At 62.4% G+C, this 115,343-nt stretch carries 99 protein-coding genes, 1 tRNA gene and 3 pseudogenes (1 of these 103 only partly in view); 57 read left to right on the top strand and 46 right to left on the bottom strand.

All coding sequences use genetic code 11. The annotated features are described in order from the left end of the window. The 3 genes from RI103_RS14910 to zwf form a co-directional block, all read right to left on the bottom strand. On the bottom strand, window positions 1-1,046 hold the 5' portion of the coding sequence (locus RI103_RS14910) for a bifunctional transcriptional regulator/glucokinase (protein WP_310812717.1). 871 nt of this gene lie to the left of the window's left edge; only the first 1,046 of its 1,917 coding nucleotides appear in the window; it begins with the start codon at window positions 1,044-1,046; its stop codon lies beyond the left edge, outside the window. Beyond that, window positions 1,024-1,731, bottom strand: a complete 708-nt coding sequence (pgl, locus tag RI103_RS14905) for a 6-phosphogluconolactonase (RefSeq protein WP_310812716.1) — start codon at window positions 1,729-1,731, stop codon at window positions 1,024-1,026. Before pgl ends, RI103_RS14910 begins: the two co-directional genes overlap by 23 nt. 182 nt (window positions 1,732-1,913) lie before the next feature. After that, window positions 1,914-3,377, bottom strand: coding sequence for a glucose-6-phosphate dehydrogenase (zwf, locus tag RI103_RS14900; protein ID WP_310812715.1), 1,464 nt, complete (start codon window positions 3,375-3,377; stop codon window positions 1,914-1,916). A 540-nt stretch (window positions 3,378-3,917) separates the two neighbouring features. Here zwf and RI103_RS14895 point away from each other — a divergent pair. The 4 genes from RI103_RS14895 (at window position 3,918) to RI103_RS14880 (ending at window position 8,364) form a co-directional block, all read left to right on the top strand. Beyond that, the gene (locus tag RI103_RS14895; protein WP_310812714.1) at window positions 3,918-5,165 is read left to right on the top strand and encodes an ABC transporter substrate-binding protein; all 1,248 of its coding nucleotides are present in this window, start codon (window positions 3,918-3,920) and stop codon (window positions 5,163-5,165) included. 205 nt (window positions 5,166-5,370) lie between these two features. Further along, complete coding sequence (locus RI103_RS14890) at window positions 5,371-6,309, top strand: sugar ABC transporter permease (protein ID WP_310812713.1); 939 nt, start codon at window positions 5,371-5,373, stop codon at window positions 6,307-6,309. Then, window positions 6,299-7,156 carry a carbohydrate ABC transporter permease gene (locus tag RI103_RS14885; RefSeq protein WP_310812712.1) on the top strand — a complete coding sequence of 286 codons (858 nt, stop codon included), beginning with the start codon at window positions 6,299-6,301 and terminating at the stop codon, window positions 7,154-7,156. Before RI103_RS14890 ends, RI103_RS14885 begins: the two co-directional genes overlap by 11 nt. 92 nt (window positions 7,157-7,248) lie before the next feature. After that, the gene (locus tag RI103_RS14880) at window positions 7,249-8,364 is read left to right on the top strand and encodes a sn-glycerol-3-phosphate ABC transporter ATP-binding protein UgpC (RefSeq protein ID WP_310812711.1); all 1,116 of its coding nucleotides are present in this window, start codon (window positions 7,249-7,251) and stop codon (window positions 8,362-8,364) included. Between the two features lie 81 nt (window positions 8,365-8,445). Here the strand turns inward: RI103_RS14880 and RI103_RS14875 are convergent, their stop codons facing one another. From RI103_RS14875 to trxB, 5 genes are all read right to left on the bottom strand, one after another. Continuing rightward, the gene (locus tag RI103_RS14875) at window positions 8,446-9,360 is read right to left on the bottom strand and encodes a LysR family transcriptional regulator (RefSeq protein ID WP_310812710.1); all 915 of its coding nucleotides are present in this window, start codon (window positions 9,358-9,360) and stop codon (window positions 8,446-8,448) included. A 137-nt stretch (window positions 9,361-9,497) separates the two neighbouring features. Next, window positions 9,498-10,157: a glutathione S-transferase family protein gene (locus RI103_RS14870; protein WP_310812709.1), complete on the bottom strand. Its 660-nt coding sequence runs from the start codon at window positions 10,155-10,157 to the stop codon at window positions 9,498-9,500. A gap of 238 nt (window positions 10,158-10,395) precedes the next feature. Beyond that, complete coding sequence (locus RI103_RS14865; RefSeq protein ID WP_310815244.1) at window positions 10,396-11,016, bottom strand: trimeric intracellular cation channel family protein; 621 nt, start codon at window positions 11,014-11,016, stop codon at window positions 10,396-10,398. 13 nt (window positions 11,017-11,029) lie between these two features. Then, the gene (locus RI103_RS14860) at window positions 11,030-11,788 is read right to left on the bottom strand and encodes a Smr/MutS family protein (RefSeq protein WP_310812708.1); all 759 of its coding nucleotides are present in this window, start codon (window positions 11,786-11,788) and stop codon (window positions 11,030-11,032) included. A 182-nt stretch (window positions 11,789-11,970) separates the two neighbouring features. Beyond that, window positions 11,971-12,972, bottom strand: coding sequence for a thioredoxin-disulfide reductase (gene trxB / locus RI103_RS14855; protein WP_310812707.1), 1,002 nt, complete (start codon window positions 12,970-12,972; stop codon window positions 11,971-11,973). Between the two features lie 333 nt (window positions 12,973-13,305). Between trxB and RI103_RS14850 the strand changes: the two genes are divergently transcribed. Continuing rightward, on the top strand, window positions 13,306-15,621 hold the full coding sequence (locus RI103_RS14850; protein ID WP_310812706.1) for a DNA translocase FtsK 4TM domain-containing protein: 2,316 nt from the start codon (window positions 13,306-13,308) through the stop codon (window positions 15,619-15,621). A gap of 298 nt (window positions 15,622-15,919) precedes the next feature. After that, window positions 15,920-16,654, top strand: coding sequence for an outer membrane lipoprotein chaperone LolA (gene lolA / locus RI103_RS14845; RefSeq protein WP_310812705.1), 735 nt, complete (start codon window positions 15,920-15,922; stop codon window positions 16,652-16,654). A gap of 77 nt (window positions 16,655-16,731) precedes the next feature. Here the strand turns inward: lolA and RI103_RS14840 are convergent, their stop codons facing one another. After that, window positions 16,732-17,652: a LysR family transcriptional regulator gene (locus tag RI103_RS14840; protein ID WP_106279954.1), complete on the bottom strand. Its 921-nt coding sequence runs from the start codon at window positions 17,650-17,652 to the stop codon at window positions 16,732-16,734. Between the two features lie 170 nt (window positions 17,653-17,822). On the opposite strand from RI103_RS14840, the gene speB reads away from it, so the two are divergent. Next, window positions 17,823-18,812, top strand: a complete 990-nt coding sequence (gene speB / locus RI103_RS14835; RefSeq protein ID WP_012432090.1) for an agmatinase — start codon at window positions 17,823-17,825, stop codon at window positions 18,810-18,812. Between the two features lie 79 nt (window positions 18,813-18,891). Here speB and cytX read toward each other — a convergent pair whose 3' ends face one another. Continuing rightward, the gene (gene cytX, locus RI103_RS14830; RefSeq protein ID WP_310812704.1) at window positions 18,892-20,208 is read right to left on the bottom strand and encodes a putative hydroxymethylpyrimidine transporter CytX; all 1,317 of its coding nucleotides are present in this window, start codon (window positions 20,206-20,208) and stop codon (window positions 18,892-18,894) included. Between the two features lie 292 nt (window positions 20,209-20,500). Here cytX and RI103_RS14825 point away from each other — a divergent pair, with 292 nt between their 5' ends. From RI103_RS14825 to RI103_RS14795, 7 genes are all read left to right on the top strand, one after another. Continuing rightward, on the top strand, window positions 20,501-21,814 hold the full coding sequence (locus RI103_RS14825; protein ID WP_310812703.1) for a replication-associated recombination protein A: 1,314 nt from the start codon (window positions 20,501-20,503) through the stop codon (window positions 21,812-21,814). Window positions 21,815-21,917: 103 nt separating this feature from the next. After that, on the top strand, window positions 21,918-23,213 hold the full coding sequence (gene serS / locus RI103_RS14820; protein ID WP_310812702.1) for a serine--tRNA ligase: 1,296 nt from the start codon (window positions 21,918-21,920) through the stop codon (window positions 23,211-23,213). A 205-nt stretch (window positions 23,214-23,418) separates the two neighbouring features. Then, a tRNA-Ser gene (locus RI103_RS14815) sits at window positions 23,419-23,509 on the top strand. Window positions 23,510-23,729: 220 nt separating this feature from the next. After that, window positions 23,730-25,031, top strand: coding sequence for an FAD-dependent oxidoreductase (locus tag RI103_RS14810; protein WP_310812701.1), 1,302 nt, complete (start codon window positions 23,730-23,732; stop codon window positions 25,029-25,031). Beyond that, window positions 25,028-25,879, top strand: coding sequence for a DUF1365 domain-containing protein (locus RI103_RS14805; RefSeq protein WP_310812700.1), 852 nt, complete (start codon window positions 25,028-25,030; stop codon window positions 25,877-25,879). The genes RI103_RS14810 and RI103_RS14805 overlap by 4 nt, the downstream gene beginning before the upstream one ends. A 12-nt stretch (window positions 25,880-25,891) precedes the next feature. Then, complete coding sequence (locus tag RI103_RS14800) at window positions 25,892-27,103, top strand: cyclopropane-fatty-acyl-phospholipid synthase family protein (RefSeq protein WP_310812699.1); 1,212 nt, start codon at window positions 25,892-25,894, stop codon at window positions 27,101-27,103. A gap of 13 nt (window positions 27,104-27,116) precedes the next feature. Next, a complete protein-coding gene (locus tag RI103_RS14795; RefSeq protein WP_310812698.1) occupies window positions 27,117-27,620 on the top strand; it encodes a chalcone isomerase family protein in 504 nt (167 codons plus the stop codon). Window positions 27,621-27,861: 241 nt separating this feature from the next. On the opposite strand, the gene RI103_RS14790 is transcribed toward RI103_RS14795, so the two are convergent. After that, window positions 27,862-28,839, bottom strand: a complete 978-nt coding sequence (locus RI103_RS14790; protein WP_310812697.1) for a ferritin-like domain-containing protein — start codon at window positions 28,837-28,839, stop codon at window positions 27,862-27,864. Between the two features lie 408 nt (window positions 28,840-29,247). On the opposite strand from RI103_RS14790, the gene map reads away from it, so the two are divergent. The 6 genes from map (at window position 29,248) to RI103_RS14760 (ending at window position 33,608) form a co-directional block, all read left to right on the top strand. Beyond that, window positions 29,248-30,033 (top strand): type I methionyl aminopeptidase, encoded by a 786-nt coding sequence (map, locus tag RI103_RS14785; RefSeq protein WP_310812696.1) that lies wholly within the window; start codon window positions 29,248-29,250, stop codon window positions 30,031-30,033. A 170-nt stretch (window positions 30,034-30,203) separates the two neighbouring features. Then, complete coding sequence (locus tag RI103_RS14780; protein ID WP_310812695.1) at window positions 30,204-30,737, top strand: GNAT family N-acetyltransferase; 534 nt, start codon at window positions 30,204-30,206, stop codon at window positions 30,735-30,737. A 222-nt stretch (window positions 30,738-30,959) separates the two neighbouring features. Next, the gene (gene minC / locus RI103_RS14775) at window positions 30,960-31,802 is read left to right on the top strand and encodes a septum site-determining protein MinC (protein WP_310812694.1); all 843 of its coding nucleotides are present in this window, start codon (window positions 30,960-30,962) and stop codon (window positions 31,800-31,802) included. 103 nt (window positions 31,803-31,905) lie between these two features. After that, the gene (minD, locus tag RI103_RS14770; RefSeq protein ID WP_027799748.1) at window positions 31,906-32,721 is read left to right on the top strand and encodes a septum site-determining protein MinD; all 816 of its coding nucleotides are present in this window, start codon (window positions 31,906-31,908) and stop codon (window positions 32,719-32,721) included. 14 nt (window positions 32,722-32,735) lie between these two features. After that, complete coding sequence (gene minE, locus RI103_RS14765) at window positions 32,736-32,990, top strand: cell division topological specificity factor MinE (protein ID WP_091796304.1); 255 nt, start codon at window positions 32,736-32,738, stop codon at window positions 32,988-32,990. Between the two features lie 306 nt (window positions 32,991-33,296). Continuing rightward, a complete protein-coding gene (locus RI103_RS14760; RefSeq protein ID WP_310812693.1) occupies window positions 33,297-33,608 on the top strand; it encodes a YXWGXW repeat-containing protein in 312 nt (103 codons plus the stop codon). A 245-nt stretch (window positions 33,609-33,853) separates the two neighbouring features. Here the strand turns inward: RI103_RS14760 and RI103_RS14755 are convergent, their stop codons facing one another. Next, window positions 33,854-35,350 (bottom strand): chloride channel protein, encoded by a 1,497-nt coding sequence (locus RI103_RS14755; protein WP_310812692.1) that lies wholly within the window; start codon window positions 35,348-35,350, stop codon window positions 33,854-33,856. Window positions 35,351-35,563: 213 nt separating this feature from the next. Between RI103_RS14755 and waaC the strand changes: the two genes are divergently transcribed. Together waaC and RI103_RS14745 are read left to right on the top strand one after the other, a co-directional pair. Further along, a complete protein-coding gene (waaC, locus tag RI103_RS14750; RefSeq protein ID WP_310812691.1) occupies window positions 35,564-36,568 on the top strand; it encodes a lipopolysaccharide heptosyltransferase I in 1,005 nt (334 codons plus the stop codon). Window positions 36,569-37,258: 690 nt separating this feature from the next. Further along, the gene (locus RI103_RS14745) at window positions 37,259-37,390 is read left to right on the top strand and encodes a hypothetical protein (RefSeq protein ID WP_310812690.1); all 132 of its coding nucleotides are present in this window, start codon (window positions 37,259-37,261) and stop codon (window positions 37,388-37,390) included. Window positions 37,391-37,444: 54 nt separating this feature from the next. Here the strand turns inward: RI103_RS14745 and RI103_RS14740 are convergent, their stop codons facing one another. From RI103_RS14740 to RI103_RS14720, 5 genes are all read right to left on the bottom strand, one after another. Continuing rightward, window positions 37,445-37,624, bottom strand: coding sequence for a hypothetical protein (locus RI103_RS14740; protein ID WP_310812689.1), 180 nt, complete (start codon window positions 37,622-37,624; stop codon window positions 37,445-37,447). Window positions 37,625-37,840: 216 nt separating this feature from the next. Next, window positions 37,841-39,148: an MFS transporter gene (locus tag RI103_RS14735; protein WP_310812688.1), complete on the bottom strand. Its 1,308-nt coding sequence runs from the start codon at window positions 39,146-39,148 to the stop codon at window positions 37,841-37,843. 478 nt (window positions 39,149-39,626) lie between these two features. Then, the gene (locus tag RI103_RS14730; RefSeq protein ID WP_310812687.1) at window positions 39,627-40,133 is read right to left on the bottom strand and encodes a TonB family protein; all 507 of its coding nucleotides are present in this window, start codon (window positions 40,131-40,133) and stop codon (window positions 39,627-39,629) included. 424 nt (window positions 40,134-40,557) lie between these two features. Further along, on the bottom strand, window positions 40,558-41,964 hold the full coding sequence (gene argH, locus RI103_RS14725; RefSeq protein WP_310812686.1) for an argininosuccinate lyase: 1,407 nt from the start codon (window positions 41,962-41,964) through the stop codon (window positions 40,558-40,560). 335 nt (window positions 41,965-42,299) lie between these two features. Then, window positions 42,300-43,112, bottom strand: a complete 813-nt coding sequence (locus RI103_RS14720) for a helix-turn-helix transcriptional regulator (RefSeq protein WP_310812685.1) — start codon at window positions 43,110-43,112, stop codon at window positions 42,300-42,302. A 154-nt stretch (window positions 43,113-43,266) separates the two neighbouring features. Between RI103_RS14720 and RI103_RS14715 the strand changes: the two genes are divergently transcribed. After that, complete coding sequence (locus tag RI103_RS14715; RefSeq protein ID WP_310812684.1) at window positions 43,267-44,019, top strand: class I SAM-dependent methyltransferase; 753 nt, start codon at window positions 43,267-43,269, stop codon at window positions 44,017-44,019. Between the two features lie 72 nt (window positions 44,020-44,091). Here RI103_RS14715 and ppc read toward each other — a convergent pair whose 3' ends face one another. After that, window positions 44,092-47,331, bottom strand: coding sequence for a phosphoenolpyruvate carboxylase (gene ppc / locus RI103_RS14710; RefSeq protein WP_310812683.1), 3,240 nt, complete (start codon window positions 47,329-47,331; stop codon window positions 44,092-44,094). Between the two features lie 392 nt (window positions 47,332-47,723). On the opposite strand from ppc, the gene hemC reads away from it, so the two are divergent. The 3 genes from hemC to RI103_RS14695 are packed head-to-tail and all read left to right on the top strand — an operon-like array spanning window position 47,724 to window position 51,963. Then, on the top strand, window positions 47,724-48,752 hold the full coding sequence (gene hemC / locus RI103_RS14705; RefSeq protein WP_310812682.1) for a hydroxymethylbilane synthase: 1,029 nt from the start codon (window positions 47,724-47,726) through the stop codon (window positions 48,750-48,752). After that, window positions 48,752-50,770, top strand: coding sequence for a fused uroporphyrinogen-III synthase HemD/membrane protein HemX (hemDX, locus tag RI103_RS14700; RefSeq protein ID WP_310812681.1), 2,019 nt, complete (start codon window positions 48,752-48,754; stop codon window positions 50,768-50,770). The genes hemC and hemDX overlap by 1 nt, the downstream gene beginning before the upstream one ends. Before the next feature lie 2 nt (window positions 50,771-50,772). Continuing rightward, window positions 50,773-51,963 carry a heme biosynthesis protein HemY gene (locus RI103_RS14695; RefSeq protein ID WP_310812680.1) on the top strand — a complete coding sequence of 397 codons (1,191 nt, stop codon included), beginning with the start codon at window positions 50,773-50,775 and terminating at the stop codon, window positions 51,961-51,963. A 147-nt stretch (window positions 51,964-52,110) separates the two neighbouring features. Here the strand turns inward: RI103_RS14695 and RI103_RS14690 are convergent, their stop codons facing one another. After that, window positions 52,111-52,578 carry a hypothetical protein gene (locus tag RI103_RS14690; RefSeq protein ID WP_310812679.1) on the bottom strand — a complete coding sequence of 156 codons (468 nt, stop codon included), beginning with the start codon at window positions 52,576-52,578 and terminating at the stop codon, window positions 52,111-52,113. Between the two features lie 723 nt (window positions 52,579-53,301). Here RI103_RS14690 and RI103_RS14685 point away from each other — a divergent pair. The 3 genes from RI103_RS14685 (at window position 53,302) to RI103_RS14675 (ending at window position 55,037) form a co-directional block, all read left to right on the top strand. After that, window positions 53,302-53,844 carry a PAAR domain-containing protein gene (locus RI103_RS14685; protein WP_310812678.1) on the top strand — a complete coding sequence of 181 codons (543 nt, stop codon included), beginning with the start codon at window positions 53,302-53,304 and terminating at the stop codon, window positions 53,842-53,844. Between the two features lie 109 nt (window positions 53,845-53,953). After that, entirely contained in the window at window positions 53,954-54,550 is a 597-nt protein-coding gene (locus RI103_RS14680; protein WP_310812677.1) for a lysozyme, read from the top strand. Next, window positions 54,534-55,037, top strand: a complete 504-nt coding sequence (locus tag RI103_RS14675) for a lysozyme inhibitor LprI family protein (RefSeq protein WP_310812676.1) — start codon at window positions 54,534-54,536, stop codon at window positions 55,035-55,037. Before RI103_RS14680 ends, RI103_RS14675 begins: the two co-directional genes overlap by 17 nt. 300 nt (window positions 55,038-55,337) lie before the next feature. On the opposite strand, the gene RI103_RS14670 is transcribed toward RI103_RS14675, so the two are convergent. The 3 genes from RI103_RS14670 to RI103_RS14660 form a co-directional block, all read right to left on the bottom strand. After that, window positions 55,338-56,657 carry an MFS transporter gene (locus RI103_RS14670; protein WP_310812675.1) on the bottom strand — a complete coding sequence of 440 codons (1,320 nt, stop codon included), beginning with the start codon at window positions 56,655-56,657 and terminating at the stop codon, window positions 55,338-55,340. 148 nt (window positions 56,658-56,805) lie between these two features. Continuing rightward, window positions 56,806-57,564 (bottom strand): SDR family oxidoreductase, encoded by a 759-nt coding sequence (locus RI103_RS14665; protein WP_310812674.1) that lies wholly within the window; start codon window positions 57,562-57,564, stop codon window positions 56,806-56,808. A 43-nt stretch (window positions 57,565-57,607) separates the two neighbouring features. Continuing rightward, entirely contained in the window at window positions 57,608-59,047 is a 1,440-nt protein-coding gene (locus RI103_RS14660; RefSeq protein WP_310812673.1) for an aldehyde dehydrogenase family protein, read from the bottom strand. A gap of 252 nt (window positions 59,048-59,299) precedes the next feature. Between RI103_RS14660 and ppa the strand changes: the two genes are divergently transcribed. Together ppa and RI103_RS14650 are read left to right on the top strand one after the other, a co-directional pair. Beyond that, window positions 59,300-59,827, top strand: coding sequence for an inorganic diphosphatase (gene ppa, locus RI103_RS14655; RefSeq protein WP_310812672.1), 528 nt, complete (start codon window positions 59,300-59,302; stop codon window positions 59,825-59,827). 279 nt (window positions 59,828-60,106) lie between these two features. Continuing rightward, window positions 60,107-62,206, top strand: coding sequence for an FUSC family protein (locus tag RI103_RS14650; RefSeq protein ID WP_310812671.1), 2,100 nt, complete (start codon window positions 60,107-60,109; stop codon window positions 62,204-62,206). Between the two features lie 38 nt (window positions 62,207-62,244). Here the strand turns inward: RI103_RS14650 and RI103_RS14645 are convergent, their stop codons facing one another. Together RI103_RS14645 and RI103_RS14640 are read right to left on the bottom strand one after the other, a co-directional pair. After that, window positions 62,245-62,574, bottom strand: coding sequence for a GIY-YIG nuclease family protein (locus RI103_RS14645; protein ID WP_310812670.1), 330 nt, complete (start codon window positions 62,572-62,574; stop codon window positions 62,245-62,247). 9 nt (window positions 62,575-62,583) lie between these two features. After that, window positions 62,584-63,753: a GNAT family N-acetyltransferase gene (locus tag RI103_RS14640; RefSeq protein ID WP_310812669.1), complete on the bottom strand. Its 1,170-nt coding sequence runs from the start codon at window positions 63,751-63,753 to the stop codon at window positions 62,584-62,586. A gap of 133 nt (window positions 63,754-63,886) precedes the next feature. Between RI103_RS14640 and RI103_RS14635 the strand changes: the two genes are divergently transcribed. Together RI103_RS14635 and glnK are read left to right on the top strand one after the other, a co-directional pair. Then, window positions 63,887-65,587, top strand: a complete 1,701-nt coding sequence (locus tag RI103_RS14635; protein ID WP_310812668.1) for an NAD+ synthase — start codon at window positions 63,887-63,889, stop codon at window positions 65,585-65,587. A 126-nt stretch (window positions 65,588-65,713) separates the two neighbouring features. Then, entirely contained in the window at window positions 65,714-66,052 is a 339-nt protein-coding gene (gene glnK, locus RI103_RS14630; protein WP_006048444.1) for a P-II family nitrogen regulator, read from the top strand. Between the two features lie 247 nt (window positions 66,053-66,299). Here the strand turns inward: glnK and RI103_RS14625 are convergent, their stop codons facing one another. The 4 genes from RI103_RS14625 to RI103_RS14610 form a co-directional block, all read right to left on the bottom strand. Further along, window positions 66,300-67,451, bottom strand: coding sequence for a porin (locus tag RI103_RS14625; RefSeq protein WP_310812667.1), 1,152 nt, complete (start codon window positions 67,449-67,451; stop codon window positions 66,300-66,302). A gap of 590 nt (window positions 67,452-68,041) precedes the next feature. Beyond that, the gene (locus RI103_RS14620; RefSeq protein ID WP_310812666.1) at window positions 68,042-68,821 is read right to left on the bottom strand and encodes an ATP-binding cassette domain-containing protein; all 780 of its coding nucleotides are present in this window, start codon (window positions 68,819-68,821) and stop codon (window positions 68,042-68,044) included. Window positions 68,822-68,867: 46 nt separating this feature from the next. Further along, window positions 68,868-69,581, bottom strand: a complete 714-nt coding sequence (locus RI103_RS14615) for an ABC transporter permease (RefSeq protein WP_310812665.1) — start codon at window positions 69,579-69,581, stop codon at window positions 68,868-68,870. Further along, the gene (locus RI103_RS14610) at window positions 69,578-70,267 is read right to left on the bottom strand and encodes a histidine ABC transporter permease HisQ (RefSeq protein ID WP_310812664.1); all 690 of its coding nucleotides are present in this window, start codon (window positions 70,265-70,267) and stop codon (window positions 69,578-69,580) included. Before RI103_RS14610 ends, RI103_RS14615 begins: the two co-directional genes overlap by 4 nt. An 892-nt stretch (window positions 70,268-71,159) precedes the next feature. Between RI103_RS14610 and RI103_RS14605 the strand changes: the two genes are divergently transcribed. Next, window positions 71,160-71,870, top strand: coding sequence for a pirin family protein (locus tag RI103_RS14605; RefSeq protein ID WP_310812663.1), 711 nt, complete (start codon window positions 71,160-71,162; stop codon window positions 71,868-71,870). A gap of 195 nt (window positions 71,871-72,065) precedes the next feature. On the opposite strand, the gene RI103_RS14600 is transcribed toward RI103_RS14605, so the two are convergent. Then, window positions 72,066-72,605: a periplasmic heavy metal sensor gene (locus RI103_RS14600; protein WP_310812662.1), complete on the bottom strand. Its 540-nt coding sequence runs from the start codon at window positions 72,603-72,605 to the stop codon at window positions 72,066-72,068. 220 nt (window positions 72,606-72,825) lie between these two features. Here RI103_RS14600 and RI103_RS14595 point away from each other — a divergent pair, with 220 nt between their 5' ends. Together RI103_RS14595 and RI103_RS14590 are read left to right on the top strand one after the other, a co-directional pair. Further along, the gene (locus RI103_RS14595) at window positions 72,826-73,551 is read left to right on the top strand and encodes a response regulator (RefSeq protein WP_012432166.1); all 726 of its coding nucleotides are present in this window, start codon (window positions 72,826-72,828) and stop codon (window positions 73,549-73,551) included. Continuing rightward, on the top strand, window positions 73,535-74,851 hold the full coding sequence (locus tag RI103_RS14590; RefSeq protein WP_310812661.1) for an ATP-binding protein: 1,317 nt from the start codon (window positions 73,535-73,537) through the stop codon (window positions 74,849-74,851). The genes RI103_RS14595 and RI103_RS14590 overlap by 17 nt, the downstream gene beginning before the upstream one ends. A gap of 78 nt (window positions 74,852-74,929) precedes the next feature. Here the strand turns inward: RI103_RS14590 and RI103_RS14585 are convergent, their stop codons facing one another. Continuing rightward, window positions 74,930-75,196 (bottom strand): hypothetical protein, encoded by a 267-nt coding sequence (locus RI103_RS14585; protein WP_007175813.1) that lies wholly within the window; start codon window positions 75,194-75,196, stop codon window positions 74,930-74,932. Between the two features lie 146 nt (window positions 75,197-75,342). Next, window positions 75,343-77,034 carry a diguanylate cyclase gene (locus RI103_RS14580; RefSeq protein WP_310812660.1) on the bottom strand — a complete coding sequence of 564 codons (1,692 nt, stop codon included), beginning with the start codon at window positions 77,032-77,034 and terminating at the stop codon, window positions 75,343-75,345. Between the two features lie 712 nt (window positions 77,035-77,746). On the opposite strand from RI103_RS14580, the gene RI103_RS14575 reads away from it, so the two are divergent. Continuing rightward, on the top strand, window positions 77,747-79,498 hold the full coding sequence (locus RI103_RS14575; RefSeq protein WP_310812659.1) for an ABC transporter permease subunit: 1,752 nt from the start codon (window positions 77,747-77,749) through the stop codon (window positions 79,496-79,498). A gap of 124 nt (window positions 79,499-79,622) precedes the next feature. Then, window positions 79,623-80,969, top strand: a complete 1,347-nt coding sequence (locus RI103_RS14570; RefSeq protein ID WP_310812658.1) for a nitrate/sulfonate/bicarbonate ABC transporter ATP-binding protein — start codon at window positions 79,623-79,625, stop codon at window positions 80,967-80,969. A gap of 93 nt (window positions 80,970-81,062) precedes the next feature. On the opposite strand, the gene RI103_RS14565 is transcribed toward RI103_RS14570, so the two are convergent. The 4 genes from RI103_RS14565 to RI103_RS14550 all read right to left on the bottom strand — a co-directional run bounded on the left by RI103_RS14565 (window position 81,063) and on the right by RI103_RS14550 (window position 85,068). Then, a protein-coding gene (locus RI103_RS14565) for an IS3 family transposase (RefSeq protein WP_310812657.1) occupies window positions 81,063-82,426 on the bottom strand; the annotation gives its coding sequence in 2 pieces (ribosomal slippage) (window positions 81,063-81,964 and window positions 81,964-82,426; 1,365 coding nt in all). Between the two features lie 81 nt (window positions 82,427-82,507). Continuing rightward, window positions 82,508-83,077, bottom strand: coding sequence for a hypothetical protein (locus RI103_RS14560; RefSeq protein ID WP_310812656.1), 570 nt, complete (start codon window positions 83,075-83,077; stop codon window positions 82,508-82,510). Beyond that, window positions 83,074-83,652 (bottom strand): hypothetical protein, encoded by a 579-nt coding sequence (locus tag RI103_RS14555; RefSeq protein WP_310812655.1) that lies wholly within the window; start codon window positions 83,650-83,652, stop codon window positions 83,074-83,076. Before RI103_RS14555 ends, RI103_RS14560 begins: the two co-directional genes overlap by 4 nt. A gap of 357 nt (window positions 83,653-84,009) precedes the next feature. Then, window positions 84,010-85,068 carry a sigma-54 dependent transcriptional regulator gene (locus tag RI103_RS14550; protein ID WP_310812654.1) on the bottom strand — a complete coding sequence of 353 codons (1,059 nt, stop codon included), beginning with the start codon at window positions 85,066-85,068 and terminating at the stop codon, window positions 84,010-84,012. Window positions 85,069-85,451: 383 nt separating this feature from the next. Here RI103_RS14550 and RI103_RS14545 point away from each other — a divergent pair, with 383 nt between their 5' ends. From RI103_RS14545 to otsA, 6 genes are all read left to right on the top strand, one after another. Continuing rightward, on the top strand, window positions 85,452-85,769 hold the full coding sequence (locus RI103_RS14545; RefSeq protein ID WP_310815243.1) for a DUF883 family protein: 318 nt from the start codon (window positions 85,452-85,454) through the stop codon (window positions 85,767-85,769). 45 nt (window positions 85,770-85,814) lie between these two features. After that, window positions 85,815-86,090: a hypothetical protein gene (locus RI103_RS14540; protein ID WP_310812653.1), complete on the top strand. Its 276-nt coding sequence runs from the start codon at window positions 85,815-85,817 to the stop codon at window positions 86,088-86,090. A 306-nt stretch (window positions 86,091-86,396) separates the two neighbouring features. Then, window positions 86,397-87,797, top strand: coding sequence for a sigma-54 dependent transcriptional regulator (locus tag RI103_RS14535; protein WP_310812652.1), 1,401 nt, complete (start codon window positions 86,397-86,399; stop codon window positions 87,795-87,797). A 167-nt stretch (window positions 87,798-87,964) separates the two neighbouring features. After that, window positions 87,965-88,234, top strand: a complete 270-nt coding sequence (locus RI103_RS14530) for a hypothetical protein (RefSeq protein WP_310812650.1) — start codon at window positions 87,965-87,967, stop codon at window positions 88,232-88,234. A gap of 152 nt (window positions 88,235-88,386) precedes the next feature. Next, window positions 88,387-88,599: a hypothetical protein gene (locus tag RI103_RS14525; RefSeq protein WP_310812649.1), complete on the top strand. Its 213-nt coding sequence runs from the start codon at window positions 88,387-88,389 to the stop codon at window positions 88,597-88,599. A 212-nt stretch (window positions 88,600-88,811) separates the two neighbouring features. Next, window positions 88,812-90,239, top strand: a complete 1,428-nt coding sequence (gene otsA, locus RI103_RS14520) for an alpha,alpha-trehalose-phosphate synthase (UDP-forming) (protein ID WP_310812648.1) — start codon at window positions 88,812-88,814, stop codon at window positions 90,237-90,239. A 154-nt stretch (window positions 90,240-90,393) separates the two neighbouring features. Here otsA and RI103_RS14515 read toward each other — a convergent pair whose 3' ends face one another. The 5 genes from RI103_RS14515 to RI103_RS14495 form a co-directional block, all read right to left on the bottom strand. Further along, on the bottom strand, window positions 90,394-91,842 hold the full coding sequence (locus RI103_RS14515) for an MFS transporter (protein WP_310812647.1): 1,449 nt from the start codon (window positions 91,840-91,842) through the stop codon (window positions 90,394-90,396). A 135-nt stretch (window positions 91,843-91,977) separates the two neighbouring features. Continuing rightward, window positions 91,978-92,481 carry a YbhB/YbcL family Raf kinase inhibitor-like protein gene (locus RI103_RS14510; protein ID WP_132375510.1) on the bottom strand — a complete coding sequence of 168 codons (504 nt, stop codon included), beginning with the start codon at window positions 92,479-92,481 and terminating at the stop codon, window positions 91,978-91,980. A gap of 162 nt (window positions 92,482-92,643) precedes the next feature. Then, window positions 92,644-93,090: a DNA mismatch endonuclease Vsr gene (locus RI103_RS14505; RefSeq protein ID WP_310812646.1), complete on the bottom strand. Its 447-nt coding sequence runs from the start codon at window positions 93,088-93,090 to the stop codon at window positions 92,644-92,646. A 54-nt stretch (window positions 93,091-93,144) separates the two neighbouring features. Continuing rightward, entirely contained in the window at window positions 93,145-94,425 is a 1,281-nt protein-coding gene (gene dcm, locus RI103_RS14500; RefSeq protein ID WP_310812645.1) for a DNA (cytosine-5-)-methyltransferase, read from the bottom strand. A gap of 286 nt (window positions 94,426-94,711) precedes the next feature. Next, window positions 94,712-95,038: a hypothetical protein gene (locus tag RI103_RS14495; RefSeq protein ID WP_310812644.1), complete on the bottom strand. Its 327-nt coding sequence runs from the start codon at window positions 95,036-95,038 to the stop codon at window positions 94,712-94,714. A 175-nt stretch (window positions 95,039-95,213) separates the two neighbouring features. Between RI103_RS14495 and RI103_RS14490 the strand changes: the two genes are divergently transcribed. The 11 genes and pseudogenes from RI103_RS14490 to RI103_RS14440 all read left to right on the top strand — a co-directional run bounded on the left by RI103_RS14490 (window position 95,214) and on the right by RI103_RS14440 (window position 107,275). Further along, on the top strand, window positions 95,214-95,405 hold the full coding sequence (locus RI103_RS14490) for a CsbD family protein (RefSeq protein WP_310812642.1): 192 nt from the start codon (window positions 95,214-95,216) through the stop codon (window positions 95,403-95,405). Between the two features lie 91 nt (window positions 95,406-95,496). Continuing rightward, window positions 95,497-96,860 (top strand): IS3 family transposase gene (locus tag RI103_RS14485; RefSeq protein WP_310812641.1). Its coding sequence is split into 2 segments (ribosomal slippage): window positions 95,497-95,959 and window positions 95,959-96,860, totalling 1,365 coding nucleotides; the frame shifts between segments, so codons are not numbered across the junction. A gap of 203 nt (window positions 96,861-97,063) precedes the next feature. Beyond that, window positions 97,064-97,285 (top strand): hypothetical protein, encoded by a 222-nt coding sequence (locus RI103_RS14480; protein ID WP_310812640.1) that lies wholly within the window; start codon window positions 97,064-97,066, stop codon window positions 97,283-97,285. A 241-nt stretch (window positions 97,286-97,526) separates the two neighbouring features. Continuing rightward, window positions 97,527-98,234 (top strand): glutathione S-transferase N-terminal domain-containing protein, encoded by a 708-nt coding sequence (locus RI103_RS14475; RefSeq protein WP_310812639.1) that lies wholly within the window; start codon window positions 97,527-97,529, stop codon window positions 98,232-98,234. A 121-nt stretch (window positions 98,235-98,355) separates the two neighbouring features. Next, on the top strand, window positions 98,356-99,429 hold the full coding sequence (locus RI103_RS14470; protein ID WP_310812638.1) for an acyltransferase: 1,074 nt from the start codon (window positions 98,356-98,358) through the stop codon (window positions 99,427-99,429). A 106-nt stretch (window positions 99,430-99,535) separates the two neighbouring features. Beyond that, window positions 99,536-100,573, top strand: a complete 1,038-nt coding sequence (locus RI103_RS14465) for a methyltransferase domain-containing protein (RefSeq protein WP_310812637.1) — start codon at window positions 99,536-99,538, stop codon at window positions 100,571-100,573. 200 nt (window positions 100,574-100,773) lie between these two features. Then, window positions 100,774-100,992: a hypothetical protein gene (locus RI103_RS14460; protein ID WP_310812636.1), complete on the top strand. Its 219-nt coding sequence runs from the start codon at window positions 100,774-100,776 to the stop codon at window positions 100,990-100,992. A gap of 1,371 nt (window positions 100,993-102,363) precedes the next feature. Then, window positions 102,364-103,191 (top strand): site-specific integrase, encoded by an 828-nt coding sequence (locus RI103_RS14455; RefSeq protein ID WP_310812635.1) that lies wholly within the window; start codon window positions 102,364-102,366, stop codon window positions 103,189-103,191. Between the two features lie 665 nt (window positions 103,192-103,856). Next, window positions 103,857-104,774, top strand: a complete 918-nt coding sequence (locus RI103_RS14450; protein WP_310812634.1) for a LysR substrate-binding domain-containing protein — start codon at window positions 103,857-103,859, stop codon at window positions 104,772-104,774. A gap of 183 nt (window positions 104,775-104,957) precedes the next feature. Beyond that, window positions 104,958-106,225, top strand: a pseudogene (locus RI103_RS14445) (MFS transporter). Window positions 106,226-106,291: 66 nt separating this feature from the next. Next, window positions 106,292-107,275: a succinylglutamate desuccinylase/aspartoacylase family protein gene (locus tag RI103_RS14440; RefSeq protein WP_310815242.1), complete on the top strand. Its 984-nt coding sequence runs from the start codon at window positions 106,292-106,294 to the stop codon at window positions 107,273-107,275. Between the two features lie 390 nt (window positions 107,276-107,665). Here RI103_RS14440 and RI103_RS14435 read toward each other — a convergent pair whose 3' ends face one another. Continuing rightward, a complete protein-coding gene (locus RI103_RS14435; RefSeq protein ID WP_310812633.1) occupies window positions 107,666-108,100 on the bottom strand; it encodes a hypothetical protein in 435 nt (144 codons plus the stop codon). Between the two features lie 691 nt (window positions 108,101-108,791). Continuing rightward, a pseudogene (locus RI103_RS14430) lies at window positions 108,792-109,275 on the bottom strand (tyrosine-type recombinase/integrase). A 147-nt stretch (window positions 109,276-109,422) separates the two neighbouring features. Here RI103_RS14430 and RI103_RS14425 point away from each other — a divergent pair. Next, window positions 109,423-110,061, top strand: coding sequence for a hypothetical protein (locus RI103_RS14425; protein WP_310812632.1), 639 nt, complete (start codon window positions 109,423-109,425; stop codon window positions 110,059-110,061). 250 nt (window positions 110,062-110,311) lie between these two features. Here RI103_RS14425 and RI103_RS14420 read toward each other — a convergent pair whose 3' ends face one another. After that, window positions 110,312-110,878: a hypothetical protein gene (locus tag RI103_RS14420; RefSeq protein WP_310812631.1), complete on the bottom strand. Its 567-nt coding sequence runs from the start codon at window positions 110,876-110,878 to the stop codon at window positions 110,312-110,314. 95 nt (window positions 110,879-110,973) lie between these two features. Between RI103_RS14420 and RI103_RS14415 the strand changes: the two genes are divergently transcribed. Beyond that, the gene (locus RI103_RS14415; RefSeq protein ID WP_310812630.1) at window positions 110,974-111,321 is read left to right on the top strand and encodes a winged helix-turn-helix domain-containing protein; all 348 of its coding nucleotides are present in this window, start codon (window positions 110,974-110,976) and stop codon (window positions 111,319-111,321) included. A gap of 35 nt (window positions 111,322-111,356) precedes the next feature. Here the strand turns inward: RI103_RS14415 and RI103_RS14410 are convergent. From RI103_RS14410 to RI103_RS14400, 3 genes and pseudogenes are all read right to left on the bottom strand, one after another. Continuing rightward, a pseudogene (locus RI103_RS14410) lies at window positions 111,357-111,812 on the bottom strand (porin); the annotation flags it as partial. Between the two features lie 205 nt (window positions 111,813-112,017). Continuing rightward, window positions 112,018-112,761: a hypothetical protein gene (locus tag RI103_RS14405; protein WP_310812629.1), complete on the bottom strand. Its 744-nt coding sequence runs from the start codon at window positions 112,759-112,761 to the stop codon at window positions 112,018-112,020. A 608-nt stretch (window positions 112,762-113,369) separates the two neighbouring features. Beyond that, window positions 113,370-114,740 (bottom strand): HEPN domain-containing protein, encoded by a 1,371-nt coding sequence (locus RI103_RS14400; protein ID WP_310812628.1) that lies wholly within the window; start codon window positions 114,738-114,740, stop codon window positions 113,370-113,372. Window positions 114,741-115,343 lie beyond the last annotated feature (603 nt).

The following is a 115,343-nucleotide window of genomic DNA, read 5'->3' as shown; positions in this document are numbered from 1 at the left end:
CGAATGCGCTCGAACACCGCCGATGAACTGCCGCCCGCGCGATTCGACAACTGCTCCGCGAGAATCGCGGACACACCCAGAAACGCCGGATATTCAGCGGTAATCACATACGTCGGCACGTTCTGCAGATACGCCTCGAACCGGCCCTTGGCTTCGAAGCGCTTGCGAAACGACGATCGCGAGAAGAACTCGCCAAGCCGCGGCACGACACCACCGCCGATATAGATCCCGCCCAACGCCCCTAGCGTCACCGCGATATTGCCGGCGAAGGTGCCGAGAATGCCGCAAAAGACATCGACGGATTCGGCTGCAAGCGGCTCACCTTCCAGCGCGCGCTTGACCACCTCGACCGTGTCGACGTTGGCCGCCACGCGTTTCTTGTCGCGGCCCGCGAGCGCACGATAAATCACTTCGATGCCAGGGCCCGCGGCCACGCGCTCAAACGACACATGCGACCACTTCTTACGCGCATACTGCAGCACGATATCTTCGCGTTCGTCAGCCGGTGCGAAAGTAGCGTGACCGCCTTCGCTGCCAAGCGCGATCCAGCGGTCGTCGGCGGGAATCAGGCCCGACACGCCCATGCCAGTGCCCGGCCCGAGCAAACCAATCACGCTATTCGGCCGACGCGCGCCACCACCCACCTGCACACGCTGCGCATCGGTAAGACCAGGCAACGCCATCGCCAGCGCGGTAAAGTCGTTCACCACCAGCAGCGTGTCGAAGCCGAGCGCGCGGCGCGTGGCTTCGATCGAAAAGCTCCAGTCATGATTCGTCATGCTCACCTGATCGCCGTCGACCGGGTTCGCAATCGCAATCGCCGCATGATTCACGCGGCCGATCCTGGTGTCCTTCAAATACTTCTTGATGACTTCGGCAACGCCCGGATAGTCCGCGCACGGATACACCTTCACCGAGCCGATTTCGCCCGGACTCGTCTCCAGCGCGAAGCGCGCATTCGTGCCGCCGATGTCGGCCAGCAGCCTTGGTCCATCGGCGTGCTGGCCCGCGCCCGGAACAGCCTTAGTTTGCACACCAGTAGACATCGAGTCTTACTCCCTTGTCGTTCGCCAACTGCGAGATGGCATTTTTTTGTAGCGAAGCGGCGGCGGCATTCAGCACGTCCATCTTGCGCGGTCCGGCAATCAGCAGAAACAGGTGCTTCACTTCTTTCAACGCGGACAGCGACCAGCTCACGCGTGCGTGCGGCGCGCTGCCGGGGTGCACGGCAACGAAGCGCTCGGTGGTGGTGATCGCATGGTCCCATTCGGGCGAGTCGGCAAAGATCGACGCGGTGTGGCCGTCTTCACCCATGCCGAGAATCGCAACGTCCGGCACCGTGCTAAAACGCGCGTCGGCGTTCAGCGCGGCAACATGCGCGTCGAGATCTTGCGTGGTGTCCACGAGCGGCCAGAAGGCGGTGACTTTGGCGGCGTTCTGCAACAGCGTGGCGTGCACCAGCTGCGAGTTGCTCGCGCTGTCCGTCTCCGGCACCCAGCGGTCGTCGACCAGGGTCACGGCAATGCGCGCCCAGTCGAAGGTTTGCGTGGACAACGTCTGCAGGAACGGGCGCGGACTGCTGCCGCCGGACACTGCAAGCACTGCGGGGCGCGCGCCAGGGGTGGAACCGGCGGCCTGTGCGGCGAGCGACGCATGTAACGCGTCGCCGACCGCTTTCGCCAACGCGTCGGATTGGGCGCGTTGATCGTCGAAAGCGTGAAGCTCGATCACTTCTCCTCCGTGCTGCTTTCTCTTGTTTGATCTGCGGAATGTGCCGTACTGCTCTCACGCGATGCCCGCAAGGTGGATGACTTGCAGGCGCCCTCGTGATCCCGGCGCCATTCCGTTCAGTTCGTCGGTGGGTCTTACGGGCTGCATGTCATATTCCATTCAATACGACGTGCCGCCGTGATTCAATTCTCTTCTTCGAGCCAGCAGGTGCCGTGCTGCGCCAGCATCGCGCTCGATGCGGCCGGTCCCCACGTGCCCGACGCGTACGGCTTGGGCGGCTTGTTCGACGCCTTCCACTCGTTCAGGATCGGTTCGACCCAGCGCCATGCGGCTTCCTGCTCATCGCGCCGCACAAACAGCGCAAGCCGGCCGTTGATCACGTCGAGCAGGAGGCGCTGATACGCCTCCATTTGTCCTTCGCGGAAGAACTGGTCGAACGCGAGATCGAGGTGGACGCTGGCGAGGTTCATGCCTTCGCCGGGCTGCTTCGCGAGACAATAGAGGCGAATGGTTTCGTTCGGCTGCAGGCGGATCACCAGACGGTTCGCGCCGGCGCGCAATGCCGAGGCGCCGAGCGCCGAATGCGGCACTGCACGAAAGTTCACCACGATTTCGGCGACGCGATCAGCGAGGCGCTTGCCGGTGCGCAGGAAAAACGGCACGCCGGCCCAACGCCAGTTTTCGATCTCGACCTTCAGCGCAACGAAAGTTTCGGTCGTGCTGTCCGGCCTCACGCCGGACTCTGTTGCGTATGCGGGCACCGCGGTGCCGCGGATCCCACCCGAATGATACTGGCCGCGCACGGCAACCTTGCCGATATCGCGCGGATCGATGGGCTTCAAAGCGCGCAGCACGCGCAGCTTTTCGTCACGCACCGAATCCGAATCCATGGAGTGCGGCGGTTCCATCGCCACGATGGAAAGGAGTTGCAGCAAATGGTTCTGCACCATGTCGCGCAACGCGCCGGTGTTGTCGTAGAAGTCGCCGCGCGCTTCAACGCCGAGTTCTTCGGCAATCGTGATCTGGATGCTCTCGACCCACTCGCGGCGCCACAGCGGCTCGAACAGTGCATTGCCAAAGCGCAGCGCCAGCAGGTTCTGCACCGGTTCTTTACCGAGGTAGTGGTCGATCCGGTAGATCTGTTCTTCGGCGAAGATTTCGCCGACCGCGTCATTGATTGCATTCGACGACTTGAGGTCGTAGCCGAGCGGCTTCTCCAGCACGATGCGCGAATTCTCGTTCAGCCCGACCGATGCCAGCGCATGGCAGATCGGCACGAACAGCGACGGGCCCGTTGCCAGATAGAACACGCGGATGCCGGGCAGGTCCTTGATCGCGTCGCGCAGATGCACGAAGTCTTCCGCTTTGCCGAGGTCGATATTCACGAACTCGATGCGCTCCAGAAAACTTGCCCATGCCGTTTCGTCCACACCGTTCTTCGACACGTGCGGCTTGACGTGCTCGTTCACCCACTGAATGTACTCGCCGCGATTCGCCGCGTGCCGCGCCACTGCCACGATCTTGCCGCTGTCGGCCAGCATGCCGCCTGCACGGTGTGCTTCAAACAGTGCGGGCAGGATCTTGCGCATCGACAGATCGCCGGTTCCGCCGAAGAGAACGAAGGTGAAGCTTGAATCGGTTTGCATGAGTCTCCGTCGATGTCCTGGGGCCGCGGAAGGTGAGCGAAAACGCGACCGTAGTCCGATAAAATATTTTTTGACACTGAATTGTAGTTTAACTACAATCCAAATCAAGAGGTAGCGCTAATTCGATGAAAAAAGCGTGCGCTGTGAGTCAAGATGCGCGTTTTCCCGAATCGGCAGGCGTCCCCTGCATGTTAACGGACATTGCGTGTCGGCACGTGCCAACATGCCCGGCGGTCCTTACGGAAAGCCGGGGAGTTGAACGGCCGGCAGGGTCTGCCCCAAGTTGACGTGCAAGGCACCTCGAGTCTGCCGCGCGCGACGCGGGCAGGCAAAAATCAAAAGAGGAGACAGTCAGTTGCATCCCGAACCACTCATCTCTTGAGCTTCCAGCGGCCGGACATTGGTCCGCCGGCACATGCCTTGCGCATGCGCCCGACCGTGCTCGATCGCCCAGTGTTTTGCCTGTTTGAACCAACCACAGCACCCTGGCGACATCAGGGGCCATTTGTTTTTTGTTCAGATGTCTGGAGGAGATAAGCAATGAAATTTCGCGCGATCATGGGCGCTTTGTGCGCCGCAGGTCTGATGTGTGGCGTCTCGGCCGTGCAAGCCGCCGAGTCGGTCGAAGTGTTGCACTGGTGGACTTCGGGCGGTGAATCGAAAGCCGTCGGCGTCCTCAAGGACGACATGACGAAGCAAGGTTACACGTGGAAGGACTTCGCGGTTGCGGGTGGCGCCGGCGCGGCTGCCATGACGGCACTCAAGACGCAGGTCATCTCGGGCAACGCACCGAGCGCTGCGCAGATCAAGGGTCCGCTGATCCAGGACTGGGCGTCGCAAGGCGTGCTGGTGCCGATCGACTCCGTCGCGGGTGACTGGAAGAAGAACCTGCCGCCGGAAATCGACAAGATCATGCACGCAGACGGTCACTACGTGGCCGCGCCGTTCTCGGTGCACCGCGTGAACTGGCTGTACATCAACAAGGCAGCGCTGGACAAGGCAGGCGGCAAGGCGCCGACCACGTGGCCTGAGTTCTTCGCGGTGGCCGACAAGATGAAAGCCGCGGGCATCCAGCCGATCGCGATGGGTGGCCAGCCGTGGCAAGACCTGACGCTGTGGGAAGACGTCGTGCTGTCGCAAGGCGCGGGCTTCTACAAGAAGGCACTGGTCGATCTCGACGAGAAGACGCTGACGTCGGATCAGATGGTCGGTGTGTTCGACACGGTCCGCAAGATCCAGGGTTACTTCGACGCGGGCCGCACGGGCCGTGACTGGAACCTCGCCACGGCGATGGTCATCAACGGCAAGGCCGGCATGCAGTTCATGGGCGACTGGGCGAAGGGCGAATTCGCCAACGCCGGCAAGAAGTCGGGCTCGGACTACGTCTGCGCCGCTGTGCCGGGCACCGAAAAGTCCTACACGTTCAACGTCGACTCGTTCGTGTTCTTCCAGCAGAAGGGCGCGAAGACGGCAACGCCGGGTCAGCTCGCGCTGGCGAAGACGATCATGTCGCCGGACTTCCAGGAGCAGTTCAGCCTGAACAAGGGTTCCATCCCGGTTCGTCTGGGCGTGTCGATGGCCAAGTTCGACGACTGCGCGAAGAAGTCGTACGCGGATGAACAAGTGGCGATCAAGTCGGGCGGCTATGTGCCTTCGCTGGCACACGGCATGGCGCAACCGGATGCAGCAGCCGGCGCGATCTCGGACGTGGTCACGAAGTTCATGAACTCGCAGCAGGATTCGAAGAGCGCAGTCGCCGCGCTCGCGAAGGCAGCGAAGACCAAGTAAGTTGCTTCAGGCGAAGCGGTGCGCCCGGCGGTTCAGGTTGGCTACGGGCGCCGGGCGTGCCCTTCGTGTCGCTGATAGCGAGGTTGCAGTCCTCGCATTGGCAGGCGGCTTTATCCTGGTTTCATAGAGTCACACCTATGCCGTTGCGGTCTCGCGTTTTTTAGCGTGAAGGTCCCCGCGGCGCAGTTTCAGCAGGAGTCGAGTAGTGACTGCTTCTATCAGCGGAAACGGGAAAACGGCCACCGTGACCCGCCGCACGTCGCCGATGGCGGCCCTTGCCGATCGCTGGATTCCGAAGCTGGTGCTCGCACCCAGCGTCGTGATCAGCCTGGTCTTCGTGTATGGCTTCATCGCCATTACCGGCTTTCTGTCGCTGTCCAATTCGCGACTGATGCCACGTTATGAATTTGTCGGTCTCGATCGTTATCGCGAGCTGTTCGATAACGATGTCTTCTGGACGTCGGCTGCCAACCTCGGCTGGTTCGGCATCCCGTTCATCGGTATCTGTATCGGTCTCGGTTTGTTCCTCGCGATCCTGCTCGATCAGCAGATCCGCAACGAAGGCGCGCTGCGTGCCGTGTTCCTCTACCCGATGGCGCTCTCGTTCATCGTGACGGGTACGGCGTGGCAATGGATCATGACGCCGAGCGTCGGCCTCGAAAAGGTGTTTCACGACTGGGGCTGGACGAGTTTTTCGTTCAGCTGGCTGGGCGACCCGGACAAGGCGATCTTCTGCGTCGTGGTCGCGGCCGTGTGGCAGTCCACCGGCTTCGTGATGGCGCTGTTCCTCGCGGGCTTGCGTGGTGTCGACGGTGAAATCTTCAAGGCCGCGCAGATGGACGGCGCGAACCTGCCCACCATCTACCGCAAGATCGTGATTCCGAGCATGCGCCCGGTGTTCTTCTCCGTGCTGCTGATTCTCTGCCACATCACGATCAAGACCTTCGACCTGGTCGTCGCGTTGACCGCGGGCGGCCCGGGCACGTCTTCGTCGCTGCCGGCTATTTTCATGTACACGTTTTCGTTCAATCGCGGGCAGCTGGGCGTCGGCGCGGCATCGTCGATGATGATGCTCGCCACTGTCGTGGCCGTGCTCGTGCCGCTGATGTATCTGGAATCGAGGAGCACCCGCAATGCAGCCTAAGATGACGATCAGCCGTGCCGTCATTTATGCGGCCTTGATTCTGTTCGCCCTGTATTTCCTGTTCCCGCTGTACGTGATGCTGTCCACGTCGTTCAAGGACATCGACCAGCTGCGCACCGGCAACCTGCTCACGCCGCCCACGCACTGGACCATCGATCCGTGGATCAAGGCATGGAGCGGCGCTTGCACGGGCGTGCGTTGCGACGGCATGCAGCCGTTCTTCATGAACTCGGTGCGGATGGTGATTCCCGCCGTGCTGATCTCGTCGATCGTCGGCGCGTTCAACGGTTATGTGCTCACGCACTGGCGTTTCCGTGGCGCGGATCCGATCTTCACGATGCTGCTGGTCGGCTGCTTCATTCCGTTCCAGGCAATCCTGCTGCCGATGGCGCGTTTCGAAGGCTTTCTCGGCCTGTCGAACACGACGACCGGTCTGGTGGTGGTGCACGTGATCTACGGTATCGCCTTCACCACGATGTTCTTCCGTAACTTCTACGTCAGCATTCCGGCTGAACTCGTGAAGGCGGCGCGTATCGACGGCGCGGGTTTCTTCACCATCTTCACGAAGATTCTGCTGCCGGTGTCGCTGCCGATTTTCATGGTGTGTCTGATCTGGCAATTCACGCAGATCTGGAATGACTTCCTGTTCGGTATCGTGTTCTCCGGTGTCGATTCGATGCCGATCACGGTGGCGCTGAACAACCTCGTGAACACCTCGACCGGCGTGAAGGAATACAACGTGGACATGGCCGGCGCGATCATCGCCGCACTGCCCACGCTGCTGGTCTACATCATCGCCGGACGCTATTTCGTGCGCGGTCTGACGGCGGGCGCAGTGAAGGGCTAATCCATCCGAGCGCGATGGCGCGGCTTCGAGCCGGCGCCGCCGCGACCTGAAAGACGTTTTCAAGCAGTACCAGAGACAAGAGGATTCACAGCATGGCAAGCCTTTCCATCCGTGACGTGTACAAGACTTACCCGAACGGGGTGCCGGTCCTGAAGGGTGTCAACATCGACATCGAAGACGGCCAGTTCCTGATTCTCGTCGGCGGTTCGGGCTGCGGGAAGTCGACGCTGCTCAACATGATCGCCGGCCTCGAAACCGTGACCAAGGGCGAGATCCAGATCGACGGCAAGACGGTGAACAACCTGTCGCCGAAAGATCGCGACATCGCGATGGTGTTCCAGTCGTACGCGCTGTATCCGTCCATGACGGTGCGCGAGAACATCTCGTTCGGCCTGAATATCCGCAAGGTGCCGAAGAACGAGCAGGCGCAGATCGTCGACCGCGTATCGAACACGCTGCAGATCACGCACCTGCTGGACCGCAAGCCGGGTCAGCTGTCCGGCGGCCAGCGTCAGCGCGTGGCCATGGGCCGTGCGCTCGCGCGCGATCCGGTGATGTTCCTGTTCGACGAACCGCTGTCGAACCTCGACGCGAAGCTGCGGATCGAGATGCGTTCGGAAATCAAGCTGCTGCATCAACGCCTCGGCACCACGATCGTCTACGTGACGCACGATCAGATCGAAGCGATGACGCTCGGCGACCGCATCGCCGTGATGAAAGACGGTATCGTGCAGCAGTTCGGCGCGCCGCAGGAAATCTACGACTCGCCGTCGAACCTGTTCGTGGCCGGTTTCATCGGCGCGCCGCCGATGAACTTCATCCAGGGCAAGCTGGTCGAGCAGGGCGCGGGCGTGGCGCTCGAACTGGATACGGGTGTCGCGCGCACGGCGCTGAACCTGCCGTTCGACTCGGCGAAGGTGAAGTCGCATGTCGGCCGTGAGGTGATTCTCGGCCTGCGTCCGGAACGCATCACCGACGCGCGCGGCGCGCATGGCGACAACGCGAAGCTGCAGCCGATCGAAGTGAAGGTCGACGTGATCGAACCGACCGGTCCGGACACGCTGGTGTTCGCCCAGGTCAACGGCAAGCGCATCGTGAGCCGCGTGCACCCGGCGTCGAATCCGCAGCCGCTGACGAATACCACGCTGCTGTTCGATACGTCGAAAGCGGTGCTGTTCGACCCGTCGAACGAAGAGCGGATTGCCTGATCGCCGAGCTCGATTGCATTAGAAAAGCCCCATGCGCTTCGCAACGCATGGGGCTTTTACGTTTTTGCGCGCGTCGCTTCGTTAGTCCGTGATGCGCAGATCCGGATTATTGCGCGCCAATTCGGTCACCCACTCGATGAACGCACGCAGCCGCGAACTCAGATTGCGGCGATGCGCGTAGAGCACCGATAACGGCGTGCCGGGGCTCGTGTAGCCGGTGAGGATTTCCTTCAGCGCGCCTTGCGCGATCAGATCGGCGACCATGAAGCGCGACGGCTGGATGATGCCGTGACCGAGTGCGGCCGCGCCGATATAGACCGAGCCGTCGTTCACCGCAAGCACGCTCTTGAGCGACACTTTGGCGATCTCGCCGTCCACCTGGTATTCGAACGGAAACGTTCTGCCCGTGCGGGCGGACACATAGTTGACCGCGCGATGCTCGCTCAATTCTTCGAGCGTGGCCGGCTCGCCGTATTTCTCCAGATACGCCGGGGACGCGCACGTGACGATCCGCGCCTGACCGATCCGCCGCGCGACGAGGCTCGACTCCTCCGGCGTGCCCATGCGGATCACGCAATCCACGCCGTCCTGAATCAGGTCGATGTTGCGATCGGCGAGGCCGAGCCGCACGTCGATCTCGGGATATTGCCGGTAGAAATCGTCGAGCGCGGGCAGCAGCAGCGCGCGGGCCAGCGTGCCCGATGTATCCACGCGGATCGTGCCGGCCGGATTTTCCCGCTTGTTCGACAGCGACGCTTCGGCGTCGGTGACTTCCGCGAGGATGCGTACGCAGCGCTCGTAGAACAGCGCGCCGTCTTCGGTGACGCTGACCTGGCGGGTCGAACGGTTCAGCAGACGCACGCCGACGTGTTCCTCCAGCGCCTGGATGGTGCGGCTGACTTTGGCGCGTGGCAGGTCGAGCGACTCGGATACTTTGGTGAAGCTGTTCGCCTCGACCACACGCGTAAATATCTCCATCGCTTCGAAACGGTCCATGTTTTGCCTTAAGGTTGATTGGCGGAAGTAGGTTTCGAAGTGAAGTGTATAGGTTGGAAAAATTGTTGTCGCAAACCGTGGTGGTCGGCGGGGCGCCGGCGCTCACTTTCCGGTTCGGCCCGGCCGCGCCGCTGGCCTCAGTCCCGGTCCGGCGCGCCGAGCGGGAAATACGCCCGATACGGGCGCGCTTCGTCGACCGCGCGTGCGAACGACGGCCGTGCCAGCAGGCGCTTGCGGTAGGCAAGCACGTGCGGGAACGCCGGGCCGATCGCGTGCGTCCAGTCGGCATAGAAGAGGAATGGCGCGGCGCCGCAATCGGCGAGGCTGAAGGTATCGCCGGTGGCCCATTCGCGCTCCGCCATCACCTTGTTGAGCCAGCCATACGCGGTGTCGAGCATCGCGCGCGCATCGGATACGGCTTGCGGATCACGCTCCGACTCGGGGCGCATGCTGTCGTAGACGATCTTTTGCTGCGGCGTCGAGACGTAGTTGTCGAAGAAACGGTCCATGCCGCGCACTTCCAGCGCGGCGCGGGCGTCGGCTGGCAACAACGGCACTGGCCCGGGATGATACAGGCCCAGATACTCGATGATGATGCTCGCCTCCATCACGGTCCGGCTACCGTCGCCCAGCACCGGAAAGCGCTTGATCGGCCAGAGCGCGGCGAATTCGGCCATGACTCGCGGGTCGTCGTGCGCCAGCAGGCGCAATTCGAATGGCGTGCCGTTTTCGTAGAGCGCGGTCAGGACCTTCTGGCAGTAAGAGGAGAAGGGGTGGGCGTAGAGCTTCAGGGGCATTGTGGTCACCTTGGGCGGTTGCGGGGGGCTGCGGCGCTGAAACGGCTAAGAGCGGCCGTTTACCTCACGACGAACGACAACTGCACAACTCGACAGCCACGATGTTTCGTCCGCCCGGCATTTGCTACGACAAAACCTCGCAAAGCTATGAAGAAAGAGGGCTAATAGTTGAAAATTTTGCAACGCGTTGCCCGTTCGCAAGCGGTGCGCCGTGATTCAACGCGAGCGGTGTCGTTCGCTAGTGGGGCAGACGCACATTGAACCTGAACGTCAGCAACCTGGCGAGCAGGATGAAAGCGGTGGCGATCAGCACGCTATACACCGTGTCGAAATCGATGTAGTCCAGCAGCACGTACAGCCAGCAGCCCACGAACGCGCACGTGGCGTAAGGCCGGGAGTCGCGCAGAATCAGCGGCACTTCGTTGCACAGCACGTCCCGAATCACGCCGCCGAAAACGCCGGTCAGCACGCCCATCATCACCGAAGTGAACCAGGGCATTTGCGCGTCGTGCGCGATCGACGTACCCGCGATGCTGAACAGGCCAAGACCCACCGCATCCGCGACCAGCAGAGCCCGTTCGGAAATCAGGCGCGAGGTCATCTTCAACAGCGTCGGCGCGAACAGCGACATCACGAAGATCGCGATCAGATAACCCTGATGTTCGACCCAGTAAAACGGCCGCCGCTCCAGCAGTACGTCGCGCAACGTACCGCCGCCGAAGGCCGTGGCGATCGCCACGAGAAACGTGCCCACGGCATCGAGCCGGCGGGTTTTTGCCTCGATGAAACCGGAAATGGCGTACGCGAAAATCGCCAGCGCCTCCATGATGGTAAGCGCGAGCGTCAGCCTCGGATGGATCACCGCGGCTCCGTCAGGATCTGGCGTGAGCCGGCGATGCGCCCGGCTGCAACAGCACGACCACCGCGCCGGCGCCGCCGTCATGCGGGCGCGCCTGGCAGAACGCGATGACTTCGGACTTCTGCACGAGCCACGCGCGAACTTTGCCCTTCAACACCGGCTCCTTGCCGATCGATCCCAGCCCTTTGCCGTGAATCACGCGCAAACACCGCAAGCCGCGCTTCACCGCCTCGCGGATGAAATCCGCCAGCGCCTCGCGCGCTTCCTCGCGCCGCATGCCATGCAGGTCGATTTGCGCCTGCACGATCCAGTCGCCGCGCCACAGCTTACGCACGACTTCGTGACTCACGCCGGGGCGGCAGTAGTGCAGCGTCTCGTCGGTTTCGAGAAGTAGCTCGGGGTCGAACTCGTCTGAGATCGCTTCGTGCAGCACGGCCTCTTCGTCGAGCCTGGTTTGCACTGGCAGCGGCGGCGGGGGATTGCGGGGCAGCGTGGCGCGCGGCGGCACGGCTAGCGGCGCGACCGCGCCGATCTCGCGGCGAAACAGATCGGCGTCCGCCGACGCTTCGCGCTGCGCGGACGCGGCAGCCACCCGTTCGCGTTCGCGCCGTTGCGCGTCGCCTTTGAGCGCATCGCGCAACGCGCCGAGGCCAGCGAGACCGGCCGCCGGTTCGAGCTTCGGTTTGGCGGCGGGCGCAGCCGGTTCGGGCGCGGGCCGCGCGACGGCTCGCGCGCGCTTCGGTTCGCTCGGATGGGGCTGGTTCTTCGGCATAGGGGTGATACACACAATAAAAGTGGATCGGTCGCGCGACGTTTTTCCTTGCAACCGGAATGCAAAAAGGCCGCCGGCTTTGCAGCCGCGGCCTTCTTTGAAGCAGGTGGCCGGGCCATGCCCAGCCGCCATTTTACCGTTGCGCCAGTTTCCCCGGCGGGGGCGCAGACCGGCGCGGCCGTTTAACGCTCGGCTTCCTGGCTCATGGCATGTTCGCCGACCATTTCGTCGATGGTTTCCAGATAGCGCTGCGCGTCGAGCGCGGCCATACAGCCCGTGCCCGCGCTGGTGATCGCCTGACGATAGACGTGATCCTGCACGTCGCCCGCCGCGAACACGCCGGCTACGCTGGTAGCCGTTGCAAAACCATTCAGACCGCCCTTGGTGATGATGTAGCCGTTCTTCATCTCCAGCTGGCCTGCGAAAATGTCCGTGTTCGGCTTGTGACCGATCGCGACGAAGATGCCTTGCAGCGCGATGTCCGTGGTGTCGCCGGTTTTCGTGTTCTTGATACGCAAGCCGGTCACGCCGGACTGGTCGCCGGTGACTTCGTCGAGCGTGCTGTCCCACTTGATCTCGACCAGGCCTTCCTTTTCTTTGGCCAGCAGACGGTCGATCAGGATCGGCTCCGCGCGGAACTTGTCACGGCGATGGATCACCGTCACCTTCTTCGCGATGCCGGACAGATAGAGCGCTTCCTCGACCGCGGTATTGCCGCCGCCGATCACGGCCACATGTTGCTGCTTGTAGAAGAAGCCGTCACAGGTGGCGCAAGCCGACACGCCTTTGCCCATGAACGTTTCTTCCGACGGCAGGCCGAGGTACTGCGCCGATGCGCCGGTCGAGATGATCAGCGAGTCGCAGGTGTATTCGGCCGAGTCGCCGATCAGGCGGATCGGCTTCTCGTCCAGCTTGGCCGTGTGGATGTGGTCGAAAATGATTTCGGTGTTGAAGCGCTCGGCGTGTTCCAGGAAGCGCGTCATCAGTTCCGGTCCTTGCACGCCATTGGGGTCCGCGGGCCAGTTTTCGACGTCGGTCGTGGTCATGAGCTGACCGCCTTGGGCCAGACCCGTGACGAGCACCGGCGATAGATTGGCGCGCGCTGCGTAGACCGCTGCCGTGTAGCCGGCGGGGCCGGAACCGAGAATCAGGACCTTGGCGTGTTTCGTGGAAGTTGCGGGCATGATCGAATCCTTTTACGGCGCCCGGCTCGCCCATGCGAGGCCGCGCGACTTGAGCTGAAACTGTAGATGGGTATCAGCGCGACATTATAAAGGGCGGGGCGCCGGCCTGCTCCATGAACCTTTCCGATCACGCCGATAGCGTCGGCGGCGCGCCGCGCAACGCCGTTGTGTGGTCAAACGGCCAAGTTACCGTCATTTACAGCCTCGCGCGGGACACTGCGTTTACAATAGGCCCGATCGAAGTTCCCGGAAGCCGGGATCGGGCCCGAAGCCGCGCTGGGCGAGGCTCCGCCACGACTCAGGCCGGGATCGGGCACACACGCAACAGGATCAATGGCAAAAGCTCCCTATTCCGCGAGCGCGCAGGCATTGCCGCACCGCATGTCGCGCCTTTTCACCGAAATCCGCTGGATCCTGCAGGTGGCGCTCGGCGTATTCCTGCTCATGGCGCTCGTCAGCTACAGCCGGCGCGACCCGAGCTGGACCCATGCCGCGCAGGTCGACCATATCGCCAACTGGGCGGGCCGCGTCGGCGCGTGGACGTCCGACATTCTGCTGCTGCTGTTCGGCCTGTCCGCCTACTGGTGGATCGTGCTGCTCGGCCGCCATATCTCCGCGAACTACAAGCGCATCACCCGTCACGAGGAAGAGCAGGAAGATGCGCCGCGCGACGTGAGCTGGCTTGCCGACGCGTTCGCCTTCATGCTCGTGCTGCTCGCCTGCGACGGCATCGAGGCGCTGCGCATGTGGTCGCTGAAAGTGCAGTTGCCGCGCGCGCCGGGCGGCGTGATCGGCGAGGCGGTCGCGCGCGGCGTGTCGCATGCGCTGGGTTTCACGGGCGGTACGCTGGCGCTGCTGATCGTGCTCGGCATCGGCTTGTCGCTGTATTTCCGTTTTTCGTGGCTGTCGGTATCGGAGAAGGTCGGCGAATCGATCATTTCCGCCGTGACGTTCGCCAAGCTGCGCCGTGAAGCCGGCCGCGACCGCAAGCTCGGTGAAGCGGCCGCCGTGAAGCGCGAAGGCAAGGTCGAGAAGGGGCGCGTGCGGATCGAGGAGCACGAGCCGGTCATGATCGTGCCGCCGGTCGTCACGCCGGCCAAGTCGGAGCGCGTCGAGAAGGAGCGGCAAGTACCGCTCTTCACGGACCTGCCGGGCGATTCCACCTTGCCGCCCATCTCGCTGCTCGATGCCGCGCCGGTCGCGCAGGAAACCATTTCGGCGGATACGCTGGAATTCACCTCGCGTCTGATCGAGAAAAAGCTCAAGGACTTCGGCGTCGAGGTGAGCGTGGTCGCGGCCTATCCGGGACCGGTGGTCACGCGCTATGAGATCGAGCCGGCCACGGGCGTGAAGGGCAGCCAGATCGTCGGTCTTGCCAAGGACCTCGCGCGTTCGCTGTCGCTGGTGTCGATCCGCGTCGTCGAAACCATTCCGGGCAAGAATTTCATGGCGCTGGAGTTGCCGAACCAGCGTCGTCAGACCGTGAGTCTCTCGGAGATTCTCGGCTCGGCGGTTTATGCGGATGCCGCGTCGCCGCTGACTATGGGGCTTGGCAAGGACATCGGCGGCAAGCCGGTATGCGCCGACCTCGCGAAGATGCCGCACTTGCTGGTGGCGGGTACGACGGGTTCGGGCAAGTCGGTGGGGATCAACGCGATGATCCTGTCGCTGCTCTACAAGGCGAGCGCCGAGCAGGTCCGCATGATCCTGATCGATCCGAAGATGCTCGAAATGAGCGTGTACGAAGGCATTCCGCATCTGCTGTGTCCGGTGGTGACGGACATGCGTCAGGCCGGTCACGCGCTGAACTGGGCGGTCGCCGAAATGGAGCGCCGCTACAAGCTGATGAGCAAGCTCGGCGTGCGCAACCTCGCCGGCTACAACAACAAGATCGACGAAGCCGCCAAACGCGAAGAAAAGCTGCCGAATCCGTTCAGCCTCACGCCGGACGATCCCGAGCCACTCACGCGTCTGCCGAACATCGTCGTCGTGATCGACGAACTGGCCGACCTGATGATGGTGGTCGGCAAGAAGGTCGAAGAACTGATCGCGCGGATCGCGCAGAAGGCGCGTGCGGCCGGCATCCATCTGATTCTGGCCACGCAGCGTCCGTCGGTGGATGTGATCACGGGTCTCATCAAGGCCAACGTGCCGACGCGGATGGCCTTCCAGGTGTCGTCCAAGATCGACTCGCGCACGATTCTCGACCAGCAGGGCGCGGAATCGCTGCTCGGCATGGGCGACATGCTGTATCTGCCGCCGGGCAGCGGCTTGCCGGTACGCGTGCACGGCGCGTTCGTGTCGGACGAGGAAGTGCATCGCGTCGTCGACAAACTCAAGGAGCAGGGCGAGCCGAACTACATCGAGGGCATTCTCGAAGGCGGCGTGACAGGCGAGGGCGATGAAGGCTCCGCCGGCGCCGGGGGAACCGGCTCGGGCGACGGCGAGTCGGACCCGTTATACGACCAGGCGGTCGATGTCGTGCTGAAGAACCGCCGCGCGTCGATCTCGCTGGTGCAGCGGCATTTGCGCATCGGCTATAACCGCGCGGCCCGTCTGCTCGAGCAGATGGAGAACTCGGGCGTGGTGTCGGCAATGTCGTCGAATGGCAATCGCGAGATTCTCGCGCCGGCGCGGGAAGCGGAGTAGACCGACGGGCCTTAGCTTTGCGGCAGGGCGGGCGGCGCGCCGTCGGTTGTGACGCTGAGGCGGCTCGTTACCGGAGCGGGATTGAGGCAAGCCGTGTTTTGCGGCTCTGCACCGCCTGCCGGACCGTCTAAGGCTCATTTAAGGCTGACTGCCTAAGCTGCTGTGACAAGCAAGCACGGCCGGCAGAAGGCAGGCCTCCTGGCTTTGCGCCAGACGCTCACCGCCACGGGCACGCAAGCATCGCCCATGCGCCAGCGGTCACGACCGCTCAACGAATTCAATCAAGGGAGAAAACCACATGCAGCTATTCGCGCAGCAGCACGCTCGAGAGAATGCTCAATCCAGCCGTTTCGGCCAGTTCGCCCGCACCCTTGTGCGCAGCGTCGGCAGCCTGGCGATCGGCGCGTCGGTGCTGTTCGCGTCGCAGGCATTCGCCAGCGGCAGCGAGCAACTGAAGGCGTTCGTCGCGCAAGTGCATTCGGCGCGCGGCACCTTCGTGCAGCAGGAAGTGCGGGCGCCGAGCAAGGCGCAAGGCGCGAGCGGCACGTTGTCGACCACGGGCGCCGGCAAGACCGGCACCTCGAGCGGAACGTTCACGTTCGCGCGTCCCGGCAAGTTCATCTGGCAATACGAGAAGCCCTATGCCCAGCTGCTGCAGGCCGACGGCGACAAGCTCTACGTCTACGACAAGGATCTGAATCAGGTAACGGTGCGCAGCCTCGGCGGCGCGCTCGGCGCGAGCCCGGCGGCGATCCTGTTCGGCAGCAACGATCTCGACAAGAACTTCACGCTGCGTGATGCGGGCGTGAAGGCCGGTATCGACTGGCTCGAACTGACGCCGAAGGCGAAGGACACGCAGTTCCAGCGCGTCGGAATCGGCTTCAAGGACGGCAATCTCGAAGCGATGGAATTGCACGACGTGTTCGGCAACGTGACGTTGCTGACCTTCTCGAACATTCAGAAGAATCCGCCGCTGCCCGCCGATGCGTTCAAGTTCACGGTGCCGAAGGGCGCCGATGTGATCAACGGGTAAGCCGTTACGCAGTTGGTGTGCGATCGCTAAAAAGCCACGGCGTGCCGTGGCTTTTTATTGCGCGCGTGATTCGTCCACTATTCGTCCACTTCCAGAACCTGGACGGGATGCGCGGCCTTCATATCGTCGATAAACGCTTCGACGATATCCGTTCGATGCTGGCGCGCCCGCGTAACCATATGGAACGCGACGCGGTAACGCATCTGCGCCGGATTTAACGCGGCGAGCAGCCCTTGCTTGACGAACGGCGCCGCGAAATGCCCCGGCAGATAGCCGAGGTGATGCCCGGAGAGCACCAGCATCGCGACCGCTTCCATGTTGTCGGCGACGGCGGTGACGTTCTGCGGCGTGGTCGAGCTTTCGGCTTCGGGCAGCGGATAGCTGCGCCACGCCCATTCGTGCTGCGCCGCCTCGGCAGGCGGCACCTCGCCGGCCTGAGCGAACAGCGGATGCCCTTTCGCGCAATAGGCGAACTGATCTTCCGCGAACACCTCGGTGTATTCGAGCGACGGCACACGATGCCAGAAATAGCCGATGCCGATCTGAATCCGCCCATTGAGCAGCAGTTCCTCCAGTTCGCCCGGCGAGCGCACCAGAATCGAAAACCGCACCGACTGATCGCGCGCCCGGAAGCGGCCAATTGCGTCGCTGATGCGCGCGCTCGCCGACACGGGCGTGTGGCCTATCATGCCTATATCGAGCGTGCCGACCAGCTTGCGGCCCACGTTGCGCGCCTGCATGCCGAAGGTGTCGACGGCCGAGAGCAGGGCGCGGGCGGCGTCGATGAACTGCTCGCCGCGCGCCGTCAGGCTGAAGCCGCCGCGGCCGCGCTCGCACAGCCGGTAGCCGAGGCGCGTTTCCAGCGTGGCAAGCTGCGTGCTGATGGTCGACTGGCCGACGTTCAGGGTCGCCTGGGCCGGCGACACGCCGCCCGCGTCGACAATGGCGAGAAATACGCGGATCAGCCGCAGGTCGAGATCGGTGAGTTGGGAGAACATGCGTCAGGATACATCGCTGAGAATCAATGTGAAGTTTATTCCACCGGTATTTTAACTTCTGGGAAACTGCTCAAGAATCGAGATTCGCCCGGCAAGGTGCGGTTCTGATGCTTCTCCTCGGCCGGTCTGCACGATTTTGCTTGCTGTCCCCTTTTCATTGCCGAGACACGATGAATACCTCTTCCTTCATTTCCCCAGAAGCCGGCGAACGGCCGCAACCGCTGTCCGGCAACGCCATGCCCCGCTGCGGCGGCATCGCGACGATGATGCGGCTGCCGAACGTCGGTTCGGCCGAAGGGTTCGACGCCTGCTTCGTCGGCGTGCCGTTCGATCTCGGCACCTCGAACCGCACCGGCGCGCGCTTCGGCCCGCGCCAGATCCGCAGCGAGTCCGTGCTGCTGCGTCCGTACAACATGGCGACGCGCGCGGCGCCGTTCGATTCGTTGCGCGTGGCCGATCTCGGCGACGTCGCGATCAATCCGTACAACCTGCACGATTCGATCAAGCGCATCGAAACCGCCTACGACGAAATTCTCCAGCACGATTGCAAGCCGATCACGCTGGGCGGCGATCACACCATCGCGCTGCCGATCCTGCGCGCGATTCATCGCAAGCATGGCAAGGTCGGCCTGATTCACGTCGACGCGCACGCCGACGTCAACGACACCATGATGGGCGAGAAGATCGCGCACGGCACGCCGTTCCGCCGCGCGGTGGAAGAGGGCTTGCTGGATTGCGACCGTGTCGTGCAGATCGGTTTGCGCGGCACGGGCTACGCGGCGGAAGACTTCGACTGGTGCCGCGATCAGGGCTTCGAAGTGGTTCAGGCGGAAGCCTGCTGGAACCAGTCGCTCGTGCCGCTGATGGCGCGCATCCGCGAGCGCATGGGCGACGGTCCGGTGTACATCACGTTCGACATCGACGGGATCGACCCGGCTTTTGCGCCGGGTACGGGCACGCCGGAAATCGCGGGCTTGACGGTGCCGCAGGCATTGGAAATCATTCGCGGCTCGCGCGGGCTGAATATCGTCGGCTGCGATCTGGTCGAGGTCGCGCCGCCGTACGATCCGTTCGGTACGACCGCGCTGCTCGGCGCGAATCTCGCGTTCGAATTGTTGTGCGTGCTTCCGGGCGTCGAGTATCGGGCGTCCACGCGCTGAAGCGACTCGCATGAAAGAAAAGGCCTGCATTTGCAGGCCTTTTCGCGTTTCTGCGTCCCGCGTGACGCTCGCTCAACGCTCAGGCAAACGCCGTCTTGCGCGTCGACACGAACATCAGATAGCACACCGCGCCGATCACCAGTGCGGGCAAAGTCGCGCCGAGATTCGGCAGCCATTGATTGATCGCCTGATACGCGACGATGCCGATCGCCCACGCAAGGAACGCGCTCAGATGCCAGCCGCCCGAGAAGCCATAACGGCCGCGCACGTCGGCGAGCGCGGCGGCTTCGATACGGCGCTTGCGCACGATGAAGTGATCCACCAGCACCACACCGAACAGCGGCGCGAACACCGAACCGATCAGCAGCAGGAAGTTCTGGTATTTCGCCATCGGCACGGCCACGGCGATCAGTGTGCACAGCGCGCCGAACGCCGCCGACAACAAAGGCACGCTGCCGCGTGCCCAGACCGTGCCGGTCGACACCGCGGCCGAGTGGATATCGGCGAAGGCGTTGTCCACTTCGTCGATCAGGATCAGTAGCAGCGCGAGGCCACCGCCGGCTTGCGCCAGCGCGCCCGTGAGCAGCGCGTCGCCGCCGCCTGCCGCGAGGCCGTAGACCGCGCCGAGCGCGTAGAACCAGATGTTAGCGATGCCGTAGCCGAGCAGCGTGCCGCGGAACGTTTCGCCGGGGCGCCGGCCGAAGCGCGTGTAGTCGGCGATCAGCGGCAGCCACGACAGCGGCATGGCCACCACCAGATCGATGGCGCCGCCGAACGACATCTCGCCCGTGCCCGGGCGCCGCATCAGCGCGGCCAGATCGTGCTTGGCGAGCAGATTCCACGTGAGCCACGCCGCACCCGCGAGCAGCAGCCAGATGCCCCACGTGCGCAGAAAGCGCCGCACGAACGAGAGCGGGCCGCTGATCGCCAGCAGCGTCGCGAGCAAGCCGAAGATCACCGTCCAGATGAGCGGCATGGAGAGGCCGAAGGCCTGTTTGGCGAGCGCGTCGGCGGAATCGCGCATCACGATCACCTCGAACGAGCCCCAGCCGACCAGTTGCACCGCGTTCAGCACGGCGGGCACGGACGCGCCGCGCACGCCGAGCGTCGGCCGCAGCGAGGACATCGCCGCGAGCCCCGTATCCGTGCCGATGACGCCGGCCAGCGCCAGCAGCACCACGCCGATCACGCTGCCGATCACGATAGCCAGCAACGCATGCGGCAGCGACAGTCCCGGCACCAGCAGCGCGCCCGCCTGCGCGACCAGCAGGCCGATGCCGAGCGAGAACCAGAGCGCGAAGGCGTCGCCGGTGCGGAACGCGCGGCGCGCGTCGGGCACCGGCGTGAGCGGTGCGTAGGTGGAACCGGCGTCGCCGGCGAGTGGATCTTGTGCCATCTGGTCTTGTCCCTGTTGGTGTTGCTTGCCAACTTACCTGTGAAGTTGCGTCGGCGGTTGTGTCTGCTGTTATGTTCTGGCTTGCGTACCCAGTCGCGTCTTCAGTGCCGGATTTTCGCTCAGGCCAAGCCGCCCGAGTCGTCCCCGCGCGCCAGGCGGCCTTCGTCCGGGCGCCGTCGCTGTCATAATGCAGGACGTTGCCCGCACTTTCGCGTGCTGGCATGGCTCACCGGCAGTACGCCGCCTTCACACGGACCGCGTCCGGAAAAGCCGAGATTATCCCCAAAACGTCATGTTTGAAGAAACCCGTGCCAATGTTCCGCTCGCCGAACGCCTGCGGCCCCGCAATATCGACGAAGTGATCGGCCAGAAGCACCTGCTCGGCCCGAACAAGCCGCTGCGGGTCGCCTTCGAATCCGGCGAAGCCCATTCGATGATCCTGTGGGGCCCGCCCGGCGTCGGCAAAACCACGCTCGCCCGGCTCATGGCCGATGCGTTTCATGCCGAGTTCATCGCGCTCTCCGCGGTGCTCTCGGGCGTGAAGGATATCCGCGAGGCGGTCGAGACCGCGCAGATTCATCGCGCGAACGGGCATCAGACGCTGGTGTTCGTCGACGAAGTGCATCGCTTCAACAAGAGCCAGCAAGACGCGTTCTTGCCGCACGTCGAGTCGGGGCTGTTCGTGTTCGTCGGTGCGACGACCGAGAATCCGTCGTTCGAGGTGAATAGCGCCTTGCTCTCGCGTGCCGCCGTCTACGTGCTGAAAAGCCTGACCGACGAAGAGCTGCGCGAGTTGCTCGAACGGGCGCAGCAGGAACTCGGCGGCCTCACGTTCACCGACGAAGCCCGCGACGCGCTGATCGGTTCCGCTGACGGCGACGGCCGCAAGCTGCTGAACAACCTCGAAATCGTCGCGCGGGCGGCTTCGCAGCAAAAAACCACCGAGATCGACGGCGCGTTGCTCGGCAGCGCTTTGGCGGAAAATCTGCGCCGCTTCGACAAAGGCGGCGACGCATTCTACGACCAGATCAGCGCGCTACATAAATCGGTGCGCGGCAGCAGCCCGGACGGCGCGCTGTACTGGTTCTGCCGGATGCTCGACGGCGGCGCGGACCCGCGTTACCTGGCGCGCCGCATCGTGCGAATGGCGTGGGAAGACATCGGCCTCGCCGATCCGCGCGCCGCACGCATCGCACTCGACGCCGCCGAAACCTACGAGCGCCTCGGCACGCCCGAGGGCGAGCTGGCGCTGGCGCAGGCGATCATCTATCTGGCGGTCGCGCCGAAGTCGAACGCCGGGTACAACGCGTATAACGCGGCGCGCAGCTTCGTGAGCAAGGACCAGTCGCGCGGCGTGCCGGTGCATCTGCGCAACGCGCCGACCAGGCTGATGAAGGAACTCGGCTACGGTCACGAGTATCGCTACGCGCACGACGAACCCGATGCCTACGCAGCCGGCGAGACCTATTTGCCGGAGAACATGCGCGATCCGCATTGGTACGAGCCGACGCCGCGCGGTCTCGAAGGCAAGATCGGCGACAAGATGGCGCGCCTGGCCGAGCTCGACGCGCAGTGGCGCAGCGAGAACAAGCCGAAAAAGGGCTGAGGATTTGCGGCGGCATTCGCACGTGTTCACCATCTAACGCACCGGCCGCCTGCGCCGGTGCGCTAAAATCCCACCTTCATACAACGAACACCCGCCCCATTCCATGCTCGACATTCAGCTGCTGCGCAAAGACCTCGACGGCGTCGCCAAACGCCTCGCCGACCGCGGCTATACCCTCGACGTGGCGGCGTTCGCCGCGCTCGAAGCGGAACGCCGCGATACCCAGACCCGTACCGAAGAGATGCAGGCGCGCCGCAACAGCCTGTCGAAGCAGATCGGCGCGCTGAAAGGCAAGGGCGAAGACACCTCGGCGGTGATGGCCGAAGTGGGCGGGATCGGCGACGAGATGAAGGCGTCGGGGGCGAAGCTCGAGGAGATCCAGAAGCGTCTGTCGGACCTGCTGCTCGGCGTGCCGAACCTGCCGCACGAAAGCGTGCCGATGGGCGAGGACGAAACCGGCAACGTCGAAGTGCGCCGCTGGGGCACGCCGCGTCAGTTCGATTTCGAGGTGAAGGATCACGTCGATGTCGGCGCGCCGCTCGGCCTCGACTTCGAGACCGGCGCGAAGCTCTCGGGCGCGCGCTTTACCATGCTGCGCGGCCAGATTGCGCGGCTGCATCGCGCGCTCGCGCAGTTCATGATCGACACGCACACGCAGCATCACGGCTATACGGAGATCTACACGCCGTACATCGTGAATCCGGAAATTCTGTACGGCACCGGCCAACTGCCCAAATTCGCCGACGACATGTTCCGCGTCGAGAAGGGCGGTGACGAAAACACGGTCACGCAGTATCTGATTTCCACGTCGGAAATTTCGCTGACGAACACGGTGCGCGACAGCATCCTCGAAGCAGACGCGCTGCCTGTCAAACTGACCGCGCATTCACCGTGCTTCCGCTCGGAAGCGGGTTCGTATGGCCGGGACACGCGCGGTCTGATCCGTCAGCATCAGTTCGACAAGGTCGAGATGGTGCAGATCGTCGCGCCGGAAGCGTCGTACGACGCGCTGGAAGAGATGGTCGGCCACGCTGAGACGATTCTGCAGAAGCTGGAGTTGCCGTATCGCGTGATCACGTTGTGCACGGGCGATATGGGCTTCTCGGCGGCCAAGACATACGACCTGGAGGTGTGGGTGCCGGCGCAGAACACGTATCGTGAGATTTCGAGCTGCTCGAACACGGAGTCGTTCCAGGCTCGCCGCATGCAGGCGCGCTATCGCAATGCGCAGGGTAAGCCGGAACTGGTGCACACGCTGAACGGTTCGGGTCTGGCCGTGGGCCGTACGCTCGTGGCGGTGCTCGAAAATTTCCAGAACGCCGATGGTTCGGTTACCGTGCCGGCGGCATTGCGTCCGTATCTGGGCGGCATTGAACGACTGCAAGTGGCGGCTGGATGAGCGGCTCCATGAGCGACGGGATCGCAATTGCGTCGATACTGTGCTGATGTTGCATCAAGACATGTACGGCGTGCCAAGCGCTTCTGAATTTTTTTGGGTCAAGGGGCTTGGCAAACCGAAATAGGCTGTTTTATAATCTTTTTCTCCCAAGCGATCGACCTGCTTGGTACTGATGAGGCAGTAATCACTGTGATTCAGTAGACCCGGAAAGGTGGCAGAGTGGTCGAATGTACCTGACTCGAAATCAGGCGTACGGTTTTCCCGTACCGTGGGTTCGAATCCCACCCTTTCCGCCAAATTTAAAAGCCCCGCAGAGCGAACGTTCTGCGGGGCTTTTGCTTTGACGCAACGCGACTTCGGAATGGTCGTCGAACAAGGCAGTCACCTGCCAGCGTCAGCGCAATTCCCGCTTGCTGCATCCAAAGAGATCCGCGCTGCGTAAATCCCCTCAAGGACCGCAAGCCTCGTCACACCTCTTGAATTCAACGCGTGTCCCCAGCTCAAGGAGACGCGCCCATGCCCCATTCCGCACCGACCTCACGAGTGCCGCGCGGCTCGCGGGTCGCGGTCATCGGCGCCGGCATTTCGGGTTTGGCCAGCGCGTATCTGCTCGCGCGCAACCATCAGGTCACGCTGTTCGAATCGGCCGGCTACCTTGGCGGCCACACCAACACCGTGGACGTCACGCTCGATGGCCACACGCATCCCGTCGACACCGGCTTCCTGGTGTTCAACGACCGCACCTATCCGAACCTGATCGCGCTATTCGCCGAACTGGGCGTGCAATCGCATCCGAGCGACATGACCTTCTCGGTCTCGCTCGACGAAGGCCGTCTCGAATGGGCCGGCACCAGTCTGAACACGGTGTTCGCGCAACGCCGCAACCTCTTTTCGCCGACCTTCATTGGCATGCTGCGCGACATCGTGCGCTTTAACGGCAGCGCGCAACGTAACCTCGAACTGGCGATTGAAACGCGCGCCTCGATGGGCGAGCTGCTGACGGAGGGCGGCTACGGCGGCGCGTTCCAGCGTCAATACTTGCTGCCGATGGCCGCCGCGATCTGGTCGAGCGCCACCGCCGACATCCTCGCGTTCCCGGCCACGACCTTCTTGCGCTTCTGCCTGAACCACGCCCTGCTGCAGATGAATCGCCGGCCGCAGTGGAAGACCGTGGTCGGCGGCGGACGCGAATATGTGAAGCGTATAACCAGCGCGCTCGACGACGTCCGCATCGGCACGGCAGTCCGCGGCGTGCGGCGCGACGCCGACGGCGTCGATCTGTTCACCGACAACGGTACCGAGCGCTTCGACGCGCTGGTGCTCGCCACGCACGCGCCGACCACGCTGCGCCTTCTGGAAGACGCCGACCAGGACGAGCGCGGCGTGCTCGCCGCGGTGCGCTATCAACCGAACGTCGCGGTGCTGCATACGGATACGAATCTGCTGCCGCGTCGTCAGCGCGTGTGGTCGGCGTGGAATTATCTGGGCAGCCGCAGTGTCGACGGCATGCATCCGGTGTGCGTCAGTTATCTGGTCAATCAGTTGCAACCGCTGCCGTTCAGCACGCCGCTCGTCGTCACGCTCAACCCGGTGACCCAGCCGGCCCCAGGCACCGAACTGCGCCGCTTCGTCTACGACCATCCGCTGTTCGACCTGGCCGCTATCGAGGCGCAGCATCGTCTGCCTTCGCTGCAAGGCAAGCGCCGCACGTGGTTCGCGGGCGCGTGGACGGGCTATGGTTTTCACGAGGATGGTCTGAAATCGGCGCTGCGCGTGGCCGCCGATTTCGACGCATCGCCGGCATGGGCCAAGCTATGAAACCGCCGAGCGACCATGCCGGCGCTGATCCAGCAGCCTGGCTTCTGACTGGCAAGGTGATGCACGAGCGTCTGCGGCCAAAGCATCATCGCTTCACGTATCCGGTGTTTTACGTGCGCTGCGATCTGGATCGACTGGCCTCGCTCGATAGTGGCTGGTTCGGCATCGACCGATGGCGGCCGCTCAGCCTGTATCGGCGCGACCACGGTCCGCGCGACGGCAGCGACCTTGCCGCATGGATGCGCGAGCAACTATCGGCCGCTGGCATGGAAGAAGCGAACGGCCGGATCTGGCTGCAAGCTTTCCCGCGCGTGTTCGGCTACGCCTTCAACCCGGTCAGTTTCTGGTTCTGTCACGACCGCGACGGCCAACTGCGCGCATTGTTTGCGGAAGTGCGCAACACATTCGGCGAGCGCCACAACTATCTGCTGAGCGCAAGCGGCAACGCGCCGATCACCGCGGATACGCGGCTCACGTGCCGCAAAGTGCTGCACGTGTCGCCGTTTTGCCGCGTTGAAGGCGGCTACACCTTCCGCGTCAGGCAAGCGTGCAACAGCGCATCGGTCTCGATCGATTATCACGACGCCGACGGTCTGTTGATCCGTACCGCACTGGGCGGCCGCCTGACGCCGCTAACACGTGCGAGCGCGCTCGCCGCGCTGCTGCGTCAGCCGCTGCTGACGGTCGGCGTCGTCGCGAGAATTCACTGGCAGGCCTTGCGCCTCGCTCTCAAGAAAGCGCCGTTCCACGGCAAGCACTGCGCGCCGCGCCGCACCGCCGACGCGCCCACCGACCACGCCGCAGCCGGGCAATCGTCCGCCGCCACGCGTCCCATTTCGTCCGATTGAGGAGAGTCAGCCATGGCGCTTTCAAGAACCCTGAGCGGGCTCCAGACGGCCTGCGCGTCGGGTCGTCTCTTTTTGTCCTTGCTCGAACGGATCCAGGTGGGGCATTTGATCCTGACCACGCCCGACGGTCAACAGCGCGTGTTCGGCGATCCTCACGCTGCGCCCGGCGCGCGCCTGGAGTTGCGTGACTGGCGCGCGTGCGGCGCGATTCTGCGCAAAGGCGATATCGGTTTCGCGGACGCGTGGCGCGCCTTCTGGGTCGATACGCCCGATCTGGCCGCGCTGCTGCGCGTCGCGATCCGCAACGAGCGCGCGCTGCAACGCACGGTGTATGGCGGCTGGCTTGCGCAAATCTGGTACGGGCTGCGTCATAAGCTGAGGCCCAATACGCGTTCGGGCAGCCGGCGCAACATTCACGCGCATTACGACATCGGCAACGCGTTTTACGCGCAGTGGCTCGACGCGACCTTCACCTATTCGAGCGCGGTATTCGGCGGCAATGTCCATCAATCACTCGAAGACGCGCAGCGTGCGAAGTATCAACGCATCATCGATACGCTCGGTTTGCGCGAGGGCATGCATGTTCTCGAAATCGGCTGCGGGTGGGGCGGTTTTGCGCTGCACGCCGCGCGTCGGGGCATCCACGTGCATGGCGTGACGATCTCGCCGGCACAACTCGAATTCGCCCAGCAGCGCGTGAACGAAGCAGGCCTGAGCGATCGCGTGCAACTCGAATTGCGCGACTACCGCAGCCTGACCGGTCAGTACGACAGTATCGTATCGATTGAAATGTTCGAGGCCGTCGGCGAAAAATTCTGGCCGACGTACTTTCGCATTCTGCGCGAACGGCTGCGGCCGGGTGCTCGCGCGCTGGTGCAAACCATCACGATCGACGACTCGCGTTTTGCCGCGTATCGCGCGACGAGCGACTTCATCCGCGAGTTCATTTTCCCCGGCGGCATGCTGCCGAGTCCGCGGCGTTTCGCGGAAGCGGCGCGGCGCGGCAAGCTCACGACGCACACGTCACTGGCATTCGGTCGCGATTACGCGGAAACTTTGCGCCGCTGGCGCAGCGCGTTCGAAGCGCAACTCGACACGATCCGCACACAAGGCTTCGACGAGATTTTCGTGCGGACGTGGCGGCTTTATCTGGCGTATTGCGAAGCGGGCTTCGACGAAGGACGCACGGACGTGATGCAGTTCGTGCTCTCGCAGGCCGACTGACGTGCGCGGGTTTGTGGCTCTTGCGCTGGTGTTGTGGGCAAGCGCCGCTTTTGCCGATTGGCGTGGCGATCTGCAGTCTGCGCAACTAGTCGGCGAAGGCGATTTCAGCGTGTTCGGTTTTCGGCTCTATCGTGCGCAGATGTGGAGTGAACGCGTGCCGGTCGATTACGACGAACGCTTCGCGCTGCACATCGTCTACGCGCGCGGCATCACGCGCGAGCGTCTCGCGGACACCGGTATCAGCGAAATCAAACGCCTGGCGGCCGCGCCGATTCCGCCCGACACGCTGGAACGCTGGCGCGCGGACATGCTGCAGGCCTTCGTGGATGTCGGTCCCGGCGACCAGTTGAGCGCGGTGTATCTACCGGACAAAGGCGTGCGTTTCTATGCCGGCGATCGTATGACCGGCGAGTTCGACGATCCCGCGTTCGCGCGCGCATTCTTCGGCATCTGGCTCGATCCGTCGACGCGCGCGCCTGCTTTACGCAGGCAATTGCTGGGCATGGCGGGGCGGTAGTTGGCGGCGCGTTGCAGCCGCGCTTGTTCGTTGTGGCCCAGCTTGTTCTGCTTTTGGCAATCGGTGTCGGTGGCGGACGCCGAACCGTCACACGGCGCCCTGGCTCATCGCTTCGTTCACGACTGCTCCTGTATGTCGTCAAGCGCTCAAGACAATACGCATGAAGGCGGGCCAACGGGTGAGCGCGATCGTCATCGCGGCGACCCGTTGCCGGTGCAACTGGCACAGCAGGTCACGTGTTTCAGGCGCTCATGTTGAGCGAACCGTTCACACCGTTCGGGAAGAAGCCGCCTTTCATCGCCGCCGAACTCGTCAGATAGACGATGTTGAGGACGTTGCTGTAGTTGCGGCTGAACGCGAGCCCATTGTTGTCCAGCGGCACGATGTTCGACGTGCCGGCCGTTGCGCCGGTAATGCCTTGATCGTCGTGGCCGTTGTGGTCGAGGCTGTTGCGCGCGGTCGAAATCGCGTTGGCTGCGGTGACGAGACTCGTCATGTCGATACCTTTCGAGTACAACACGGTGCGCACGAGTCCGGCGTGATACGCCTCGGCCGCGAGAATGCCGGCCGCTGCTTCGAGGAAAGTCTTGTTGGTGATGAGCGGCGAGGCGCCTTTATACGCGGTCACGCCGACGTCCTCGAAAATGTACGCGCCGAGCAAAAAGTTGTTGTCGTTCGCGTACGGATTGAACGGGGTGCCCGCGGGCACGAGGCCCGCGGCGCGCGCCGCGTTCGAGAACGCGCCGTTCGGATCGGTGCCGCCAATGTCGATCGCCGGCATGGCCACCGCTGCCGAACCCAGCGCGCTGCGCAGGAAGGTGACGTGCTCGCGCTCGTCGTTGGCGATCTCGTTGGCGTAGGCCTTCACCACGGGGTCCTGAAAGGGCACCTGCTGCCCTGGAATCACCACGCCCACCGTGCCGACGCCGGCGGTCATGCTGGCGGCAAGGCCAGCGCCCGTGGTCGCGTACGTATAAAACTGCGATTCGAGGTACTCCAGATTCAGTGCGAAGTTCAGGATTTCCGCGTCGGTCGGCGCGCTCTGCGCCGACACGATCGAGCCTGAACCGCCGCCACACGCGCTGATCAGCGTGCCGCCCACGAGTCCCAGGCCCAACCCGCCCGCGTTGCGAAAGAACTGTCTGCGTTGCAGGCGGCGCTCGGCGCGTCGATCGAATGCATCGATAAGTGATGCTGATTTGTTGCTGGACTCCGACATGGCGATGCTCCTCAAATGGTTCGCTGCCGATGCCGCGGACTCGCGGCGTATTGCGTGGACAATCACTGCTCACGCGCCGCAAAGAAGCAAAAAACGCGGGCGCAAAGAGGCCCCGGTTCTTCTGAGAAGAACTAAATGATGAAGGGATAAAGAACGAGTCCTCAACTGCCTGTACGGAGCGAAAACGCTGTTAGATGCAAACCTCGCAAAAGATTTCGTGTGCGTTTGCAGCATGAATTACGTTGAGCGTGACCGATGACAGGTGATTGCGGTGTGGTGGCAAACGCCGTGACGAAACATTCGCAAGGCCAGTTCAGCGCGGCTCGCGGAGCCTTCGCGGCGATCCTCTGTACAATTGGCCGATCGATTGAACATCGATCTCCCATTCGACCCACATCGACCGAATTCATGGCCATTACCTACAAGACTCCCGACGACATCGCCAGGCTGCGCATTTCCGGCCGCCTCGCGGCCGACGTGCTGGCGATGATCGGCGAGCACGTCAAGGCCGGTGTCTCCACCGACGAACTGGACGCACTGTGCAACGACTACATTGTCAATACGCAAAAGTCGATTCCGGCAAATGTCGGCTATCTGGGTTTTCCGAAGACGGTTTGCACTTCGGTCAACTCGGTGGTGTGCCACGGCATCCCGAATCGCGGCGAGATTCTGAAGGACGGCGACATCATCAATATCGACGTCGCGATCATCAAGGACGGCTACTTTGGCGACACGAGCCGCATGTATTGCGTCGGCCAGGCGAGCACGGTGGCGCGCCAGCTAGTCGACACGACCTATGAAGCGATGCTCGCCGGCATCCGCGAAGTGAAGCCGGGCGCGACGCTCGGCGACGTGGGCCATGCGATTCAGAAGGTTGCGCAGCGCGACGGCTTCTCGATCGTGCGCGACTATTGCGGGCACGGCATCGGCAAGGTTTACCACGAAGACCCGCAAGTGCTGCACTACGGCCAGCCGGGGCAGGGCGTGCGTCTGAAGCCGGGCATGGTCTTCACCATCGAACCGATGATCAACGCCGGCCGAGCCGGCACCGCGGTGCAACGCGACGGCTGGACCGTCGTCACCAGGGACCGCTCGTTATCGGCCCAGTGGGAACACATGATCGCCGTGACAGACGACGGCTATGAGCTGTTGACGCCGTGGCCGGACGGCACCGGCAGCTACGAAGCACCGTGAACATGCCTGGTGCGTGCGCGTCCGGCCGCTATCGCGGAGACGGGCGCGCGAAATGCCGCAGCGTCCGCATGCGCTTGGTGCGTGGTCCCACAATCCGGTAAATAATGATTTGACTCTCGCGCCGGTTCGGTTAAAGCTACGGCTTAGGGTTTCAAGGGGTTTTCGTCTGCATGAGTCCGTCATTGACCGTTCGCCGTATCGCCGCTGATCAGGGCGCCGTTTTCCGCGAACTCCGTACTGCGTCGCTGCGGGAGGCACCCTATGCCTTCGGCGCCACGCTCGAGGACGCGTTGTCGGCCGACGCCGCCAGTTTCGACGTCACCGCTGCGAATCACGCGGTTTCCTTCACCGTCACCACCTTCCTCCTTTACACCGAGGGCCATCCCGCGGGACTGATCGAAGCGCACTTCGACGACACCGCGGCGCGCCGCGCATTCGTTTGCGAACTGTGGGTGGCGCCGGCCGTGCGTCATCTGCGGGGCGGTGAGTTGCTGGTCGACTCGGCCGCCGCGTGGCTCGCGAATGAAGGCGCGACGGAAATCTATGCGTGGGTTGCCGACGCCAACCGCAATGCGATGCGCTTTTACGAGGCGCTCGGGTTCGGCCCGACCGGCGAGCATCGGCGTGTCACGCGTGCGCCGGACCAGGCCGAAAGCCTGCTGGTGCGGCACGTGCCGACCACGTCCCAAGTGTTTCAGCAGTGATCTCGCGAGCGGCGCAACAGTCTGCCGCTCGATTCCCATCCGCGTCTGTTCAGCGTCCGTCGCCGGGTCATCGGCGCGAAGCGCGGCCTGAATGGCCACCGCGCGGCCGTCGCGTTGCCTGTGCATGGCCGCGCCGTGATCGCGGCGGCTCGTTCTCACGGCAAAAAAGCTGGCCGCGCGCGTCGACGCCTGTAAAATACGCAAAATTTTTTGCCGAACGCTATGTCGCCCAAGAAATCGCCCTTTTTCGAACTTCGCAGCGGCTCTGTCGACACGCTTCTGTTCGTGGTCAAGACAACCGACCTCGACGCCATGCGTGCCGAACTGACCCGGCGCTTCGAGGCGACCCCCGAATTTTTCGCTAACGACGTCGTCGCCATCGACGTGCGCCGTCTCGCCGAGAACGAACGCGTGCCGCTCGCCGACATCGCGCAGCTGCTCGACAGCGTGCGCATGCGCCCGGTCGGCGTGGTCGCCAATGCGCAGCAGGTGTGGGCGGCGGAGTCGCAGTTGCCGCTGCTCGAAGCCCGTGACCGCCGCGGCGCCGCCGCTAAATCCGCTGACGAAGACAGCGCCGCCGCTACGGCGCCGGCTGTCACCGCCGCGACGGCCACGCCTCCGGCCGATCTGTTCGAAGTGGCCGCGGCCACGCCGGAGAACGGCACGCCCGCCACGGCGGCGGCCGTCGAGCCCGCTCCTGCCGCGGAGCCGGTGCGTCTCGCCACGTCGTCGCAAACCATGGTGGTCGACAAGCCGCTGCGCTCCGGCCAGCGTATTTACGCCAAGGGCGACCTGGTCGTACTCGGCCTCGTGAGCTACGGCGCGGAAGTGATCGCGGAAGGCAACATCCATATTTATGCGCCGCTGCGCGGCCGGGCATTGGCCGGCGTGCAGGGCAATCACGACGCGCGCATTTTCTGCACGTGTCTCGAGCCGGAACTGATCTCGATTGCAGGCATCTATCGAACGACCGAGACCCCACTGCCGGCCGACGTGCTCGGCAAGCCGGTGCAGATCTGGCTCGAAGAAGAAAAGTTGATGATCGAACCGCTGCGGCTCACCTAAGCGACGTGAAGCGCGCTGCCTCGATCAATCCGGAGCACGCGGCGTTTCACGGCAAATATGGCCGCACATAATTGACGAATTTGACGAACACAAGGTAAGGGTAATGGCAAAAATCATTGTGGTGACTTCGGGCAAGGGCGGCGTGGGCAAGACGACCACGAGCGCGAGTTTTGCATCGGCCCTCGCACTGCGTGGCAGCAAGACCGCCGTGATCGACTTCGACGTCGGCCTGCGTAACCTCGACCTCATCATGGGTTGTGAGCGCCGCGTGGTGTATGACCTGATCAATGTGATCCAGGGCGAAGCCAATCTGAACCAGGCGCTCATCAAGGACAAGAAGTGCGAGAACCTCTTTATCCTCCCGGCCTCGCAGACGCGTGACAAAGACGCGCTGACGATGGAAGGCGTCGAGAAGGTCATCAACGATCTGATCGCGATGGACTTCGAATACATCGTTTGCGATTCGCCGGCCGGTATCGAATCGGGCGCGCTGCTCGCCATGCATTTCGCCGACGAAGCGCTGATCGTGACGAATCCGGAAGTCTCGTCGGTGCGCGACTCCGACCGCATCCTCGGCATTCTGTCGTCGAAGACCAAGCGCGCGATCGAAAGCAAGGAGCCGATCAAGGAACACCTGCTGATCACCCGCTACAACCCCAAGCGCGTCAGCGAAGGCGAAATGCTGTCGCTCACCGACATCCAGGAAATCCTGCGCATCGATCTGATCGGCGTGATTCCGGAATCGGAAGCGGTGCTGCACGCGTCGAACCAGGGCTTGCCCGCCGTGCATCTCGACGGCACCGATGTGGCCGAAGCCTACAAAGACGTCGTGTCGCGTTTCCTCGGCGAGCAGAAGTCGCTTCGCTTTACCGACTACCAGAAGCCCGGGCTGCTGCAGCGCCTCTTCGGCACCAAGTAAGGGGAGCGCACGTAATGTCGATTCTTTCGTTTTTGCTGGGCGAGAAGAAGAAGTCCGCGTCGGTAGCGAAGGAACGTTTGCAGTTGATCATCGCGCATGAGCGCGCCGGCGGCCATGCGCCTGCCGATTACCTGCCTGCGTTGCAACGCGAACTGGTGGCCGTGATCTCGAAGTACGTGAAGATTTCCAACGACGATATTCGCGTGAGCCTCGAACGCCAGGACGATCTCGAAGTGCTCGAGGTCAAGATCGAAATACCGCAGGCCTGATCGTTCAAGCTCTGTTCCCTCTCGCGGCCGGTTGCCCATGACGTGCTGCGCGCTTCGCTGCGTTGTGTCGAGATGACGTGACGCAGGGCGGCGCGCGAGTGCGCCGCTCTGTTGTGTCTCATCGTCGTTCCCATTTCCTCTGGGTTTTCGTGCGCATGCATGGGTTTGCTCGCGTGCGTCGGCCGTACGTCGAAATAATCCGTTGCACTTCAGCGTGTGGCGTTACATGCCCGCGGTCAGCCGCTTCGTTCCCTCGCGCATTAAACGGATAACGCCGCCTTCGGTGTCCACCTACAGAGGGAAAACATGAACAAGACCTTTCGTTTGCTGCTTGCCAACACCGTATTGATCGCCGCCGGCGCTGCCGCCGTGGCATCGGCTTCGGCCGCGGAAGTCGTCGTGATCGCGCCGTCCGCGCCGCCGCCGGTGCGTTATGAAGCGGTGCCGGCGCCGCGCGTCGGCTACGTGTGGGATCACGGTCATTGGCGCTGGGATCATGGCCGCTACGTGTGGGTCGGCGGTCACTGGCAAGCCGAACGTGCCGGCTATCACTGGGTGCCGGGCCACTGGGTCGCACATGGTCCGAACTACCACTGGGTTCAAGGGCATTGGGCGTAACGCTGCGGGCTTCAACAGTAAGCGGCGCGGTGCGGTGAACGCTGTGCGCACCGCCCTTTCCATTTCGACAAGCGCGGACAAGCGCAGGCGCCGCGCGCGCTCGGCGTGACGCTTGTCTGCGCGCGCTTCAGGAACCATGTGATGAAAAAGAATCTGCTTCTGATCGCCGTGCTGGCGGTCATGCTGGCCGGCTGCGTGGTCGTGCCGGCGCGGCCCGTGTATCTGCGCGCGCCGGCCGTCGTCGTTTACTGACGTGGGGCGCTGCCGGCGTCTTCGGCAGGCGGCTCGCCGTCGACTTCCGTAGCAGCCGGAGCAGGCGCGTCGATTTGCGGAGCGCTGCCGCCGGCGTGATCAACCGGCGGCTCGCTGTCGGCTTTCTCTACAACCGGAGTGGGCGCTTCCACTTCGGGCACTTCCGGTACCGGTGCGGGCGCGGGCTGCGGCAGCGGCGCCATATAGCGCGCTGCCAGCGACTCATACAGCGGCGGCGCGAACAGCCGCGACACGCGGCTCGAAATCAACGCGGTCGCCATCAGCGAGATCACCAACGCGTGGCCGTTGATCATCTCCATCACGATCACGAACGACGTGATCGGCGACTGCGTGACGGCGGCCAGATAGCCGACCATGCCGAGCGCGATCAGCATCGGCAGATCCAGCGAGCCGAACACCCTGTGCAGCAGATCGCCGAAGCCCGCGCCGATCGACAGCGACGGCGCGAAGATGCCGCCCGGAATGCCCGGCAGATACGAGCCGACCATCGAGATCATTTTCATGAACGGATAGAACACCGACAACTGCGCGTGCCCGTCGAGCAAGCCACGCGCTTCCGCGTAGCCGCTGCCGAAGGTCGTGCCACCCGAAATCAGGCCGACCACCGCGATCACCAAACCGCACAGCGCGGCGAAGGCGACCGGCCGCTCGCTATGCAAGTGACGCAGCGGCGCCGGAATCCAGCGCGCGGTATTCAGCAGCAGCCAGCCGAATACGCCGCCCGCGAGACCGGTGACGACCGCCGTGAGCAGCACCGCGAGCGCCAGCAGATCGGGGAAGTGCGCGCCGATCTGGATGGTGCCGAAATAGGTGTAGTTGCCATTCAGTCCGAGCGCGATCACGCCGGCGATGATGATCGCGGTGATCAGCACGCCACTCGCGCGCGCCTCGAAGCTGCGCGTCAATTCCTCGATTGCGAAGACGATGCCGGCGAGCGGCGTATTGAACGCCGCGGACAAACCCGCCGCCGCGCCGGCCAGCACCAGTTGCCGTTCGATCAATGCATTCGAGCGTGGATAGAGCCGGCGCAGATTGAACATCAGCGCGGCGCCGACCTGCACGGTCGGTCCTTCGCGGCCGATCGTGAAGCCGCCGAGAATCGCCAGAAACGACACGGCGATTTTGCCGAACAGAATCCGGAACGACAGCAGACGCGCACCGTATTCGCCGGGTTTCGAGTGAAGAGTGGCGATGACCTGCGGAATGCCGCTGCCTTCGGCGCCGCGGAAGAATTTGCGCGTGAGCCACACCGCGAGCGCCGCGACCGCGGGCGTGACGATCAGGGGCGCCCACACATGCTGTTGCTGCATGGCGCGGAACTCGCCGTAGCCCCAGTCGATCAGTCTCGCGTACAGCACCGCGACGAGGCCGACCGCAATCGCGCCGAGCCAGAAGACGCCATATTGGCGCCAAAGTCGCCGCGCGCGACGAACGATGGTGGAAGAGCGGAGCGGGACGGGCCGGGACATGGGCGAGTGCTGACGCAAAAGGGTGCAGTATAAGGCGCGCCGGGCCCGTGGACTGGTGTGAAAGTATTTTGAAATGGTGTAAAAGGGCTGCGTGTAAGGCGCTCGATGTCACTCGCTGTATGAGCGAACGATATACGCCCTGGCGGGTTGGGTAATGATTATCCTATCCGTCGGCTAAAATGCTTTGATGTTCGAACAACTGACAGGTCTTCAATGAAGCGAGTCCTTATCGTCAAGGTCACTTCACTCGGCGATATCGTGCAGGCCTTGCCGGTCGTCGCCGATATCAAACGCGCGTTTCCTGGCGTTCAGGTGGATTGGGCCGCCGACGAAGCATTCGCCGAAGTGGTGCAGTGGAGCGAGAACGTCGACCGCGTGCTGTGCGCGCCGTTGCGTCGCTTCAAGAAAGCGCGCCGGTGGGCCGATTTCAAGTCGATCTGGGCATCCATCGCCGAGTTGCGTGCCTATCGCTACGATTTCATCATCGACATTCAAGGTGTGTACAAGAGCGCGATCATTGCGTTTCTGGCGCGCTCGTCGCGGCGCATCGGCTATCGGGCGCCGGATCTTGGAGAGCAGGGCGCCGCGTTCGCTTATACCGGGCGATTCGGGCCGCGTCCGAAATGCAATGCGTGGCATGGCATGCGTATCAACGCAGGCGAGGCGCTGGGCTACCAGATAGAGGGGCCGGCGGTTTTCCGTCTGCGCTTGCCGGAGCCGGCCAGTCTTCCGTTCGAGTCGAACGGCGCACCCGTCGCGGCGTTCTTTCACGCCACCTCGAAAGACGACAAGAAATGGCCGGTGAGTCATTGGGTGGCGATCGGCCATGAACTGGCGCAACGCGGTTTCAAGCTGGTGCTGCCGTGGGGCTCGGAAGGCGAGCGAGTGGAAGCGGAGCAGATCGCTTCGCAGTTGCCGGGCGCGACCGTCCTGCCGAAAATGAGCGTGACCGAAATCGCACAGATGATCGACGCGTGCTCGCTCGTGGTCGGCACCGACACCGGCTTCGTCCACCTCGCGCACGCACTGCAGAAGCGCACCGTGATGATCTTCGTGGCGACCCCGCCGTCGCATTTCGGCATCGAATCGCCGTTTCGCTCCATCTCCATCGGCGACGGCCAATCCGTGCCGCCCATCAGCGCCGCGCTCGAGGCGATCGACTACGTTCACACCGAAACGCACGACGCCGCCATGCAGCACGGCTCCGCCGCTATCTGAGCGCGGCGTCTCGCGTCCGTGCGCAATCGTTTGCCCGGAAAGAAAAGAGGCGTGACGTACAGTCCGCCCTAGCAAATGGCGCTGCCTCGTAACGCCTCCGAAAACGCCCGTGTCGGGGAACAGCGGGCGGAGAGGAATCGTTGCAAACCACACATCCGGGTACGCACCGAGCCGTGGCAACACGCATGCGTTCAGTGTCGACGTGGCCGCCGCCTGGCGGCCGGCGCGTTCATCTGCGGGATATGGGTGCGAATGTCCGCACGGGTCGTGCGGCACTTCGGCTTCCCGCAGCCGCCGAGCCAAAAAGGCGCCGCGCATTACACGCCTGTTAAATCTGTCGCTTTTCGTTGAGTGCCTAATTGGCTACTCGCCCATTTTTCACGTTGCCAGAGGCGCCGGCGCGGCGCACGCATTCGTGCGCACGCTGTCCGGCGTCGTCAGCTTATGGCGCGTATGCGCCGCCAGCACGGCACGCAGCGGAACGACACGTTCCAACCAGTATAGGCGGTGTTTTCCTCTGATGTGAATTCGTCCTAATCGTGCTTCGGATGCAGCGTGTTGCGTGGGTCCATCTTGTAACACGTTGGTGATTTTCCTTTACAAATGGCAACGCTCGCGCGGGGCGCCGTCGTGTTCAATCGAGTCATTCGGGGTTTCGGCTCGAATGAATCTGACTCGATGGAGAACAATATGAAACGCTTGATCCTCAGCCTGATTGCAGGCACGTTGCTCGCAACGGCACTCAGTGGTTGCATCGTCGCGCCGGCACCGGGCTACTACGGCGGTGGCTACTACCATCACGGCGGCTATTACTACCGGTAATCATCCGGGCTGAGCGCCGCGGCGCCTATGAGGGCGCTGCGGCATCCACCCGCGTCAGACCAGCAGCATTTCGAACGCGACTACCGCGGCGATGGCAGCGGCATTCGCAGCCAGCGCTTCTACGACAATGCCTTTCCATGTCGCCGGACGAAAGCGCAATGCAAGCAGCAGCGAACATAGCAACGCCAGCGCAATGATCATCACGACATCCGCGTTGTGAAGATGAACGTTCATCTGTACCTCCCTGCTCGCCATAGGGTTATTTGAGTCGAGTATAGGCATGTCAAAAAGACGCGCAAGGCAGGGAATTTACTCAGGAATGCTCGACAAGCGGAGGGCGTGAAGCGGGGAGTCGGGGAAGTGGCCGATGCCGCCTGCGGCGCGAGAATCGCACCGGGGGCATCGAGCAAAGAGCAAAGGCGCCGATCGCGGCGCCTCTGGTTATCGTCGTTACATCAGCCGTGTGTCGCGCGTCTCGCGCATGCACAGCACGCCGATCATGCTGACTGCCGCGGCGATCGACACATACGCGCCGACCCATGGCAGCCCGCCGCGCGCGGCAAGCATCTGGGCGATATACGGCGCGACGGACGCGCCGAGAATCCCGCCGAGGTTATACGCCACGCCCGCGCCGGTATAGCGCACGTTGGTCGGGAACAACTCCGGCAGCAGCGCGCCCATCGGCGCGAAGGTCACGCCCATCAGGAACAGTTCGATCACGAGGAACAGCAGCACCAGTGACGTCTGTCCGCTGCCGAGCAGCGGCGCCATCGTGAAGCCCGACAGGATCGCCGCAATGATGCCGACGATCAGCACCGGCTTACGCCCATAGCGGTCGCTTGCCCAGGCCGACAGCGGCGTGGCGAGCGCCATGAACACCACGGCGATGCACAGCAAGCCGAGGAACGTCGGCCGCGGAATATGCAATACGGAGACGCCGTACGACAGCGAAAACGTAGTGGCGTTGTAGAACAGCGTGTAGCAGACCACCATCGCGAGCGCGCCGAGGAGGGTCGGCAGCCAGTGTTGCGACAGCAGCGTGGCGATCGGCACCTTCACGCGTTCCTGACGGTCGATCGCCGCCTGGAACGCCGGCGTCTCGGCGATTTTCAAGCGCACGTACAAACCGAGCGCGACCAGCACCGCGCTCACGAGAAACGGCACACGCCAGCCCCAACTGCGGAATTGTTCGTCGCTCAAGGACAGCGCCAGCGCGAAGAACAGGCCGTTGGAAGCCAGAAAGCCAATCGACGGCCCGAGTTGCGGGAACATGCCGAACCAGCCGCGTTTGCCGGCCGGCGCGTTCTCGGTGGCGAGCAGCGCCGCGCCGCCCCATTCGCCGCCGAGGCCGATGCCCTGGCCGAAGCGCAAGATGCACAACAGGATCGGCGCCAGGCTGCCGATCGAGTCGTAGCCGGGCACGAAACCGATCAGCGTGGTGGACAGGCCCATCACTAGCAGCGATGCGACGAGCGTCGACTTACGGCCGATCCGGTCGCCGAAGTGGCCGAACAGGAACGAGCCGATCGGCCGCGCCACGAAGGCGATGCCGAACGTGACGAAGGCCGACAAGGCCTGAGCCGTCGCCGAGCCGTGCGGGAAAAACACCGGTCCGATGACGAGCGCCGCGGCGGTCGCATAGACGTAGAAATCGTAGAACTCGATCGCGGTGCCGATAAAGCTCGCGAAGATGATCCGCGAACTCTTGTTTTGCCCGGCCGCATTGGGCTGGGCCGCGGAAATCGGCGAAGTGGACATGCAGGGTCTCCAATGTGTCGTGATGCCGCCTGGCGCCCGGTTCGTGAGCCGGTGGTGCTTGTGTGGGCGGCATCTTTGTTCAAGTTCGTGCGCCGCGTCTCTCGCGGGCGACGCTGTGACAGCTTACAACGGCGGCCGGCGAAGCTCGCTCGCGAAGGCGGCCCTACCAGGGGACTAACCAGGCGGGATGCATGACGCGTACGGCTAGCAAGGCAAAGCAAGACAAGGCGGCCGATGCGGCGCGAGGCTCTGACGGTTCGGGATCAGGGCAGCGCGCGCATCGTGCATCAAGCAGGCGGCGCTCGCGGATGGCGCGGCGGCGCTGCAATCGGGCTCATGCCGCGCCGGCGGGTGGGCGGGCGGCGCGAGCCATGCCGGAAGGCTCCGGCGCGGGAATCGGAAAATTATAGCGAGCGTGGCCGCGCCGCAGCAAGGCGGCGCCGGGTTCGCCGCGTGCGTCGAGCAAAGCGAAGCGTGTTCAATCGATGGTTTGCGCTTGCGGCGAGGCGAACTCGCGGAGCTGGAACTTGCCGTCGTCGTTGAACAGCCAGTCTTCGAATAGTTCGAGCTGGCCACGGCCGTTCAGCAACTTGCCGGGCGGTTGCGGCAACGGGGCGGCGCGCCGCAAGGTGGCGAGCGCGGTGCTCTCGGCTTCGTCGTCGCCGTTGGTGCGATACACCGACGACTCCACCACGTGGCCGTTGCGATCGACCGTGAACGACACCACGACCAGCGAGCGCAGCATCGCTTGCGGGGTGCCGTGCAGCACGTAAGAGGGATTGCGTTCGATGATGCGTCTGGCCACGGCATCGCGGTATTGATCGAGCGTCGCGCTGTTGATGGCAGCTGCGGGTGTCGGCACGCTGGCGCGCGGCGGCGGCGTGATGGTGCAGCCCGCCACGGCGATACCCAACCCGGCGGCGAGCAGCACGCCGCGCACACGATCAGGCCAGCCGCCGACGCGGGAAACACGGCGTCCGGTCATGCAGCGAAGGTGACGCGCGCGGGCGAGCATTGTCGGCGAAAACTCAGGACAGGATCTAACTTGATGGTAGTCAAAATCCGCCAGGAAGCAATTGGCGTTCTCCCGCTGTGTACGACCCAACCGTTTGTAATAGGCTGAAATATGAACGAATTGGTGTGCGGCGAAAACGCGCCTACACTTTGATTGCCTCTTTCGGGAGGCATCGGTGGAAGTCTTTAATTTAGCCCGCTTCGCGCGGGCTTTTTCTTTTTGCAGCGCGGGTCACGCGTGCACGTGCAGCACAAAAAACAAAAGGCGAACCCAATCACGAGTTCGCCTTTCGATCTGCAAGCTGCGAGAAAGAGACCAGCAAGCGATGAGCGTGTGGTGTTGTCTCAGCGCTCAGCGCTCACCGCACACCGCACACCGCTCGCAGCGCGGCCTGTTACTTCAATGCTGCGCGTGCCGCCTTCACCGCCGCCAGCACCTGCTCCGGCGCCGTGCCGCCCGGATGATTGCGGCTCGCCACCGAGCCTTCCAGCGTCAGATACGAGAACACGTCCTCGCCGATCAGATGCGCGACGTTCGGCAGTTCCGTGCGCATTTCCTGGAGCGTCAGATCGGCCAGATCGCAGCCGCGATCCGCGCATACGCGCACGGCCAGCGCCACCGCCTCGTGCGCGTCGCGGAACGGCAGGCCGCGCTTGACGAGATAGTCGGCCAGATCGGTGGCCGTGGAGAAGCCTTGCAGCGCGGCGTCGCGCATGGCTTGCGGCTTCACCGAAATACCGGCGACCATTTCAGCGAAGATGCGCAGCGTATCCGCAACCGTATCGACGGTGTCGAACAACGGTTCCTTGTCTTCCTGATTGTCCTTGTTGTACGCGAGCGGCTGGCCTTTCATCAGCGTGAGCAGCGCGATCAGGTGGCCGTTCACACGGCCGGTCTTGCCGCGCGCGAGTTCGGGCACGTCGGGGTTCTTCTTCTGCGGCATGATCGACGAACCGGTGCAGAAGCGGTCGGCCAGATCGATAAAGCCGACGCGCGGACTCATCCACAGCACGAGCTCTTCGGAGAAGCGCGAGATGTGCGTCATCACGAGTGCCGACGCCGCCGTGAATTCGATTGCAAAGTCGCGGTCGGACACCGCGTCCAGCGAGTTCGCGCAGATGCCGTCGAAGCCCAGCGTCTTCGCCACCGCGTGACGGTCGATCGGATAGCTGGTGCCGGCGAGCGCGGCCGCGCCGAGCGGCAGACGGTTCACACGCTTGCGGCAATCGATCATGCGCTCGGCGTCGCGCGAAAACATTTCGACGTAAGCGAGCAGGTGGTGGCCGAACGTGACCGGCTGCGCCACTTGCAGATGCGTGAAGCCCGGCATGATGGTCGACGCGTTCTTCTCCGCCATGTCGAGCAGGGCCGTGCGCAATTCCGTCAGCAAGCCGCCGATCCGGTCGATCTCGCCACGCAGCCACAAACGGATGTCCGTCGCGACCTGGTCGTTACGCGAGCGGCCGGTGTGCAGGCGCTTGCCGGCGTCGCCGATCAGCGCGGTCAGGCGCGCTTCGATATTCAGGTGCACGTCTTCGAGATCGAGTTGCCACTCGAACTCGCCGCGCTCGATTTCACCCTTGATCTGCGCCATGCCGCGTTGGATCTCGGCGAGGTCGTCGGCGGCGATGATCTTCTGCGCGGCCAGCATCGAGGCGTGCGCAAGCGACCCTTCGATATCGACGAACGCCAGACGCTTGTCGAAGAAAACCGACGACGTGTAGCGTTTGACGAGTTCCGACATCGGCTCCGAGAAGCGAGCCGACCAGGCTTCGCCTTTTTTGTGCAGTTGGGACGTCATGGTGTTGGGCAGTTAAGCGGCAGTTGAGCGAGCGGTGAGGAGGCTGACGACGCGAATGCACGTGCCGTGCAAAAGCGACGCCGAAGCGAGGAAAGACAGGGATTTTAACACCGGCCGGGAGGCTTAAAGACGCCGTGCGCCACAGGTGTCCAGACGAACGGCCCACAACGGTTTGGGCGCGCGACGGCGAGGCGGCGCTGTGTGGCTCGAGATGTCGTGTCAGGCGAGCGCGTGTCGCGTATTGCCGAGTCGCTGCGCGGCGCGCCTGCTGGCCTTCGGCACGGCAAGCACAACAGCGGCTTTTCCTCGCGACGCGCTCGGCACCCGTCCATTGCCTACTCGCGCACCAGCACCACCAGCTTCAGATCCTCGCGATGCGCGGGTTTGAACGTGATCTGGTCGTACACGACGCGGCCCTCGCGCGGATGGTTGAACTCGCGCCGTCCGCCTTCGCGGCCGCCCACGTCCTGCGAGGCCCAGAAGCGCGCGAACGCGTCGCTCGCGGCGGTGAGCGAGTCGATCAGCGCGCGCGTGGGCGCGTCGTTCAGATGGCGGATCGAGTCGGCGCGGAATTCGGCGGCGAGCCGCCGCGCGCGGGTTTCCCAATCGACGATCAGCTCGCGCGCGGCCGGCTCGGTGAAGGTGTAGCGCAGCAGATTGCGGTCGTGCGCGCCGTCCAGCCAGCCGACGAACAGGCCCGTGGCGCGCTCGTTCCATGCGAGCGCATTCCACTGGCGGTCGAGCACGTAGGCCGGCGCGCTCACGAGCTGTACGGTTTCCAGCAGGGTGGCGGGCGCGTCGGCGGCGGCCGGATCGGGTTCCGCCGGGTCGCGCTGGGCGGCCAGTTCGAACAGATACGCCCGCTCGGCGCGCGACAGTTGCAACGCGACCGCGATGCGCGCGAGCGCGTCGGCGGAAGCGGAGACCGGGCGCCCCTGTTCGATCCACGTGTACCAGGTCGGACTCACGCCGCACAGTTGCGCCACTTCCTCGCGCCGCAATCCGGGCGTGCGGCGGCGCGGACCCGGCGGCAGGCCGACCGCTTGCGGCGAGAGCCGCTCACGGTGAGCGCGGATGAAGTCGCCGAGCGCGCGGGCCGGAGTGGGGTCGAGCGGCGGCGGGTTGTCGGCGGAAGACGGCGTGGTCATTCTGATCGGCGGCGCGTGGAGAACGTGGAGGGAGGTAATGGAGATACCAGAATAATTGCTCAACTTGTACTGGTACACAACGGTCTCTATTGTAGCGGCTGGAACGGCACCACGCCTTCCAGCGCCACCCCAAATACATAACCGGAGCCTCCCCATGAAGCATCACGATCAGGTCGCCGACGCCTTTGGCTCGACCGCCGCCGCCTATTTGACGAGCCAGACCCATGCCACCGGCGCCGATCTGCGCACGCTGGCCGAAGCGATCGCGGCGACGCCGGATACCACGGTGCTCGACATGGGTTGCGGCGCGGGCCACGCGAGTTTCGCGGTTGCGCCGCACGCCAAAGCGGTAGTCGCCTACGACATCGCGCCGCAAATGCTGGCGACGGTGGAAGGCGCTGCGCAGGAGCGCGGTCTCGCCAACATTCGCACGCAACAGGGCGCGGCCGAAGTGCTGCCGTTCGCCGATCATTCGTTCGACTGGGTGATCAGCCGGATGAGCGCGCATCACTGGCACGACGTGCCGCTCGCGCTCGCCGAAGTGCGGCGCGTGTTGAAGCCGGGCGGCAAGGTGTTGTTCATCGACATCGCCGGGAGCGATCATCCGTTGCTCGACACGCATATTCAGGCCATCGAGTTGTTGCGCGACGGCTCGCATATTCGCGATTACCGCGCCGACGAGTGGCTCGCGTTATTCGCCACGGCCGGGTTCAGCGCATCGATTCGCGAGCGTTGGCGTATCGACATCGAGTTCAGTTCGTGGGTGGCGCGGATGCGCACGCCGGAGCCGCGCGTGGTGGCGATCCGCTCGATGTGGGCGAATTCGCCGGATGAAGTCCGCCAGTATTTCGACGTGCAGGACGACGGCTCGTTCAAGCTCGACGCGTTGATGATCGAAGCGCAATAAAAAAGCCGGGCGCGACGAACAGCGTCGCGCCCGGCTGGTGCGCTCAATGCGTGCGGATAACCGCGTACGTGCTTAGCCCGTATTGCGCAAGCCCGCCGCAATCCCGTTGATGCTCAAATGAATCCCGCGCCGCACGCGCGCGTTGGTGTCGCCCGCGCGGTGACGCTTGAGCAGTTCCACCTGCAAGTGATTCAGCGGATCGAGATACGGGAAGCGGTTCTTGATCGAACGCGCGAGCAGCGGGTTCTCCGCGAGCCGTTCGCTCTTGCCCGTGATCTCCGACAACACCTTCGACGTGCGCTCCCATTCCGCGACAATGCGCTCGAACACATGCTTGCGCAGTTTCTTGTCGGATACGAGGGCGGCATAGCGCGAGGCGACCGCGAGGTCGGTCTTCGCCAGCACCATGTCCATGTTCGACAGCAGGTTCGAGAAGAACGGCCACGTCTTGTGCATTTTCTTCAGCAGCGCGAGACGGCGCGCGCGCTCGGCCTCGCTCGGCGCGCCGTCCAGATGCGCGGCCACGGCGCTGCCGAAACCGTACCAGCCGGTCAGCAGCAAACGGCATTGGCCCCATGAGAAACCCCACGGAATCGCGCGCAGATCTTCGATCTTGCGTTGCTTCGGATCCTGCAGCTTGCGCGAAGCCGGCCGGCTGCCGATGTTCAATTCGGCGATCTCCGCAATCGGCGTCGATTCGAAGAAGTACTCCTTGAAGCCCGGCGTTTCATAGACCAGCGCACGGTAGGACGCCATCGCCGCGTCGGACAACTGCTGCATGGTTTCTTCGAAGGCGGGCAGTTGGGCCGGCGCATTGCCGTGCGGCAGCAACGACGCTTCGAGCGTGGCGGCGACCACCGTCTCCAGATTGCGCCGGCCGATTTCCGGATTGCCGAACTTGCTCGCGATCACTTCGCCTTGCTCGGTCAAGCGGATCTGGCCGTCGACGGTGCCCGGCGGCTGCGACAGGATCGCCTGATAGGTCGGACCGCCGCCACGGCCGACGGTGCCTCCGCGCCCATGGAACAGCCGCAGCGTCACGCCGCGTTCGTTGAAGAGCGACACCAGCGCGAGTTCGGCGCGGTACAACTCCCAGCTCGACGTGAGGAAGCCGCCGTCCTTGTTGCTGTCCGAATAGCCGAGCATCACTTCCTGCTCGTTGCCCTGATGTTCGATCAGCGCATCGACGCCCGGCAGCGCGATCAGATCGCGCATGATGTGCGGCGCATTGCGCAGGTCGGGGATCGTCTCGAACAGCGGGATCACCATCAGGGCCGCCTGCGCCGGATCGTTCGCGTCGCCCAGACGTCCGCGCAGCAGGCCGGTTTCCTTTTGCAGCAGCATCACTTCGACCAGATCGCTCACGGTCTCCGTGTGCGAGATGATGTAGTTGCGCACCGCGCGCGCGCCGAATTTCTCGCGCGTGATGCGCGCTTCTTCGAGCACGCCGAGCTCGCTCTTCACGAGATCGGAGTACTCCGCGTACGGCAGACGCAGCGGACGCGGCTGCGCCAGTTCGGCGAGCAGCACCTTGAGCTTGTCTTCTTCCGTGAGCGCCGCGTAGTTGTCTTCGACGCCCGCGCGTTTGAGCAGTTCGGCGATCACCGCTTCGTGAATGTCGGAGCTCTGGCGCAAGTCGATGCTGGCCAGATGGAAGCCGAACACTTCGGCGGCGCGCGCGAGCGGCGACAGACGCGGTGCGGCAAGCGGCGCGCCGTGATGTTCGGCGAGCGAATCGATCAGCACGTGCAGATCGCGCTCGAATTCGGACGAGTCGCCGTAGGGTTCGGCACGCACCGGGGCCGCGCCGCGGCCGGCACTGCGCACCGGCACGCTGCCTTCGCCGAGGCGCACGCGCGCGCTTGCCGCGAGCCGCGTGTACATGCCGATCAGGGCGCGGCGATACGGCTCGTCGGTGCGATGCGGCGACTGGTCGGGCGAGGCGGCAGCGAGTTCCTTCAGGGCGTCGCTGGCGCCGGCCAGCAGGTTCGACACCGACAGCTCGGCGCCGAGCTTGTGCACCTGCTCCATGTAATGCTCGAAGATCACCGCGGCCTGGCGGGTGATGGCGTTTTCGAGCGTTTCGGCCGTGACGTTCGGATTGCCGTCGCGGTCGCCGCCGATCCAGCTGCCCATCTGGAAGAACGGCGGCAGGCGCGCTTCGAGGCCATGCTCGGTGAGCGCTTCTTCGATATCGGCGTAGAGCGCCGGGATTTCCTCGAGGAAGGTGGCGCGGTAATAGGACAGCGCGTTTTCGATTTCGTCGGCCACGGAGAGGCGCGAATCGCGCAGCATGCGCGTTTGCCACAGCGACGTGACGCGGGCGCGCAGCATCGCTTCGTTGTGCGCGCGTTCGCGGTCGGTCAACTGCTGGTCGCGTTCGGCGAGCAGGCGCGCAACGTCGTGCTGCGCGTCGAGAATGCTCTTGCGCTGCACTTCGGTCGGGTGCGCGGTGAGCACCGGCACGATCAGCGCGTCGTTGAAGAACTGTTGCAGCACCGGCGTGGCGGCCGCGCCGGCTTCGACGAGCCGTTCGAGCGCATGGGCAATCGTGCCCGGTTGCGAGGTCGAGCCGGCCAGCGCGTGAATCCGGTGACGGCGATTGCGATGGCGGTCTTCAGCAATGTTCGCGAGGTGCGAAAAGTAGCTGAACGCGCGCACCACGCTGACCGTTTGCTCCGGGCTCAGCGAGCGCAGTTTCTTGTCGAGCGTTTGCGCGGCGGCGCTGTCGTCTTCGCGGCGAAAACGCACGGCGGTCTGCCGGATCGTTTCGACGACGTCGAACACCGCGTCGCCTTCCTGCTCGCGCAGCACGTCGCCGAGCAGGCGCCCCAGATAGCGGATGTCCTGAAACAGCGGATGGTCCTTGTCCTCGCGCGTACGGCCGCTACTCTTCGGCGCGGACGTGGAAGAAGACGCGGAGTCGGACACGGCCGTGGCCGATTCGGCCGGCACCGCTTGCAGCGTGGACGCCTGCGGGGCACCGGCCACGACCTTGATCTTCGGGGAGGCTGCCTTGGCGGGTTTTTGCGCCTTGGCGGAGGCGGCTTGCGTCGTCTTATCCGTTTTGACTGCCTTTACAGCCTTCGTCTTGACGGGCGTGGAGCTTTTAGCGGCCTTGCTGGCTTTGGCGGCGTGCGCGGCCTGAGCGCTTTTGCCGCTGCGCCTGGCCGATGCCGGCTCAGCAGCGGTTGTGGAAGACGCGGCGGCAGAGGCAGCGGAAGAAGCAGCGGGCGCGGCGGCGTCGGCCGGGCGAGCGTTGGGCGATGCAGTGTTGCGGCGGGCAGGGCGCGCCGATCCGGAAGACGTCACGATGGGTTTCCTCAGGGAAGCCAGGGTCTGTTGAGTGATGAACTGCTACTGCGGGACTGCACTAGGAACTGCAAAGTGAACTGCGCGACACGGTATGCGCCGATGGCGATACGCCTGAGAGGAGACTGCGCGCCTGAACGGTGTCGCGCGTTTGCACGACACTCAATTGAGGCACCTACGGTAGGTTGCGCCGCATCGCATCATCCCGCATGCTGCCGCCCGGTGCGCGAACGACCGTGCGTGAACAGGCTGGGATGGGGCAGGCGCGCGCCGCGCCAAGCCCGTCTCCTCCATCGATACCGCATCAGCACGGCGCTCCGCTGCGTCTTGAGACACCGGGGCGCGTGCTAACATTGTTTGTTATTACATCCCGTCATTCGATCAGCAAGCTAATGAACACCGAGACGTTTTCCACGCCACCCCACACGCTTGTGATTGCGTCGCGAGAAAGCCGCCTGGCTATGTGGCAAGCGGAGCATGTGCGATGTGCGCTGCACAAATTATATCCATCTTGTGACGTCAGGATCCTCGGAATGACGACACGCGGCGATCAAATTCTCGATCGCACTCTGTCTAAGGTGGGTGGTAAGGGCCTCTTCGTGAAGGAACTGGAAGCCGCGCTCGCCGACGGCCGCGCCGACCTCGCCGTGCACTCGCTCAAAGACGTGCCGATGGAATTGCCCGAAGGCTTTGCGCTGTCCACCATCATGGAGCGCGAAGATCCGCGCGACGCGCTGGTCTCCAACCAATACGACTCGCTCGCCGCGTTGCCGGCCGGCGCCGTCGTGGGCACCTCCAGCCTGCGCCGCGAGGCCATGCTGCGCATGCGTTATCCGCATCTCGAAGTGCGGCCGTTGCGCGGCAATCTCGACACGCGTCTGTCGAAACTCGATCGCGGCGATTACGCGGCGATCATTCTGGCCGCAGCCGGGCTGAAACGTCTGGGTCTCGGCGAGCGCATCCGCGCGCTGCTCGATCCCGAAGACAGTCTGCCCGCGGCGGGCCAGGGCGCGCTCGGCATCGAGATTCGCGCCGACCGCGCGGACCTCGCGGCATGGCTTGCGCCGTTGCATCACGACCACACGGCCGCCGCCGTCGAAGCGGAGCGCATGGTGTCGCGCGCGCTCGGCGGCAGTTGCGAAGTGCCGCTCGCCGCATATGCCACGTGGCATGACGGTGCGCTGCATCTGCGCGGCATCGTCGCTACGCCCGATGGGCAGCGCGTGCTGAGCGCGCAGGCGTCGGCGCCCGCGCCCAGCGTCGAAAGTGCCATCGCGCTCGGCGAGGAAGTGGCGAGTGCGCTCGCGCAGCAGGGCGCGATGGAGATCGTTCGCGCGCTCAGCACCGCCGGTGGTCCCGCCGCTGCGAAGCAGGGCACGGCGGAAGACGGCGCGGCTGACAGCGCGGCGACCGGCGAGTGATGGCGGTCGATATCCCCGGCAACACATCCCCACCCGTCGGCAAGGCGGCGTTCACGGTCGTGATTACGCGACCGGCCGGTCAGTCGAACGAACTGATGGCACGACTCGCCGCGGCCGGCATCGCCACGCTCGACTTCCCGCTGATCGACATCGCGCCCGTCACCGACGACGCGCCGTTGCGCGTGGCATTGGCCTCGCTGGAGCGCTACGCGCTCGTCGTGTTCGTGTCGCCGAATGCCGTCGATCACGCCTTCGCGAGGAGCGATGCGATCTGGCCGCATGCGTTGCCGATCGGCGTGGTGGGACCGGGCAGCGTGCAGGCGCTGGCGCGCCACGGCGTCACTGCGACGGCGTACAACGTGATCAGTCCGCCGTCCGGCGCGGATGAAGAAACCGCTCGCTTCGATTCCGAAGGCCTCTTCGCGGCGATCGAAACCGCGCTCGGCGCAACCGGTCTCGAAGGCAAACGCGTGCTGATCGTGCGCGGCGACGGCGGCCGCGAGTGGCTCGCCGAGCGTCTGCGTGAAGCCGGCGCCGAAGTCGAGACGGTCGCGGCGTACCGGCGCCTCGTGCCGGAACCGTCGATCGGCGGCTGGGCACGCGTGCATGCGCTGCTCGCAGGTGCGCCGCACGCGTGGCTGCTCACCAGTTCCGAAGGCGTGCGCAATCTGCACGAACTCGCGCAAGACCACCTCACCGCCGATGAGATCGCGCAACTCAAACGCGCCGCGCTAGTCACGCCGCATCCCCGTATCGCGCAGACCGCGCGGGCATTGGGTTTTGATAGCATTACGGTGTCCGGCGCGGGCGACGAGCGCATTGCCCACGCGCTGATTGCCGCCGTCCCGACCGTAGTTCAACCGGTACCGTCTAACCCGGCTCATTCACCGGCTAAATCACGCATGACTGAAACGACCGCATCCACGAACGCTTCACCCCAGCCGGCCGCGACCACTGCGTTGCCGCCGAATCAACCCTTCACGCCCTACGAAGCGCAAAAGCGCCATAGCGCGAGCGGACCGCTGCTGTGGTTTGTCGTCGTGATCATTGCTTGTGCCGCGGGCGTGGGCGGCTATGCGCTCAATCGCAAGGTGGAGCGCATGGAGCAGCAACTGGTGCAGCGCCAGCACGCCAACGACACGCAGACCAACGAGCTGCGCATCAAGACGGATCAGGCGCTCGCTACGGTGCATCAGTCGGACTCGCAGGTCGCGCAACTCGAAGGCAAGCTCGCCGATGCACAAGCCGGACAGCAGGCGCTGCAACAGCAGTACGCGGATCTCGCGCGCAATCGCGACGACTGGACGCTCGCCGAAGTCGGTCAGATGCTCTCCGCCGCCAGCCAGCAGTTGCAGCTCACCGGCAACACGCAGCTCGCGCTGTTCGCGCTGCAAAGCGCCGACACGCGTCTCGCCGCCTCGGACAGCCCGCAAGCGGTCACCGTGCGCAAGGCCATCGCGCAGGACATCGACAAGCTGAAGGCGGCGCCTTCCACCGATCTCACGGGCATGGCCATCAAGCTCGACAACGCAATCGACCAGGTCGACAGCCTGCCGCTCTCGGGCGAAGCGCCGATCGCCCATGCCACGCCGCAAGCCGCGACGTGGGCCGATACGGCCAAGGTGGCCGCGGCCACCGGCGAGCCGCGCTGGAAAGTGTGGTGGCGTGAAGTGAGCACCGGCATCGGTCAGCAACTGACGAGCCTCGTGCAGGTGCGCCGTATCGACAACGCCGACGCGATGCTGGTCACGCCCGACGAAGGCTATTTCGTGCGCGAGAATCTCAAGCTGCGTTTGCTGTCGGCGCGTCTCGCCTTGCTTTCGCGCAACGAGACCACGCTGAAGTCCGACCTGCAGGCAGCGGATAACGCGCTGACGCGTTACTTCGACAACACGTCGAAGAAAACGCAGACCGTCGCGGATCTCGTCAAACAGGTGCAAGCGGGCTCGGCCGCGGTTGAACTGCCGAATCTGAACACGAGCCTGCAAGCCGTCAATCAATACCGGAGCCGAGGTTAATCATGGCGATCCGGGGACTTCTATGGCTTGCGTTGCTGTTCGCCATCGCGGTGGTGCTGGCGGTGGTGGGACGCTTCGACATGGGACAGGTGCTGCTGATCTATCCGCCGTACCGCGTCGACATGTCGTTGAATCTGTTCGTGGTCGGGCTGGTGGTGCTGTTCATCCTGATGTACGCGCTCTTGCGCATCTTCCGCAACATCTGGCGCATGCCGCAACGCGTGGCCGCTTATCGCGCGCGCTCGCGGGTCGCGAAAGCGCATGCCGCGCTGCGCGACGCGATCGGCAATCTGTACGCCGGGCGTTTTTCGCGTGCCGAGAAAGCCGCCAAAGACGCGCTCGCGAATGGCGATAACAAGGGCGCGGCCGGTTTGATCGCGGCCACCGCGGCGCATCGTATGCATGAATATGCGCGGCGCGACGAATGGCTTTCGCAGATCAACGAGGCCGACTGGCAGGACGCGCGCCTGATGGCCACCGCCGACATGCGCGCCGACGGCCGTGACGCGGACGGCGCGCTGACCGCGTTGACCGAAATGCAGTCGCAGGGCGCGCGGCGGATTCACGCGCAGCAGATCATGTTGCGCGCGCAGCAGCAGTTGAAGAACTGGGGCGAAGTGCTCAAGCTCGTCAAGACGCTCGAAAAGCGTGAAGCGATTCATCCGGCGGTGGCGGTGCGTTTGCGTCAGCTCGCGGCGGAAAACCTGCTGCGTGACCGGCGGCACAATGCCGATGCGCTGCTGGAGTTGTGGAATTCGCTGTCGCCGACGGAGCGTCATTCGCCGCGTCTCGCGGATCTCGCGGCTGAGTTGCTGGTGACGCTGAACCGTCCGCAGGAAGCGCGCAAGATCGTCGAGGAAGCGCTGGCGCAAAACTGGGACGCGCGGTTGTTGCGCCGTTACCCGGATACGACTGGTGGCGACGCGTTGCCGCTGATCCAGAAGGCGGAAGCGTGGCAGAAGGATCGTCCGGAAGATGCGGACTTGATGTTTGCGCTGGGCCGCTTGTGTCTGCATCAGCAGTTGTGGGGCAAGGCGCAATCGTTCCTTGAGCGTGCGCTGAAACTCGCGGATAACGAGACGCTGAGGATTCGCTCGCATCGTGCGTTAGCGCGTTTGCATGAGCAACTCGGTGACGCGGACAAGGCGAGTCAGCACTATCGTGAAAGTGCGTTGGCAATGAATATCGTTTGAGGTTTCTGAGCGGCGCGTCTGTTCTTGGTGCGTTGCTTTGAGGCCTTGAAATTGCTGGTTGATGAGTTGATGGCCGCAGCGGATGCTGCGGCCATTTTTTATTCATCCTTCACGCTGCGCCTGTTCTGTGGTGCTTGATTCGATCGCTCAATGCGTTGCGGTGGATGGTTGTTGCACGGTGGTAGAGGACAACTTGATCATCGCGCTTTTCGTGGACGGTTTTTTGCGGCGCGAAGCGTTCGCTTCTTCGATGGGCGCTTTTGCTCTTTGCGATGCTTCAGCCAGCAAGTTCGTCGCGTGCTGCGCTGTGATTCGGCTGCGCGGGACTCCCTTCGCGTCGAGTGCAATCACCTGGAATAACTCGCGGTCGGATTGGAGTTCTTGGTGATACTGCTCGGCCGTGTCCACCAGCAATTCGAGCAGCGTCCGGTGACGCTTTCTTTCGTCGTGGGTAATCGCAGGATTTCTAACTATTGAGGACGCAAGTGTGATCAAGGTTTCCAGATGACCCACCTGCCGGTCGCATAAGTCGAATGCGGAAAGGGCAAGTTTTTCGTACTGGAGTGCGTCGACAGGCGGACGCGAAGCTGGTTGATTTTTGACGGACCTGGTCATGGTGCGATCTCCCTGTTGCTTCTTTGGATCGCCCGGACACGCATCTTTTGGGGGAGGGTGAGCGGGCACGAAGTAGGGTTGACAGACCGGGGCATAAACAAACCGGCGAGCCTTGCGGCTCCCCTACCAAGGCCCGCCCATTGAAATATAGACGTGCAGAGGTAGACGCACGACCCGCCTGGGCGGGTGTGCGGTTTATGCCACAGGCTGTCAAACCTGGTCGCTGGGTGTTTCCCGACGACTTGTTAATTATAAAGGAGCGGGGCTATCTCGGATTTGGTCTTGGAGGCTAAATGTTGCGATTGGACGAAAGGATAAGGGTGAGTGGGGCGGCAGGTGATTGGTCGGTCCGCTGCTTACACCCGTCGGATTTTCGTAAACAGCTGACCTAGCCGATCTGCGGGAGCGTGGCAACGCAAAAGATGAAAGTCTCGCGGATTAATCATCCGGCGACTGGTATGTAACGCCCGGAATTAACTTGAAGTAGAGAGTTTATGCGCATGGCATAGGCCATTCATTTTTCGGAGCAATCCGATACTGGTTTCTTCGAGTGTCGACTAAATATGGTTGGCGATCTTAAGCCGTAATTGTCGCCGAGTGCCGGTTGCGTCGCAGCCGGCTGCGTTCGTATAAAAGTAAGGACTTTCAAATGTCGGATCAGCAGGAATGTAACGGCAGGTTGTACCCATTCGCAATCTATCTCGGCCACAGGAAGAGCGCGACATGATGCGCCGAATCGCGGTGGTTGGCGATCAACTTAGTACGGGCGGGCAAATCCTGTATTACGAAGGCTCGATATGTACATGGGGCGACGGAGGCCATCAAGTTGCACTTATAGGAGGTGCCGCGTACTGCGAGTTGTGTAAAAGCATCGGCATTATTGCTAAGACCGGAGGGCCACGCCGCATCAACTTCATGGGCGAGACAGCCGCCGACGGCGACATCGTTCTGTGCAACTGTGCAACGCCACCACGGATAGTCGCGAAGCTCGCGGGTGAATCATGGTGCGATGACGAAGCCGAACACCACGCCGCCAATGCAAATGCCGCCGCGTTACTCGCCGCAGGGTCGAACCACGCTTCACGGCATGATGAACAGTTCACGCTGCGCGACGCGCGCGGGCGTGCGCTTGCAGACAGCTATTACACCATTCGCTTTCCGTCCGGCTCGGTAGCGCACGGTGTAACGGACAGCACGGGACGCACGATGCGATACAAAACAGACGGGGTACAAAACATCTTGCTCTATCTCGGACACAAGGGTTGAGGATGTCTAAGAGACTTGCTCTCAGGGACGGCGATACAACAATTGAGAGCTATCCGACTAACAATGCGCGCTCGATCCATATTTATCTTGGACATATGCAGGAGGCTTAATGGCGCAACCACTTGCAACTGCAACAACAAACACGAATCCGAATTCCTGCGTACAGGTACAAACGGATAGACTCTGCAAGCCTTGGGCAGCGTCAAATCAAATATTAAGTTTCATTGCCGAGTGGGAAAGTGGCAGAATGAATGGTATGACGCGGATTTTTTTTCAAGATCATTCACATATAGACGTGCCGGTATCCGAAGGTTTTATTGTGTTGGTTTACGCCGATAGTGCTGGCAATCCCACGGTGGGATGCGGCCACCTTGTTCTGCCGGGGGATCACCTGCAGGTCGGCCAGACAATAACCGATGAGCGCGCACGGGAATTTCTGAAGAAAGATTTGCGGAGAATGGAGGGCGCGTTGAATGCAAAGATACACGTACCATTGTATCAACGTGAATACGATGCGCTAGTGAGCGTTATCTTTAATTCCGGGCCGGGTCAAGCCGCTGACGAACTGGCGAGGATAGTGAACCAAGGCGACTATGAAAATGTACCTGATTCCATAAAGGACTTCCGTTGTGGTACGAGGCTGCGCCCGCGCCGTAGGTCGGAGGCCAGAATATTTTCTGAGGGTGTATATGATGCGACACATTAAAAAATCTGCTGCGTCAGTTTTGATGGTTCTGGTCCCTTTGTTTTTTCATTCCACTGCATCTGGAAAAACGATCTACTCCGTCGAGTTTGATTATAGAAAGGCTATGCCATCGTCGGTGTATTTTGCTGGAAAATCGCACAAAGAGGTTGATCACCTTTGCGAGACGGGTGAGCACGCATCAACCGCTGACATTGCTGCGTGCAGCCAAAGAGACTACGAAATAATTTTTGCGAAACTAAGGTCGAAAATTAAATCATTGGAAGATGGTTTTAAAAAGGATGATGCCGAACTGAAAGCCGAGGACGACCCTATCGCATCGTCATATTTCGAGAAAGGCCAAAACGCATGGATCGAGTTTCGTGACAACCAGTGCTACGCCGAAACGTACTCGTTAGGGGAGGCGTCAATGCGTTATATGACGTTTTGGGATTGCATGGCGCGTATCACTAAAGAAAGGTTAGATGATCTGGGCAGCGTGAAAGACTGACGACGCACAACGGTGTCGGGAATGTTCCCCGCTTCGGCGGGGGACTTCGCAGGGTAATCTGGCCCGCGGCCACCTCCCCAACGACGAGGCCGCCATCAAGCTGCTGTGCCTGGCATTGCGCAACGTGCTGGCGAAGTCTGTACGGGCGGCATTCGACTGGCTGATTACAGCCGCTCGCCCCCGGCAGTAGTCAGCCAGCATCCCTCGAAATCAACATGCTCGGCAGCGCACAAGTCGCTTCTTGGCAAACATGCGAAAAGCCTCAGCACTGCATGATTGCCGAGGCTCGCGCGTCGCTCTTTACTTATTAACCATCTTCGCCGGCACACTAATAGCCAGCAAACCCCCAAGTACCATAAACGCCGCCAACATATACATCCCCGAATCATTAGCCGCCGTAGCCTGCTTCAACCACCCCACCGCATAGGGACTCAAAAACCCCGCCAGATTCCCAATCGAATTAATCATCGCAATCCCGGCAGCCGCACCCGTACCCGCCAAAATCGCCGTAGGCAAACTCCAAAACAGCGGCAGGGTAGTAAGAATACCCATCGTCGCCAGCGTCAGTGAAGCCATCGCCAGCACAGTGTTATGCGTCCACACGACGGAGAGCACCAACCCAATCGCCCCCGCAAACGCCGGCAACGCGATATGCCAGCGCCGCTCCCGCTTCCGGTCCGCACTACGCGACACGAACACCATCGCCACCACAGCCGCCGCGAACGGCACCGCCGAAAGCAAGCCGATCATGAACGCATCCGTCACCCCAGTCGCCTTAATAATGGTCGGCAGCCAGAAGCTCACGCCATAAAGCCCCATCACAAACGAGAAGTACGTAAGGCTCAGCATCAACACCCGCCCACTCGTGAGCACCTCGCGAATCGGCATATCGTGCTTAGTCGCTTCCTCCGCAGAAACATGCCGCTCAAGCAACTGCTGCTCTTCCTTAGTAAGCCATTTCGCCTTCGAAATCCGATCATCCAACATGGCAAAAACCATGATCCCGACAACCACCGACGGAATCCCTTCGAGCAGAAACAGCCACTGCCAGCCATGCCAGCCGTTCACGCCGTTGAAGCTCTTGAGGATATAACCCGACACCGGCCCGCCGATCACACCCGACAACGCGATCGCCGTCATGAACCACGTAGTCATGCGCCCACGCCGATGCGACGGATACCAGTACGTGAGATAAAGAATGATCCCAGGAAAGAAACCCGCTTCAGCGAGACCGAGCAGAAAGCGCATCACATAGAACATGGTCGGCGTGGTGACGAACATGGTCAGCATGGAGATCACGCCCCACGACACCATGATCCGCGCGATCCACACGCGTGCGCCAACCTTATGCAAAATCACATTGCTCGGAATCTCAAAGATGAAATAGCCGACAAAGAAAATCCCTGCGCCGAAACCATACACCGCATCGCTCAGCCCAAGATCGCTGGTCATTTGCAGCTTGGCGAAGCCGACGTTGACGCGATCCAGATACGCGACCACGTAACAGAGCATCAACAGCGGCGCGAGCCGCCAGGTGACCTTGCGGTAGGTCGCCTCTTCAAAGGTGGAAGGCGGCGCACCCGCGCCGGGATGGTGAAGCGGATTTGCAGGACTAGCCATGGTGTCTCCTCTTTTCTTGGAATTGAAGTACCGCCGCCAATCGATTCTATCCGTGCTGGGTGGTTTGCATGACGAATCGATACCGGGGGAAAACACTGACTCTGGCGAAGGCCGCCGCATGGACAGCCCTCGCGCGCCGGGCATGGCGCTACACGCAGCGCCCGCCGTCTACTTCGAGACACACGCCGGTGATGAACTCGGCCTCGTCCGAAGCCAGATAAAGCGCGGCGTTGGCAATGTCCTGCGGTGTCGAGAAACGCCCGAGCGGAATGCCCGCCAGAAAGCGCCGGCGATTCTCCGGCGTATCTTCGACGCCCATGAACTCGGACAGCAGCGCCGTCTCGCCCATCACCGGATTCACACAGTTCACCCGAATGCGGTCCGGACCGAGTTCAACCGCCAGCGACTTGCTCGCGATAATCACCGCGCCTTTGCTGCTGTTGTACCAGACGAGCCCAGGCCGCGGCCGCACGCCGGCCGTGGATGCGATATTGATGAAGCAGCCGCCGCCTTGCTCGCGGAAATACGGCACGAACTCCTGCACGCTCCAGTAGATGCTTTTCACGTTCACCGCGTAGACGCGGTCGAATTCGGCTTCCGTGACTTCCAGCACGGCCTTGTTGCGATGCGTGGTGCCGGCGTTGTTGACGACGATCTGCACGCTGCCGAAGTCTTCGAGCGCGGCCTCGCGCAGCTTTTGCCAGTCGTCGCGTTGGGCGACGTTGCCTGCCACTGCGATGGCCTTGCCGCCGGCCAGCGCGATTTCACTCGCCACGCGCTCGGCGGCCGGGCCGTTCAGATCGTTGACCACCACGTTCGCGCCTTCGCGCGCGTAGGTTTTCGCAATGCCTTCGCCGAAACCCGAGCCGCCACCCGTGACGATGGCTGTTTTACCTGTCAACCGCATAATGTCTCCGCTGTTTGTTGTGGATGGTGATGCATGTGCCCGACTAACCGTGCTTGATCGCGATGGTTTTCAACACCGTGAAGCCGTAAAGCGCCTCGAATCCCTTTTCACGCCCGTGCCCGGAATGCTTGACGCCGCCGAACGGCAATTCGACGCCGCCGCCCGCGCCATAGTTGTTGATGAATACCTGGCCGGAGCGCAGACGGCGGGCGAGCCGCATCTGTCGCGCGCCGTCACGTGTCCAGATGCCGGCGACCAGGCCGAATAGCGTGCCGTTGGCAAGCGCGAGCGCTTCGTCTTCGTCGCTGAAGGACATGGCGGCGAGCACGGGGCCGAACACTTCGTCGCGTGCGAGGCGGTGGCTGGCGGGCACGTCGCGCAAGAGCGTCGGCGCCTGATAGAAGCCGCTTTCCGGCGCTTCGGGAATCACCTCGCCGTGCGCCGCCATGGCGATGCCGTCGTGTTGCGCGTCAGAGAGGAAATCCCACACGCGCCGCTGCTGTTTCGCGCTGATCAGCGGCCCGCAGTCGAGGTCGGCATGCGAAGGCCCGACGCGCAAGGCCTGAAACGCGCCGCTCAGCCGGTCGAGCAAGGGTTCGTAAATGGCCCGATCGATCAGCACCCGGCTGCCCGCCGAGCAGGTTTGTCCCGCGTTCTGCACGATTGCCGACACCAGCACGGGCAGCGCCGCGTCGAGGTCCGCGTCGGAGAAAACGATTTGCGGCGATTTACCGCCGAGTTCCAGCGTGACCGGCACCTGATTTTCGGCGGCCATCTGCGTGACGAGCTTGCCGGTTTCCGGCGACCCGGTGAACGAAATGTGGTCGATGCCCGGATGACGCGCGAGCGCCGCACCCGCTTCATGCCCATAGCCGGTGACGATATTCAGCGCGCCAGCGGGCAAGCCCGCCTCGGCGGCCAGTTCGGCGACGCGCAGCACGGACAGACAGGCATCCTCGGCCGGTTTGACGACGCATGCATTGCCGGTGGCGAGCGCTGCGCCCACGCTGCGGCCGAAAATCTGCATGGGGTAATTCCACGGCACGATATGGCCGGTCACGCCGTGCGGCTCGCGGATCGTGAGCACCGTGTAGCCGGTTTGATAAGGCAGCGTTTCGCCGTGCAGCTTGTCCGCCGCGCCGGCGTAGAACTCGAAATAGCGGACGAGAGCGGCCGAATCGGCGCGCGCCTGCTTGAGCGGTTTGCCGGTGTCGCGCGCTTCGAGCAGGGCGAGTTCTTCCTGGCGCGCGGCGACCAGCATGGACAGCCGGTACAGCACGCGGCCACGTTCCGCGGCGCTCGCCTGGCCCCACGCGCCTTCGAAGGCGCGGCGCGCGGCGTGCACGGCGGCGTCGATATCCGCCGCGGTGCCGCGTGCCAACTGGGTGAAGGGCTGGCCGTCCGAGGGATCGAGCACGGCGATCGTTTCGCCGCCTGAGCCGGCGGACCACTCGCCGCCGATGAAGTGTCGAGCTTCTTCCATGCATGCTCCTTGAGGTATCACGCGAGCCGCGGCGCGGTTACGTGGTGTTCACAAACGAGAGGCACAATCGAGGGACGCCAGACGATTATCGCGCCGATCCAACGAGGGATGCCATCGGCCGATTGGCTATAATGGCGTATTCCGCACTGTCCGGCTGCAGCGCCAGTGCTCGAGGCGTGTTTCACGACGCATGCCGTCGAGCCCACGCGCCGCACGCCGTGTTCCGAATTCCATCCTGATCAGAGAGCGCTCATGAGCTTCAATCACGTCCCCGCAGGCAAAGACCTTCCGCAAGATTTCAATGTCATCATCGAAATCCCGGCGCAAAGCGATCCGGTGAAGTACGAAGCCGATAAGGAAACGGGCCTGCTCCACGTCGACCGTTTCATCAGCACGGGCATGCGCTATCCGGCGAATTACGGCTACATTCCGCAAACGCTGTCGGGCGACGGCGACCCGGTCGACGTGCTGGTCATCACGCCGTTCCCGCTGCTGGCCGGCTCGGTGGTGCGTGCGCGCGCGCTCGGCATGCTGCAAATGACCGACGAATCCGGCGTGGACGCGAAGCTGGTCGCCGTCGCGCACGACAAGGTCTGCCCGATGACCGCCGACCTGAAGTCGATCGACGACGTCCCGGCGTACCTGAAAGACCAGATCAAGCACTTCTTCGAGCAATACAAGGCGCTCGAGAAGGGCAAGTGGGTGAAGGTCGACGGCTGGGCGGGCATCGAAGCCGCGCACAAGGAAATCACCGAAGGCGTGGCGAACTACAAGAAGTAAGCCGCGTCACGTTTGATTTGCCTGATAGAAAAACCGCGCGAGCCTGCAAAGGCCGCGCGGTTTTTTCATGGATTGTCGAAACACGAGCACGTCACATAGCCTTTGAGTGCGGACACATAGACGCAGTGCATCGAGAGGATGAACCGAAGCCATTTTTTTATCTAGGCGTAAACCCTTATGATTGGCCACCTATATGCGTCTGCATGCGCCTGCCTGTCGCTGGCTAGCACGATGCGCTGACGCAGCGCCAATCCGCGTTCCCAGGAGCACACCGTCCGGATGCTGAATCGCAAGTCCAACCCGTCGTCTTCGTCGCAACGCTGGTCGAACTGGCTGTACGCCATCGCCAGCGCGATCTACCGCAAGCGGCCGGTATGGATGGTGTCGTTTTCGACGAGTGAGGCCAGTCTGTCGGAAGGCTTGAGGGCGGCCTGTGCGTCGACGGCCATGCTCGCGCTCGGCAATCTGTTGCACGAACCGGCCTTCGCGTGGGCCGCGATTGGCGCCTTCTGGACCTGCCTCGCCGACGCGGCCGGTTCCAACCGCGCCCGCTTTGCGTCGATGATGGGCTTCGCGGTGCTGTCCACGCTGTGCGGCGGGTTGACGGCGTTCGCCTCCGGAACCGGCGCCGTATTCGCCGCGCTCGCGGTGCTGGCCTTCACGACGCTCGGCGCGTTCGGTCGGATCTGGGGCGCGGCCACGTCACAGGTGACGATTCTCGCGGCGACCGCGTGCGTCGTGATGGTCGACCGGCCGATGCACGATGTTCGGCAAGGCATGGCGTTTCTCGGCATTTACCTGGTCGGCTGCCTGTTTGCCGTGGTGCTGAGTCTGACGGTCTGGCGCATTCATCCGTTCGCCACGAGCCGCTCGACGCTGCGCGCCGTGTACCTGCGTCTCGCCGATATTGCGGTGGACAGCGCACGGTTGCTCGAGCGGCGCGCGGTACGCGGCGAGTGGGCCACGCATGCCGCAAAATTTCGCGCCGATACCCGAGCCGCGCTCGAACGTTCGCGCAAGGTGCTGGCGCGCGTGCCCGCGTCGAGAACCGGCGGCCGCGAAACCTACGACACATTGCTCGGCTTGCTGACCGACAGCGAAGCGTTGTTCGCTTATCTGATCGCCGTCTCCGGCGCATGTGAAAGAGTCCCCGATGACGCATGGCGCGCGAAACGCGCGGCCCGGCTGCTGACGGTCATCGGCGACGTGCTGCGTGGCATCGGCGCAGCCACCAACGACGCGCAATGGGCACGTCTCGCCGACTTGCAATTGCGCTTGCGGCGCTTTGCACGGCGGCTCGAATCCGCCTTGATGGAGCCCGTGACACTGAAGTCCGACTTCGAACTGGTCGACTTCACGCCGCTGTATGCGCAGCCCGAAGGCTGGCGGGACAGCGCCACACGCTTCTTCGCGCGAACCTGGTCCACGCTCAAGGCCAACCTGTCGCTCGAGTCCGTTGGGTTGCGGCATGCGGCCCGCGTCGGCGTGACCACCACCACGGGCTTTCTCGTGATCCACGCGCTCGGCTTGCCGTTCGGCTATTGGGCCACCATGGCGACGCTGCTGATCCTGCAACCGTCGATTGCCGCGACCTGGCCGCGCAGTATCGAGCGGGCGGCGGGCAGCATTGTCGGCGGCGTGCTGGCGGCGGGTATCGGTTACGCGATCCATTCGCCGCTCGGCATTTCGCTTGCGGTGTTTCCGCTGGTGATGGCGACCATGGCGCTGCGTCCCGTCAGCTACAGCCTGTTCGTGCTGTTCCTCACGCCGACCTTCGTGCTGGTCGCCGACTTCGCGACGCCGGGCGCGAGCGAATTCGCCTATGCGCTCACGCGGCTCGGCAACAACGTGCTCGGCTGCGTATTGGCGCTGCTGGCCACGTTCTATCTCTGGCCGACGCGCGAAAAGATCGACTATCGCGCGTATCTGGGCGAGGCGGTGCGCGCCAATCTCGCCTATCTGAGAGCCGCGCTGGAGTCGCCTCGCCGCAGCGAGAAGGACATGGAGCGCTTGCGCCGGGCCGCGGGCCTGGGCAGCAATAACGCGGAGGAGGCCATCGGCCGGATTCGCCTCGAAAAGCTCGAGGACACGATGGTCGACACCGTGACGCTCACCGTGCTGAGCCTGTTGCGAAGAATGGCCGGCACCGCGACGCAACTGCGCCTGAGTACGAACCGGCGTGACATGCACGATGAACTCGGCGCGTGGGTCGCGACGGTAAGCACGGATATCGACGCCGCGTTGACTCGAACCTTGAGGCCGGTGCGTCTTGCGCTTCCCGCGCGAGACGGGCTGACCTCACTGGAAGCCGATGCGGTGGGCGAGCTGGCGCTGATGCATCGGTTGCTCAATGAGCGGATGCGCGAGGCGAGGGGATAGCCTGCGGCGGTGCCAAGAGGGACGAAGCTCAAGCGCTTTCAGGACGCGCCGGTTTTTTCCTCGGCTTGTTCTTCGTCGACAACGGCTTCGGGCTCAGGCAAAGGCATCACCGACTCGAGCGTGCGCAGACCTGCTGCAAGCGCACGCTTCTCGGACGGCGACAGCCGCTTGACCCAATACTCCGCGCGCGACGCAGTGGACCGATCCGTCAATTCGAACGACGCCAGCACCTGCACCGGCTTGCGCGAACGCGTATAACGCGCGCCCTCGCCGCTGACGTGTTTCTCGAAGCGCGCCTGCACGTCGACAGCGATGCCGGTATAGACGCTGCCGTCCGAGCATTCGAGCAGATAGAGAAACCACGCCATGGATGCGCTTCAGCCTTTGAACGGATTGTGTTCGCGCAGCTCATCCACATACGCGTGGATGCTGTTCTTTTCGTTGTCGAGAAAGTGGCCGACCGCATCGGCGAAAGCGGGATGCGCGAGCCAGTGCGCGGAACGCGTGACCGTGGGCAGGAAGCCGCGGGCCATCTTGTGCTCGCCCTGCGCGCCGCCTTCGAACGCGCCGAGCTTTTCCTCGATGCAGAATTCGAGCGGCTGGTAGTAGGCCGTTTCGAAGTGCAGGCATGGCACGTGTTCCAGCGCGCCCCAATAGCGGCCGTACAGCGTGCCGCCGGTTTGCGCGTCGCGCTGGTACACCACCAGCGAACTCGCGATCGGCTTGCCTTCGTATTCGGCGATCACGAGCAGCAGGTTCTCGGGCATCGACGCGCCGATCATGCGGAAGAAATCGAGGTTCAGATACGGACTCGAAAAGTGCTCGCGGTACGTCTGCCGATAGCACTTGCTGAAGAAGCGCCAGTCCGCGTCCTGAATGTCCTCGCCGCGAATCCGGCGCATCGTCACGCCGGCCTCGTGCACTTTGCGGCGCTCGGCGCGAATGTTCTTACGCTTCTTCTGTTCGAGCGTGGAGAGGAAATCGTCGAAGTCGCGATAGCCGTCGTTCAGCCAATGAAACTGCACGCCTTCGCGTTGCATCATGCCCATCTCGGTGAGCGCGTCCGCTTCCGTTTCGGTGGGAAACAGCACATGCAGCGACGACACGTCGGCCTGTTCGGCGAACGCCATCAGCGTCGCGGCCAGGTGCCTGAGCGCATGCGTATCCGCCGACAACAACCGGTTGCCTTGCACCGGCGTGAACGGCACCGCGCACAGCAGCTTCGGGTAATACGGTAGACCGTTGCGCTTGTAGGCGTCGGCCCAGGCCCAGTCGAACACGTACTCGCCGTACGAGTGCCCCTTCAGATACACGGGCGCGGCGGCCACGAGCTTGTCCGTGCGCGGGTCGCTCAGCGTGACGAATTGCGGCGCCCAGCCGGTATCCGCGACCGCGCAGCGCGTCGCATGCAGGGCGCTCAAGAACTCATGCCGCAGAAACGGCGTGGGCTGCGACTGCTGCGCGAGAAGGGCATTCCATTCGGCGGCGTCCACCTCGGAAGGCGACGCCAGAATGCCCGTGCGATAATCAAAGCGTTCCTGGTTCAATCTGTGTGACTGTTCCCAATGAGCGGCGCGGCGCGTTGAGCGCTACGCCGTTCGTTTATCCGATTTGTCCATTCCGTCGAGCTAACCAGCCGCGGTACTCGCAAGCCACGTCGGCTTGCCTGTCGATCCTGCCATGAAGACCCGAATCGCTCTTGCTCAAATCAATGTCACCGTCGGCGACTTCGCCGGCAACGTCGCGAAGATTGTCGCTGCCGCGCGCGCCGCGCACAACGATGGTGCGAAGCTGCTGATCGCGCCTGAACTCGCGCTGTCCGGCTATCCGCCCGAAGATCTGCTGCTGCGTCCCGCGTTCTATGCCGCGAGCGCGGCGGCCCTGGCCGACCTCGCCACGCAACTCAAGCCGTTCGCCGGCCTGCACGTGATCGTCGGCCATCCGTTGCGCGACGTCACGCACAGCGCAGCGCACGGCCATGGTAATGCAAACGCGCCGATCGAGCGCGGCGTGCCGCCGGTCGATACTTTCAACGCGGCCTCGCTGATCGTCGACGGCGAAGTGCGCGGCACGTATCGCAAGCAGGATCTGCCCAACACCGAGGTGTTCGACGAGAAGCGCTACTTCGCGTCCGACCCGCAGCCGTTCGTGTTCGAACTCGACGGCGTGAAGTACGGCGTAGTGATTTGCGAGGACGCATGGCATGCGTCGGCTGCGCAAATGGCGAAGGCGGCGGGCGCGCAAGTGGTGCTGATTCCGAATGGCTCGCCGTATCACCTGAACAAGGAAGCGGTGCGTTTCGACATTCTGCGCGCGCGGATTCGTGAGACCGGACTGCCGATGGTCTACGTGAACATGGTGGGCGCGCAGGACGAACTGGTGTTCGACGGCGGCTCGTTCGTCCTCGACGCGCAAGGCGAACTGGTCGCGAAGATGGCGCAGTTCGAGGAAGCGACCGCGATCGTCGAATTCGAAAACGGCGAGCCGTTGCCCGCGCCGATTGCGCCGGAGCTGTCCATCGAGGCGCAGGTCTATGCCGCGCTCGTGATGGGCGTGCGCGACTATATCAACAAGAACGGCTTCCCGGGCGCGCTGATCGGCCTGTCGGGCGGCGTGGATTCGGCGTTGGTGCTGGCCGTCGCGTGCGACGCGCTCGGCGCGGACCGCGTGCGCGCGGTGATGATGCCGTCGCGCTACACGGCCGACATTTCCACCACGGATGCCGCCGAGATGGCACGCCGCGTCGGCGTACGCTACGACGAAATCGCGATCGCGCCGATGTTCGACGCGTTCCGCGGCTCGCTCGCGCAGGAGTTCGCGGGCCGCGCCGAAGACGCCACCGAAGAAAACATTCAGGCGCGCATTCGCGGCACCTTGCTGATGGCGCTGTCGAACAAGTTCGGCTCGATCGTGCTGACCACGGGCAACAAGAGCGAGATGGCCGTGGGCTACTGCACGTTGTACGGCGACATGGCCGGCGGTTTCGCGGTCATCAAGGACATTGCGAAGACGCTCGTCTACCGGCTGTGCCATTACCGCAACCAGGCTACGACCTTCGACAAGCAGGACGTCATTCCCGAGCGCATCCTGACGCGCGCGCCGTCGGCGGAACTGCGCGAGAACCAGACCGATCAGGACAGCTTGCCGGAATACGACGTGCTCGACGCGATCATGCGCATGTACATGGAAGAGGACCGCTCGCTTGCCGAAATCATCGCTGCGGGTTATGCGGTTGAAGACGTCAAACGCGTCACGCGCCTCATCAAGATCAACGAATACAAGCGGCGTCAGGCGCCGATCGGCATTCGCGTCACGCATCGCGCGTTCGGGCGCGACTGGCGTTATCCGATCACGTCGCGCTACACCGAACCGGTGGAGTGAGCGTTAAGCGAACCGCTGCGGACTAACCCGAAGCGCGCGCCGGATTGCCGCAACGCATCCGGCGCGGCGTAGAATAAAAATCATCCATTTCCCTTTCACTCTTCCAGACACGAGACGAGGTTCGCCATGAAGCGCATCACCGCAGTCATCAAACCCTTCAAACTCGACGAAGTGCGCGAGGCGCTCGCTGAAGTCGGCCTCACGGGGTTGACGGTTACTGAAGTCAAAGGCTTCGGCCGTCAGAAAGGCCATACCGAGCTCTATCGTGGTGCAGAGTACGTGGTCGACTTTCTGCCGAAAGTGAAGATCGAAGTGGTGGTGGCGGACAATCAGTGCGATCAGGTGATCGATGCGATCATTGGCGCGGCGCGCACCGGCAAGATCGGCGACGGCAAGATTTTCGTCGCAGATGTGGAGCGTGTGATCCGCATTCGTACCGGCGAAGAAAACGAAGCGGCGGTTTAAAGCATCTGAGTTCGGTTTTTAAAGCAGAAACTCAAGCGCCGGTAGCGCCACCCGCACAACGCGGGTCATGAATGCACCGCGCCGGTGCGCTCAGGCGGTGGCAAAACCGTGCGCTCAAATAAAAAACGGTGCGATACCCTTGCGGACATCGCACCGATACGCGCCTCTCGCAGCAGCGTGAAAAAGATTCTCTTGAAGAACTCCTGACTACACCCCGAAGGAAGTTCCTTCGGGGAACACCGTTCGATTAGAACGAGTGTTGAATACCTGCGTACACGCCCGACTGGCTGTGACCCGGCAGCGGATTGTCCGTGCTGGTTGACGTACCGGCGTTGTTTGCATTCAGGCCGTAGTTAGCCGTCTTGCTGTTTTGCGTCGTTGCGATCTGGATGTCCAGCAGCGTGCGCTTGGACAGGTTGTACGAGCCGCCGATCGTGTAGATCGTCGCATTGCCTGCGCCATTGTTGCCGTTCACGTGGTAGACCGCTGCGATCAGCGCCGCAGCCGGCGTTGCTTGCCACGTCACACCGCCCCATTCGTGATCCAGAGTGGTCGGCTGGCCCGGCAGAACGTTCTGTGCACCTGCCGAACGGACAGCCTGGTAAGCAGCCTGAACCTTGAACTGGCCGAGGAAGACGTTCACGAGAGCCGAGTATTCACGCGATGCCGCGAATACGCCGTTGGCCACGTTGCCCGGGTTGATCGCGCTCGGGTTCGGGCCGTACAGCACGCCGTTAGCCGGGTTGCGGATTTCGTCGTAAATACCGCGAATCTGGAACAGCGAGCTCGTGTAGGTAACCTGCGCGCCGGCTTCGCGACCTTGCGGGGTCGTGCCGTTGCCGTTCCAGCTCGTTGCGTTCGACAGCGCATATTGACCGTAGAAGTCAAAGCCCGCGATCTTCGGCGACTGGTAGGCGAAGTTGTTGCTCGATTGCGGCCAGTTGCGGCCACGCACCAGCGACGCCGACGACCAGTTCGATTGACCGAACGGGTCGAAGTCCCACACGCCGTTCGAGATGTACAGCATGCGGCCCATCGTGAACGTACCGTATGCGTCGTTCGACATGCCGACAGTTGCCCAACGATTGAAGAGACCGCCGCCGCCAGGACCTGCACCCGTCATGGTGTTGAAGGAGCCTTCCAACTGGAACAGGACCTTGTTGCCGCCACCGATGTCCTCAACGCCCTTCATGCCCCACAGGCTGGTACCCCAGTCGCCGCTTTCCGCGCGCCAGCGGTTCGTGCTGCCGGTAGCCGGGCCATTCGGACCGCCGCCTTGCGGAACGCCCGTCATGTACTCAATGCCAGCGTCAAGGCGGCCGTACAGCGTCACGCTGCTTTGGGCGTGCGCAACAACACCGGCTGTCATCAGCGCAGCGGCGAGCAAAGCTTTCTTCATCTTCTCCTCCATACCCTGTCAAAAAGTGAAACCCAGTACTGCGAATGGTGCTCGGCCGCGAATTGCGCCGAACAGGAATCGGTACCAGGGAGATTAGCGGGTGGATTGGGTCTCCTGCCGTGACGTGTAGCCTTGGGGCTATCTGGTCGTCATGCCGATCCCTCGCCGACCGGTTCTCCTCTGTGCTTTGAAGTGAAACTACTTTTAATGAACTTTGTTTTGCTACTTTGGTTACTAATTTATCAAAAATACCCTTCACTGGGAGAAGAAATTAGTACCCGCCTTGATCGATGTCTCCAAATTGCAATAAGAATGTGCGACACGACCCGTTTGGGCACCTTCGAAAAACGCGGAAACCCTTATGCGACAAGGGAATCACGGATCGGCGCGGGTAACGTTAAGGATTGCCACTATTGACGCTTCAAATGCGGCAGAGTAGGGCGAATGGCCGGGGGTTGGAGGCTTGCGGGGAGCGGTTTTCGCGGCGGAAATCGCCGGAATGCACAGGTGAGCGAAACAAAAAAGGCGCTCGTAAGCGCCTTGTAATACTACTTTGACTACAGCCCAAATAGCGGGTTGCGTCTGAGTGTCTATTTAAGGCTTCCGGAGAGAAACTGCTTGAGCCGGTCGCTTTTCGTGTTCCTGAATACTTCGTCGGGATGGCCTTCTTCTTCCACGCGGCCTTGATGCAAAAACATCACGTGATTCGACACGTTGCGTGCGAATGCCATTTCATGCGTGACGACGATCATGGTGCGGCCTTCTTCGGCGAGCGTCTGCATGACCTTGAGCACTTCGCCGACCAGTTCGGGGTCGAGCGCGGAAGTCGGTTCGTCGAACAGCATCACATCGGGATGCATGGCCAGTGCACGGGCGATGGCCACACGCTGCTGCTGGCCGCCCGACAGATGCGACGGATACTGTTTCTCCAGGCGCGGCGCGAGCCCCACCTTTTCCAGATATTCACGCGCGCGTTCTTCGGCGTCCTTGCGCTTCAGACCCAGCACATTGACGGGCGCCTCGATGATGTTCTCCAGCACGTTCATGTGCGACCACAGGTTGAAGTGCTGGAACACCATCGACAGCTTCGTGCGCACGCGCTGCAACTGCTTCGGGTCCGACACGCGCAATGCGCCGTGCTTGCCGGTTTGCGTGCGCACTTCCTCACCGTCGACGAAGATGCGCCCGGCGTTCGGCTGCTCGAGAAAGTTGATACAGCGGAGCATCGTGCTCTTGCCCGAACCGGACGAGCCGATCACGCTGATCACGTCGCCGGCGTTGGCCTTGAGCGACACGCCCTTGAGAACTTCGTTATCGCCGTACTGTTTGTGAAGCTCGTCGACGAAGAGCTTTTGCTTCTTGGTGGTCATCAGGATCCTTGGGCATGCTTACTTGCTGTGGGCGCGGTGCCCCCGGTTACTTGCCTTGCGGCCGCAGGTAAGCGAGCCAGCGGCGCTCGGCGCGGCGGAACAGCCACACGAGCGCGAAAGAAATACACAGATAGAGCAGGGCGGCGATGCCGAACGCATTGAACGACTGATATGTCGCGGAGTTCACATCGCGCGCGATCTTGAGGATGTCCGGCACGGTCGCGGTAAACGCGACGGTGGTGGCGTGCAGCATCAGGATCACTTCGTTGCTGTAGTAGGGCAATGCGCGGCGCAGTGCCGACGGCAGAATCACGCGCCGGTACAGCGTGAACGACGACATGCCATACGCGCGCGCCGCTTCGATTTCGCCGTAGGGCGTCGCCTTGATCGCGCCGGCGAAAATCTCGGTGGTGTACGCGCAAGTGTTCAGCGTGAAAGCGAGCAGCGTGCAATGCATGCCGTCGCGGAAGAAAGCATTGGTGAGTTCGTGATTGCGAACGATCTCGAGGCTGTACAAGCCGGTGTAGCAGAGCAGCAGTTGCACGTACAACGGCGTGCCGCGGAAGATGTACGTATACAGCCAGACGAGGCGGGAGAGCCACTTCTTCTTCGACACGCGTGCCACCGCGAGCGGAATCGACAGGCAGAAGCCCAGGCCGATCGACACCACCAGCAGCCACAGCGTGATCGCGACGCCGGTGATGCGGTAGCCGTCGCTATAGAGATAGTTGCGCCAGTATTCCTGAATGATCTCGATCATAGATCCGCCTTTCGCACGCCGGTCGAGTAACGCTTTTCGAGGTACATCAGCACGAAGTTGGACACTGTGGTGATGACGAGATAGATCGCCCCTGCGAACAGGGTGAAGAAGAAGAACCGCAGCGTGCCCTTGCCCGCGTCCTGCGAAGCCTTGACCACGTCCGCGAGGCCGATGATCGACACCAGCGCGGTGGCCTTCACCATCACCTGCCAGTTGTTGCCGATGCCGGGCAGCGCGAAGCGCATCATTTGCGGGAACATCACGCGGGAGAACACCTGCCAGCCGGTCATGCCGTAAGCGGCGCCGGCTTCGAGCTGGCCGCGCGGCACCGCGAGAAACGCGCCGCGGAAGGTCTCGGTGAAGTACGCGCCGTAAATGAAGCCGAGCACCGCGACACCGGCCACGAAGGGATCGATGTCGATCTGGTCCCAGCCGAGCAGATCGGTCAGGTTGTTCAGCCAGATCTGGATGCTATAGAACAGCAGCAGCATCAGCACGAGATCGGGCACGCCGCGCACGAGCGTGGTGTAGACCGTGCCGACGCCGTAGGAGAAACGGTTTTTCGACAGTTTCGCCGCCGCGCCGAGCAGGCCCAGCACGAAAGCGAACACCAGCGACAACACCGCCAGTTTGACGGTTTGCCAGGTGCCGTTGAGGAGCAGCGGGCCGTAGCCTTGAAGGAACATAGGGGGTCCTTGACGATGTGTTTGCGACACACCGCGAAAGACGCGGCCAACTCTGCGCCGCGTTTGCCGCGAGCCTGGGGCTCGCTGTGACCTGCGGCGCACAGCGCACCGCTGTGCAAATCATGACTGCATGGCCGTTGCCGGTCTTGCAGCGCGCTTTTCGACTCTGGTTGTGAAACTGCGGGTGAATCTACTTTTGAATCTACTGCCGACTGTATTACGAAGCCTCGCGAAAGCCCATGCGGGCGAGCCCATGGCCATGACCGCGAGCGCCACGCACAGTGCGAACTTCTTCATGTTTCTCCTGGGTCAAACTGATCGTCGTGATGCTTCGATCTCGACGACCGCCGGCTTGTGGCCGGCCGTCGCTATTCTAGGCGGTCAAAATTGACGCGCCGCCCGGGCTTCCCGCTTCAGCGCGGGGCGCGTTCATTTGCTGCATCGGGGCAGTCCTGCGCGGGTCTGGAACCTGCTGCCAACCCATCGCGGCCTGCCATGCCGGGCCCGCTGGCGCGCTTTCGGCGCTCACGCGGCCTCGAAAAGCGCGGTATTTTACCCGAACAGGGACGAGGTGCCAGTCCGGGACGTCGGTGGCGGCAAACTGATGTGCGCAGGCGTTGTGCGAGCGCGACGCTGTTGTGATGTTTCCAGGCCGTGCAGAGTCGGTCACGCTTGAGGCGAATGTGCGACTCGTGTGCCGAGCGTTTGTCGACCCCATGGCTGGCTCGGAGTCACACCCGCGCCATGCACGCACGGGCGAAGCAGCGCGGGGCCGGCGCCAACGCCCGATTGCGCCGATTTATGAAACGATCCGGTGCACGCGCGCCGATTGTTTAGTGCGGGCCCTGCCCATACATTCTCGGCATCGCTATTTACTCACCAGGAGTACCCCATGTTCGAGATTCGCCGCTCCGAAGAACGCGGTCACGCCAACCACGGCTGGCTCGACTCGTATCACAGCTTCTCGTTTGCCGACTATCGCGATCCCCAGCACGTGCATTTCGGCCCGCTGCGGGTCATCAACGAAGACCGTATCGCCGGCGGCGAGGGCTTCGGCACGCACGGCCATCGCGACATGGAAATCGTCACGTATGTGCTCGAAGGCGCGCTGGCCCACCGCGACAGCATGGGCAACGGCTCGACCATCCGTCCCGGCGACGTGCAGCGCATGAGCGCCGGCACGGGCGTGCAGCACAGCGAGTTCAACGCATCGCAGGACGAACCTGCGCACCTGCTGCAGATCTGGGTGATTCCGCAACGCGCGGGCGATCAGCCGGGCTACGAGGAAAAGCGCTTCGACGCCGCCGACAAGCGCGGCCGCCTGCGCGTGGTCGCTTCGCCCGACGGCCGCGACGGCTCGGTGACGATCCATGCGGACGCGTCGATCTACGCGGCGCTGATCGACGGCGAAGAAACGGCGACGTTCGCGCTGCCCAAAGGACGCCTGGCCTATGTGCATGTGGCGCGCGGCGCGTTGACGGTGAACGGCGAGGCGCTCCGTGCGGGCGACGCCGCCAAGCTCAGCGACACGGATACGGTGACGCTGGAGAAGGGCGAGAACGCCGAAGTGCTGCTGTTCGATCTGGGGCAGCTCAACGGCTAAGCCTCTGGCGCGCGGCCGCGGCTTCATTGAAGGATGGTTGAAGTCGCAACGGGCGCACTGCGCGTGCATGCATTGCAGTCCGCACGCCGCGCCGCGCAGTCAAAAAAACGCCACGGAAGGCCAACCTCCGTGGCGTTTTTGCATCCGGCAACGCAGACGGCCGCGCCGGCCGCCTGCTCATCCACACCGGGCCGCTTACTGATTGGCCGCCGGCGCCGGCGCCGGCGCCGACGCCGTGCCCTTGCGATGCTCCCAGCGTTCATGCATCTTCTCGTGACGCGACTCCATCTTCGCAAAGCGCTGCTTGAGCGCCGTGCTGACGGTGGTCTTCTGCTGGTCGTTCAGGCCGTTGTAGAACTTGAGCCACGCATCCGAAGTTTGCTGACGCAGTTGCGCGTCTTTCTGCTCGACCTGCTGATGCGCGGCCGCCATGGCGTTCAGATCCAGGATCGGCTGTTGCTGCGCGGCCTTGAACTGGTTCTTGATCTGCTCATGATTGGCGCGCATGGCCTCGTGGTTCTGCTTCATGGTGTCGAGCGCGGCTTGCCACTGCTTTTCCTGATCCGCGTTCAGCTTCAGCTGATCGTGCAGTTGCGTCAATTGCTTCATGAAGTGGCCGTGCCAGCCGCCGGGGCCGCCGTGTTCGGCGGGTTGTGCGGCATAGGCAGCGCCCGCGCCGATGGCGAGAGCAGTAGCGGCAACGGCGAGAACGCGCGACATCTTTTTGGTAGACATGTGAGACTCCCTGTAATGGAATAGCCGACGATGCAACCGGTTAAAGTGGACGGCATGCATTCGGTAAGACACAGCGTAGAGAACTGCGCAGTTCGCTGTGTTACGTGGCTGGATGCGGCTGTTACGGGGGATTACGCAAGCCTTTCACCGTAACACCCGGTAACCCTTGGGGCCGGTTTGAAATCGGAAACCCTTCTTGCTGCGCGTTAAACTTCATCCCATGGCTACTCAAATACTTGTTGTCGACGACGACGTCGAATTGCGCGATCTGCTCCGCGACTATCTGGCCCGCCAGGGCATCGAGGTTTCGGTGCTGCACGACGCGGGCTCGCTCGAGCGCCGGCTCGAACGCGAGCGTCCGGATCTGATCGTGCTCGACCTGATGATGCCGGGCGTCGACGGGCTCACCGCGCTGCGCAAGCTGCGCGCGTCGGGCGACGATATCCCCGTGATCATGCTCACGGCGCGGGCGGACGACGTCGACCGCATCGTCGGTCTGGAACTCGGCGCGGACGACTATCTCGGCAAACCGTTCAATCCACGGGAGTTGCTGGCGCGCGTGCAAGCCGTGCTGCGGCGCCGCCGCACGCTGCCGTCGGCGGCGGCGCCGGAACAGCGCGAGCCGTTCAACTTCGGCCGCTTCACGCTGGATTTCCAGTCGCGCACGCTGCACCTTGAAGACAAGCCGCTCACGCTGTCGGGCAGCGAATTCGCGTTGCTGAAGATTTTCGTCAATCACCCCATGCGCACGCTCACGCGCGAGCGCCTGCTCGAACTGCTGCACGGTCCGGAATACGACGGCACCGACCGCGGCATCGACGTCCAGGTCTGGCGTCTGCGCCGCATTCTCGAAACCGACCCGTCCACGCCGCGCTTCATTCAAACGGTGCGCGGCCGCGGCTACGTGTTCGTGCCCGACGGCGAACAGCATGCGCCGGCCCATTGATTCGCTGTTCGGGCGGCTGGCGCTGCTAGTCGTCGCGGTGCTGCTGCTGTCGCATTTCGCGTGGTACGCGCTGATGCGCCTCGAGCGCAGTCAACTGCAAACGCGCTACGCGGTCGAGGAAGCCACCTTCCTCGTCGACGCGGTGCGTCAGCACGTCGCCCGAACGCCGGATCAGCCCTTGCCGTCGCGCGTCAAACTGGTCGATCCGGCGAGCCCTGAAGTGCCGCCGGAAAGTGCCGACATGCCGCCGCCGCTCGAACGGTTCGTCGAAGACGTGCGCGACCGCATGCCGTCCGGCACGCAGGTGCGCGTCGGCCAGCCGGGCCGTCCGCCCACGCTGTGGGTGCGCGCCGCCTCCGACCGAAGCTGGATCGTCGTGCCGGTGCAGCCGTTGCGCACGCCGCGTTCGCTCGACCGCACGGTGCTGTGGCTTGCGATTATTTTCTCGTTCGCGGTGATGGCGGCGCTCTTCGCCGCGTGGGCGCTGCAGCAGCCGTTGCGCTCGCTCGCCCAGGCGGTGGCGCGCTTCGGCCGCGGCTTGCCGGTGCCGCCGGTGCCGGAGCGCGGGCCGCGCGAGTTGCGCCAACTGACACACGGTTTCAACCAGATGGTCCAGGAAGTGGCGCGCACGGAGAACGACCGCGCCGTGATGCTGGCGGGTGTGGCGCATGATCTGAAAACGCCGCTCGCGCGTTTGCGGCTGCGCGCCGAAATGATGGACGAAGCGAAGATGCGCGACGGCGTGGTGCGCGACGTCGATTCCATGACGCATATCGTCGAACAGTTTCTGGTGTTCGCCCACGACGGCGCCGATCGCAGCGAGGCGGTCGAAGTCGACGCGCAGTGCGAGCGGATCGTGCGCAGCTATCGCGCGGTGGCTTCCGGTGTGCCCACCGTGCAGACCGAACTCAATGCCGGGCCGGCATTCCTGTTGCCCGCCGCCACGCTCGACCGGATTCTGTCGAACCTGCTCGACAACGCACACGCGTACGGTGCGCCGCCGATCGTCGTCGCCACGGCGCGTACCTCGCAGGGTTTTACCTTGTCGGTGAGCGACAGCGGCAGCGGTATCGCGGCCCAGGATCTGATCAACGCCAGCCGGCCGTTCGTGCGGCTCGATCCGGCGCGCGGCGGCAACGGCCATAGCGGGCTCGGGCTCGCCATCGTCGAGCGGCTGGTGCGGCGTGCAGGCGGGGAGTGGGAGATCGGCAACCACGGCGGCCGTGGTTTGCGAGTCTTGATGAGTTTTCCGTTCGAAGTATTGCCGCGGGTCACGGCAGCGTCGGAAAGCGCCTGGTAGTCAGGTAGGTGCGCGGCGCGGCTTCCTCAGCCTGTGCGGCGCATCGAGATCCGCGCGCGAGGTGCGGACGGCGGTGCGCTAATCCGAGAACAACGTATTCAGCGCATTCGCCGCGTCGCTGTCCACCGTATTCCACGTAACCGTTTCGGCTTCGAAAATATAGTGCGTGGTGTATTTGCCGAGACGCGCCAGGATCTCCTCCTGAATCAGTTCCGGCGCCACGTCCAGTTTCAGATACCACGCGGTAGACGACAGGCGCGTCTGGAAAGCGCCGTATTCAGCCAGCAGATGGTCAAACGCGTCAGCATCCTGATCGCGACAGACGATCACCAAATTTCCCTTCATGCGAATCTCCCATTAAAGCGGTAGCGGCAACCTCGATATCAGGGTCGATCATACCTGCTTCATTAAGGGATGCCCGAGGACGGGTCGTGTCTTGCGTCAGCTTGCGGACTGTTTGGCGCGCGGGCGGCCGGTGTCTGCCAACCGCGTCACCAGACGTTGGCCACCGTGCGGGTGGGCGGCGCGGTGTCGTCGGGCGGCAAGGCTTCGGTGCGGTCGCGGCCGCCCGATTTTGCCGCGTAGAGGGCCGTGTCGGCGCGGCTCATGATCCGCTCGGGCAGATCGTCGGGCGAGAGTTCGGTGATGCCGATGCTCACGCTCAAGCCCACCGAAGCGGGCAGCTTCGGCGAAGGATTCGCTTTCAGACGCAGCCGCAAGCGTTCGACGACTTCGCGGCCGCCGGCCAGATCCGTGGCCGGCAGCAGCAGGCCGAACTCTTCGCCGCCGAGCCGGCCGATCGCATCGGCGCCGCGCAGTTCGGCGCGGCAGGTGTCGACGAAATGTTCGAGCGCGCGGTCGCCGGCGGCGTGGCCGAAGCGGTCGTTGATCTGCTTGAAGTGATCGAGGTCGGCGATCGCCATGCACAACGGTTCGTTGCCCGCATGCGCGCGTTCGATCTCATGGCGCAGCAAGTCGAGAAAGTAGCGCCGCGACAGCGCGCCGGTCAGCGCGTCGTGGCGCGCCTCGGCCGACAGCAGCGTGTTGGCGGATTGCAGTTGTTCAGCCAGATCGCGCGTGGCGCGATGATGGCGCCGCTCGCGCACATACGACACCGTGATCACCCACGCCAGCGCGACCGTGCCGGCCAGCGTCAGAAACACCAGCAAATGATCGCGCTTGTGATTGCGCAGCAGTTCCGGCCAGGCCACGAGCGGATCGACCAGATGCGCGGACAGCCCCGAGTTCAGGCCGCCGCGGGTCTGATAGAGCGACGGCACGGGTCGCTCGGACATGCCGAACAGTTGCCCGGCCACGGCGGACGGCACCCACGGCGCCTGTTCGCGCACTTGCGAGTCCACGCTGATGTGGATGTCGGGAATCGCGTCGCGCAAATAGATGGTCTTGCGCTCGGCGGGCGTCATCTGCGTGACGCGCGAGTTGGGCAGCGCGCGGCCTTCGAGTTCGCTGTTGTGCGCCATGATGATCACGCCGTTGTCGTCGGCGACGAAGGTGCCGGCGTGCGCAACCCAGTGGCGCAGCCGCGCGATCCCGACCTTGGCGACGACCACGCCGACCAGCAGGCCGTCCGCGTAAGCGGGCGCGGCGATGAAGATGCCGGGCTCGCCGCTCGAGCGGCCGACGCCGTAGGCTTCGGAGAACGCGCCGAGCAGCGCGTTCGTCAGGTAGCCGCGCACGCGCATGTCGGTGCCGACGAAGGAGCGCTCGGCCGCGAGCGGATTGTTGATGGAGTTGCTCGAGGCGACGCAGACGCCGTTGGCGTTGACAAGCCAGATCTGGTCGAGCCCGGAGAAGCCTTGCGCGTCGTGCAGGAAGTTGCTCACGGCGCTCATCTGCTTGTCTTTCAGCAACGCGGCGCGCAGGACGGGTTCCGTCGCTTCGCCGTTCACGGCATAATTCTGGGATTGCACCAGAGCGCGCTGGACCACGTCCATCTCGGCCATGGTTGCGGGGATGGCGCGAGACATCGCAAGGTCGCTGGCGATCACCTCCGCCATGTTGTCCACGATCGACGCGGACATTTGCCGCTGCGCACGCAGGGCCGCGTCCAGCTCTTGCTGTACCATCCGGTCCGCAACCATGCCGGCCACGAACCAGCAAACCAGTACGATCAGCATAAAGCTGACCGGCCCGGTTGCCTGGCGCAAGGTTGTCCTGTTCATCGACCCTCTGATCCGTCTGGCTGTGACATGCAACTAGCTCAATCGTGGCAGCGCGCTCGCGCAGTTTCGCCGCTGTGGAAGCGGTCGGCAATACGCCGCCGCTGTGGCCCGGGGTAAACCGATAACAGGCGTCGTCTCCTGATTTTAACCGTCATGGGGCCAGACGCCACCGTTATTGCGGGAATGCGAAGTGCATCGACCGCGCCCATCCGGTTCTTAACGGCAGCCCGGCCGGATTCTTGACGGCTGTTCGGGTTTTTCGAGGTGGGTACCTGGCCCATCGCGGCAGTCGGCACGAAGGTCGAAGATGTGGCCGGCGCGCCACGATAAATAGTCAGCAGCGCGACTGGCGCACGCTGGCCCGAGGACGGCAGCCGGGCGTTTAACGCTATTTATTGCTAATTGCCGCGAAAGGTTGTGCCTGAAACATAGGATGGTGTAGTGTCGTGCCGTCCAAAACGAGGAAAGCTCGCCAGCCCTACGGGCGGCGCCTGCGGCGACAGGAGTCTGGCTTGATGGTTGCGGTCCTGGGCGGGTTCGTCCACGCACGCATCGGTCACCGGTTCACGTGTCTCCAACGCTAACGATTTACCGCGCACACGCGTTTTGCCATGCCTGATTTCCGCTTTCCGGACCGATCTTCAGACCGCCGCGCCGAAGCCGCGGCCTCCTTGCTGTTCTTGAACGCCTGGTTCGACGAGGAGGGCATCTGATGGATTTCAGCTTCAACCTGAAGCGCACCGCCAATGCATCGGCATGGCGGGTGCTGCCCAACCGCTGGGACTTCGTCGCCTTTCCGCTGATCATCTGTGTGATCGCCATGGCGGCGATCGGCTTTCACGAGACCTTGGCGCCCATGTCGACGCTCAAGACTCAAGCCATCTCGCTCGATCCGGCGAACCTGCCTGAATATGCAATGCGCACCACGCTGCGCATGCTGGCGGCCATGGTCGCCTCGCTGACCTTCACGCTCGTGTACGGCACGCTGGCGGCCAAGAGCCGCCGCGCCGGCCTCGTGCTGGTGCCGATTCTCGACATCCTGCAGTCGGTGCCGGTGCTGGGCTACATTTCGTTTACGGTCACCTTCTTCCTCGCGCTGTTTCCGGGCCGCGTACTCGGCGCCGAGCTGGCGGCGATCTTCGCGATCTTCACGAGCCAGGCGTGGAACATGACGTTCAGCTTCTATCAGTCGCTGCGCACCGTGCCGCGCGATCTGGACGAAGTCTCGCGCGGCTTTCACCTGACCTCATGGCAGCGCTTCTGGAAGCTGGAAGTCCCGTTCTCGATGCCGGGCCTCATCTGGAACATGATGATGTCGATGTCGGGCGGCTGGTTCTTCGTGGTCGCCTCCGAGGCGATCACCGTCGGCAACCGAACGATCACGCTGCCGGGGATCGGCGCCTATCTCGCACAGGCGATCTCGGACAAGAACCTGCACGCGATCGGCTGGGTGATCCTCGCGATGACGGTCGTGATTCTCGCCTACGACCAGTTCCTGTTCCGTCCGCTCGTCGCGTGGGCCGACAAATTCCGCATGGAAAACACCAGTTCGGGCGACGCGCCGGAATCGTGGCTGCTCGATCTGATTCGCCGCACCCGCCTGATACACCGGCTGCTGGTGCCGCTCGGCTGGATGTTCGCGAGAGCCGCGCGTGTGCCGTTGCGGCTGCCGGCGTTCCAGGGGCCGCGCTTCCATATCCCGCAGAGGCAGAAGAGTTCACGCGTCGGCGATATCGTGTGGGCGACGCTGGTGCTGCTCACGACCGTCTACGTGGTGTATCGCGTGGTGATCTATGTGCGCACCGGCGTTACGCTGGATGAAGTCTGGCATGTGTTCGTGCTCGGGCTGATCACGCTGCTGCGTGTGGTGGTGCTGATCGCGATCGCCTCCGTGATCTGGGTGCCGGCCGGTGTGCTGATTGGCTTGCGCCCGGCGCTCGCCGAGAAGATTCAGCCGGTCGCGCAGTTTCTCGCCGCGTTCCCGGCCAATCTGCTGTTCCCGGTATTCGTGATCGCGATCGTGCGTTTCCATCTGAACCCGGACATCTGGCTGTCGCCGCTGATCGTGCTCGGCACGCAGTGGTATATCCTGTTCAACGTGATTGCCGGCGCGACGTCGTATCCGAACGACTATCGCGAGGCGGCCAAGAACTTCCACATCCGCGGCTGGCAGTGGTGGCGCCAGGCGATTCTGCCGGGCATTTTCCCGTATTACGTCACGGGCGCGATCACCGCGTCGGGCGGTGCGTGGAACGCGAGCATCGTCGCGGAATTCGTGCAGTGGGGCGACACCAAGGTGGCGGCGCACGGACTCGGCGCCTATATCGCGCAGTCCACCGCCGCGGGTGACTATCCGAAGATCATTGTGGGCATCGCCGTGATGTCCCTGTTCGTGACGCTGTTCAACCGTCTGCTGTGGCGTCCGATGTACGCCTACGCCGAAGCCAAGCTCCGGCTTGACTGAGTGCCCCCGAACCTGTCGCTTGGCGCCAGGCCCCCCGAGGGGGTAATCCCCCAAGGGGACTTCCTCCGGAGCGGAAAACCTGGGGGCGGCCCGGCGTTTTCTTGAGTAATGAAGGCAAAACGCGATGCAAAATCCTAAAGCTGCTATGACCGCCGCGCCGATCCAGACCCCGCCGAAGCCGCCGCGCCTCGGCGAAGAGATCCTGCTCGTCAAGGACGTGTGCCGCGGGTTCAACAAGTCGCAGGGCGAACTGCTCGTTCTCGACGACGCGAACCTGTCGCTGCGCGAAGGCGAGATCGTCGGACTGCTGGGCCGTTCGGGCTCGGGCAAGTCGACGCTGTTGCGCATCATCGCCGGTCTGATCGAGCCGACCGACGGCGAAGTCACCTATATGGGCAAGCCGCTCGACGGTCCCGCCAAGGGCGTCGCGATGGTGTTCCAGACGTTCGCGCTGTTTCCGTGGCTGACCGTGCTGCAAAACGTGGAAGCGGGCCTCGAAGCGCAAGGCCTCGGCGCGAGCGAGCGGCGCACGCGCGCGCTCGCGGCAATCGACCTGATCGGTCTGGACGGTTTCGAAAACGCTTATCCGCGTGAGTTGTCGGGCGGCATGCGCCAGCGCGTCGGCTTTGCGCGCGCGCTGGTGGTCGATCCCACGCTGCTGCTGATGGACGAGCCGTTTTCCGCGCTCGACGTGCTGACCGCCGAAACGTTGCGTACCGACCTGCTCGATCTGTGGACGCAAGGCCGCATGCCGATCAAGGCCGTGCTGATCGTCACGCACAATATCGAGGAAGCGGTGTTCATGTGTGACCGCATTCTGGTGCTGTCGTCGAATCCGGGCCGCGTGATCGCCGAAATCAAGGTGCCGTTCAAGCATCCGCGCAATCGTCTGGACCCGGCGTTCCGCCGGCTGGTGGACGAAATCTACGCGAAGATGACCGCGCGCCAGACCGACGAAAAGACTAAGAAGGGCCTCGAACTGCATAGCTGGCTGCCGCATGTGTCGACCAACCTGATGGCCGGTCTGATCGAAACGCTGGCTGCGGCGCCGTACCACGGTCGTGCCGACATGCCGGAAATCGCCCGTTCGCTGCATCTGGAGGTGGACGATCTGTTTCCCGTCGCTGAAGTGCTGCAGCATCTCGGTTTCGCCGACGTGCGCGAAGGCGACATTTTCCTGACGCCGCCGGCGCGCGTGTTCTCCGAGTTCGGCACCCAGGAACGCAAGATGATGTTCGCCGAGCATTTGCTGCGGCACGTGCCGCTCGCCGCGCGAATCAAGAAAGTGCTCAACGAACGGCCGGGGCATCGCGCGCCGCGCGTGCGCTTCGAGCAGGAGCTGGAGGATTTTCTGTCGGACAGCGCCGCGGAAGAGACGCTCGACGCGGTCATCAACTGGGGCCGTTATGGCGAGATCTTCTCGTACAACGACCAGACCGAAATCTTCAGTCTGGAAGACGTGGAGTCGTAAGCGCGTGCGAGATGATTAAGAGGCGCGAACCGACGCGAAGCAAAAACGGCAGGGGAGACCTGAACTGACCCCGCAAAGTTGGACAGTTTGAGTTCAGGTTTGAGCGGGCTGGGTTCTGTACATCACAGGACTCAGCCCGTTCAGTTTGAGCTTGATGCGTTTGTGGTTGTAGTAGTGAATGTATTGTCTGATGCCAGCCTTCAACTCGTCGATACTTTCAAACCTGCTCAGCCGGAAGAACTCCGCCTTGAGCGTGCCAAAGAAGCTTTCCATTGCCGCATTGTCGTAGCAGTTTGCCTTGCGCGACATGCTCTGCGTCAGGCCGTGTTGATCCAGCAGCCTCCGGTAAGCAGGCATCTGGTACTGCCAGCCCTGGTCTGAATGCAGCAGCGGGGTCTCCTGGGGACCAAGCTTTGCCAGCGCTTTTTTTAGCATGCTGCTGACCAGATCGAAGACCGGTCGGGTGTTCATCTGATAAGCCACGATCTCGCCGTTATACAGATCCATGATCGGCGAGAGATACAGCTTCTGACCCAGCACGTTGAACTCCGTCACGTCCGTCACCCACTTCTGATTGGGCTGCTGTGCGCTGAACTCGCGGTTTAACAGGTTCGGCGCAATACGGCCGACTTCGCCGCGCCATGAGCGGTATTTCTTCGCGCGCACCAGCGATTTCAGTTTCAGTTCTCCCATCAGACGTTGCACCGTCTTGTGGTTCACGCTCGGGCCTGCCTGCCGGATCGCCGCCGTGATGCGCCGGTAGCCATAACGGCCCTTGTGGCGTTCATACACAGTCTTGATGCGGGTTTTGAGGTCCTTGTGCCGCTCACCGGCATCCGGCACGCTCAACTGGTAATAGAACGTGCTGCGCGCCAGACCCGCTGCCTTCAGCAAAGCGGGCATCGGGTGGTGCTGCCGGAGCTCCTGCACTATTTGCGCTTTTTCTTCTGCACGCCCTGCTTCTTTGCCTGAAGCAGGGCATCGAGCTTTTTTAGATAGGCCACCTCCGCGCGCAGGTACTCGTTTTCCTTGAGCAACTGCTCACGCGTGCGCTTATCTGGCGCACTGTCTTCGGTCGGCTTTTCAGGAACTGGCTGGGTCATGGTTTTGCGGCGCCATCGTGGACGAGGCGCCAGTGCGTCGATACCGCCTTCATGATACCGGCGTTCCCATTGCGCTATGCAGCCCGGACTGCGGATGTCGAACACCGCAGCCACCTGCCGGTATGGCAAATCCTTCTGCCACATGTGCATGAGTACCGACATCCTGAACTGCGCGTCATAGTGACTGAATTTCTTGCGCAGTCCGTCCTGTCCATGTTGCTCGTAGGCCGAAATCCACAGCTGTAAAACCGAGCGACTCACTCCATACCGCTTTGCAAGTACCTCGACACCAGCCGAACCGGCCACGTACTGCTTCACCAGCTTCAGCTTTAACTGCTCACTGTACTTCGTCATGAAAAACACCCCAAAAGGTTGGATCGGTGTCCAACTTTTGGGGTGCAGTTCAGACCCTGCCGTTTTTTCATTGCAGCGCAGTTATTGCAGATTGCCCCAGCGCCCGACGGCCGGTTCCGCGGACGCCCATTTCCAGCCCTTGTCCTGCTGACACGCGCTCGCCGTGTACCAGTCCTCATGTGCGTCGGTGCCGTCGCCGTCCTGTACCGAGAACACGAATTCCTTGCAGAGCGCGAGCGCCGAACCGAACGCGCGCGTCACGCGCACCTGGCCGTGGCCGTTCTCGATCGGCAACGTGTGCTTGACCACCCAAGGGCGAGTCTCGCCGACCGGCATGGCGCCCGCCAACGCGGCGATCATGTTCTGCTGATCGGTGTGCATGGTGCGCATATAGTGGCCGACGGCCTCGTCGGTCGCGGCCTGCACGGCGATGCCGACGCCGATGCCGATGGCCGGATTGGAGGTCACGAGCCCGGATGCGACGGCCGCTGCCGCACCGCTCGCCGCGCCGACCGACGAGCAGCCGCTCGTCAGGACGCTTGCGCCGACGCACAGCGCGCCGGCCAGCACGAGCCGCAGCCGGTTGCCGGACCAGGCGGCGAGGCGAGGGCGGCGCGCCGCGGGGGCAGCCGTATGGGAGTGCGCCGTCATTGCAACGCGCCCCAGCGTTCGGTAGCCGGTTCGGCCGACGCCCACTTCCAGTTGTCGCCGTCACGGCAGATCGACGCGACGTAAAACGCGCTGCTCGCCGGCACGTTCTTGGTGGCCGTCTGGTCGACGGAGAAGACGATTTCCTTGCAGTCGAGCACGCCCGCGCTGATCGTGCGGCTGACGGTGACGCGGCCGTGCTCGTCATCTTCGATCGGCATCGAATGGGTCACGCTCCACGGCGCGACTGCGCCAACGTCGAGCGGCCCGGCGATCTTGGCGATGCCGTCCTGCGTGTTCGTGTGGACCACGCGCTCAGAGTACTGCACGCCGGCACGCGCCGCGGCCACTGCGCCGAGGCCGATGCCGGTGGCGACGGCCGCGTTGTTGGTGACTTTCGCCGCGAGTGCGGCGCCTGCGATACCGGCGCCGGCGGTCGCGCCTTCCGAATAAAGCGAACTACAGCCGCTCAACGCCGATGCGATCGCCACGGCGAGAGCAGCTAGTGCCGCTGTATTGAGACGTCCACGCCCGGCTGTTTGTTTTACCCATTCAGCCCACACCATACTTTTTTGCATTTCCCTGTCTCTGTTCCTGCAAGTGCCTTTCGATCGCGCTCGATAACGAATCAGGCGAACGAGTAACACGCGTTCCCCACCTAGCAATGCGTGTGCCGCATTTTGCAGGATGCTATTTGTAATTGGCAGAGGGAAAATGCAAGCAATTGCAAAAGATGGTGCGAGACAAATTGGTTTCTGCTGGGCCGCGGCCGATTTTGATTGGTGGTGCGAACCGATTTAGTTTGGGATTCAAGGCGCGCGAAACAGGCTTTTTGCAACTGGCAGTTAGACGCCAACGCACGCATGCGCCAGGACATTCAGGCGCGCGTCGCAGGCATTCACGCGGCTTTGTCGCCTGAGTGCTGCGTCATGACGTTATTGCTCCGCGTCTTCTTCCGCGCCTTCATCGCCATATGCGCTCAAGCGGTTGTACAGGGTTTTGAGGCTCACGCCGAGGGCTTTGGCCGCGCGCCGTTTGTCGCCACCGCAATATTTGAGCGTGCCGAGAATGATCTGTTTTTGCGCGTCGGCGAGTGGCGTGCCGATCCATACGCTCATTGCGTCGCCCTGTGTCATGGGTTTTTTCACGCGCGATGCGAGATGTGGATGCGGCAACTCCACGATCTTCTCCGCGAGAATGAAAGCGCGATACACCGCGTTCTTCAACTCGCGCACGTTGCCCGGCCACGACCAGGTGCGCAGTGTTTCGATCGAGCGTTTGCTGAAGCTTTTGCTCGTGCCTTCCTGCTGATTCAGCAGCGCGAGGAAGTGCTGCGCCAGCAGTTCGCGATCGCTCTCGCGCTCGCGCAGCGGCGGCGCGCGCAGCGGGAAAACCGCGAGCCGGTACATGAGGTCTTCACGCAGACCGTTTTCCTTGACCGCTACCGCGGGGTCGCGATTGGTCGCGGCGATCACGCGCACGTTGCCGCTGATCAGGTCATTGCCGCCGACCCGGTAGAACGTGCCGGTTTCGAGCGCGCGCAGCAGCTTCACCTGGCGCACCGGCGCCATTTCGGTGATTTCGTCGAGGAACAGCGTGCCGCCGTTCGCGTGTTCGAAGTAGCCGACGCGCCCCTGGACCGCGCCTGTGAAGCTGCCTTTCTCGTGGCCGAACAGTTCGGCTTCGATGAGTTCGTCAGGAATCGCACCGCAGTTCACGGCGACGAACGGTGCGTCCTTGCGGTTGCTTTGATCGTGAATCGTGCGGGCGATCAACTCCTTGCCCGTGCCGGATTCGCCGATGATCAGCGCGGTCGCGTCGGTGCCGGCGACGCGCTCGATCTGCTGGTACAGATCCAGCATCACCGGCGACGAGCCGTACAGCAGCCCGTACGATTTCAGTCCCGCGATGCCGTCCGCGACACGCTGCTTCGCCAGTGCCGAAGCATTGCCGCCAGCGGAGACGGTGGGCGAGGCCAGGTCGATTGACGCCATAAACGGGGGTCCTGTGCAAATGAGTTCGTTGTTGCGGCGCGCAGGCCTGGGAACGAGATAAACCAGCGATGCGGCTATCTCTCAAGGATCGATTTAACCACTTTGACACCGTTTTCGGCAAACGATGTGAGGATCCGGGAAAGACATTTGCGCACGGTCGGTCGAAAGTGCCTGGCCAGTGATCGGTTGATGCGCGCGAGGCAAACTTACCGGGCACGGCGTTTGCGGATTCCACCCGACACGCGTGTGCTTTTCGTGCGTGATGGCCGTCTTGCCTATCGGCATTTTGCGCGACGGCGGAGATCACCATTCGCCAATTTGCAGCGAGATGCGCATTCGCCGGAACGCGCACGCGAACGCCGAACTCAGAACAGGAGGGAATGATGACTGACACCACGCAACAGCTTGCACTCGGCGGCCAGAAGATTGTCGACGATCTGCGGGTGCTGCTGAAGGACTCGGAAGAAATGCTGCGGCTTGCCGCCAACGTGCCGGGCGAGGGCGTCGGCGCGCTGCGCGACAAACTGGGCACGCACGTCGAAACCCTGCAATCGGCGCTCGGCGACGCGCAACAGAACGCGCAGCGGCGTTATCGGGCCGCCACCGTCAATACCGAACGCTATGTGCGCCACAACCCGTGGCAGTCGATCGGCATCGCAGCGGGCGTCGGCTTTCTGCTCGGCGTACTGACTGCGCGCTGAGATGCAATCCGCACCTATCCGCTTCATGACGACAAGGAGTTCACGATGGCACGACCCAAAATCGGCATCTTCGGCGCGTTGATGGCGCTCGGCGGCTTTCTGGCGGTGCGCTACGTGCAGCAGCGCAACCGCGCCGCACAAGTCCCTGCGGCGCGCGAGTTGAGCCGTTGGGAGAACGAGGGCGGCACGGTCGGGGCGCCAACTGCGCCGACGGCCCATCAGGCGACCGCGGCGGGCGACGCCAGCCCAAGCTCGCACGGGGCCAACGGCTCCGCGCATCCGAACGGCAATGGCGGCGCATGGCCGTTTCCGCGCAGTTAAACGCGCCTGGATATCCGGCGTCGCCGGCGCGCCGCTTTCAAGTGCGGCGCCCGGTGCGCCTTGCTAATTTATCTCGATAAGGCCTTATAATAGGTAAATAAACAACAATGACGGTTTGGTCGGGTGGGTTTGCCCCCGTATTGTTGCAATATTGAATCAAGTTGGTGGCTTGGTGCATTCGCTTGAAGTTGGTGGGTGCTCACATTAGACAGCTCAACAACGGCGAAACGCCGGTCGACGGCACGCTTTCCAGCATGCGTCTTCGCATGTTTCCCCATACTCACGCTTGCAGGCTTTCGAGACGCGATGCCACATGTACTGATTGTCGATGACGATGCCGGTACCCGCGAGGCGCTTTCCGCCATCATCGGGGAAGACGGCCTGACTACCGCCACCGCGGGCGATTTGCGCGAAGCGCGCATTCAACTGGTCCGGCAGATGCCGGACGTTGTCTTTACGGACCTGAAGCTGCCCGACGGCAGCGGGGTCGATCTGTTCGAAGATCTGGATCCGCGCTCCGGCGTGGAAGTGATCGTGATCACCGGCCATGCCACAGTAGAGTCGGCCGTCAACGCGCTGAAAATGGGCGCCACCGACTATCTGGTGAAGCCGATCAACATGCAGCGCGTGAAGGCGATCCTTTCGCGCCTGCCGCGCGCCGGCGACCTGAAGGCGGAAATCGGCACGTTGCGCGGCGAGTTGCGCCGCATGGGCCGCTTCGGCCTGATGCTCGGCAATTCGCCGGCCATGCAGGAGGTCTACGACCAGATCGGCCGGGTCGCGCCGACGGCGGCCTCGGTCATGCTGGTGGGCGAGTCGGGCACCGGCAAGGAAGTCGCCGCGCAGACGCTGCACCAACTCAGCTTGCGTCGCAAACACGCGTTTCTTGCGGTGAACTGCGGCGCGATCTCACCGAACCTGATCGAATCGGAGATGTTCGGCCACGAGCGCGGCTCGTTTACCGGCGCGGACCGTCAGCACAAGGGCTATTTCGAGCGCGCGAACGGCGGCACGCTGTTCCTCGACGAAATCACCGAGATGCCGATCGAGTTGCAGGTGAAGCTGTTGCGCGTGCTGGAAACCGGCATGTTCATGCGGGTCGGCACGACCAGGGAAATTGAAACGGATGTGCGCCTGATTGCGGCCACCAACCGCGATCCCGAGCAGGCCGTGCTGGAAGGCAAGCTGCGGCTCGACCTGTACCATCGGTTGAACGTGTTTCCGATCAGCCTGCCGCCGTTGCGCGACCGCGGCAAGGACGTCGAACTGCTGGCTCAGGCGTTCCTCGACGAACTGAACGAACGACACAGCACGAAGAAGCATTTCCCCCCGGCCGTGAAGGACATGCTGATGTCGTATCCGTGGCCGGGCAATGTGCGCGAACTGAAGAACTACGTGCAGCGCGCCCACATCATGTCGGGTACGGATTCGGACAGCACGGCGACGGTGCCGTTGCAGATCACGTTGTCGAAGCCCGCCGCCGGCACGGCGATCACGATTCCGTTCGGCACGTCGCTTGCCGAAGCGGACCGTCAGCTGATTCTGGCTACGCTCGAGCAGTGCGGCGGCGTGAAGACGCGAGCCGCCGAGATTCTCGGCATCAGCCTGAAGACGCTTTACAACCGTCTGGTCGAGTACGGCAACGACGCGCGTGAAGACGGCGACGCCGCCGGCGAATCGCGCGCACTGGGCGGCGCGGACGCTTAACGGCTCGCGCGGGTGTAGCGCGGCTGCGCACTCGCGCGATCGCCCGCGCGGCTCGCCGCCCGTGCTTCGCCGTTCGACGGTGGGTCATGCTCGCCATGGAGCCCGACGCATGCGTAACGGCACAGGCCTTGCTGCGATCCCAAGGAACGCAATCGAGGATAAATAACATGCCGGACTACGCTGCCGCTCCCGCGCTTCCCTTGTCGAAGCGCGCTCACCGCCCCGAGCCGATCGAACCCCCATCACCGCCGCCGGTTGCGCCGCCGAGCCCCGGCGAGCCTGACACCGTTCCCGCTCCGAGTCCCGATCCGAGTCCGCAGCCGATCGAACCGATCGAACCCGTTGCTCCGCCGATCGGCGATCCGCCGCCGCAGCCCACGCAAACGCCACAAGCCAGTCAGCGTCTGCCGTCCCAGCCACTACGCATGCAACTCTGACGCGTTCTGTGCGGTGCGCCACAGTCCGGTGTAGCGAATTTATGTACTTGTTACAAAGCCGCCGCATCTTTTACCGGCAATTTCCCTCGCTGACCCCTAGACTGTACTGACGCCGCGCATCTGACGGCGGGCTTCCCTTGGAGGCATGGATCATGAGACACCCAGCACTGCGACGTTCAGCGCGCCATTCGAAGCGCGATTCCCGGCCGGGCGGCAGTAAGGACGGTCCGCCAGCGTCGAGCGATCCGGCAGGACAGAACCGCGTCGCGCCCGATGCGCCGCCAGACGGCGAGCACAATCAGGGCGGCGTGCGTCCGGAAGGGCTGGAATACCAGCGCGACCTCGGCTCGGAACAGGATGCGTGAGCCGATTGACGGTCGGTAAGAGGCGTTCCGATTTCGTCATACAAAGCAGAAAAAAATTCTTCGTGGCGAAGTAACGTCGCGCGTTTCTGCTTGCCCGTCACATTTGCATACATTTTTTATTTTCAGCATCTCAAAGAACGGCACGCGACTTGCATGCACCTTCCTGGCACATATCCGTATGCAACGAAACAACTGAACTAGGTGGAGCACCAATGAGCAGACTGATCGTGGTATCGAATCGTGTCGCGCCGACTCAGGAAGGCCGTCCCGCAGCGGGTGGCCTCGCTATCGGCGTGCTGGACGCGCTGAAGGAAAGCGGCGGGGTCTGGTTCGGCTGGAGCGGCGAGACGGTGAGTGAGCCGAGCGCTCCGGTGATCGAGAAACAAGGCAACGTGACGTACGCGACGGTGGGCCTCACCAAGCGCGACTATGACCAGTATTACCGCGGTTTTTCCAATGCGACGCTGTGGCCGACGTTCCACTACCGCAACGACCTGTCGCGCTACGACCGGCAGGAATATGCGGGCTATCAGCGCGTCAACGCGACGCTGGCGAAGCAGCTCAAGGCGTTGCTCAAGCCCGACGACATCATCTGGGTCCACGACTATCACCTGCTGCCGTTCGCGCGCTGCCTGCGCGAACTCGGCGTGAAGAATCCGATCGGCTTCTTCCTGCATATTCCGTTTCCGGTGCCCGAAGTGCTGCGCACCATTCCGCCGCACGAAGAGCTGGTCAAGGCTATGTGCAGTTACGACGTGATCGGCTTCCAGACCGACGCGGATCGACAGTCATTTGTCGACTTTATCGAGCGCGGCCAGCACGGCACCTCGAGCGAGGACGGCATGATGCACGCCTATAACCGCTTCCTGAAGGTGGGCGCGTATCCGATCGGGATCTATCCGGACGCGATCGCCAAAGCCGCCGAGCAGTTCACCGACCGCAAGCCGGTGCGCAGCCTGCGTGACGGTATGCGCGGACGCAAGCTGATCATGAGCGTCGACCGCCTCGATTATTCGAAGGGTCTGGTGGAGCGCTTTCAGGCATTCGAGCGGCTTCTGCTGAACGCACCGGGATGGCACGGACGCGTATCGCTGGTGCAGATCGCGCCGCCGACGCGCGCGGACGTGACGACGTACCAGCGGATTCGTCAGACGCTCGAGGGCGAAGCGGGCCGCATCAACGGCCGGTTCGCGCAGCTCGACTGGACGCCGATCCAGTACCTGAACCGCAAATACGAGCGCAATCTGCTGATGGCGCTGTTCCGTCAATCGCAGGTTGGCTACGTGACGCCGCTGCGCGACGGCATGAATCTCGTCGCGAAGGAATACGTCGCGTCGCAGGATCCGGCCGATCCGGGCGTGCTGGTGCTGTCGCAATTCGCCGGCGCCGCCGAGCAACTGCCGGGCGCGCTGGTCGTCAATCCGTTCGATCTGTCGCAGATGGCCGAAGCGCTGGAGCGCGCACTGTCGATGCCGCTCGCCGAGCGTCAGGCGCGGCATGCCGACATGATGGCGCCGATGCGCGAGAACAATCTGTCGGTCTGGCGCGATACCTTCCTTGCCGATCTGCGCAACGTGGCGACGGCGTCTTCGGTGACGGCCAAAGCGGTAAAGCTCGCTGACGTGACCGCGTCGTCGTAGCCGGATCAACGGTCGCGCGGCTGACATTGCAGCCGCGCGTGCTGGTCACGTCGTCTGAATGGCGGGTGGAAAGTCGAAGAGAAGGGCGTGGATCGCACAACGCGATCCACGCCCTTTTTGTATTCGCGTGGCCGAATAAAATCTCTTGCGAGACTCAGGCCGGTTGCACGTTAGCCCGTTGCATGACGCGCATCGTGCTGATCATCGCGGCGAGCGCCGAGAAGCACGCGGCTACATAGAGCGCGATGGTCGGTCCGTGTTGCGGCGCGATGCCGAAGATCAGTGCGACCAGCGCCGCGCCGAGCGTCTGACCGGTCAGGCGCGCGGTGCCGAGCATGCCGCTCGCGCCGCCGCTGCGCTCGCGCGGCGCCGCGGATAGCATGGTGCGATTGTTCGGCGACTGGAAGATGCCGAAGCCGGCGCCGCACAAGGCCATGCGCCACGCGATCTGCATGGCGTCCGGATGCGCGCCGAGCGTGGCGAGCAGCAACAGCCCGGCCGTCATCGCCGCAAGTCCGACGCCGCCCAGCCATCCCGACGACACCTTGTCCGACAGCACGCCCGCAATCGGCGCCGCGATGATGATCACGGCGGGCCAGGGTGTCATGAGCAGCCCGGTTTCCACTTGCGATAATCCCAGTGTTTCCTGCAACAGAAAGGGCAGCGACACGAAGGCGAGCATCTGCGCGCAGAACGAACAGACCGAGGTGCCGATGGAAAGCGCGAAGATGGGAATCCTGAGCAAATCGATCGGCAGCAAGGGCGCGGGCTGCGTCAACTGACGGCGCACGAAGAAATAGCCGATCACCACCGCGCCGATCGCTTCGAGCGCGACGTAGCCGAATCCCTCACCATGGCCGAGGCCATCGACGGCAAAAATCAGCAGGCCGAAGACGAACGCGTTCATCACCGCGCTCAGATAGTCGTAGGGCGATTCGTGGCCGGGGTTCATCGGCAGCGCCTTGAAGCCGCCGACGATGGCCGCGATGCCGATCGGCACATTGATCGCGAACAGCCACGGCCACGAGGCGACGGCGAGCACGCCGGAGGCGACGGTCGGCCCGACCGCCGATGACACCGCGACCACCATCGCGTTGATCGAGACGCCACGCCCAAGCTGTGCCGGCGGATAGATCATGCGCACCAGCGCGGTATTCACGCTCATGATGCCCGCCGCGCCGAAGCCTTGAACCACGCGCGCGAGCGCGAGGGTCGGCAGCGAAGTCGACAGTGCGCAACCGAACGACGCCACCGTGAACAGGATCAGCCCGGACAGATAGATGCGCCGGTAGCCGATGCGGTCGCCGAGCGAGGCGAGCGGCAGCAACGAGATGGTGATCGCAAGCTGATAGGCGTTGACGACCCAGATTGAGCCGGCCGCGCTCGCGTGCAGGTTGCGCGCGATAGTCGGCAGCGCCACGTTGGCAATCGCGCTGTCGAGCACCGCCAGCGTGAGGGCGAGCGCGATGACCAGCATCGCCCAGTAGCGCTGCGGAATCGGCAAGCCTTGTTCGGTGTTGTCCGAGAGCGAGGTGCCGGAGGCGAGTGTGTCGCCCGCTTCGGCGGGTACGGCGCTGTTCTCGCGCGGTGGTTGTGCGTGCATCGATTGTTCGAGTTGTAGTGGGGCCGCTCGCCGGTCGTGCTGCGAGTCACGCGTGCTGCGCGCTGTCGTCAGGAACCCGGCAGCCGCAGCGATGAAGCCGGCGCCGTTTGCGCGCCGGTCATCGCGTCTCCCGTGTTATTTGAGTTCGTACAGGCCGGTGTGCGTGGTCGAGTCGAGTTCGTTCAGATGGGTCATGAAACGCGCCACCGCGTTGGTGGTGTCCGCGTTGATCGGCAGATGCGGTACCCGCAGCGCATGCAGACGAAAGATGTAGCGGTGCGCCTTGTCGCCACGCGGCGGCGCGGCGCCGCCGAAGCCGACCGTGCCGTAGTCGTTGCGCACCTGCAGCGCGCCTTGCGGCAGCAACGAGCCGTCCGCCTTGCCGGCGTTGCGCGGCAGCGAGCGGGCGTCACCCGGAATGTTCACCACGACCCAGTGCCAGAAGCCGCTGCCGGTGGGCGCATCGGGATCATGAACGGTGAGCGCGAAGCTTTGCGTGTCGGGCGGCGGCGCCTCCCATTGCAACGCGGGCGAGATGTTCTCGCCGTCCACGCCGAAGGCCTTGTCGTGGTATTCGTGGGCTTTCGGCATGAAGCCGTTGGTGGGAAATTCGTCGGACCAGAGACGGAAATCTGCCATGGTGTGCCTCCCTTCTTGAGTGGTTCTGGGATGGTCGGGGCGTGCGGTTTTGCAACCGGTTTGCAGGGCAGGGCGCCACGCAGAAAGACCCCGAGTTAGCCAATCGAGTGTATCACCAGCGGCCTGAAGATTCGTGCGAGCCGGGTAGGCCGCAGCCGGCTTTCAGCCACGTTCCTCAAAGCTCGGCGCGTCGCTCTTGAGCCACTCGACGAGCCGCTGCAAGACCCCCTCGATATCGCGATTGGCGCCACGCAAAGCGCATTCCCATACCACCGCGACGCGCCAGCCGCTGGCGAGCAGCGCCGCGCGAACCTTGTCGTCGTTGCTGCGATTGCGGCCGATCTTGTCGCGCCAGAACTCCGGCCGCGTCTGCGGCCACTTGAAAAGACGACAGTCGTGACCGTGCCAGAAACAGCCGTGCACCAGCACGATAGCGCGATAACGCGGCAAGACGATGTCCGGGCGTCCCGGCAGATCGCGCGCATCCAGACGGAAGCGAAAGCCCTGCCGGTGCAGCAGGCTGCGAATCAGAATTTCCGGTTTGGTATTGCGGCCGCGGATGCCGGACATCATCCGGCTGCGCGTCGCGCTATCGACGATATCGACCATCGTCAACGCCGGGCTGATGCGTCGATGCGACGGCCACGCACGCCAACTGACCGCTCAGGCATACAGCGAGAGCGTTTGCTTCGAACCATGGCGCGTCTCCTCGGCGAGCAGGGTTTGCACATGCGGCAGCATGATGCGCGCCACTTCGCGCATCACCGGCATCACGACGCTGTTGCCGAACTGCCGGTACGCCTGCGTGTCGCTCACCGGGATCCTGAAGGTGTCGGGAAAGCCCATCAGCCGCGCGCATTCACGTGGCGTGAGGCGGCGTGGCCGCAACGCCTCGCCCTGATAGACCAGGATCTCCGAACCGTCCTTGTGATAACGCGCCGACAGCGTGCGCGTCACGCTGTTCGGATAGGCCATGCCGAAGCCGAAGCCGTTGCCCGCCGCGCGGTGTTTCTCCGCGTAGTTTTGCAGATAGGTCCAGAGGTTCGGCGTGAGCGTGTACTTGGGTTGCACGCGTCGGCTGGTGTGGTCGAAGAAACGGTCGTGGTCCCACGGCAGCACCGGTTCGCTGCCGTCCGGGCGATGCAGGATCGAGCCGAGGCGTGGTCCGTCTTCCGGCAGACGCAGATCGTCCCAGCAGAACGAGGTCTTGCCGCGAAAGCCGACAATGATGATCCGCTCCCGATGCTGCGGCGTGAAATGCTGGCCGTCGACCACGCGATAGTGCACTTCGTAGCCGAGTTCGTCGCGCAAGGTCTGCAGGATCACGTCGAAAGTGCGGCCCTTGTCGTGCGAGAGCAGGTTCTTCACGTTCTCCAGCAGAAACGCGGCGGGGCGTTTCGCCGCGATGATCCGCGCGACGTCGAAAAAGAGCGTGCCCTGGGTCGTGCACTCGAAACCGTGCGGCCGACCCAGCGCGTTCTTCTTGCTTACGCCGGCGATCGAGAACGGTTGGCACGGGAAGCCACCGAGCAGCACGTCGTGGCTCGGCACGTCTTCAGCCGGAAACGAGACGATGTCGCCGATCAGCGCATGCTCGCCGCCGCCGGGGTAATTCTCGCGATAGGTCCTGGTCGAAAAATCGTTCCATTCGCTCGTGAAGACGCAGTCGCCGCCGTGCGCCTCGAAGCCCATGCGAATCCCGCCGATTCCGGCGAACAGATCGATGAAGCGGAACTGGGCATTGCCACCCGCGCTGCCTTTGACTCGCGCGCTGTCTTGCAGCAGATCGCGCAAGGCCGGTTCCAGCATGGCCGGGCAGGGGGTTTCGCCTTTCTCCCAGCGGCGCACCGTCTTGATGTCCTTGCCGACATGCGCGGCGATTTCGCGTTGAGTGAAGCGGGCGCGCGCTTGCCTGAGCAGTGCGAGCGGTGCGGCGAGGGTCACGGGTGTCCTTGCTGGGAATTTTTGCGGACATTATGACCTAACCTCGTCCCATTTCCCTATTTTTTGCTCGACTTGGGCAGAAAATTTCCAGCAATCGGACTGTCCGAAACAGGGCAGTGCACGCCTAAATGTGGCTGTCACAGTTGCGTGTGTACGCTTGTGGCGTGACGCGAATTCCCCGCGTTGCGACGTGTTGAGGCCGCGACATGGTTCGCGGCCTTTTTTTTGACTCGTGCAAATGGGATGCGGTCGGTCTGGGAAGGCCGAGTCTCAGGCTCGCGGCGTCTCAGGCAGAGTGGCTGGCGCTGACCGGATACGGCGGCGGAAACAGGGCGGCGGAGGCTGGGGCCAAGGCGTCCCAGGCCAGTTGAGGTTCGGCTTCGTATTGATCGATCTGGAGCAGGAGGCTGTCGACCGTACACAGCTGCGCGTGGGACAAATTGCCGGCGTCGAGCAACTCGTACAGACGCTTGCGCCAGTACGCGGCCGGCAGGATCGGCCCTCCCAGATCGCCGCGTAAAGACGGCCGCATGACACGCGCGATATGCGCGACGTCCCGATCGATCAGTGCGGTCTGGGATGATCCTGAAAGCGTGATGGGTGTTCGGTCCATGGCTCCTCCATGGCAGCTTTACGGCAGGCCCAGGCGGAACTTTAGGCCTTTTCAAGAAATTTTTTTGCGGCGCGCGGCGGAGAACAACGGGGCGCACGCCGGCGCGGGCACACCCGTTGCTGAATACGGATACTGGCGTAATGTCGCGCCGGCATTCCAAATAGTGGAGCCGAACATGAACAAGGACCAGGTGAAGGGTGTGACCGAGCAGGTTAAGGGCAAGGTCAACGAAGCAGTCGGCAAGGCTACGAACAACCCGGGCAAGGAAATCAAGGGCGATCTGCAACAAGGCGCGGGCAAAGTGCAGAAGGCCTATGGCGACGCTAAGGAAGACGCCAAGGACAATGCAAAGCGCAACGCGCCGTAATTCGGCTTGCAATGCAGCTTGACGGAAAAAGGCGCTTCGTGAACTGCACCCCAAAAGTTGGACACCGATCCAACCTTTTGGGGTGTTTTTCATGACGAAGTACAGTGAGCAGTTAAAGCTGAAGCTGGTGAAGCAGTACGTGGCCGGTTCGGCTGGTGTCGAGGTACTTGCAAAGCGGTATGGAGTGAGTCGCTCGGTTTTACAGCTGTGGATTTCGGCCTACGAGCAACATGGACGGGACGGACTGCGCAAGAAATTCAGTCACTATGACGCGCAGTTCAGGATGTCGGTACTCATGCACATGTGGCAGAAGGATTTGCCATACCGGCAGGTGGCTGCGGTGTTCGACATCCGCAGTCCGGGCTGCATAGCGCAATGGGAACGCCGGTATCATGAAGGCGGTATCGACGCACTGGCGCCTCGTCCACGATGGCGCCGCAAAACCATGACCCAGCCAGTTCCTGAAAAGCCGACCGAAGACAGTGCGCCAGATAAGCGCACGCGTGAGCAGTTGCTCAAGGAAAACGAGTACCTGCGCGCGGAGGTGGCCTATCTAAAAAAGCTCGATGCCCTGCTTCAGGCAAAGAAGCAGGGCGTGCAGAAGAAAAAGCGCAAATAGTGCAGGAGCTCCGGCAGCACCACCCGATGCCCGCTTTGCTGAAGGCAGCGGGTCTGGCGCGCAGCACGTTCTATTACCAGTTGAGCGTGCCGGATGCCGGTGAGCGGCACAAGGACCTCAAAACCCGCATCAAGACTGTGTATGAACGCCACAAGGGCCGTTATGGCTACCGGCGCATCACGGCGGCGATCCGGCAGGCAGGCCCGAGCGTGAACCACAAGACGGTGCAACGTCTGATGGGAGAACTGAAACTGAAATCGCTGGTGCGCGCGAAGAAATACCGCTCATGGCGCGGCGAAGTCGGCCGTATTGCGCCGAACCTGTTAAACCGCGAGTTCAGCGCACAGCAGCCCAATCAGAAGTGGGTGACGGACGTGACGGAGTTCAACGTGCTGGGTCAGAAGCTGTATCTCTCGCCGATCATGGATCTGTATAACGGCGAGATCGTGGCTTATCAGATGAACACCCGACCGGTCTTCGATCTGGTCAGCAGCATGCTAAAAAAAGCGCTGGCAAAGCTTGGTCCCCAGGAGACCCCGCTGCTGCATTCAGACCAGGGCTGGCAGTACCAGATGCCTGCTTACCGGAGGCTGCTGGATCAACACGGCCTGACGCAGAGCATGTCGCGCAAGGCAAACTGCTACGACAATGCGGCAATGGAAAGCTTCTTTGGCACGCTCAAGGCGGAGTTCTTCCGGCTGAGCAGGTTTGAAAGTATCGACGAGTTGAAGGCTGGCATCAGACAATACATTCACTACTACAACCACAAACGCATCAAGCTCAAACTGAACGGGCTGAGTCCTGTGATGTACAGAACCCAGCCCGCTCAAACCTGAACTCAAACTGTCCAACTTTGCGGGGTCAGTTCATTCGGCGCCTTTTTCCTGATCGACACTCGCGCGTGGTTCTTTCATGCGGCAGAGGATTTTCCGACAGATAGCGGATTTTGCCTGGGAGTAACCCGGGGTTGGCATCGGGAGCATTCCGCACGCGTTGCGCCGCCTTTAGACTTGGCGCATCCAACACGGAGAGCACGCCCATGACACCCGAAAAAATTCTTTCGATGTTCGAACGGCAATACCTCGAGGGCAAAACGCCTGTCGATCTGGAACAGACCTGCGCGAGTTTCGCCAACTGGCTGGCGGCGGCTTGGGAGCTGTTCGACGGCGAGCAGAAGACGCTGTTACTGACGGTCGGCGCGTCCTTGTGGAGAGAGGGTTATAACTTGCGCGCCGGCACGGCGACCAAGGATTTGTGGTGAGTGCCGGCCTGACACGCGCTTTTGCGTTCACGGACCGCTGCCTGAAAGTTGATGTCGACGGCAAGTTCTTGCGCGCCCATATGAGCGTCGAGCCGCGCTGAGGTGAGTTCGCACGTGTTGCGCCGAGTCGGTTTATATTTGGCGGTCTTGCGTTGGGCTTTTCGCTGCCGGTCGTCCGCCCGGCTGCCCGGGCCCGATTCTCTTTCAAGCCGCAACTCTCGCACAAGGGTGACACCGCCACATGACCGATCTATCCGCTTTTCCGATCACGAAGAAATGGCCTGCCGAACATCCGGACCGGATTCAGCTCTACTCGCTGCCCACGCCCAATGGCGTGAAGGTGTCGATCATGCTCGAGGAAACGGGCTTGCCGTACGAGCCGCATCTGGTGCGCTTCGATATCAACGATCAGATGACCCCGGAGTTTCTGTCGCTCAATCCGAACAACAAGATTCCGGCGATCATCGATCCGAACGGGCCTGACGGGAAACCACTGCCGCTGTTCGAATCCGGTGCGATCCTGATTTATCTCGCGGACAAGAGCGGCCAGTTCATTCCGCGGGACGGCGCCGGCCGCTATGACGCGATCCAGTGGGTGATGTTCCAGATGGGCGGCATCGGACCGATGTTTGGCCAGGTGGGTTTCTTCCACAAGTTCGCCGGCAAGGAGTATGAAGACAAGCGTCCGCGCGATCGTTATATCGGCGAATCGAAGCGGCTGCTCGGCGTGTTGGATCGGCAACTCGAAGGACGCGACTGGATTCTGGGCGATACGTATTCGATCGCCGATATCGCCACCTTTCCTTGGGTGCGTAATCTGATCGGCTTCTATGAGGCAGGCGACCTCGTCGGCATTCAGGACTTCCCGAACGTAACGCGTGCGTTGGCCGCGTTCGTCGCGCGTCCGGCCGTGGCGAAGGGACTGGACATTCCGAAGCGTCCGTCGTAATCGTTTTTCCGTGAGCGAGATTGTTGAACTTGTTGCAGCCTGATCCGTACCAAACATCTCCAGAACTTGTCGGCTACGTGTCCGCGTAGGGGCATATTCGCCACGCGTCCTCGAAATAGGCATGAATCAACCTCAGCACACTCGAATTGCCGGCCTCGACGGCTTACGCGCGCTCTCCGTCATAGCGGTATTTCTTGCGCATACCGGTCTGGCAGGCGTCGTCGGGGGCGGGTATGTGGGCGTGGATGTATTTTTCGTTTTGAGCGGCTACCTGATCACGAGCCTGCTGGTCGCGGAGCGCCTGCGTACCGGCCGGATCGATTTGCCGGCGTTTTATTGGCGGCGCGCGCGGCGACTTTACCCGGCCTTATTGCTGATGCTCGCCGGCGTGACGCTCTATTGTCAGATATTTCCCTCTCCTTTGAGAGCGGGGTTCGAAGTGTGGCCAGCTTTCTTCTACGTGATGAACTGGGTGCGCGCGTTTGGCATCTACGATGCGCATCTCACGGGACATACGTGGACGCTCGCGATCGAGGAACAGTTTTACCTCGTCTGGCCGCTGATCCTGTTGGGGATGTTGAAATTTTGGCCACGTCGCGTTTTGCTCGCGGTCGCACTTCTTGCAGTTGCGGTGATCGGCTGGCGTTCGTTTCTCATGTCGCATCACCTTCCGGCGGCCCGTATTTATTGTGGCTTCGATACCCACTCCGACGGTCTCCTGATGGGTGCGTTGCTGGCGGTGATGCCTCGCCAGCGGACGGCTTGGGCCGGCAAGCTCTGGCCGGTTGCCGCCGCCTATCTGTGTTTCGGGATGCTGAGCGAAACCGGCCTCGAGTTTTCGATGCGGGCGTTGGGTTACCCGCTTACGCCGTTGGCGGCAGCGCTCATTATTGCGAAGGTCGTGACCGATCAGCACTCCACGTTGGCGCGGCTGCTCAATATCGCCCCGCTGGCCGGGCTGGGTCGCGTTTCGTATGGCTTTTACTTATGGCACTACGTCGTCGTGCAGTCGATGCTTTACGGCGGGCATGAAACGATGGGCGCATATTTCGGTGGATTCTCTCACCCGCATATCGCCATGGTGACGATCACATTTGTCACATCAATGGCGCTGACCTTGTTCTCTTGGTTTGTCATCGAAAAGCCGGCGATGCGATTGCGGGTTCCGTGGCGGCGAAACGCGGCGATAGCCTGAGGCGGAGCCGCGGCAAGAGAGAGTCAGCAGCCAATTGATTTGTCCGGCGGCCGTGCAAGACGTGCTAATTTGCACTGTTGCCGGTCCTAACGCCGAGGGGTAGTTCATGAATCTGGTTACGACGCTGCGCCGTGGACATCTTCTGAAACACACCGATCTATCGGGAGTCGGCCTCGAGATAGGGCCGTACGATCAGCCGACCGTCTTCAAGTCGGAAGCGGACGTGCGGTATCTGGATTGGAAAGACAAGGAGCAACTGATTCGGGAGTGCACGCACCCGGACATGATCATCGACATACCGGAAATCGATTACGTGGTTCATTCGAATCGATACGGAGACTACGTCAGCGATAAGTTCGACTACCTTATCGCGAATCATGTGATGGAACACGCGCCCAACATGATTCAATGGCTGTCCGATCTGTGCGACATGATGCAGCCCGGCGGAATTCTGTTTCTTGCCCTGCCCGACAAGAAGTTCAGTTTCGACAAATATAGACAGGACACGGCGCTGAGCCATTTCGTGGCCGAGTATCTTGCGGGTGTCGAGGAAATCCCGCGCGAACATCAAATCGAATGCGAGATCTATTACGACGAAGCATTCGTCAACAAGCCGATGCACGTGGCCGACAAGCTGGATATGAACCGTATCCGGCAGAAGCTCAAGGCGCCTCCGCATGTGGGCATTCACAGCCACGTTTTTGAGAGCGGCACGATCGTGTCCAAGGTCCTGAAGCCGATTCTGAAGATGGGTTTCGTGGAATTCAATCTCGTCGATTTTGTGCCTGCGCGCGGAGAAACCGGCGGAGAAATGATCATTGTTCTACGCAAGGAACCTCCTCGGGTGGAACTCACGACCGAAGAGTTCTACAGTGCGCCGGTGGATACGACGAAGGCGGCGAGCACGACCGAGACTACAGAGTCGGCCGACACGGCTGAAACCGCTGAGCGACTCGCTGAGGCTGAGAAGGCCCTCGCGGAGATGCGAAACAAGGTTGCAGTGATGCAAGAGGAAATCGCATCAAGGAATTCGACGATCAGGGCGCTCGAGTCGTCGACATCCTGGCGAATCACCGCGCCGCTGCGTGCCGCGGTGACAAAGCTTCGAGGGCTCGGCTCGAAGGGACGAAACATATCCTATTGAATGCGCGCATCGAAGAGGCCACTTGCCCCTGTATCTGACCGTCGCGTCGCAATCGACCCAGATAGCCGCTTTGGGTTCAAGGCGGCAGCGTGAACAGGTCACCTCGTGAAAAAACACCGGCACGCAAGCGCTGCTGACACGGCCACACCGCTTCTTTATGATATTTCGTCAGATGCCCTTCACCATTTGTCGGAGAGCCCATGAAACCGATCAAATTGCGTGTGCCGCGTGAGGAAGCTGCCGACCTGCCGGACGATCTGACGGCGTGGGCGAGCGTCACCGGCATTGATCCGGGACTGACCGTATTGAGCGAGGTCGGGGCCATGGCTAACAGTGACTCACCGGTCCTGTACCAGATCTACGTAAGCCAAAGTTTCTTCGAACAGTTCCCGGAATGGCGGATGTATATCGAGCAGTAGCGAATCCCCGCTCGATGCGTCGAGATCGCGATCAGACATCGCTCTGCGCTTGGTCCGGAGTAGCAATGTCCCGTTGGTAATCGGCTGGCAACGTGCAGATGTCAGTTTTTCTCCTCACCGCATTGGATATCAACCGCCGAATTCGCCCAGACGTGTGTGGGGGACTGAAACGATGCCACGGCGCCGAGTACATCTTTCAATGCGTTCGTGCATGGCTTTGACAGTGGAGCACGATTGCCGGTCTTGACCGCAGGGCAGAGCGAGGTCTCGTCGCCAGCTGGTGAATACATCATACGAAATCCCTGGTTATATTTGTCGACAGGCATATGTAAGATAGCGTTTCACGCCAGCGCCCCGTGCGCGGTGTGTGTGTTTTGAGCCGCAGCATTGCCTGCGGCTTTTTTTTGCTCAGCTTTTCTGAGCCGGGATGGTAGTTTCCCTGGCGATTCGCACTGGGGCATGGCGGTTGCGCGTATTGGCTGCGCACGCGAACCCATCGCGTCAGGGGAGTGATCATGCCTTGCCAGTCTTATGCTCCGTATCGCGGGTTCAGAATCGACGTTCAGGTTACGACCGGGAAGACTTTGTGTTTGCACAATGTCGGACGCCGATACAGGGTGTCCTGGACTATCTGTGCATCGAATCAACCTGCACAAAAGGTGGCCAGTTTTCCAGAGCAACTGGAATTCATATCTGAGCAAGATGCCTTCAGATACGCTGAGAAGCGAGCGCACACGTTTATCGACTGCATGCACTCGGGCAACACCGCCGTTTATTCCCTTCCTGATGTTGAAGGAGGTCGCGAAGAATCGCCTCGTCCCTGAAGGGTGACGTCTGCTAGGGCGACGCGCCCGGCGCGGGGGGGGCACCTGTCATCTCGGGTCCGCCGTGAGCGGATGAATCGCTTGGCAGCGGTAGACGATTGACGGGCAACAAAAAGCCCCGCAGCGCTAGGCTTACGGGGCTTATCTACGCAAACTTGGGTGCTGCTGGGAATCTACTTGGTCCCCCTGACAGGAATCGACGCCGCGCTCGCCAAACCACATCAAAAAATATAAAAGGTCTCCAAAGCCTTTAATGACAGGCATTTCACGGTGGTCGTGTGATACGGATTCGATTCCAACATCCTCCGGAATTCACCAACTTTCCTGTATCCTTTACGCCAAATTTACGCCAACGGGGAATGGCATGGCAAGTTACAGGAAGCGAGGCGCGACATGGCGCGTAGAAGTAGCAAAGGCGGGGATCCGCGAATCGCGCACGTTCGACACCAAAGCTGAAGCCGTGTCCTGGGCAACCCAGCTCGAGGCTGAAATCGACGCGGGTCGACGTCGCTCATACTCGAAGGTTCAGAAGACCCTGGCCGATACCATGGACGAATACCTGGATAAGGTCTCGCCGACGATGAGTAAGCACGAGTGGAACAAGACGCGCATCGCCTTTTTCAAAGAGGAGATGGATTTCGTCGGCGTGTTGGTGCGCAATGTGAAGCCCGAACAGATCGCCGAGTGGCGGGACGCGCGACTGAAGGTCGTCAAGAATTCAACCGTCAACCGAGACCTGAATCTGCTCTCCGCCGTCTTCGAGGCAGCGCGCAATGAGTGGAAGTGGATCCACACAAACCCCATGCATGAGGTGAAGCGCCCGAAGGATCCACCGCCCCGACGGCGGCGTGTATCCGATGAAGAGGCAACGGTGATGACGGCGGCGCTCGGCTTGACGGACGATGGCGAGATCAGGACGACGCAGCAATACGCTGCGATCGCGTTCCTGATTGCGATCGAGACGGGGATGCGTCAGGGTGAGATTGTCGCCACGACGCGCGCGAATCTGCATCTGGCGGATCGCTATGTCCACATCCCGAAGTCGAAGAACGGCGACGCGCGCGACGTACCGCTCTCCGCCCGTGCAATGGCGCTGTTCGAACGGTTACCGCACGTGAAAGACGAGCCGCGCTGCTTCCCGATCGCGCAGGCTAGCGTCGATGCGCTCTGGCGGAAGGTTCGCGCGAAGGTGATGAAGGAGAAGCCTCAATTCGCCGATTTGAATTTCCACGACTCCCGACACGAGGCTATGACACGGCTGTCGCGCAAGCTTAACGTACTGGCGTTGGCGAAGATGATCGGCCATCGCGACATTCAGTCGCTCATGATCTACTACGACGAAACGGCCGCTGAACTGGCGGCGCGCCTTGATTAGGTCGCCCTGCGGCGGCACCCTGGCCGGGCCGCCGGATTCGTGCCGGCCGTGCTGCGAGTCCAGTCCATCACGTCGCCAGCGAAACAGTGCCGCTGAGCCTCCTTCGAGTCTTCCGGTCACAGGTGGGGAACCCTGATCCGTGTCGCGGCGCACATTTCGACCGTCTGTGGAAGGCGCGCGCCGAACTGCTGACCTACCTGGTCAGCGTCGCAGCTCCTCGCGCGCACGACGACACGCGCGTGGTTGCCAGAAATGTACCTCCGGGAATTCCAGACGTCTGGTGCAAGTCGAACGCGCGCGGTGCGGAGTACGACTTTGGTCACTGCTGGGAGCACGACATCGTTGTCGAGAAAAGTCGCCGTCATCACGGCCAAACCCGACGGCTGCGCTTATATTGTCACCGGGGCGCGCGCGAGCGCCCTGAAAGCGAAGAAGTGCACGATCTGACGTGCTGGGCCGGGCATCACGTCGATGCGGAGCTATGTGATTGACGTGCCGCAAACGCAGCACTTCTACCTACCGGACGTCAAACGGCTGCGGAGAAATGTAAGTTCGCGAAAATCCGCATCGGCGCAACGCTTACGCCAAGTTGGCCGACGGGCGCGTCCAAACATCCTAACAAGCGAACCACGGTTTCGCTGCCCATCCTACCCAGGAGCAAAGCCATGCAACTGAAATGGCTCGAAGACTTCGTTGAACTCGCGCGCACGCGCAGCTTCACGCGCGCGGCGGAGAACCGCTTCGTCACGCACCCTGCATTCGGCCGCCGCATCCGGTCGCTCGAGGAATGGGTCGGCACGCGGCTGATTGCGTGCACAAAGCCGTTCGAACTGACGGCAGCCGGCGCAGTATTGCTCGACACGGCCTCGAACGCGCTCGACATGCTGCACGGCGCGCGCACCCAGTTGCAGGAAACGGCTCCGGTGCGCGAGAACAATCTCCGGATCGCGACCGGCCGAACGCTCGCGGCGACGTTTTTTCCCAACTGGTACGACGAGATGGTCGCGCGCGCGGGCTTCTTCTCGGCGACGCTGTCGACGGGCGGCGCGGAGGAAGCGATCCTGCAGCTGACCGCCGGCGACGCCGACATGCTGATAGTCTATTCGAGTCCTCATACGCGGCTCCTGATCGATCGCGATCGCTTCGACTGGCTGTCCGTCGCGCGTGAGGTGCTCGTGCCCGTCAGCGCGTTCGATGGCCGCGGCAGTTTGCGCTACCGGCTGCCGGCCGGCCAGGAGCCCGTGCCGTGGCTCGCGTTCGCGCGCACGCTGGCATTGCGGGCGGTCCTCGCGCGGCACCTCGCTGAAATGCAGAACCGTCCGGTGTTGCGGCCCGTATACCAGGCCGATTCGTACGAGGCGATCCTCGCGATGGCGCGGCGTGGGCTCGGGCTCGCATGGCTGCCGAAGCGGCTCGTCGCCGACGAAGTGCGGCGCGGCGAGCTCGCGATCGTCGGTGGCCCCGACTGGCAGATCGGCTTCGACATCGCGCTGTATCGGCGTCGGAACGATCCGCGTCCCGTGCTGGATGCGATCTGGCGTACAGCACCCGCTCGCGTCGACCGCGGCGCGCCGGCGGCCTGAAGCGTAAGTGACGCTCCGCCTTCGATCCACCCGAACGCCAATCGGCACGTTTCGGTGCCGAAATGGCACGAACGGACATTTTGCGTTGCCTACACTCCGCGCTGGACTGGGTCGAACGGGCGTCCGTTCGGTATCTGCCGTCCTTCAAAATATTTACAACAACGCTAACAGAGGAACCAGGGCATGACTCGCAACACGCGCGCCGGGACGCCGGCCTCCCACAACCCGTGGCGCGAGATATGCGCCGCGAGCATCGGCAACGCGCTCGAATTCTACGACCTGCTGATCTACGGCTACTTCGCGATCGTGATCGGCCAGCTGTTTTTCCCAACACAAGATGCGGCGACGTCGTTGCTGCTGTCGGTCGGTACGTTCGGCATCTCGTTCGTCACGCGTCCGCTCGGTTCGATCGTGCTCGGCAACTATGCGGATCGCGCGGGCCGCAAAGCGTCGCTCACCGTGTCGATTGGGCTGATGATGCTCGGCACCGCGATGATCGCGTTCGCGCCGACGTACGCGCAGATCGGCATCGCGTCGCCACTCGTGATCATCGTCGCGCGGATGCTGCAGGGTTTCTCGACGGGCGGCGAGTTTGGCGCCGCGACCGCGTTCATGGTCGAGCAGTCCGATGCAAAGCATCGCGGCTTCTTCGCGAGCTGGCAGATGTCGACGCAGGGTCTCGCGACCGTGCTCGCGGCTGGCGTGTCCGCGCTGCTGAGCCTGTTGCTGACACCCGACCAGCTGCACTCGTGGGGCTGAGGCGTCGCATTCTCGGTCGGGCTGCTGATCGGCTCGGTCGGACTGTACATCCGCCGCAACGTTGCCGAGCCGGCCGATTTCCGGCGCCTCGGCGAGAAAGGGCGTGCGAAATCGCCGCTGCGCGATGTATTCGTCCGCGATCGCGCGAACATGCTGCTCGGCGCAGGCGTGGTCGCGGCCGCCACGGCCTTCAACTACGTGCACAAGCTCTATATGCCGACCTACGCGGTCAAGCAGCTGAATATCCCGGCGACGTCGTCGTTCCTCGGTGCGGTCGTCACCGGCGTGACGCTGATGGTCGAGGCGCCGGTCGTCGGGCATCTGTCAGACCGTTTCGGTCGCATTCGTGTGATGCTATGCGCGCTGATTCTCGTTGCGGGACGACGTGGCCGCTGTTCGTGCTGTTGAACCGCTATCCGACAGTGGAGACGCTGCTCGCGGTGCAAGCGTTCGTCGGCCTGCTTATCGCGGCGAGCCTCGCGCTGTCTTACAACTTCTCGGTGACGCTGTTCGACGGCTTCGCTCCGTTGATCGTGACCTGGCTGATCGACGCGGCCCACAGCAAGCTCGCGCCGAGTTTCTACGTGATGGCGACGGCCGTCCTCGGCATCACGTCAGTGATCTGGCTCGGGCGCCGGATGCGGGGCGCTGTCGCGACGACCGCGACGGCCACGCGCGTAACCGAGGCCTGAACCCGATTCCGGCGGCGGCGCATGCTGGCGCCGTCTTTTCCGAACACCCTGTTGAGCTATCCCGACATGACTACGCTTGAAGCCATCCGCGCCGCGCTGCCGGCCTATCCGATCGAAGTCACCTTCCCCGACATCTCGCGCTGGCGCGCCGGTAATGCCGGCATCGACTATCTGCACACGTTCGACAGCGGCAAGCCAGGCACGCACGTGATGATCCTCGCGCTGACCCACGGCAATGAAGTGAGCGGCGCGATCGCGGTCGACGCGCTCCTGGCCGCCGGTCTGCGCCCGATCGCGGGGCGCCTGTCGCTCGGCTTCGGCAACGTCGGCGCGTATGAGCGTTTCAGTGCGGAGAACGCCGACGCGGCTCGCTATCTCGACGAGGACATGAACCGGGTGTGGTCGCCGGTCACGCTCGACGGCGCGCGCGACAGCCGCGAACTCGCTCGTGCGCGCGCGATGCGGCCACTGCTCGATACGGTCGATCTGCTCCTCGACATACATTCGATGCACGAAGCATCGGCGCCGCTAATGATGACGGGCCCGCTCGACAAGGCGATTGCGCTGGCCGCCGACATCGGCACGCCCGAACATGTGATCATCGACAAGGGGCATCCGAATGGCACGCGGTTGCGCGATTATGGCGGGTTCGGCGATCCGGCGAGCGCGAAGAATGCGTTGCTGATCGAGACGGGCCAGCACTTCGCAGCGAGTGCGCTCGACGTCGCGCTGGACAGTGCCGCACGGTTCCTGCTGCACGCGAGCGTCGTGGCGCGCGATGACGTCGCGGTGTTTCTCACGCAACCCGCGCCGGTTCGGCAGAAGTTCATCGAGATCACGCAGCCTGTCGTCGCGCGGTCGATGGATTTCCGATTCTCGCAGCCGTTTACGGGCCTCGAGGTGATCGAGAAGGCTGGCACGGAGATCGCGCGCGACGGCAACGACGTGATCGTCACGCCGTACGACAACTGCGTGATCGTACAACCGTCGATGCGGCACATTGGCGTGAACGTCACGATGATGCGGCTCGGACGTCTGCTCAAGCGCTGAGCCGGGCTGCGAACGCCGTCGGACCCTCGCGGTCGAAGCCGGGCAGCGGGCGCGGAGGTGAGCCGAGGCTTTTGTAGGCGCCGCGCCTCGGTCACCTTCAGTGAAGCGTGGAACCAGTATTGCGATAAATGTCTCAGGGGACAGGGGAGCTTCTGGGTCGGTCTGAAGTGGGCCGATTCGTCAGCGCGTCTGCGCCTTTGCCAGTCTCGGTTTTGGTGCACTGTTCGACGAATTCCCACTGACCGCCGTTGAGATAGCGCGCCACTGCGTCGCGCTGCGCGTCGAGCCCCAGACCGTTCACACCTTGGCGAGTCGTCGACACCCAGTAATACGCGACGCATTGATGACCTACTACGATCGGACGGCCGCCGCGCTGGCGGCCAGCCTTGACTAAGATGGCTTGCGGCGGCGGCCTACCTTTGCTGTTGGCAGTGTACCGGCTGTGCTGCGAGCCCATTCGATTACATCGCTTGCGAACCAGCGGCGCTGCGCCTGCTTCGAGTCGACCGGTCGGAACGAGGCGGGGAATCCTGGGCGTGTGACAACACGTACCTCAACGGTCTGCTTTGACATGCCAAGCCAGTTCGCGTTCTGCTCGGAGGTCCATAGCGTATCTTCGGGTGCGAGCCGCGGCTTCTCGAGCGCATTAATGATGCGCTCCATCTTAGAAACGAGGCACGCCACGTTGTAAGCGTCGTCGGTCGGTGCGGATGCGCCTTGCATGGGCGGCCGTCCGTACTTGCGCCAATCAATACTGTATTCGGAGTCCTGCTCAATAGTTGCTGAAGTATCCGAGACGTTCACGATGCTGAATTTCTCCTTCAAAGTCTGCTGCTTGGCCTAACGATGTTGTAGCGACGAATTGTATTAATGCGATTGCTTTCGGGCAATGATCTCTTTTTGAATGTCGTTTATAAAAACAAAATAGTGTGTTGAGTGCAGCCGCAAAGCCAATGTCGACGGGATCCCCGGAGCTTCAGCTTCCGTTCGGGCGCAGACGGCGCCGTTGCAAATTGTGCACAGTAGGTCGCGTTCACGTGAAACTCACTAGCTAATTCGCTACGCTCCGCATTGCGGTCGACGTCTAACGCCAATACCGATGAACAACGACAAAATAAAATGCCCATCGTGCCGCTCGACGCAGGTTCATGCGAGCCAACGAGGCTGGTCCGATTGGACCGGCCTTATCGGTAGCAGCAATGTCGTAGTCACTTGTCTGGCCTGCGGTAGCAAATGGAAACCGGGTGCCCAGCAACCGAAGGTCCATGAGAGTCGGCGTGAAGATCCTAGCCGATCCGAGCGGCGCTCAGATTTCTCGTCCAATGTCGCGCTAATAACTTTGGCGTTTTCGAAAGGCTGGGATCGGCCACTGGCCTGAACCGCTCGCGCGGTATGCACTTCGTTTGAATTTGGTGGTTCTTCATAGGAAACCGGCCCGGTTTCCTATCTTGAGGAATGAGGCGATCCGCCTCGTTACCCGACAGGAGCCGAGCCATGACCACCCCCAACCCAGGCATCAGTCCGCTACGCCAGCGCATGATGGACGACATGCGCATGCGCCGCCTGCCGCACGTTGCATCTCGTCGTTGACGTCGATGTAAACCTGCGTGGTCGAAATATTGCGATGTCCGGCGAGCGACATGAGTATGCGAACGCCTACGCCTTTGTTCGCCAGATTGGTGATGAACGTACGGCGTCCTGAATGGCTGCTCGCGCCGTCGACGCCGACCTCTTTATACATCCATTAGAAATGCTGGCACAAGGTGTTGGCTGTGAACCCGGCCCACTTCTGCGTATTGAACAGCGGTTTGTCCGTTGACCGGACATTTAATCGTCGCGACATACGATGCCAGTTCCTTGCGAAGCCGATGGCCGATGAAAACAGTACGCGCGTGACGTCCCTTCGTCTGTTTTGCCTGCAGGCGGATTTCCGATTCAAGCGAGCCATCGGCATTTACCACGTCACCAATGCGCAGCGCAGCTACCTCGCCCACACGCACACGGCTGCGCGACCAAGTGGCTTGGCCAAAAAAACTTAAGCGGCACCCTAAAGTTCGTCCTGACGTGACCGCCAACCTATTGGTAGCCGTCAGCTTGCGCGACAGCACTTGCCAACCCGTAGCCTTATCGTTATAGTTTTCATAACAATGAACCTGAGAGAACTGCAGCAACAGAATCGCGCCGTCGTGGTCGATACAATAGTCAAAGAATCGCGACCGGGCGGTTGCGTTTCACCCTCGTGGCTAGCGTGCTATCCGACGTTTCATGATGCTTTGCAACATGGCGAGACAAGCTTTCGAGCGCTGCCTCACTACGCCAAACTTCCGGCACTAAAGCGGGCAGCCACGAACACAGAGGCACGAGCTGTTACATCGGCAATTCTCGACGAAGTGCGCGCTGCTTACGTTGAACTCAGCACGGCTTGTGTGGTGGAAGCGGTAGAGGGTTACCTTTCAGCCGGAAATCACATCGACAGGTCGTACGGCCTTCGTTCGACCAGCGTGCTTGACGCCATCGCCGCAAAATTTCCGCCAACGAGCGCGCCTCTGATTGCGAGGCAACCGTGCTTGCTGAGCCCCGGGAAAAGCATCTTCCTCGACGGCTGGGTACGATTCTTCGCATATTGGTCGCGCAACGACAAGACGATACCGCTGCTCGCAGTCGATTGGTCCACCCTTTATGAGCGTCTGTCGCAGAGCAGCGCGTTGCCGGACCGCAATCAAGTAACACCGAAACGCGAAAGAGCAGGAGCAACTGGAGCAGCGAGTGGTGAAGCCGCACAATAAAGATGTAGCGAGCCCGAGTCCGTACACGCTCAAGAACATCGACGCCGCAATCACTCATCTTGAGCGCGTCCTGAGATCGGAAGGTGCGGATTCGTTATTCGCTCAAACCTACTGGCGCGGTCGAGTTCTTCAGGCAGTTGCGAGGCCAGGGCTAATGCGAACGCAAAAGAAACGACTGCAACGATTGCTTGATCACATTGCCGACTCCTAGCCGAACCGTATGCACCACCAGGCGCCCTTGGGTTGGTGCCTATTTGGCGTCCGCCTGTATATGATTGCGCCTGACGGGAAGTAGTGACAGCAATGCCTTCATTGCATACAGCATGATCAGCGCGCCGGCCAGATCGCCCACGAACATCGCGAAAAACCGGGTCACTATGTTCTGCGTATCGCCCTGCAAGAAGAACCAGATGTGATGCAACAGAGGATTGGCAATCGAATACGCGAGCGCCAGGACGAGAAGTCGCTTCGCTGTGAGATTAGTCAAAGACGCACGTAAGTTGTAGCGCTCCAGCGCCAACCTGTACACGGCGTACGGCGCAACCGTCGCGATAATCCCACCGGCAAACGAGCGGACGGGGTCGTGCGGAAAGAAGTAGAAGAAGTCAACAAGCCAACTCGCAATCAGCAGGCCGACCGCACCATCCCCGCCTAACAGCAACGTGCTCAGAAGTCTGACGCCGGATGGGAGGTAAATCCAGTTCACGCCGCGCACGAACTCGGTGTGAGTAAAGATTTCCTGATTGAGCCACAGCGACAGGATGAACACGACGGCAGTGCCGACCACCGACCAGAAATGTAAACGTAAGCTAGACATCGAGTTAAAATCGCACCTATCCAGTACCGAGCGGCGCGAATGATAGCCCGCCAATATGTCAGAGTGCCTTTAACCTCGTACGTTGAGCTTAAACAATGACGCGACCCGCCGACCTCTATCTCCGGTTTCTGCAATTGACAGAAGCAATCCGAGGCTTGCCCTCGCTGCCGTCGCTTGACCCGCTGGAAGAGCGGATTCTCGAATTCGTCGCCCGCGCGTCGCAAACCAAAGACCGACTGTCAGTCAGGGACATGATGGCCAGGAGCGAACTTGGCTCGCCCGCCACATTGCACGCTCGTATAACGTCCATGCGCGATAAGGGTTGGATCATGCTCAGTGACACGGAGGACGCGCGGCGCAAACAGATCGGGCTGACACCTGCGGCCTTACGACATTTCGACAAACTCGCCGAAGCCTTCTCGAAAGCCGCGAAGGGAACCTGACATTTCCATCTGTCGGTTTAACCGACACTATCAGGTCAGAAGAAACTTCGCATCCCTATCGCAACCCCGGTCTGATTACTCCGCCCCGGCAATTCCACGTCTGCGGCACCTGTCACCCTATTGAAATCTACAGTGCCATAAATCTCGGTGCGCTTTGACAGTTCACACTCGGCCAGTTCAACTACGGTATATCGGCTTCCGCTGCCCAACATACCGCTAGCCGTCGCTGCGTTCCGCATGTGATCGTAGTAGAACGCGGTGGACAGCAGCAACGGTGCTGTGATTCGCCAAGCAAATCCCGTGAACGGCCCGTCATCGATCCGGTTCGGGCTCTTCAACCGGCTGATGTCTGGAATTGGCTGTTCAGCAAGCAAGGTATCAACAAGGCCCGTGTTGTCTTGTGAATGCAGCCAGCCGGCATAAAGCTTCACTCGGCGCAGTTCGTACATGAAATCGACGTTGAAGACCGTTTGCTGGTTATCCGAGTTGTCGCGTAGACGAACCCGCAAATTGCCGGTTGCGGATGATCCACTTCAATCGTGCTCCCAGGCGCAGCGTTAAATAGATCGTTCATACACCGGATAACTGACCGTGTTGAGCATCGGCTGTGGAGAAAGCTGACAGACCGCTATACAGGGCCGGCAAGTGCCTGACAATTGTGCAGCTTCGCGTATGCTCGCAAGCATACGGGGGACGTTAATAGCAACTTGTGCGGATCGTTTTTCCTTCCGCATTGGATGTGCAATCCACCATGACAGGCGCCGGATGGTTGTTCAGACCTTGCGCAAAACCTGTTACGAAACCTCCAAGCATCATAAGGAGGATATCTGCACCTGACGGGCCGGAGTTCGTCTGTTGCGCCTGCCGCTCCTGCTGGGCCTGCTGCTGAGCCTCGATCTGCGCCTGCCGCTGTGCCGCCTGCTGGCGAGCCCGCATCTGCGCCATCTCCTGCTCATACGCCTGTTTCGCTTTAGCACGCAGTCGTTGGTCCTCCAGCGCAAAGAGCGGCGCCATCATCCGAACACGCAGCGACGTCTGGTACGGACCATCCTGCGTCGCTGGCTCTTTGAGCGACACGGTCGCGGTCTTGAGCGGGTGCCCCGGAGGCATCGACGTAATCACGTTTCCGTCCCATATGACTCCGTTAGGCCATACCGCGGTGATCTCAGTGCTCACGATACCGATAGCCTTCGAATACTCAGAAAGAGGATCCAATGGTCCGGCCCAGGGCGACACTCCGTTATAGTGACCGCCCGAGAAAATGTCGGCCCCCTCCGGATCCGTATGGATTGTCAGGACCAGGCGATCGGAGCTCGCCGACACCTGACTGGATGCCGCATGACCTGCCTCCGTCTTGTTGCCGGCCGTCGGAGTTCCCGCGCACCCCGTGAACAAGACAACCGCCGTCGTAACCGTTATCGCCGCGAAAGATGCTCTCATGGTCTTTGTATTCGTTATGTCCGGGTGGGCCGAGTCTAGCGCTGCGTCCATCGGCAACTGTTCGTTGGGCAACGCAGGCGCAATACCCGAGCGAGCCGTCCTATACGGGTGTGGCATAACTCACATTCAAGGACAGACATGAGCACCGAACTCGATTTCGACATTCGAAATGTCGATGAAAGCGGTTGCATCAGTCGTGCGTGTCGGGGATACGGCGCAGCGTCTCGCGTCTTTATGGCAAGCGTGGGACTATCTAAACGGGGCGCGACATATAGACGAACTGGTGTCGACGGTGTCAGAGTCGCATCGCGTCGACGTGACGCTTGGCTGAGCGCATGTGTCGCGACCAGATCGCACGGTTCCGTCGCGACACATGCGCTACCCGCAGGGTAACTAAGCTCGGCAAGCTCAGTGATGCCGAACGACCGCTTTCGAGAAACCTGAAGGGCCGTGTCGGGTCGCTTACCGCCCGATCGCCATCCGGCAAAAATCGGCCCAAGAGCTGTCGCTCGTGCAATGTTCAGGCAGTCTGCATTGGGGCGGTTGGCAAGCCCTGGTGCCGATAGAAATCGAAACGTCCTCCTAGCTCGTAGCGCGCCCATAAGCAGTCATGACGGCTCGCCCCCATTTGCGCGTATCTGCGCGGCACTGACACCCGGGGCCTCGCGCCGTATCGCTCGCGACGGAAGGAATTGACCGGCTTTTGTTGCGGATAACGTATAAAGTGCGGCCAAAGTTTCTTTGTAGGCAGCCGGCGGATATTCCAAATTTCGGCTATAAATAATTTCTGTCGCGCGATCTATAATGTTACTTTCTTCAAGATTTATCGCACCGCAGCGAAGCAATATGCGCTGCAAGTCGATTAGGGTATTTTCCAAAGGAAGCGGCTCGCCCAGCTCCACTGCCACTGCTCGCAAAACGTCCCTTGTTCGGTTAATTTCCAGGTGGAGGCGCCGACGAAAGCGGACACCGTCGCGTCGAGTATCGTCGCCCGCATAAGACGCGTAGATCAATTCCGTCGGCGTGACATTCGAGACATCTTCCGACAACTGGGTTGCCATTGTCTGCAGTTCTGCAGCGGCTTTGACACTGATCTTGACTTGCTCAAGCTTTGCGATAGCGCTGGATATGATTAAATCCAAATCGTTAGCTAGTTTTAATACACGCTCGAATTCCTGGGCGCTGAGATAGGTGTTGTGCGCCACTTTGCATCGGAGCAAATAAAGTTCGCCCCACTTACTGCGAAGCAAGGTGTCTTCGCATTCGACTATCTGCGAGAAATAGCGAGACCAATTCGATTGCGGGATCATCGCCTTGAGTTGATCGATATTTGCCTTCGCGGCGTCCAAGCTAGCTGGATTTAGCCCCCGTATGTACTTATGCATGGACTCAGCGGTATCGCTCGCATATGGCTTCGTAAGATAATCTATTAGCGTGTCGAAATCAACGTCATGAAGCGGATCCGCGTCGTCGGAGCCCCGCTTTGCCTTTCCAAGCTGTTCTCGCACTTCTTTTGGGGCAGAAACCTCTATCCATTTTGCGCCAAGTGTCTTCAACATAAATTGAGTTATTAACCGGCGCATTAGGTTTTCTGTGTTCAATATCACCGGATATGCGAGACGGCAATATCTAAAACTGACGTCATCCCACAATGTTTCAATTCGAGCAGCTTCCAGAGTCCGGAGATTCGTGCGAAATGCACGGAGCATGCTCGAAAACGCATCGCAGTTGTTCTGATCTATATCCCCTTCAGAAACAAATCTAAAGCTGTGGAGAATGCCAAGCTTATCTTCGATCTTGAACCAATCGATCGATGAGTACTCGCAATTGAACGTCCCAGCATGCGTTAAGCGGCCACCCTTCAATGTAAATGCTGGATCGGCAATCAGCGCCTTTACTAAGATCGCGGCATTGGCGCAGAGCGGCATGGCAGAATCGTGGACGCTGACGATCTCGACCTTCAGTTCCTTGCTGTTCATTTCCCCGGGTCCCGTGTTAGTTAGAGTGGGAAGCGTAATTGGCTTCCGCACAGCATACCACTGGCGTAGTCAGGCGATGGCCACTGAAGACAAGGCTCAAGTCAGCGGACGAGCAAGATAATTTAAATGGGGTTGCGGTATTTGCGATCCATTCTCGCCGCATTCGAAGAAACGTTACTTTGCCCGCACCGCCAAGCGTGCACCTATCTGTGCCGCGCCCTCTCATAAGCAGACATCCGGTCTGCATTCGGCGAATGTCTCAGACGGGTCGTGTGCTGAAGTTCGCGAGCCGCCTCGATTCATTCGGCATCGACTGGTCTGATCTTCCGGGTTCGGCCAATTGCGGCCGATCGCGTTGACAACACGAGCGGCCGCTTCCAAGGGGTGACTGGCCATCTCAACGGGCGAGACATATGGAACTTGGCATATTACGGCTCAAGTTCTTGAAAAGCATAAGGCGGTAGGCATTACTGATCGGGGGCAATTCGTGTTTTGAGCGCTCGTCATAATTGGCGGCCTTCTTCTTTTGCTTCCCTCGTTCGTGAAGGCCATACGTCGTCCCTAGTGCTCGGGTTCAGTGCATGTTGCTCTGGAGCTTGTGCG

The sequence above is a fragment of the Paraburkholderia sp. FT54 genome, assembly GCF_031585635.1.
Lineage (GTDB): Bacteria > Pseudomonadota > Gammaproteobacteria > Burkholderiales > Burkholderiaceae > Paraburkholderia.
Note: the sequence above shows the minus strand (reverse complement) of the source record. Positions and strands in the feature narration are given on the sequence as shown.

Excerpts from the sequence above, each read along its gene's own strand:
- zwf (WP_310812715.1), bottom strand. The coding sequence starts at position 3,377 with ATGCAAACCGATTCAAGCTTCACCTTCGTTCTCTTCGGCGGAACCGGC.
- RI103_RS14895 (WP_310812714.1), top strand. The coding sequence starts at position 3,918 with ATGAAATTTCGCGCGATCATGGGCGCTTTGTGCGCCGCAGGTCTGATG.
- RI103_RS14885 (WP_310812712.1), top strand. The coding sequence starts at position 6,299 with ATGCAGCCTAAGATGACGATCAGCCGTGCCGTCATTTATGCGGCCTTG.
- RI103_RS14880 (WP_310812711.1), top strand. The coding sequence starts at position 7,249 with ATGGCAAGCCTTTCCATCCGTGACGTGTACAAGACTTACCCGAACGGG.
- RI103_RS14875 (WP_310812710.1), bottom strand. The coding sequence starts at position 9,360 with ATGGACCGTTTCGAAGCGATGGAGATATTTACGCGTGTGGTCGAGGCG.
- RI103_RS14870 (WP_310812709.1), bottom strand. The coding sequence starts at position 10,157 with ATGCCCCTGAAGCTCTACGCCCACCCCTTCTCCTCTTACTGCCAGAAG.
- RI103_RS14860 (WP_310812708.1), bottom strand. The coding sequence starts at position 11,788 with ATGCCGAAGAACCAGCCCCATCCGAGCGAACCGAAGCGCGCGCGAGCC.
- trxB (WP_310812707.1), bottom strand. The coding sequence starts at position 12,972 with ATGCCCGCAACTTCCACGAAACACGCCAAGGTCCTGATTCTCGGTTCC.
- RI103_RS14850 (WP_310812706.1), top strand. The coding sequence starts at position 13,306 with ATGGCAAAAGCTCCCTATTCCGCGAGCGCGCAGGCATTGCCGCACCGC.
- lolA (WP_310812705.1), top strand. The coding sequence starts at position 15,920 with ATGCAGCTATTCGCGCAGCAGCACGCTCGAGAGAATGCTCAATCCAGC.
- RI103_RS14840 (WP_106279954.1), bottom strand. The coding sequence starts at position 17,652 with ATGTTCTCCCAACTCACCGATCTCGACCTGCGGCTGATCCGCGTATTT.
- speB (WP_012432090.1), top strand. The coding sequence starts at position 17,823 with ATGAATACCTCTTCCTTCATTTCCCCAGAAGCCGGCGAACGGCCGCAA.
- cytX (WP_310812704.1), bottom strand. The coding sequence starts at position 20,208 with ATGGCACAAGATCCACTCGCCGGCGACGCCGGTTCCACCTACGCACCG.
- RI103_RS14825 (WP_310812703.1), top strand. The coding sequence starts at position 20,501 with ATGTTTGAAGAAACCCGTGCCAATGTTCCGCTCGCCGAACGCCTGCGG.
- serS (WP_310812702.1), top strand. The coding sequence starts at position 21,918 with ATGCTCGACATTCAGCTGCTGCGCAAAGACCTCGACGGCGTCGCCAAA.
- RI103_RS14810 (WP_310812701.1), top strand. The coding sequence starts at position 23,730 with ATGCCCCATTCCGCACCGACCTCACGAGTGCCGCGCGGCTCGCGGGTC.
- RI103_RS14805 (WP_310812700.1), top strand. The coding sequence starts at position 25,028 with ATGAAACCGCCGAGCGACCATGCCGGCGCTGATCCAGCAGCCTGGCTT.
- RI103_RS14800 (WP_310812699.1), top strand. The coding sequence starts at position 25,892 with ATGGCGCTTTCAAGAACCCTGAGCGGGCTCCAGACGGCCTGCGCGTCG.
- RI103_RS14790 (WP_310812697.1), bottom strand. The coding sequence starts at position 28,839 with ATGTCGGAGTCCAGCAACAAATCAGCATCACTTATCGATGCATTCGAT.
- map (WP_310812696.1), top strand. The coding sequence starts at position 29,248 with ATGGCCATTACCTACAAGACTCCCGACGACATCGCCAGGCTGCGCATT.
- RI103_RS14780 (WP_310812695.1), top strand. The coding sequence starts at position 30,204 with ATGAGTCCGTCATTGACCGTTCGCCGTATCGCCGCTGATCAGGGCGCC.
- minC (WP_310812694.1), top strand. The coding sequence starts at position 30,960 with ATGTCGCCCAAGAAATCGCCCTTTTTCGAACTTCGCAGCGGCTCTGTC.
- minD (WP_027799748.1), top strand. The coding sequence starts at position 31,906 with ATGGCAAAAATCATTGTGGTGACTTCGGGCAAGGGCGGCGTGGGCAAG.
- minE (WP_091796304.1), top strand. The coding sequence starts at position 32,736 with ATGTCGATTCTTTCGTTTTTGCTGGGCGAGAAGAAGAAGTCCGCGTCG.
- RI103_RS14760 (WP_310812693.1), top strand. The coding sequence starts at position 33,297 with ATGAACAAGACCTTTCGTTTGCTGCTTGCCAACACCGTATTGATCGCC.
- RI103_RS14755 (WP_310812692.1), bottom strand. The coding sequence starts at position 35,350 with ATGTCCCGGCCCGTCCCGCTCCGCTCTTCCACCATCGTTCGTCGCGCG.
- waaC (WP_310812691.1), top strand. The coding sequence starts at position 35,564 with ATGAAGCGAGTCCTTATCGTCAAGGTCACTTCACTCGGCGATATCGTG.
- RI103_RS14745 (WP_310812690.1), top strand. The coding sequence starts at position 37,259 with ATGAAACGCTTGATCCTCAGCCTGATTGCAGGCACGTTGCTCGCAACG.
- RI103_RS14740 (WP_310812689.1), bottom strand. The coding sequence starts at position 37,624 with ATGAACGTTCATCTTCACAACGCGGATGTCGTGATGATCATTGCGCTG.
- RI103_RS14735 (WP_310812688.1), bottom strand. The coding sequence starts at position 39,148 with ATGTCCACTTCGCCGATTTCCGCGGCCCAGCCCAATGCGGCCGGGCAA.
- RI103_RS14730 (WP_310812687.1), bottom strand. The coding sequence starts at position 40,133 with ATGACCGGACGCCGTGTTTCCCGCGTCGGCGGCTGGCCTGATCGTGTG.
- argH (WP_310812686.1), bottom strand. The coding sequence starts at position 41,964 with ATGACGTCCCAACTGCACAAAAAAGGCGAAGCCTGGTCGGCTCGCTTC.
- RI103_RS14720 (WP_310812685.1), bottom strand. The coding sequence starts at position 43,112 with ATGACCACGCCGTCTTCCGCCGACAACCCGCCGCCGCTCGACCCCACT.
- RI103_RS14715 (WP_310812684.1), top strand. The coding sequence starts at position 43,267 with ATGAAGCATCACGATCAGGTCGCCGACGCCTTTGGCTCGACCGCCGCC.
- hemC (WP_310812682.1), top strand. The coding sequence starts at position 47,724 with ATGAACACCGAGACGTTTTCCACGCCACCCCACACGCTTGTGATTGCG.
- hemDX (WP_310812681.1), top strand. The coding sequence starts at position 48,752 with ATGGCGGTCGATATCCCCGGCAACACATCCCCACCCGTCGGCAAGGCG.
- RI103_RS14695 (WP_310812680.1), top strand. The coding sequence starts at position 50,773 with ATGGCGATCCGGGGACTTCTATGGCTTGCGTTGCTGTTCGCCATCGCG.
- RI103_RS14690 (WP_310812679.1), bottom strand. The coding sequence starts at position 52,578 with ATGACCAGGTCCGTCAAAAATCAACCAGCTTCGCGTCCGCCTGTCGAC.
- RI103_RS14685 (WP_310812678.1), top strand. The coding sequence starts at position 53,302 with ATGATGCGCCGAATCGCGGTGGTTGGCGATCAACTTAGTACGGGCGGG.
- RI103_RS14680 (WP_310812677.1), top strand. The coding sequence starts at position 53,954 with ATGGCGCAACCACTTGCAACTGCAACAACAAACACGAATCCGAATTCC.
- RI103_RS14675 (WP_310812676.1), top strand. The coding sequence starts at position 54,534 with ATGATGCGACACATTAAAAAATCTGCTGCGTCAGTTTTGATGGTTCTG.
- RI103_RS14670 (WP_310812675.1), bottom strand. The coding sequence starts at position 56,657 with ATGGCTAGTCCTGCAAATCCGCTTCACCATCCCGGCGCGGGTGCGCCG.
- RI103_RS14665 (WP_310812674.1), bottom strand. The coding sequence starts at position 57,564 with ATGCGGTTGACAGGTAAAACAGCCATCGTCACGGGTGGCGGCTCGGGT.
- RI103_RS14660 (WP_310812673.1), bottom strand. The coding sequence starts at position 59,047 with ATGGAAGAAGCTCGACACTTCATCGGCGGCGAGTGGTCCGCCGGCTCA.
- ppa (WP_310812672.1), top strand. The coding sequence starts at position 59,300 with ATGAGCTTCAATCACGTCCCCGCAGGCAAAGACCTTCCGCAAGATTTC.
- RI103_RS14650 (WP_310812671.1), top strand. The coding sequence starts at position 60,107 with ATGCTGAATCGCAAGTCCAACCCGTCGTCTTCGTCGCAACGCTGGTCG.
- RI103_RS14645 (WP_310812670.1), bottom strand. The coding sequence starts at position 62,574 with ATGGCGTGGTTTCTCTATCTGCTCGAATGCTCGGACGGCAGCGTCTAT.
- RI103_RS14635 (WP_310812668.1), top strand. The coding sequence starts at position 63,887 with ATGAAGACCCGAATCGCTCTTGCTCAAATCAATGTCACCGTCGGCGAC.
- glnK (WP_006048444.1), top strand. The coding sequence starts at position 65,714 with ATGAAGCGCATCACCGCAGTCATCAAACCCTTCAAACTCGACGAAGTG.
- RI103_RS14625 (WP_310812667.1), bottom strand. The coding sequence starts at position 67,451 with ATGAAGAAAGCTTTGCTCGCCGCTGCGCTGATGACAGCCGGTGTTGTT.
- RI103_RS14620 (WP_310812666.1), bottom strand. The coding sequence starts at position 68,821 with ATGACCACCAAGAAGCAAAAGCTCTTCGTCGACGAGCTTCACAAACAG.
- RI103_RS14615 (WP_310812665.1), bottom strand. The coding sequence starts at position 69,581 with ATGATCGAGATCATTCAGGAATACTGGCGCAACTATCTCTATAGCGAC.
- RI103_RS14610 (WP_310812664.1), bottom strand. The coding sequence starts at position 70,267 with ATGTTCCTTCAAGGCTACGGCCCGCTGCTCCTCAACGGCACCTGGCAA.
- RI103_RS14605 (WP_310812663.1), top strand. The coding sequence starts at position 71,160 with ATGTTCGAGATTCGCCGCTCCGAAGAACGCGGTCACGCCAACCACGGC.
- RI103_RS14600 (WP_310812662.1), bottom strand. The coding sequence starts at position 72,605 with ATGTCTACCAAAAAGATGTCGCGCGTTCTCGCCGTTGCCGCTACTGCT.
- RI103_RS14595 (WP_012432166.1), top strand. The coding sequence starts at position 72,826 with ATGGCTACTCAAATACTTGTTGTCGACGACGACGTCGAATTGCGCGAT.
- RI103_RS14590 (WP_310812661.1), top strand. The coding sequence starts at position 73,535 with ATGCGCCGGCCCATTGATTCGCTGTTCGGGCGGCTGGCGCTGCTAGTC.
- RI103_RS14585 (WP_007175813.1), bottom strand. The coding sequence starts at position 75,196 with ATGAAGGGAAATTTGGTGATCGTCTGTCGCGATCAGGATGCTGACGCG.
- RI103_RS14580 (WP_310812660.1), bottom strand. The coding sequence starts at position 77,034 with ATGAACAGGACAACCTTGCGCCAGGCAACCGGGCCGGTCAGCTTTATG.
- RI103_RS14575 (WP_310812659.1), top strand. The coding sequence starts at position 77,747 with ATGGATTTCAGCTTCAACCTGAAGCGCACCGCCAATGCATCGGCATGG.
- RI103_RS14570 (WP_310812658.1), top strand. The coding sequence starts at position 79,623 with ATGCAAAATCCTAAAGCTGCTATGACCGCCGCGCCGATCCAGACCCCG.
- RI103_RS14560 (WP_310812656.1), bottom strand. The coding sequence starts at position 83,077 with ATGACGGCGCACTCCCATACGGCTGCCCCCGCGGCGCGCCGCCCTCGC.
- RI103_RS14555 (WP_310812655.1), bottom strand. The coding sequence starts at position 83,652 with ATGCAAAAAAGTATGGTGTGGGCTGAATGGGTAAAACAAACAGCCGGG.
- RI103_RS14550 (WP_310812654.1), bottom strand. The coding sequence starts at position 85,068 with ATGGCGTCAATCGACCTGGCCTCGCCCACCGTCTCCGCTGGCGGCAAT.
- RI103_RS14545 (WP_310815243.1), top strand. The coding sequence starts at position 85,452 with ATGACTGACACCACGCAACAGCTTGCACTCGGCGGCCAGAAGATTGTC.
- RI103_RS14540 (WP_310812653.1), top strand. The coding sequence starts at position 85,815 with ATGGCACGACCCAAAATCGGCATCTTCGGCGCGTTGATGGCGCTCGGC.
- RI103_RS14535 (WP_310812652.1), top strand. The coding sequence starts at position 86,397 with ATGCCACATGTACTGATTGTCGATGACGATGCCGGTACCCGCGAGGCG.
- RI103_RS14530 (WP_310812650.1), top strand. The coding sequence starts at position 87,965 with ATGCCGGACTACGCTGCCGCTCCCGCGCTTCCCTTGTCGAAGCGCGCT.
- RI103_RS14525 (WP_310812649.1), top strand. The coding sequence starts at position 88,387 with ATGAGACACCCAGCACTGCGACGTTCAGCGCGCCATTCGAAGCGCGAT.
- otsA (WP_310812648.1), top strand. The coding sequence starts at position 88,812 with ATGAGCAGACTGATCGTGGTATCGAATCGTGTCGCGCCGACTCAGGAA.
- RI103_RS14515 (WP_310812647.1), bottom strand. The coding sequence starts at position 91,842 with ATGCACGCACAACCACCGCGCGAGAACAGCGCCGTACCCGCCGAAGCG.
- RI103_RS14510 (WP_132375510.1), bottom strand. The coding sequence starts at position 92,481 with ATGGCAGATTTCCGTCTCTGGTCCGACGAATTTCCCACCAACGGCTTC.
- RI103_RS14505 (WP_310812646.1), bottom strand. The coding sequence starts at position 93,090 with ATGGTCGATATCGTCGATAGCGCGACGCGCAGCCGGATGATGTCCGGC.
- RI103_RS14495 (WP_310812644.1), bottom strand. The coding sequence starts at position 95,038 with ATGGACCGAACACCCATCACGCTTTCAGGATCATCCCAGACCGCACTG.
- RI103_RS14490 (WP_310812642.1), top strand. The coding sequence starts at position 95,214 with ATGAACAAGGACCAGGTGAAGGGTGTGACCGAGCAGGTTAAGGGCAAG.
- RI103_RS14480 (WP_310812640.1), top strand. The coding sequence starts at position 97,064 with ATGACACCCGAAAAAATTCTTTCGATGTTCGAACGGCAATACCTCGAG.
- RI103_RS14475 (WP_310812639.1), top strand. The coding sequence starts at position 97,527 with ATGACCGATCTATCCGCTTTTCCGATCACGAAGAAATGGCCTGCCGAA.
- RI103_RS14470 (WP_310812638.1), top strand. The coding sequence starts at position 98,356 with ATGAATCAACCTCAGCACACTCGAATTGCCGGCCTCGACGGCTTACGC.
- RI103_RS14465 (WP_310812637.1), top strand. The coding sequence starts at position 99,536 with ATGAATCTGGTTACGACGCTGCGCCGTGGACATCTTCTGAAACACACC.
- RI103_RS14460 (WP_310812636.1), top strand. The coding sequence starts at position 100,774 with ATGAAACCGATCAAATTGCGTGTGCCGCGTGAGGAAGCTGCCGACCTG.
- RI103_RS14455 (WP_310812635.1), top strand. The coding sequence starts at position 102,364 with ATGGACGAATACCTGGATAAGGTCTCGCCGACGATGAGTAAGCACGAG.
- RI103_RS14450 (WP_310812634.1), top strand. The coding sequence starts at position 103,857 with ATGCAACTGAAATGGCTCGAAGACTTCGTTGAACTCGCGCGCACGCGC.
- RI103_RS14440 (WP_310815242.1), top strand. The coding sequence starts at position 106,292 with ATGACTACGCTTGAAGCCATCCGCGCCGCGCTGCCGGCCTATCCGATC.
- RI103_RS14425 (WP_310812632.1), top strand. The coding sequence starts at position 109,423 with ATGAACCTGAGAGAACTGCAGCAACAGAATCGCGCCGTCGTGGTCGAT.
- RI103_RS14420 (WP_310812631.1), bottom strand. The coding sequence starts at position 110,878 with ATGTCTAGCTTACGTTTACATTTCTGGTCGGTGGTCGGCACTGCCGTC.
- RI103_RS14415 (WP_310812630.1), top strand. The coding sequence starts at position 110,974 with ATGACGCGACCCGCCGACCTCTATCTCCGGTTTCTGCAATTGACAGAA.
- RI103_RS14405 (WP_310812629.1), bottom strand. The coding sequence starts at position 112,761 with ATGAGAGCATCTTTCGCGGCGATAACGGTTACGACGGCGGTTGTCTTG.
- RI103_RS14400 (WP_310812628.1), bottom strand. The coding sequence starts at position 114,740 with ATGAACAGCAAGGAACTGAAGGTCGAGATCGTCAGCGTCCACGATTCT.